This is a genomic window from Martinezella lusitana, assembly GCF_014207095.1.
In the GTDB taxonomy this organism is placed as follows: domain Bacteria; phylum Pseudomonadota; class Alphaproteobacteria; order Rhizobiales; family Rhizobiaceae; genus Rhizobium; species Rhizobium lusitanum_B.
In genome coordinates this window covers 55712-170759 of the sequence record NZ_JACHBG010000003.1, presented here as the reverse complement: position 1 = coordinate 170759, position 115048 = coordinate 55712, and the positions used below count along the sequence as shown (strand labels likewise).

Below are 115048 nucleotides of genomic sequence, written 5' to 3'. Positions count from 1 at the left end.
TCGGGCCTTTCGTCTTCATGCCCAAGCGCTCGCGATGATTGCCGCCCTCGCCATGGCCCATCGAGGTGATGAAGGGCAGCTTCTCAATGAAGCCGCGCTTCGACAATGCCATGGTGATGAAGATCTGGCCGCAATTGCTGGCAATTTCCGGTGCGCCGCCGCCGCCGGGCAGGCGAACCTTGGGGTGATCGTAAGGGCCGACGACGGTCGTGTTCAGGTTAGCGAATTTGTCGATCTGCGCACCGCCGAGGAAGCCGGTGGTGATACGGCCGCCCTGCAGCCAGTAGCGGAACATCTCCGGCACGGAAACGGTAAAGAGTGCGGTGTCGCAAAGCTCGCCGTCACCGATCGAGAGCGGCAGAACGTCGGGCTTGGTGCCGACCGTGCCGCTTTCGTAGATCAGGGTGATATCGGGCGCATGGGTCAGCCGCGCGACGTTGCAGGCGGCCGACGGGGCGCCGATGCCGACGAAGCAGACATCGTCATTCGTCAGTGCGCGGGCGGCCGCAATCGTCATCATTTCTGTAGGCGTAAAATCGCTCATCTTGATCTCCCTACGCCGACTTGACCGGCTTCTTGCCGGCATGTTTGGCAAAGTCCTCCGGACTGGCCTTCATCACATGCTCCTCGATCCAGGCCTGGAAGCTCTCGCGATCGCGGGCGATTTCGTCCCAGGCAATATAGAAGGCGTTGGAGCGCGCGTAATAGCCCTGGGCGTAGGATGGGAAAGCGCCGCCCGGGACGAGTGCGACCGCTGTTACCGCCCATGTCGGCAACACGACGGAATTGGGCGAAGGCGGGTTCAGTTCGTCGACGATTTCCTCGACCGTGACGATCGAGCGCTTGGCGGCGAGCACTGCCTCCTTCTGAACACCGACGATGCCTTCGAGCAGCACATTGCCTTTCCGATCGGCACGCAGCGCATGGATGATGGAAACGTCCGGCCGGATGGCAGGAACGGCGGCGAGCACTTCGCCGGTGAAGGGGCAGGTGACTTGTCTGATGTTCGGGTTGACCTTGGGCAGGTCGGCGCCGATATAGCCGCGCAGCATGGCAAATGGCAGGTTTGCGGCACCGGCTTCATAGGCATTGGCCATGGCGGCGTGCGAGTGCTCTTCGATTTCCAGTGGGCGAGGCCACTGGTTCTCGACCGCGTCGCGGAAGCGATGGAGCGAGCCGACGCCCGGGTTGCCGCCCCACGAAAATTTCATGCCTCGTGCCGCGCCGACGCCGATCAACTGGTCGTACAGAATGTCCGGCGTCATGCGGATCAGGAACAGATCCTTTTTGCCCTGACGGATGATCTCGTGGCCTGCGGCGTAAGGAATGAGATGGGTGAAACCTTCCATGGCGACTGTATCGCCATCCCGCACATTCTCTGCCACCGCTTGTGAGAGCGATAGGATCTTCGCCATAGGGCCTCCTCAAAAAATGCTGTCCTTGTGGGCGTCAATAAGCGCCTTCGACTGGGGATCGTCAACGGATTTGTGCGATATTTGACATTTGTTCATATATCGCACAAAATGAGCGCGACTTTGGGGATGGGATATGCGCGAAACAGATTTCGTCAGTGGGTTTGCCAAGGGATTGAAAGTCATCGAAGCCTTCGGCGAGACGCGGCAGCGCTTGACGATTGCCGAGGCGTCGAAGCTGACGGGGCTCGACCGCGCGACGGTGCGCCGCTCGCTGCTGACGCTCTCGGAGCTCGGCTATGCTGTCTATGATGGAAAGTTCTTCACCTTGACGCCGAAGGTCTTGCGGCTCGGCCATGCCTATCTGGCGGCAACGCCCCTGCCGATCATCATCCAGCCGCATCTCGACCTGCTCTCCGAACGCGCCGGGCAGAATGCTTCGGCTTCGGTGCTTGACGGAACGGAAGTCGTCTATATCGCCCGCGCCTCGCAGCGCCGGGTGATGTCGATCAACCTGACGCCGGGCAGCCGCCTTCCGGCCTTCTGCGCCTCGATGGGCCGTGTCCTGCTGTCCGCCTTGCCGGAAAGCGAGGCACGCGCAGTGCTTGAACGGACCGACCTCAAGGCCAACACGCCAAATACCAAAACCGATCCCGAGGAACTGATGGCGGAGTTCCGCCGGGTGAGGGGGCAGGGATACGCCGTCATTGATCAGGAGTTGGAAATCGGCCTCTGCTCGATTGCCGTGCCTGTCGAAAATGACCGAGGCCAGACCGTTGCTGCGATCAATATCGGCGCACCGGCCGCCTATGTCGCCGCCGCCGAGATGACGGAGCGATTTCTGCCGCTGCTGAAGGAGACGCAAAAGGCGCTGCGGCTGGTCCTGCCGTAGCTCTTGTATTTTCCGGGGGTATCCTTGTCCCCCGCGGCTGCGCACCTCAGAATGGGCATAGAGCACGGCCGATTATCTCTTACATCCCTAGCCGTTCCCGCTCCTCGATACGCCAGGCGCGGGGCGTCTGGCCGGTCTGCTTGACGAAGAAGCGGGAGAAATAGGCTGGGTCGGCAAAGCCGAGGCGATAGCTGATCTCCTGCACGGTCGCGAAGGTGAAGACCAGTTCGCGCTTGGCCTCATCGAGCAGCTTGCGGGTGATCAACTCGTGTACGCCGTGCCTGGTCCGGCCGCGCACGATGCGGCTGAGATGGGCGAGTGAAATGCCCAAGCTCTCGGCATAGAACGCGGCCGGTTTATGAGAGCGGAAGTGGCGTTGGATGAGGGCCTGCAGCATCTCCATCCGGCGCTCGGTCTCATCGTCCGGATTGGCGGTTTCATCGGTTTTCCGGGCGATCCGTGCCGTTAGCAGCAGTGCTGTTGTCAGATAGGCTTCGAGAAGATCGGTACGGCCGTTGCGCTGGCTGGCGAATTCCTCACCGAGGCGCCTTAATGTGCTGGCGACGTGGGCTGCATCTCCGTCACCGGTATCCAACAGGGTCAGATGCGGCTCGGCAAGCCATGTGCCAAGGCGACTGCGATCGCCCGGAGAGGCCTTCAGATGCGAGATCAGCACGGTGATGACGAAGCCGTCTATGTCGCGCGAGAACCGGAAGCCGTGGTTGAGACGCGGCGGCACGGTAATGACGGCAGGCGGCACGATTGCATGCGGAACGCCGTCGAAGACCGCGTCACCGGATCCGGCATCTATGTACAAGATCTGAAAGAAGCTCTCGTGCCGGTGCGGGCGGATCTCCCAGTGATGGAGGCTGCTGCGGGACGGGATAGTTTCGCAATGGAGCCAAAAATCCGGCTTTTGACCGGTATTTTCACCGTAGAGCTCGTAGGTCGGCACGTTCCTGGTCATGGCTTGCCTCTTCCGTCATGTTCGATTTGTGCAATTTCATGACCGAAATGTCCATTGCGGATCGGCCGCGCGCCGAACAGACTTGAGAGGAACTAGAGCAGTTCCAGCAAAGGTGCGCAGCGTTTTTTGCGTCCTGAACTGCGTAAAGGCAAAGAGATAGAGCATTCTGCAGCATTCCTTTGGGATGCAAATGCTCTAACACGCATGGGAGGATGAGATGCGCACTCAAGTCGCCATTATCGGCTCAGGGCCGTCCGGGCTGCTGCTCGGTCAGCTGTTGACGGAGGCCGGCATCGACAATGTCATTCTCGATCGCGTCGGCAAGGACTACATTCTCGGACGCGTGCGCGCCGGCGTTCTGGAGGAAGGTACCGTTCGGCTGCTGGACGAGGCGAAGTCGAGCGCCCGCTTGCATGCGGAAGGCTTGCCGCATGATGGTTTCTCGCTCGCCTTCGACGGTCGTGACCACCGTATCGACCTTCATGGTCTCACCGGCGGCAAGCGGGTCGTCATCTACGGCCAGACGGAGATGACCCGCGACCTGATGGCACGTCGCGAGGAAAGCGGCGCACCGACCGTCTACAGCGCGGCCAATGTCGAGCCGCACGGCTTCGATGGCGACGCGCCCTATCTGACCTACGAGAAGGGCGGCGTTTCCCATCGCATCGACTGTGATTTCATCGCCGGCTGCGACGGATTTCACGGCGCCAGCCGCAAATCGGTTCCGGAAAAGGCGGTTCGCAGCTTCGAGAAGGTCTATCCCTTCGGCTGGCTTGGTGTGCTGGCCGAAGTGGCGCCGGTCAATCACGAGCTGATCTACGCCAACCATCCGCGCGGCTTTGCGCTATGCTCCATGCGCTCGATGACGCGCAGCCGTTACTACATCCAGTGTCCGCTCGACGAGAAAGTGGAGGATTGGAGCGACGACCGCTTCTGGGATGAGTTGCGCCGTCGCCTGCCAACCCATCATGCCGAGGCACTCATCACAGCCCCATCTTTCGAAAAATCGATCGCGCCGCTGCGCTCCTTCGTGGCAGAACCCATGCGCTTCGGCCGCCTTTTCCTCGTCGGCGATGCCGCTCATATCGTGCCACCGACAGGCGCCAAAGGCCTCAATCTGGCGGCGAGCGACGTCCATTATCTGTTCTCAGGTCTTGTCGAGCACTATCAGGATCGCTCGAATGCAGGGCTGGATGCCTATTCCGCGCGGGCGCTCGCCCGGGTCTGGAAAGCAGTGCGCTTCTCCTGGTGGATGACGACCATGCTGCATCGCTTTCCCGACACCAGCGATTTCGATCAAAAGATTCAGGAAGCCGAGCTCGACTATCTCACCCATTCGCGCGCCGCATCCACCGCGCTTGCAGAGAATTATGTCGGGTTGCCATTCTGAACTGACGTTAGAGCTTCTTGGCGACTTCGCTTGCCGCCTCACGGATGGTCTGCATCAGGATCGACAAAGGCAAGGTGGGGATGGCGTCGGTTCGCACGGTCAGTCCCACCGGCCCCTTCGTCTCGCTGGTATCGATCGGCAGCAGTGCCAGCAATCCGTCTTCGACATCGCCGGCAACGACACCGGCCGAGATGATCCAGATGGCGTCGCTCGATCGCACGAAGGCGCGGCCGAAGGAGTCCGAAACGGTTTCGATCTGGTTGGGCACGCCGCCGGCGCCGTTGGCGATCAAAAAACTCTCGACGAAAGGGCGGATGATCGAACCGCGCGTCGGCATCAGGATCGTGTAGCGGTTGAGATCGGAAAATAGCGATTGCTTGTCTGATAGCAACGGGTGGCCGGCTCTCACGGCGAAGACCACTTGCTCGGAATAGAGATGTTCGAAGGAAAAGCCCGCCATGTTTTCCGGACTGGCAAGTCGCCCGACGACCAGATCGAGATCACCGATGCGCAACTGTTCCAGCAGCACGGCGTTTTCGCCGGTCACGATCTTGATGCGGCTCCAGGTCTCTTCCTTGAGAAACAGGTCCATCGCCCGAGGCATGATCCGCGTCGAAACCGTCGGCAGGGCGCCGACACGGATGGGCGGCGCCTCGCCGGAGCGCTCCTGCGACACGGAATCAAGGCCCTGCCTCAGTGCCGTCAGCGCCGCGCCTGCATGGCGCAAGAAGACTTCGCCGTAGCGGGTGATGCGAATGCCGCGTCCATCGCGTTCGAAGACGGCAACGCCGAGCGCCTCCTCCAGTTCGCGGATCGTCTTTGTCACCGCCGGCTGGCTGATATTCAGCAGTCCCGCCGCCTTGATCACGCTTTTCTGGCGCGCAACCTCGACAAAGGTCTGCAGATGGCGGAATTTAATGCGTGCGTCGAGCATGCCCATTCATAACCATTGAGTTATCGTAGAGCAAAGAAATATCATTTTACCTAACCAGATTATACATCCAATCTCGCGTCCGAGGAGATTTCCAGTGCAGTTTGCCCGTATCAACGACGTCACGATCCATTACCAGATCATTGGTGGCCCCGGCGACAAGCCGGTGCTTGTCTTTGCTAATTCGCTCGGTACCGATTTCCGGATCTGGCGCGATGTGATCGTGCGGCTCGCCGGCGATTTCGCCATCGTGCTCTATGACAAGCGCGGCCATGGCCTCTCCGATCTCGGGCAGATGCCCTATTCCATCGAGGATCACGCGACTGACCTTGCCGGCCTGCTCGATTTTCTCTCGGTGAAGAATGCCATCATTTGCGGTCTTTCGGTCGGCGGGCTGGTTGCCCAGTCGCTCTATCAGCGTCGCGCGGATCTGGTGCGGGCGCTGATTCTTTGCGACACTGCCCACAAGATCGGCACCGCCGAAAGCTGGAATGCCCGCATCGCGGCAGTAGAGGCAGAAGGCATCGAATCCATCGTCGATGCGATTATGGAGCGCTGGTTCACGCCTGCCTTTCGCCGTCCGGAAAACATCGCCTACGCCGGCTATTGCAACATGCTGATCCGCCAACCGGTTGAAGGCTATGCCGCAACCTGCGCCGCGCTTCGCGACGCCGATCTGACCGGAGCCGCCGCCAAGATCGCGGTGCCCACAATCTGCATCGTCGGCGATCAGGACGGCTCGACGCCGCCGGAGCTGGTGCTCTCGACGGCGAAACTTATTCCGAATGCGCGCTATGAAGTCATCAAGGACGCCGGCCATATTCCCTGCGTCGAACAACCCGAGGCGTTGACCGAAGTCATCCGTGCCTTCATCGACGTCGTCCTGCGTGGAGAACAAGCCCCATGAATGACCCCACCACGCCGTCTGAGCGTTACCAGCAGGGCATGGCGACCCGCCGCGCCGTGCTGGGCGACGGCCATGTCGATCGTGCCCAGCACGGCGTCACCGAGTTCGATCGGCCTTTCCAGGAGCTGATCACCGAGGCCGCCTGGGGACATGTCTGGTCGCGCCCGACGCTCAGCTGGCGTGAACGGTCCATCGTTACGATCGCGCTGCTGGCTGCGCTCGGCCAGGATGACGAGGTGGCCATGCATGTGCGCGCGACGCGCAATACAGGCGCGACGCGGGACGATGTTTGCGAAGCGCTGCTGCATGTGGCGATCTATGCCGGCGTGCCAGCGGCAAACCACGCGATCAAGATCGCCAAGCAGGTTTTCGAACAGATGGACGCCGAAGAAGCGGCATGAAGCGAGGCAGACATGTCCGACAGAAGCAATAGCAAGCCCGAGACGGGCGCCTTTTTCGCCAGAGACCGGGCTTGGCATCCGCCGGCATTTTCGCCTGGATACAAGACGTCCGTGCTGCGCTCGCCGCAACGGGCATTGCTTTCGCTTGACGGCACGATTTCGGAGATTACCGGGCCGGTTTTCGGCCATTCGATACTGAATGAGCTGGACAACGACCTGATCCACAATTTTGCCAGGGCGGGTGAAAGCGCCATCGGCGAGCGGATCATCGTTCACGGCCGCGTACTCGACGAGCGTGGCCGGCCGGTGCCGGGTGTCCTGCTCGAATTCTGGCAGGCCAATGCCGGTGGGCGTTATCGCCACAAGAAGGAAACCTATCTCGCCGCCATCGATCCGAATTTCGGCGGTTGCGGCCGTGCCATTACCGACGACGAAGGCCGTTATGCCTTCCGCACCATCCGCCCCGGCGCCTATCCCTGGCCGAACGGCGTCAATGATTGGCGGCCGGCGCATATTCATTTCTCCGTCTTCGGCCATGGCTTTGCCCAACGGCTGATCACGCAGATGTATTTCGAGGGCGACCCGATGATCTGGAAATGTCCGATCGTCGGTACGATCCCCGACAGGCAGGCGATCGAGCAGCTGATCGCACCGCTCGACTGGGGCAACACGATCCCGATGGATGCCCGCGCCTATAAATTCGATATCGTTCTGCGCGGTCGCCGTTCGACCCTGTTCGAAAACCGGCTGGAGGGCAATTGATGGTACAGGAACTCGGCTATCTCAAGGAAACGCCGTCACAGACGGCAGGCCCCTACGTTCATATCGGCCTCACGCCGAACTATAGCGAGATCGTCGGCGTCTATGAGGCCGATCTCGGCTCCTCCATGGTCAACGACAAGACGCTCGGCGAGCGCATCACCGTGACGGGAAGAGTTCTCGATGGCGCGGGTGCGCCGGTCAAGGATGCCGTCCTGGAGATCTGGCAGGCAGACAGTGCCGGGCTTTACAACAGCCCCTCGGAGCTGCGCGGCGCCGCCGACCCGAATTTTACCGGCTGGGGGCGCTGCCCGACCAACTCGGCTGACGGCGTTTTTCGTTTCGAGACCATCAAGCCGGGCCGTGCGCCCTTCAAGGACGGCCGCAAGATGGCGCCGCACATCACCTTCTGGATCGTTGCGCGGGGTATCAATATCGGTCTGCACACGCGCATGTATTTCCCGGAGGAGACTGCCGCAAACGCCGAAGACCCCTTGCTCGCACGCATCGAACATAAGGATCGCGTCGCAACGATGATTGGCGTGAAGGAAGGCTCCACCTACACCTTCGATGTCCATTTGCAGGGCGACAAGGAAACGGTTTTCCTCGATATATAGGCCATGAGCGTTTCTCCCTTCGACCACCCGTTCCTGTCCGGCCTCCTCGGTGACGAGGAGATCGCGGACTATTTTTCGGCCAGGGCCGATATTCGATCCATGCTTGTCTTCGAAGCGGTACTTGCCGAGGTCGAGGGGCGGCAGGGGCTGATTCCGCCTGATGCGGCCGAGCGGATCGCCGAGGTCTGCAAAAGCTTCGAGCCCGATCTGGAGAGCTTGAAGGCTGCAACTGCGTCTGATGGCGTCGTCGTGCCCGATCTTGTCAGGCAGCTGCGCAAAGCGGTTGGCGGTGATGCGAGTGGTCATGTCCACTTCGGTGCGACCAGCCAGGATGTCATCGACACCAGCCTGATGCTGCGTCTGAAAGCGGTTGTGTTCGTCCTTAGCGGTCGTCTCTTTGCCGTATCATCAGCGCTTTCCAAACTGGATGCGCGTTTCGGATCGAACAGACTGATGGGTCGCACCCGGATGCAGGCGGCGATTGCTATCACCGTGTCGGATCGGCTGCTGGCGTGGCGCCATCCACTCGATCAATATCGAGACCGGCTAACGCAGGAGAGTTTTCCGCTGCAATTCGGCGGTGCCGCCGGCACGCTTGAAAAGGTTGGGCCGCAAGCGGCTGCAATCAGAGGCTTGCTGGCGCAGGCTCTCGGCCTGACGGATGAGCCGCAATGGCAAAGCCAAAGGGCGCGCATCGCCGAACTGGCGGGATTGCTTTCCATGATTTCGGGCAGTCTCGGCAAGATCGGCCAGGATGTCGCGCTTCTGGCGCAGGCCGGCGACGAGATCGAGCTTGCTGGCGGCGGCGGTTCCTCGGCCATGCCGCACAAGCAGAACCCGGTCGCGGCCGAAGTGCTGGTCACGCTTGCCCGCTTCAATGCTGTTCAGCTGTCGGGCATTCACCAGTCGCTCGTGCACGAACAGGAACGCTCCGGAGCCGCCTGGACGTTGGAATGGTTGCTATTGCCGCCTATGGTGGTGGCGACGGCGGCATCGCTGCGCCATGCACTGCAACTCGTCGGCATGATCAAGCGCCTGGGAACGGCGAAAGAATAGGAAGTCGTCGATATTCATAACCGTATAGGTATGGATGAAAGGCTTTATTTCATTTTACATTACCATTTCCTATGGGAAATTGGTGATGATCAAGTTTTAAACGATCAAGGGCGGTACGAAAAACGGCTGCCGGGAGGAGAAAAATGAAACGGTTTATCTTGGCCGCCATCGCGGCTGTTGCTCTTGGCGGTGCTGCCTATGCCGACACGATCAAGGTTGGCGTCATCGGACCTTTCTCCGGTCCGTTCGCGCTGCAGGGCAAGAATTTCAAGGCCGGTATCGACGCCTATATGGCGCTCAACGGCAAGAAGATCGGCAATGACGAAGTCGAGGTGATCTACCGCGACGTGCCGCAGGCCGATCCGGCGCAGTCGAAGGCGCTGGCCCAGGAACTCGTCGTCAAGGAGAAGGTTCAGTATCTCGCCGGCTTCTATTTCACGCCGGACGCGATGGCCGTGACGCCTATCCTCAAGCAGGCCAATGTGCCGATGGTCATCTTCAATGCCGCGACTTCGGCAATCGTCACCAAGAGCCCGCTGGTCGTGCGCACGTCCTTCACCACCTGGCAGACCTCCACGCCGATCGCCAAGGTCGCCTATGATGCCGGCGTGAAGAAGGTCATCTCCGTCGTCAGCGACTATGGCCCGGGCGTCGATGCCGAAAATGCCTTCAAGGCCGGCTTCGAGAAGCAGGGTGGTCAGGTGGTGCAGGCGATCCGCATGCCGCTGTCGACCAACGACTTCAGCCCGATCATGCAGCGCATCAAGGATTCCGGCGCGCAGGGCGTCTTCGCCTTCCTGCCGTCCGGCCCGACGACGCTCGGCTTCGTCAAGGCCTACAATGAGAATGGCCTGAAGGCCGGTGGTATCAAGCTGTTTGCCCCCGGCGATCTGACGCAGGAATCCGATCTGCCGGCGCTCGGCGATGCCGCACTCGGCATGCAGACGACCTTCCACTATGCGATTTCGCATGACTCAGCCGAAAACAAGGCTTTCATCGCCGCAGCCGACAAGGCGATCGGCAATCCTGCCGAGTTGACCTTCCCGGCAGTCGGCGCCTTTGACGGCATGCATGTCATCTACAAGATGATCGAGGCGACCGGCGGCAAGCAGGATGCGCAGAAGGCTGTCGATGCCGTCAAGGGTCTGTCCTGGGTCAGCCCGCGTGGTCCGGTCACCATCGATGCGGAAAGCCGCCATATCACGCAGAACATCTATCTGCGCGAAGTCACCAAGGGTGACGACGGCAAGTACTACAACAAGGAAATCCAGACCTTCGAGAAGCAGGGCGATCCCGGCCTTGCTGCTGCGAAGTAAGCGCTCCTGTGTCGTCACCCGCTCGAGTGGGTGACGACAGAGACGCCTCAACAACCGGACCAGCGATTTCAATGCAAACCGTGCTCAGCATAGCAGTCGATGCCCTCGCTTACGGCATGGTGCTGTTCGTCATCTCCATCGGCCTCTCCGTCACCATGGGGCTGATGCGCGTCGTCAACCTCGCGCATGGTGCCTTCGCCATGATCGGTGGCTACATCGCCTCCTATGCGGCGCGTGATCTCGGTCTGGGCTATGGTGCGGCCGTACTCTTGGCCGTGGTCGGCACGGTCATTATCTCCATCCCGATCGAGCGTCTGCTTTATCGGCGCATCTACGGGGCGCCGGAGTTGACGCAGGTGCTGATGACGATTGGCATCACCTTCTGCATCATCGGCATCGCCAACTACGTCTTCGGTCCGACGCTGAAGACCATACCGCTGCCGGGCGAACTTCAAGGCTCGGTCGATCTCGGCTTCCGCACCATCGGCACGCATCGCATCTTCGCAATCGTCTGCGGCCTGATCGTCGCTCTGGCACTGTGGTTCACGATCGAGAAGACATCGTTCGGCGTCAAGCTGCGCGCCTCCGTTGACAATGCCTCGATGGCGGCGGCTCTCGGCGTGCGTACCGAAATCGTCTACGCCGTCAGCTTTGCCATTGCCGTCGGCCTTGCCGCTTTCGGGGGCGTCGTCGGCGCTGAACTGCTGCCGGTCGAACCCTATTATGCCTTGCGTTACATGGTGACCTTTCTCGTCGTCGTCTCGGTGGGCGGTGCCGGCTCCATTTCCGGCGCGCTGCTTGCCTGCCTCATCCTCGGCTGTATCGACACGACCGGCCGTTACCTCATGCCCGAATATGGCGAGTTTTTCTTCTATCTGGCCGTCATTGCCATCGTCTGCGTCTTCCCGCGCGGCTTTGCCGGGAGGATGAAGTAAGATGGCGCTGACGACCCTGGAAAGAGAGGCCATTCCTGCCGTGACCAGACATCGTACTCTTGGACAGGATATGATTGCGGTTGCCGTGATCGCAGTGCTGGCCGCTGCCGGCTACATCCTGTTTCCCGATAACCTCGCTCTTCTGACGCGACTGATCGCGATTGCCCTGCTGGTCCTGTCGCTTGATCTGGTCACCGGCTATTCTGGGGTAGCGACGCTCGGTCATGCCGCCCTCTTCGGCGCCGGCGCTTACGCCGCTGGCATTGTGTCGGCGCATTACGGCATCAGCGATCCTCTCTTGATGACGCTTGCCGGCATCCTCGGCGGCGCGGTCGCGGGACTGGTCTGTTCCGTCGTCATCCTGAGGGCGCATGGTTTGCCGCAACTCGTGCTTTCGATCGCGCTGATCTATCTCTTTCACGAGTTCGCCAACAAGGCTTCGAGCTGGACCGGTGGCAGCGACGGCCTGTCCGGCATCGCTCCGAATCCATTGTTCGGCAGTTTCGAATTCGATCTCTATGGGCATACGGCCTACATCTACGCTGTCGTCCTACTGCTGATCGTCCTTATGCTCCTGCGCATTCTCGTGCGCTCGCCCTTCGGCATGCTGTGCCGCGGTATCCGGCAGGATCCTTTGCGCATTCGCGCAATGGGGGCGTCGCCGAAAGTGGCGCTGATCAAGATGTATGTTATTTCCGGTGCAGTTGCCGGCGTCGGCGGCGCCTTGAACGCGATCTCGACGCAGGTGGTCGGCCTTGACAGCCTGTCCTTCACACAATCGGCCGAGGCCCTTGTCATGCTTGTGCTCGGTGGTACGGGCTCCCTGTTTGGGGCACTTGTCGGCACGCTGATCTTCATGCTGTTCGAGGATTATGTTTCCGCCGCCAATCCCTTCCATTGGCTGACCATCGTCGGCGCGCTGTTGATCCTCGTGGTTCTCTTTGCGCCTAAGGGTATTTATGGCACTGCCGTCGCCTATGTGGCTCGCCGCCGGGAGGCACGGGCATGAGCGCGATTTTCGAGGTCGACAATCTCAGGAAAGCTTTCGGCGGGCTGACCGTCACCAATGGTGTCACCCTGTCGATGGCGCCGGGCGACCGTGTCGCCTTGATCGGGCCGAACGGCGCCGGCAAGACCAGCTTCGTCAATCTCGTCACGGGCAATCTGCCGGCTGACTCAGGCGAGGTTCGCATCGCCGGGCAAAACGTCAACAAGGTCGATGCCATCGGCCGCGTCAGGCGCGGCCTGGTGCGGTCATTCCAGGTGACGCGACTGTTTCAGGACATGACCCCCGCCGAGCATGTCGGCATGGCGGTGTTGCAGCGGACAGGCCGCTTCGGCCGCATGTTCGGCAATTTTCTCGCCATGCGTGACGTCATGGAGGAAACGGACGAGCTGCTCGGTACGCTCGGCCTTGCCGGGTTGGCGCATCGCAGAGTCAGCGAGATTGCCTATGGCCAGCAGCGGCTGCTCGAAATTGCCGTCGCTATGGCCTTGAAGCCGAAAATATTGCTGCTTGACGAACCGGCCGCAGGCGTGCCGCAAAGCGATACTGGCCGGATCGAGAAGGCGCTCGCCGATCTGCCTGCCGATCTCGCCGTGTTGATGATCGAGCACGATATGGATCTGGTCTTCCGCTTCGCCAAGCGCGTCGTCGTGCTGGCGGCCGGCACGATCATCTTCGACGGTTCGCCGAAAGACGTGACACAGGATGCGCGTGTGCGCGAAGCCTATCTTGGGAGCTACGCCAATGCCGGCCACGCCGCTTGAAGTCGAAAATCTGTCGGCCGGTTATGGCCCGACGCGCGTGCTGGAAGGCGTCTCCTTCTCGGTGCCGGCCGGCGGCCGGCTTGCCGTGCTTGGGCGCAACGGCATGGGCAAGAGCACGCTGCTTGCGACGCTTGCCGGTCAGACACGGCGCTATGATGGCCGCATCCGGCTTGGCTCGGCTGAAATTGCCGGTTTGCCAAGTGCCAGACGCGCCCATCAGGGCCTCGGCTACGTGCCGCAGACGCGCGACGTCTTTCCGACGCTGACGGTTGAGGAAAATCTTTCCGTTGGGCTGAAAGGTCGGCCGAAGAGCGCCCTGCAGGAAGCCTACGACATGTTCCCGCGCCTGAATGAGCGCCGCCGAAACCTCGGCGGCCAGCTTTCCGGCGGTGAGCAACAGATGTTGTCGACCGCTCGCACGATCCTCGGCCGTCCCTCGGTACTGCTTCTCGACGAACCCCTGGAAGGGCTTGCCCCCGTCATTTGCGAGGAGCTGATGGCGGCCTTTACAAAGCTCGCCGAAACCGGCGATATGACCATCCTTCTCGTGGAGCAGCGCATTCAAAGCGCGCTCGACTTTGCCAGTGACGTCATCATTCTGGAGCGCGGGCGGCTTGCCTGGAAGGGCACGCCCGAGGCGCTTACCGCGGATCATCAGGCCGTGGAGCGCCTGCTTGGCGTCGGCGGATTGCACTAGCGCGTGCCGCCGTTTCCGGCCGTATAATAGCAGCACGGCCTAGCGATGGTGCAATTGCGGTGACTGTTCCGCTTGTCGTAAACATTCCGCCTGTTTGATGTCAAAAAGGGGTGCGACATGGACCGATTCACCGGCGGCTGCCTGTGCGGCAAAGTGAGATTTGTGGCGGCGGGGCGCCCGTATCGGGTCGGCATCTGCCACTGTCTCGACTGCCGGAAGTTCCATGGTGCGCTGTTTCACGCCTCCGCGATCTTTCCCGAGGATGCGGTGATGATCGAAGGCGAGACGAGGAACTATGCGGGTCGGTTTTTCTGTCCCCATTGCGGCTCGTCTGTCTTTTCACGAAGCGCAGATGAAATCGAAATCAATCTCGGGTCACTCGATGCTTCGGATCAGCTGACACCGACTTACGAACTCTGGACAGTTCGACGCGAAGCCTGGCTGCCCGCGTTTCCGCTCGCGAGGCGATATGAGCGCGATCGTGAGGCGGCGGGCCGCTCGGAGGGGTAGGGCGCATTCGAACAAAGGATTATACTGACAAAACCTGTCGATGGTGCTCGCCATTGGGAATTCATATTGACGACAAAACGTTGACGATTTATCGATATATTATCATCGTTGCGTCGTTCTGCTGGAGGCGGATTTGTCGGAGAACACTTCGAGTCGTTGGGATTTCTGGATCGATCGCGGCGGTACTTTTACCGACGTCGTCGGGCGTGATCCGTCTGGCGCTCTCCATGCCCGCAAGGTGCTGTCGGAAAATCCCGAGGCCTATCGCGACGCGGCCGTTCACGGTATCCGTCTCCATCTCGGTCTGGGCAAGGGCGAGCCGGTTCCCGAAGGCGCAATCGGTGAGGTCCGCATGGGCACAACGGTCGCCACCAATGCGTTGCTCGAGCGCAAGGGCGAACGCCTTGCGCTGGTGACGACGAAGGGCTTCCGCGACGCTCTGCGTATCGGTTATCAGGAGCGCAAGAAGATCTTTGCGACCGAGATCGTCAAGCCGGAAGCGCTCTACGAAGATGTCGTCGAGATCGACGAGCGCGTGCTTGCTGACGGCACGGTCGAGCTCGCTCTGAATGAAAAAGCCGCCGAGGCGGCGCTGCGCGAGCTTCTCGCCAAGGGGTATCGCTCAGTCGCCATCGTCTTCATGCATGCCTACAAGTTCCCGGCTCATGAGGCAGCTGTTGCTAAAATCGCAAGGTCCATCGGCTTCGAGCAGGTCTCCGTCAGCCACGAGGTCTCGCCGCTGATCAAGCTCGTCGGTCGCGGCGATACAGCCGTCATCGACGCCTATCTCTCGCCGGTGCTCGGCCGCTATATCGGCCAGGTCTGCGACGAGCTTGATGTCGAGCGCACCGGCGCGCGCGTCATGTTCATGATGTCCTCAGGCGGGTTGACGGCTGCCGACATGTTTCAGGGCAAGGACGCCATCCTTTCCGGTCCGGCCGGCGGCGTGGTCGGTCTTGCGAAGACCGGCGAACAGGCCGGCTTCGCCAATGTCATCGGCTTCGACATGGGCGGCACCTCGACGGACGTGGCGCATTTCGACGGCGAATATGAGCGCGCTTTTGAAACAGAAGTGGCCGGCGTGCGCGTTCGCGCGCCGATGATGCTGATCCATACCGTTGCGGCGGGCGGCGGCTCGATCCTGCATTTCGATGGCGATCGCTTCCGTGTCGGTCCGGATTCGGCCGGCGCTTTTCCGGGACCTGCTTGCTACCGCAATGGCGGACCGCTGGCCGTCACCGACGCCAACGTTATGGCCGGCAAGCTGCTGCCGGAATTCTTCCCCTCCATTTTCGGGCCAAACCAGGATCAGCCGCTCGACGTCAAGACGGTGCGCGCCAAGTTCGCAGCGCTTGCAGCCGAGATAGGTGATGGCCGCAGCCCCGAAGATGTGGCCGATGGCTTCATCCGCATCGCCGTCGCCAATATGGTCGAGGCGATCAAGAAGATCTCGGTGCAGCGCGGCTATGACGTGACGCGCTATGCGCTGAACTGCTTCGGCGGCGCCGGCGGGCAGCACGCCTGCCTGGTTGCCGACGCGCTCGGCATGAAAAGCATCCTTCTGCATCCTATGTCCGGCCTTCTCTCGGCCTACGGCATGGGACTTGCCGATATCAGGGCAACGCGCCAGAAGGCGCTTGGTGTTCCGCTCGATGATGCCGCACCCGCCGCCATTGCGGGCCTTGGCAACGAATTGCGCCGCGAATGCGTGCCCGAGCTGGAAGCGCAGGGTGTTGCAACGAACGAGATCAAGACGGTCCAGCGCGCCCATATCCGCTACGCCGGCACGGATACCCTGCTGGCGGTGGAGACGACCTTCCCGGAAGCGGACACTCCGGCACGGCTGCGCAGCCAGTTCGAGACGCTGCACAAGCGCCGTTTCGGCTTTGTTGCTGAAGACAAGCCCTTGGTGGTCGAGGCAGTGGAAATCGAAACGATCGGTGGCGCAGCTGCCGATATCGCAATCGAGTTGGAGGCCTCAGCCGAGGGCGAGGCGCAGGCCGCGAAGCGTACCGCTTTCTATTCGGGCGGTGAAAGCCACGGCGCAGCCGTTGTCTTGCGCCAGGCGATCAAGCCCGGCCAGACCGTGACCGGCCCGGCTATCATCATCGAGCCGAACCAGACGATTGTCATCGAGGACGGCTGGCAGGCGCAGTTGACCGCCAAGGATCATATTGTCCTCAAGCGCATCAAGGCGCTGCCCGAGCGCAATGCCATCGGCACCAAGGCCGATCCCGTCATGCTGGAGATCTTCAACAATCTCTTCATGTCGATCGCCGAGCAGATGGGCATGACGCTGCAGAACACCGCCTATTCGGTTAACATCAAGGAGCGGCTGGATTTCTCCTGTGCCGTCTTCGATGCCGAAGGCAATCTGGTCGCCAACGCACCGCATATGCCGGTTCATCTCGGCTCCATGGATGCGTCGGTGGCAACGGCAATCCGCGAAAACGCCGTCATCCATCCCGGCGACGTCTTTCTGATCAACGCCCCCTACAATGGCGGCACACATCTGCCCGATCTGACCGTCTGCACCCCTGTCTTCGACGATGCCGGTCAGAAGATTCGTTTCTGGGTCGCCAGCCGCGGCCATCACGCCGACATCGGCGGTATTTCGCCGGGATCGATGTCGCCGCTTGCGACGCACATCGAGGAGGAAGGCGTCTATATCGACAATTTCAAGCTGCTCGATCGTGGCCGGTTCTGTGAAGCGGAGCTTACCAAGCTTTTGACGGGCGCGCGCTATCCGGTGCGCACGCTTGCGCAGAACATCAATGATCTGAAGGCCCAGGTCGCCGCCAACGAAAAGGGCGTTGCCGAGCTCAAGAAGATGATTGCGCTGTTCGGCGAAGATGTCGTCGACGCCTATATGAGTCACGTTCAGGATAACGCGGCCGAAAGCGTGCGCCGCGTTCTCGATCGTCTGTCGGATGGCGAGTTCAGCTATGAGATGGATCAGGGCTGCAAGATCGTCGTCAAGATCTCGATCGACAAGGACAAGCGGGAGGCGACGGTCGATTTCACCGGCACGTCTGCACAGCGCCCGGATAATTTCAATGCGCCGCAGCCGGTCACGCGCGCCGCCGTGCTCTATGTCTTCCGGGTTCTCGTTGTGGCGGATATTCCGATGAATGCCGGCTGCCTGAGGCCGATCCGTATCATCATCCCCGAAGGCACGATGCTGACGCCGAAATATCCGGCCGCAGTCGTCGCCGGCAATGTCGAAGTCAGCCAGGCCGTGACCAACTGCCTGTTTGGTGCTGTCGAGGCGCTTGCCGCAGCGCAAGGGACGATGAACAATCTGACCTTCGGCAACGACGCCTATCAATATTACGAGACGATCTGCTCCGGCGCGCCGGCAGGCCCAGGCTTCAATGGCGCCGATGCAGTTCACACGCACATGACCAATTCGCGCCTGACCGACCCCGAAATCCTTGAGACGCGCTTTCCGGTCGTGCTGGAGGATTTCCACATTCGTCCGAATTCGGGCGGGCGCGGGAAGTGGAATTCCGGCAACGGTACCCAGCGCACGATCCGCACGCGCGAAAAGCTCGAATTCGCCATCCTGTCCGGCCATCGGCGCGTGGCGCCTTTCGGCGTCAAGGGCGGTGAAGCGGGTCAGACGGGCCGCAACTACGTCCGCCGCAACGATGGCAAGATCGATGAACTGATCGGTTCGGCCCATACTGTGCTTGAAGCAGGTGAAGCCTTTACCGTTGTGACCCCCACAGGCGGCGGTTACGGAAAGCGGGACAACTAGGAACGCAATGCGAGAGCCTCGCACCCATTGGTTGCTCGGCTCAATTAGTCTGCAGATGCCTTGATCCGTTCGAAGGAGTTTTCAGGTGACGTCCGAGGAAAAGAGTAGACCGCGCGATTTGATCGTCTCGTCGGCCCATCTGGCGGATGGTAGCTCGCCGGCCTTGTCCGAGCTCGAATATGGATCGATCCTCTTTTCCCATGCGTTCAATCGCTGGCTGGTCCGCTGCATGGCGGCTGCCGGCGTGCCTGGCCTTTCTCCGGTCGAAATCCTCATCATTCATTCGGTGCGCCATCGCGATCGACCGAAGACGCTTGCCGATCTCTGCCTCGTCCTCGACATCGAGGATACGCATGTGGCCAATTACGCCATCAAGAAGCTAGAAGCGGCGGGCTTGGTCAAGAGCGGCAAGGCCGGCAAGGAAAAGACGATCCACGTGACCGACAAGGGTCTGGACGCGCTGAAGCGCTATACCGAAATTCGCGAGCGACTGCTGGTGGAGGCAACCAAGGTCTCCGGCCTGTCGCAAGATGGCCTTTCCGACATCGCCTCGCATCTTAGGGCATTGTCGGGCTATTATGAACAGGCTGCCCGATCGGCGGCTACGCTGTAAGCCTTACCTTATCAGCCCCCGACGGCGAGCGGGCGCCTGCAAAACCGGTTGCATATGAGGGCTTTGACGGCCCTTATCTATTTTGTCATCGCATACCTATATTAGATCTGTGCGGTGTGCCGCGCGGGCTCGTTCGAGGAGTCGCACAGGCCGAACGAAGAGATCCAGTTTTCACCTCCGCACCACTTTTGAAAAATGCTGGCTTCGCATGACAGCAAAAGTGTGCTTTTTTTGACCGAAAGGGGAATGGTGTAAAAACTTCTATGAACAACGATAGTTTCGAGCTTAAATTCTGGGGCGTTCGGGGGAGCATCCCCGTGTCGGGTCCGGAGTTTGAGCGGTACGGCGGTAATACGTCGTGCATTGAGTTAAGACACGCAGGCAGGCACATACTGTTCGACGCGGGAACCGGTTTGCGCGAAGCGGCCGCATTTCTTGCCAAGGAAGGGGTTCGTAACATCGATCTCTTCTTCACGCATTCGCACTACGATCACATTATCGGCCTGCCATTCTTCAACGCCATCTATGATCCGCGCGTCAGCGTCGATCTCTGGTCCGGCCACCTCGCCGGCAAGACGACGACACGGCAGCTGATCGGCCAGTTCATGCGGCCGCCATGGTTCCCGGTCGAACCTGACATCTGTCGTGCCACCATGAATTTTCGCGATTTTGCTGCTGGCGATACGCTGAAACCGCATCCGGGCATCGTCATGCATACGACCCGCCTCAACCATCCGGGCGGCTGCATCGGCTATCGCATCGAATGGTCCGGCCGGGTGATCGCGATGGTCTATGATACCGAGCACACCGACGGTCAGCTTGATGAGGCTGCGCTCGCTTTGATGGCCGATGCCGATCTTGCCATATACGACGCAACTTACATCGAAGCGGAAATGCCGAAATATCTGGGCTTCGGTCACTCCACCTGGAACCAAGGCATCAAGCTTGCCAAAAAGGCAGGCGCCAAGCGGCTCGCCCTGTTTCATCATGCGCCCGGCCGCACGGACCGCGAGCTGGATGACATGCAGCGCGAGGCGCAGAAGAGCTTCCCCGAAGCATTCTTCGCCTTTGATGGGCAGTCGCTGCAGCTCTGAGCGCTCGCAGCGACGACGGAACCAGATGAGCGCAGCTAGTGTATGAAGTCGCCGACCGGCCGCCATTCGATGGCGGCATGGCCGGCGGTCTCATCGAACAGCGTTTCGACGAACCCCCACGCTAGATCGTCATGCGCGAGATGGTGCGTCATCACACCGATCGGCTCCTCATTGCCGTCGAAACGGTTCTGCAGCTCTTCGACCAGACGCTCGATTATCTCGGCATGCGGCAGGCCACCCCGTACACCATGCCATCGCATGATGTCGATATGGGTGTTGATCAGGCCGATTGGCGCCTGTTTTGCCAATCCGAAGACAGAGACGGCGCGATATCCGAAGGGAGCGAGATGCGGCAGCAATGCATCATCGATGCGGTTCCACGGCGGCACCAGCAGCGGGACAAACTGTGAGGGGTAAAGCGCCTTCAACTTGTCGAAGCCGCGATGCAGCTCATCAAGCACGATCTCCTTGGGCCGATGCAGACCGAGCTCCTGCTTCTTGGTGTCATCAGGCGCATAGTTCTGGTGCGTCCAGCCATGGACCGTGGCGGTGATACGGTTTTTCTGCGCAAGGCACTCGGCAAGCGGCTCGCTGGTGGGACCCGGAATGATCGCCAACGCCATCGGCACCTCGAAACGATCGGAAAGCGAGAGCAACCGGTCGAGGGCAGGGGTCGGTTCTATGGCGTCGTCGTCACGGAACCAGAGCTTCACCTTTCGTTCAGCTTCCGTCCAGCGGCGCAGTTCGTCGCGCAAGGGCTGCCATTCGGCGCTATCGCTCATAATTGGTATCTCCCAGATGCTTTCGAAGAATGGTTTCAAGTTGTTTGGAAGCGGCCGTCAAGGAGCGCTCCCGGTGCACAAAAGTGTGGGCCGCGTCTGCCATGGCTTGCCGCTTGCTTTGATCGCTCAGAAGTTCGGCGATGGCAGCCGCATAAGCGGCGACATCGCCTTCCGGTGTCAATAGTCCGGTCTTGCCGGCCATCACCACTTCCGGCACGCCCGCAGTTGCCTGGGCGACGACGGGCAAGCCTGCTGCCTGTGCTTCCAGATAGGCAAGCCCATAGGCCTCGTTGCAGCCGGGCCAGACATAGAGGCCGGCTGTTGCAAGCTCTGTTGCAATCTCCGATGTCGGGCGTTCGCCGCGCCAGGTAATTCGCTCGTCACCGAAGCTCGAAAACATCGATCGTACCTCGGTCCGCATCGGCCCGTCTCCGACTATGGTCAGGGTCCAATCCCGATCGCGGATAAGATCGAGCGCCTTGGCGAGCATGACGTAGCTGTCGAATTTGTCACCCTTTCGAAGCATGGCGACGGTGATCAGTCGCCTTGGGTCCGGGGCGGAGGCCGCGTGTTTGAACTGCGCGACATCGATGAAGGGCAGGAACCGCTCGTAGCGGCCATACGGTATTGCTTCCACAAGACCGACGCGGTCCCGCTCGGTAAAGCACAGATTGACCGCCGCCAACCGGACGGCATCGGCAATCAGACGCTGGTTTTCGGCCCAGCCATTGTCATCCTGGCGCCGGGAGTAGGAGGCTTCGGCAGTGACATAGGGAATGCCGAGTTGCCGAGCGATTGGCGGACCGATGAGATCGGGGGTCTTGTAGTAAGGATGATAGGTGAACCACAAATCGGGTGTCTGCCTGCTTTGCCATCCCGCAAGCAGACGCAATGTCTCATCTCCGGCTTGCCGTGCGATTGCCGCGCGCAGATCGGCTTCAGGGGTCGACGTGAAGCTCCGCAGTTCGGAAGCCACCTCGACCCGGTGTCCCGCCATGCGCAGTGCTTCCATAATCTGCCGGGCCATCAACCGGTCGCCCGAGGGTACGGGATGGCCGGGCGGCTTCAGCGGTGCATAGAAAGCGATGTTCATTGTGCCGGCATACGGTTGACGATTAAGTGATTACGGAAGCCCGAATTGTGAGAGGATTGCCCGAATTCCGACCGGTTGCGTGTCAATAAGATGCCTGCTTCAAAAAGCCGCATCCTCGACAGCATGCGGCGTTGCGGCTAGATGAATAGGCGATAACCGTTTTCGCTCCTGTTGTGAACGGACAATATATATTGGGTTTGATGACCATCCAGGCAAGAAAGCCAATCATTTCCGATCGTCTCGTGCGGAAGTTCCGCCTTGGCTCCGGCTTGGTCGTTTTTTCCTTTGTGATCATGCATCTGGCCAATCATTCCCTCGGGCTCATATCCCTCAGCGCGGCCGAACGTGCGCAGCAGTGGTTCATGGCCGTCTGGCGCAATCCCGTCGGAACGCTGCTTCTGTACAGTGCGCTGATCGTCCATATCCTGCTGGTGTTGCGGCTTCTCTACATACGTCGGACACTGATCATGCCGCCGGGTGAGGCGTTCCAGATCGTCACCGGCCTTTTGGTGCCGCTCCTCCTGATCGATCACATCGTTGCCACGCGCGTCGTGCATGTGGTCTACGGCTATCACGATACCTACAGGGCCATCGTCCACACTTTGTGGCTGACATCGCCTACCAGCGGCGTGCGCCAATCCATCCTGTTGGTCATCGTCTGGCTTCATGGCTGTATCGGCGTGCATTTCTGGCTTCGCTTTCGCCCCTGGTACATCGCGATTGCTCCGGTCTTGCTGTCCTTCGCCATCGTCCTTCCGGTTCTTGCCCTGCTTGGCTTTGCTGCAATGGGTAAGATCGTCACGCATGACGCGGCCCAACCGGACGAGCGCGGCTATGCTGGCGGCTATTACAGCGACATAAGAAGCTTCGGCGAAACGGGTTCGGTGCCTGGAAGCCAGATGGCCGACACGCTCTGGCCATATCGCGCCGGTTTCTATGGCGCTTTCAGTCTGTCGATCGTCGGTCTCTTCGCTTTCCGTGCGCATCGCCGGCTGCGCGAGCGGCGGTATCAGGTCGCCATCCGCTATCCCGGCGGCGAGGTCGTGCATGCGCCGCGCGGCTTCAGCGTGCTGGAGGCAAGCCGTCTCGGCGGTATTCCGCATTATTCCATCTGCGGCGGCAAGGGGCAGTGTTCGACCTGTCGCGTGCAGATTATCGACGGCGCTGAAAACCTGCCGCCGCCGGAAGCGCTGGAGCAGAAGACGCTGAACCGCATCGGCGCCACGCCGGATGTCCGGCTTGCCTGTCAGTTGCGCCCCACCGGAAATGTGAGCGTCGTGCCGCTGCTGACGCCGATGGCTGAAGCCGCAATTCCGGTCTATACCCAGGCCGCAAGCCCAGGTCGCGAGCGTGAAATCGTCGTGTTCTTCTGCGATCTTCGCCATTTTACAGCGTTGACGGAATCACGGCTACCTTTCGACATTGTTTTCCTGCTCAACCGCTATTTTGCTCTGGTCGGGCGTATCGTTGAGGAAAATGGCGGGCGGATGGACAAGTTCATCGGCGATGGCGCCATGGCTCTCTTTGGTCTTCGCGCCACGCCCAAGGAGGCAAATCGTCAGGCGCTGAAGGCGGCTGCGGCGATCGTTCGGGAAATCGACAAGCTCAGTGCAGAATTGGCGGACGAGCTTAGCTCGCCCCTCGAGATCGCGATCGGTCTCCACTCCGGTCTGGCAGTGGTCGGCTCTATGGGCTATGGCAGCGTCAAAAACGTGACGGCGATTGGCGATACCGTCAATGTTGCCAGCCGCCTCGAAAGTGTCGCCAAGGAATATAATACTGCGCTCGTTTTCTCCGAGCCCGTAGCTCGCCTATCCGGGATCGACGTCGATGGTGTCGAAAGCCGGGAGATCGCCGTTCGCGGCCGCGGCGAGCCGCTGCGGGTCTATATCGTCTCGAAAGAGGCGAGCAGCCGCTTTGCCTGATGCTGCAGCGGTTCACACGGTCGCTGCGCGGGATGACCTTCCCGGTTTGCAAGGTGAATGCGGTGGTGTAGGGATGGCGCCTATGTTCGACGGCAAGATCCTCACGAGAAAATACTGGAAACGTGCCTTCCGCAAGAAGCGGGACGCAATCGCGACGCGGCTGTTCGATACGCGTCTCGGTCGAGACATTCTCGTCAGCGCGCTTGGACCGCGCGTCAAAAGTATGACGGTGGATTGCGGTGATCACGTCATGAGCTTTTCGCCGGCCGATTACATCGGTCGCAAGGTTTTCCGCAAGGGACATTTCGAGCGTGATCACGTCGACCGGTTGCTGAGCGTGCTGCGCGAGCGCGGCCTGTTGCGCAAGGGGTCGGCCCTACTTGAGCTTGGCGGCAATATCGGCACACAGACCTGCTATTTCGCTCTCAGCGGCGTCTATGGTCGCATCGTCAGCGTTGAACCGGATCCGCGGAATTTTCGGCTGCTCTCGGCCAACATAGCCGATAATGGCTTTCAGGCCGTCGTGACTGCTGTCAATTGCGCGGCCGGAGATCGGGAAGGACAGCTCGATTTCTACCTGAACCATAAGAACCACGGCAAAAGCAGCGCATTGCGGCAGAGCGCCAGCGATGAGCCGATTGCAGTGTCGGTCCGGCCGGTTGCCGACATTCTGGCGCAAGCAGGCGTCGATCCGGCTCAGATCACCCTGATCTGGATGGATATCGAGGGCTATGAGCCGGTCGCCTGTCGTTCGATGCAGACACTAATGGCGCGTCAGGTGCCGCTCTATATGGAGTTCACGCCGGCATTTTACGGTAAGGAGCAAGCCAGGATTTTCGTGGACGAACTCGCCGGCCATTACAATGAATGCCTGGCCTTTTTCGAGGAGCGCGAGCAAGCCATGAAGGTGGCGGATTTGCCGACGGAGGGCGAACAGTTCGACGTCCTGTTTCTGCGCTGACATGAGATCGTTCCCGCCTTCTTTTTATTAGCGGAAACGCTGCTTCCCTGGCTCTCGCATATTCCAGACGGAAAAGCATGCCGCACTTTTCCCTGGGACGCTCTACCGGCGCCGATAGATGAAATAGCGCCCTTCCTTGACACTATCGGGCAGCGGCAAGAGCTGCAGGTCGGCGTGGTCCAGCGGGAGACCGCAGACCGCAAGACCGCCTGCCCTCAGCGTGCCGGCCATGATCTGCGGCAGCCAGGTGAGCGTCACCGCATCCTTATCTTCATAGCCCGTCCCGATATCCGCATGGACAAGCGAAGCTTCCGCGCCAATAAAATTCCTGGCCGTATCCTTGATCTCCCCGAGAATAAGGTTGTCGGCTGAAGGCATGGAGGGGCCATAGGCATTCGCTGCCCGATCGAACGCGACGATGCGCCGGTCGGGAAAAAGCTCGCGCAGATGATCAAACGTGCGGCCATTGCCGAGCCCGAGTTCGAGAACCGGCCCTTCGATCCTTCTGACATCATTGGCAACGGCGTTGAGAATATCGCGCTGGGCGCTCAAGCGGCGAATGAAACTATCTAGACGGCTCATCGTATCTGTCTTGTCCTTGGCAATTTAGAGCATGAGGCCGAAAAGTGTTGGGGAATTTCGGGCGACATTATGCTCTGCTTCCATGGTCCTGGAGCAGATTCAGATTTTTGGGCGTACAAACCTAAAATCATCCGGCTCCAGTGCCCTTCGGTGGCCGCAGTAGCACGACTGGCGTTGGCGGTCGACCGCCCGCTGGCTTTTCGCGATGTTTGTTGTAGGGATAGACTGTTGAGGTATTGACGAAAGGGGGAACTGTCATGGTTGACTTATCCAACGACGATTTCTTCCACAAGCTGACGGCCTTCACCCGTTTCGAAGGGGTGACAGACAGTGCTAACTATCAGCCTCTTCCCGATGATTGGCTGATCGCAGTTGCCGATATCGTCAGCTCGACAAAGGCAATAGCTGCGGGCCACTACAAATCCGTCAATATGGCCGGCGCCAGTGTGATTTCGGCCATTCTCAACGCATTGGACAAGGGCGACTATCCTTTCGTTTTCGGCGGCGACGGCGCCTTGGTGGCCATCCCGCCGTCAGGCGAGGGACGGGTGCGGCAGGCGCTTGCCGCCGTGCGGACCTGGGTTATCGAAGAATTGCAGCTTGAGCTGCGAACCGCTCTCGTTCCGATGTCGGCAATTCGCAGCGAAGGGCTGGACGTCATGGTCGCGCGCTTCAGCCCGAGCGAACACGTCTCCTACGCCATGTTCTTCGGCGGCGGCACAAGTTGGGCCGAGAGGCAGATGAAGGCGGGGCATTTCATCGTCGAGGCCGCCGCCCCGCAAGCCCGTCCCGATTTGACGGGCCTGTCCTGCCGCTGGAACCCGATCAAGGCGCATAATGGCGAGATCGTCTCCATCATCGCTGTTCCGGGCGACATTGGAAACAGCGCGAAGTTCCAGCTGCTCGTTGCCGACATCATCGCCATCGCAAAGGAGGAGAGCCGTGATGGCCATCCGGTCCCTGTCGAGGGGCCGACGCCGTCGCTGATCTTCGAGGGGGCGGAGATGGAGGCTCGCGCACAGGCGCAGACAGCCGATCGCTGGTGGCGCAAGCTTGCCATCGGCGCTCAGATCGTCCTCATCTACATTCTCGACAGGTTAGGGTTCCGAATGGCGGCCTTCGATGCCAAGATTTATCGCAGCGACCTTGCCGCGAACTCCGATTTTCGCAAGTTCGATGACGGCTTGAAGATGACCATCGATGTGGACGCGGAACGATTGTCGCGCATCGAGGCGCGTCTGCGGCAGGCTGAGGCGGAAGGCGTCTGTCGCTATGGCTTGCATCGGCAGGATAGTGCATTGATGACCTGTTTCGTACCAACGCCCCTGATGCGCGATCATATGCATTTCATCGACGGAGCAAGCGGCGGATACGCCATGGCTGCCATGGCAATGCGGGGTAAAAAGCCGCCTGAACTCGCCACCGGCGCGTGATTATACCTGCCTGTATGTGAAAGATATATTTTGTCGGCTATTTTGCCGCCAAAGCAAATTTATCGTTGCGACTGGCGTTTCACCCATTGTTTCGGCGGTATGTGCGCCTTATTTCAATGAGAACAAAACGAGAGTCGGTGATTTTGCGGCTGTCTTTTTGCCGCGTTTTGTTGCTCCCTGTTTTGGGAGCGTGTGCAGCTGGTTTCTTGTGGCGTCCGGGTCAATCCAGTGTCTGGAGCATCCGCCGACGCCTTGAATGATTGTTTATTTGATCGAGCCGGGAGATCGGCATCACAGCAGAGGGCAGCCGGGTGATTTGGCAGGCGCTGTGTTGCCGGGGCGTGCATCGATAATTCAAAGATAGGCCGTGGGGATAATGACTGCTCATTCGACTGTTTCCAATATTCTTCTCGACAAGGTTGCGGAGTGGCTGACCCACGCGGCATTGACCGGCGAAAACCTGGAGACCATCGTGCGCGGGTTCTGCGAGCGTATGGCTGCCACCGGCATGCCCCTCTATCGCGTGCATCTGACCTTTTCGATGCTGCACCCGCTCTATGACGCGCTCGGCTTTACGTGGCGCAGGACTGGTGGACTGACGATAGAGGGCTACCGGCATGCGAATGAGCGGCCGGAACGATTCATGCAGAGCCCTTATTATTACCTTTTGTCCAACAATCTTCTGCATTTGCGCCGCCGCATCGATCTGGATGGCGCCGTGGAATTTCCCATCTTCGACGATCTGCGCAAGGAGAAGATCACCGACTATCTTGCCTTCGTGCAGACCTTCGGTGCAGGGTCCATGCAGGGGATGATGGGATCCTGGTCCACCGATGGCGTCGGCGGCTTCAGCGAGGACATGATCGGTGCGCTCATGCGCATCCAGAATCATCTGGCCATGGCTGCCAAGATGGCGGTTCTCGGCAAACTCACCAACAACATGTTGACGACCTATCTCGGCGGCGATGCCGGCAAGCGCGTGCTGAATGGGCAGATCCGTCGCGGCGACGGCGAGACGATCCGCGCGGCGCTCGTTATGGGCGACATGCGACAGTCCACCGTCTATGCCGAGAAGGAGGGGCGGCAAGCCTATATCGATACGCTCAACGAGTTCTTCGATGCGATCGCCGCGCCGTTCAATCGCAATGGCGGTGAGATCATGAGCTTCCTCGGCGACGGATTTCTGGCCGTTTACCCCTGTGGTCGGCATAAGGACCCGTCGAAGGTTGCTTGCGAGGCGGCGCTTTCCGCCGTCTTCGAAGCTCAGCGCCGCGTTGCCGCGTTGAACGAGGATCGCCGGTCACGTAGCTTGAGCGAGGTGCGATACGGCATCGGCCTTCATGTCGGCAACGTCATGTTCGGCAATGTGGGATTGAAGGACCGGCTGACTTTCTCCGCCTTCGGCGCTGCCGTCAACGAGGTCGAGCGGCTTCAATCGCTGACGAAGAAATATGCGACGGAAGTCGTCGCCAGCCAGGCATTCTCCGGCTACACCGATTGCGAGTGGGGAACGCTCGGGGAGGAAAAGCTGCGGGGCGTGCGCCAGCGCTTCACCGTCGTCTCTCCGAAGGCTGCCACAGCCTCCAGCCGCGTCGCGGAAATCTTTAGCGATGCCGAGACAGATGGCCTCTCTGAAGCAGAGCAGGTTATTCTGCTACACAGGGATGCCAAGAAATTCGAGAGCCGTTTTCAAGTCGAAAAGCATGCTCCGTGACTACCGCCTACGCGGAGTATAACATAAGCCCATATATCACTGGAAAGACGACAGTTTTTTAACGGTGCTCTCACTACTTTGACCAGCTAGACACCCGTTCTGGCCTACGTTAGTGTGCCGTATTAAGGCCACAAAGGTCATGTGAGCGGGAAGTAATATGTATGGCGTCAGGGACTGATCTGCTGCGTATCGAGAACCTCGACGTTTCGTTCTCGCTCTATGGGGAAAAGCTGAGCGTCGTCAAGAATGCCAACCTGAGAGTGCTTCCCGGCAAAGTCACTGCACTTGTCGGTGAATCCGGGTCCGGAAAGTCGATTATCAGTCAGTCGATCATGGGCATTCTTCCCGCTGCCGCAGGGGCAACGGGGCGCATTCTGTTTACCGATCCGCTTGATGGCCAGACGACGGACCTTCTCCAGCTGCCACGTGACGGTGTTGCCATGCGCCGGTTGCGCGGCGCGCGAATGGCCAAGATCTTCCAGGAGCCGATGACTTCGCTGTCGCCACTGCATACGGTTGGCAATCAGATCAGCGAGGCGCTGCGCATTCATAACCCTGGCACCAGCAGGGCGGAGCAACGCGAGAAGACGGAGGAGATGCTGAGCCTCGTTGGCTTTCAGGATCCCGTCCACACATTCGATATGTATCCGTTCGAGCTTTCAGGCGGGATGCGTCAGCGCGCGATGATCGCCATGGCGCTCATATGCAATCCGGCGCTTTTGATCGCCGACGAGCCGACGACGGCACTCGATGTCACCATTCAGGCGCAGATTCTCGGCTTGCTGCGCAATCTGCAGCAAAGCTTCAACATGGCTATGCTGTTGATCACCCATGATCTGGGCGTCGTTGCCAACATGGCCGATGAGGTCGTCGTCATCTATCACGGTGAGATCATGGAAGCGGGTCCGGTCGACACGATCTTTCGCAAGCCCCAGCACCGCTATCTGAAGGCGCTCATGGCGGCTGTACCGCATTTCGACATGAAGCCTGGAGAGCGCTTGAAATCGCTGCGCGACGTTCCAGTCAACCTCGGCACCTTCTCCGGCAAGAAAAAGCTGATCGGCAACGGCGCGGCGGCAGCCGCCGGCGCGACGCCTGAGGTCTTGCTTAGCGTTCGCAACCTGACCAAGACCTATACTTCGAAAGCCGGCGGGCTGTTCGGCAAGCGGAGTGGCGCGAAATTCCGCGCGGTGGATGATGTCAGTTTCGAAATCCGCCGCGGCGAATGTCTTGGTCTCGTCGGCGAAAGCGGTTGCGGCAAGACGACGGTGAGCAAGATCCTCATGCGGGCGATCAGGGCCGACAGCGGCTCCGTGAGCTTCGACGATGGCAGCGGCAAGATCGACCTGCTCGCCGCCAAGGACAAGGAATTGATGGATCTGCGCACAAAGATACAGATGGTTTTCCAGGACCCTGTTTCGTCGCTCTCGCCGCGCATGACGGTCCGCAATATCCTAAGCGAGCCCCTGGAAATTCATGGGCATGGCGACAGCGAGGAACGCAAGGAGAAGGTCAAGGCGCTGATGCAAGCGATCGGGCTCGATATGCACTATCTGAGCCGCTATCCCCACAGCTTCTCGGGCGGTCAGCGCCAGCGCATCGGCATTGCGCGTGCTTTGGCGCTGGGGCCGAAGCTTTTGATCCTCGATGAGCCCGTCTCGGCGCTCGACGTGTCGGTCCAGGCGCAGATCCTCAATCTGCTCAAGGATCTGCAGAAGGAGCTCGGCCTGACCTATCTGTTCATCTCGCACAATCTCGCCGTGGTCGACTATATGGCCGACCGGATTGCCGTCATGGCGCGGGGTCGGATTGTTGAAATCGCGCCGCGTGAGATCATCTTGCGCGAGCCCGTCCACCCCTACACCCGCTCGCTGCTTGCCGCCGTTCCGTTCCCCGATCTCGACCGGCCGTTGGATTTCTCGGCGCTAAATAGCGAGGGGCCTGCAGCCAGGCAGAAATGGGGGCCGCAGTTTTCTGAAAGCGGGGATGCAGAGCTCGCCTATGCCGATCTGGGCGGCGGTCATTTCGTTCGCGCACGCCGGGGTGTCGATGCTCAGGAGTTGCGCAAATGGTAACTCGCAGAACCTTTCTTGGCCTGCTGGCCTCCACGGTGCTTCCTTCGCCTCTTGCCGCAGCCGATGTCGATAATGAGCCCCAATATCTCGCCGATTGGCTGAGAGCCGGCCAATTGCCGCATCTCGCCAAGCGCCTGCCGAAATTCCCACGCGTCGTCAACGTCGCCGCCATGGGGCGCGTGCCGGGCCACTATGGCGGTTCGGTGCGCATGATCATCGGCAGCCAGAACGACCTTCGTTTCATGACGATCTACGGTTATGCCCGTCTCGTCGGCTACGACCGAAACCTGACGCTGCAGCCGGATATTCTGGAGTCTTTTTCCTCCGTCGACGATATGGTTTTCACCTTCAAGTTGCGCGAAGGGCATAAATGGTCGGACGGGCAGCCCTTCACGGCCAATGACTTCCGCTACTGGTGGGAAGACGTCATCCTCAACAAGGAGTTGACGCCCGGCGGCGGGGCCTTGGAGCTGCGACCGCACGGCAGCCTGCCGCGTTTTGAGGTGCTCGACGAATTGACGGTGCGCTATTCTTGGGATGATCCCAATCCGGGCTTTCTGTCGATTCTTGCCGCCCCGCAGCCACTGATCATCGCCGGCCCGGCGCACTACCTTAAGCAGTTCCACAAGAAATACCAGGACAGCATTCGCCTCGCCTCGCTGATGAAGGAAAATCGGGCAAAGAAGTGGCAGGACCTTCATATCAAGATGGGCCGCTCGTACCGGCCTGAAAATCCCAATCTGCCGGTCCTCGATCCCTGGAAAAACACGACGGCACCGCCGGCCGAGCAATTCATTTTCGAACGTAACCCCTATTTTCATCGCGTTGACGAGAATGGGCGACAGCTCCCCTATATCGATCGTATGATCCTGAACATCAGCTCGTCGTCGATCATCGCCGCCAAGACCGGTGCGGGAGAGAGCGATCTGCAGGCGACCGGCATCGACTTCAGCGACTATACTTTCCTGAAGGAGGCAGAGAAGCGCTATCCGGTCAAAGTCAATCTGTGGAAATCGGTGCGCGGCTCGCGCGTTGCGCTGTTTCCGAATCTGAACAGTGCCGATCCTGTCTGGCGGGATGTCCTGCGCGATGTCAGGGTGCGTAGAGCCATGTCGCTGGCGATCGACCGCCGTGAGATTAACATGGCCGTTTTCTACGGCCTTGGCACGGAGAGCGCCAATACCGTCCTGCCGGACAGCCCGCTCTTTAAGCCTGAATATGCGTCGGCGTGGATCGCGCACGATCCGGATCAGGCCAATGCTCTTCTCGATGACGCAGGTCTCGCCAGGCGCGACGATGACGGCATCCGTCTGTTGCCGGATGGGCGGCGGATGGAGATCACCGTGGAAACACCGGGTGAAAGCACGCTCGATTCGGACGTCCTAGAACTGGTGACCGATCACTGGCGCAAGGTCGGCATTGCGCTTTTCACCCGCGTCTCGCAACGCGATGTTTTTCAAAGCCGCGCCATGGGCGGGCGCATTCAGATGTCGTTGTGGTTCGGCCTCGACAACGGCGCGCCGACGGCGGACATGACCCCGGCGGAGCTGGCACCGACGACCAACGACCAGATGCAATGGCCGCTCTGGGGCATGTACTACCTCTCGCGCGAGACGAAAGGGGTTGCGCCCGACGTTCCGGAGGCGGCCAAACTCGTCAAGCTGCTTCATGAGTGGGAGGAGGCCGCATCCTCCTTCGAGCGTGCCGAAATCTGGCATAATATGCTGGCGATCTATTCGGACCAGGTCTTCTCCATCGGGCTTGTCAATGGCACGCTGCAGCCGATCGTTCACTCGTCGCGCATGCAGAACGTGCCCGATAAGGCGCTCTACGGCTTCACTCCGACCTGCTATCTCGGGGTTTACATGCCAGACACCTTCTGGATGAAGGAGGATCGTCCCAATGCTTAGATATATCTTCTGGCGCATTGCGGTGATGGTCCCGACGTTGATCGTCATCTCCATGCTGGTCTTTACCATCATCCAGCTCCCGCCGGGCGATTTCTTCGAAAGCCAGATCGCCGAGCTGCGTGCTCAGGGCGAGACCGCTGACCTTCAGAAGATTGAGGAGCTTCGCCACGAATATGGGCTCGACCGGCCGCTTCCGATTCAATATCTCCGCTGGGTCGCCGGGATGCTGCACGGCGATTTCGGCTATTCCTTCGAATATCAGTTGCCGGTGTCGGATGTGGTGGGCGATCGCCTGTGGCTGACCATCTTGGTGTCGATGACGACGATCATCGTGACGTGGCTGATCGCCTTCCCGATCGGCATCTATTCGGCCACGCATCAATATAGCTGGGGCGATTACAGCCTTACCTTTCTCGGCCTGCTTGGCATCGCCATCCCGAACTTCATGCTGGCGCTGATCCTGATGTATTTCGCCAATGTCTGGTTCGGCGTGTCGGTTGGCCACCTGATGGATCAGAAATATCTGTCGCAACCGATGAGCTGGGAAAAAGCGCGCTCGATCCTGGCGCATCTCTGGATCCCGGTCATCATCGTCGGCACCGCCGGGACGGCCGGGATGATCCGCCGCCTTCGCGCCAACCTGCTCGATGAAATGCCGAAGCAATATGTCATCACAGCGCACGCCAAGGGCCTGCATCCGCTAAGGGCGCTGGTCAAATATCCGTTGCGTATGGCGTTGAACTTCTTCGTCGCCGATATCGGTTCCATCCTGCCATCGATCATTTCCGGCGCCGAAATCACCGCCATTGTGCTATCGCTTGAGACGACCGGCCCGATGCTGATCCGGGCCTTGCAGAGCCAGGACATGTATCTTGCCGGCTCGTTCCTGATGTTCCTGGCCTTCCTCAATGTCATCGGCGTGTTGATTTCCGATATCGCTCTCGGCTTTCTCGATCCCCGCATCCGCTTGCAAGGCAGGAGTACAAAGTGACCGCACCTCTGCCAAGCCCTGGCGCCCCACTGGAGCATTATGTCTCGAGCGCGGATTTCGATCCGGATCAGTTCGAAGCCATGTCCGCTGGCCAGCAACGCTACTACATGGCCTCGCAAAAGAAGCTGATGTGGTGGAAATTCAAGAAGCACAAGCTCGCGCTCGCATCCGGCATCTTTCTGGCGCTAATGTATGGGATGATCCTGATCGTGGAGTTCGTGGCGCCCTATGGGCTGCACAGCCGTAACGTCGACTACATTCATTCGCCACCGCAGGCGGTTCACTTTTTCGATAAGGGCAACTTCGTCGGGCCGTTCGTCTATGGCCGCAAGATGACACTCGATATCGACACGCTGCGCAGGAACTACACCGACAACACATCGGACGTGCAGCCCATCCGCTTCTTCTGTCGCGGTGATGCCTATCGCTTCTGGGGCCTGGTAGAATCAAACGTCCATCTGGTTTGCCCGGCCATCGGCGGTCAGATGTATCTGCTAGGAACCGACCGGCTCGGCCGTGACGTGCTGTCGCGGATCATCTACGGCGCACGCATATCCCTGACGATCGGGTTGATCGGCATCGCCATCAGCTTCGTGCTCGGGATCGTCATCGGCGGTCTTGCGGGATATCACGGCGGCCTGTTCGACCTGCTTGTTCAGCGCGTGATCGAGATCCTTCAATCGGTACCAAGCCTGCCGTTATGGATGGCGCTAGCCGCGATCATGCCTGTGAGCTGGAGCCCGATCATAGTCTATTTCGGCATTACCATCATTCTCGGCATTCTGGACTGGACGGGTCTTGCGCGTGCAGTTCGCTCCAAGCTTCTATCCCTGCGCGAGGAAGACTATGTGCTTGCCGCGCAGCTGATGGGCGCCCCCACAAGGCGCATCATCGGCCGCCATCTTGTGCCGGGGTTCATGTCCTATCTGATCGCTGCGGCGACGACCGCGGTTCCTCGCATGATTCTCGGCGAGACGGCGCTGAGCTTCCTCGGATTAGGTCTGCGCCCGCCGATCACGAGCTGGGGTATTCTGTTGACCGAGGCAAAGGACGTGAGTGTGATCGCCTTCTATCCATGGCTTCTTTTTCCGATGATCCCGGTGATTTTGGTCATTCTGGCGTTCAACTTTTTAGGAGACGGCTTGCGCGATGCCGCCGATCCCTACAAATAGCAGGGTGAATGGCGAAGACAGGATTGCAATTCGAGGAGCGGACGTGGATGTCGTTTGCCGACAGACCGCGTACATGACTTTCATCCCCCAGAGGTTTTGCCCATGAAGCGGCGCTTAGAAGATGCTCGAATCCTAATGTACAGCCACGACACGTTCGGTCTCGGCCATTTGAGGCGATGCCGCACGATCGCACATGCTCTTGTCGAGGATTATCGTGGCCTGAATGTGTTGATTATCTCCGGCGCGACGATCGCCGGCGCTTTCGATTATCGGGCGCGCGTCGATTTCGTAAAAGTGCCGAGCGTCATCAAGCTGCGCGACGGCGAGTATACGTCGATGGCGAGCCATGTCGCGCTGCAGGAAACGCTGAAGATGCGGCAGTCGATCATCCGGCACACCGCCGAAACCTTTCAGCCCGACGTCTTCATCGTTGACAAAGAGCCCCTTGGGCTCAAGGGTGAGGTCGAGGAGACGTTGACCTATCTCAAGGCGCGCGGCACGACGCTCGTACTCGGCATGCGCGATGTCATGGACGCGCCACACCTCTTGGAAGCGGAGTGGAAGAAGAACAACGTCCTGCAGAAGATCGATCAGTTCTACGATCGCGTCTGGGTCTATGGGCCACCGGATTTCCATGATCCGCTCGTCGGCCTCGACGTGCCGGCAGGCGTGCGCCGGAAGATGGAATTCGTCGGCTTCCTGCAGCGCAGCGTTTCCAAGCTCGGCACGAAGTCCGAACATGTACCCGACGAGGACTACATCCTGGTGACGACGGGTGGCGGTGGCGATGGCGCCGATCTTGTCAGCGATGTCATCGGCGCTTTCGAGTACGACAGCTCGCTGACGCAAAAGACATTGATTGTCCTTGGCCCCTATATGCCGGCCAAGGAGCGCAGTCAGCTGCTGGAACGGGCGGGCAAGATCGACTGTCTGCAGGTGATCGAATTCGACAACAAGATGGAAGAGCTGATCGCCGGCGCTAGGGCTGTCGTTGCCATGGGCGGCTACAACACCTATTGCGAGATCCTGTCCTTCGATAAGCCGGCGCTGATCATTCCGCGCACGCGGCCGCGCGAGGAGCAACTGATCCGGGCGCAGCGGGCAAGCGAGCTGGGTCTCGTCGATATGCTGTTGCCGGAGGAATCGGCCGATCCGAAGCAGCTTGCCGCCGCCCTGAAGCGCTTGCCGAACCGCGCGCCTCCTTCCGCAAGCAGCAGCAACATGCGCCTTGAGGGGCTCGTGCATATTTCGCACACGGTCGGCGAGTGGTTCGATGATCGCGAGCGCTATCCGCCGCTGTCGATTGTTGCCGAGTAGTGCAATTCGAGCATAGGCGCGAAGCGATGTTCGCGTTCGAAATTGCGTGAAGACAACGAGATAGAGTATTGCCGCGGCTCCGTTGAAAGCGGAAATGCCTGGGATCATCGAGACCTTTTGATGCGAAAGAAAATACTGGTAGTCCTCAAGGGCTATCCCCGCCTGTCGGAAACCTTTATCGCGCAAGAGCTGCTCGGCCTGGAAAGGGCCGGATTTGATCTGACGCTGATTTCGATGCGAAAGCCGACGGACAAGAAGCGCCATCCGGTTCACGACGAGATCAAGGCGCGCGTGGTCTATCTGCCTGAGTATCTGCACAACGAACCGCTGAGAGTTCTGCGCGCTTTCTTTGCCAGCATTGGCAAGCCCGGCTTCTGGCCGCTCGTGAAGCAATTCTGGGCCGATTTGAAGCGGGATGTTACTCCGAACCGCGTTCGCCGTTTCGGCCAGGCCCTGGTGCTGGCGCATGAATGGCCCGACGGCGGTGAATGGCTACACGCGCACTTCATCCATACGCCGGCCTCCGTGACCGCCTATGCCAGCATAATGACCGGCGTACCCTGGACCTGCTCGGCGCATGCCAAGGATATCTGGACCTCACCCGACTGGGAGCTTTCGGAAAAGCTCGGCCGCGCCCGTTGGGCAGTCACTTGCACGCGCAGCGGTTTCGAGCATATGCGCGATCTGACCGACATGCGTGACAACGTGTATCTGAGCTATCATGGCCTCGATCTCGATCGCTTCGGCCCCTTCGCGGGCGAGCATTCCAATCGTGACGGTATGGATGCGGCCGACCCCGTTTTTATCCTCAGCGTCGGCCGCGCTGTGGAGAAGAAAGGGTATGACGTATTGTTGAGGGCGCTGGCTCTGCTGCCAGGTGATCTCCATTGGCGTTTCACCCATATTGGCGGTGGCGACGGACTCGCAAAGTTGAAGGCGCTTGCCGAAACACTCGGCATTGCCGGCCGCATCGCCTGGAAGGGTGCCTTGGCGCAGGAAGAGGTGCTGGCGCATTACCGTCAGGCGGATATTTTTGCACTCGCCTGCCGCGTTGCCGCAGATGGCGATAGGGACGGCCTGCCGAACGTGCTCGTCGAGGCTTCCAGCCAGTGTCTCGTGTGCATCTCCACCAATATTTCGGGCGTTCCAGAGCTGCTCGAAGATGGAGAGAACGGTCTCGTCGTTCCCCCGGAGGCCCCCCAGGCGCTTGCGGCAGGGCTGGAATCAGCGATCCGCAATCCGATGCTGCGCCACAAGCTTGGAGATGCGGCGGAAAGGCGGGTGCGCGAGCATTTCGATCATCACGCCAGCATTCGGCAATTGACGCGGCTGTTCGAAGAGCAGTGGCAGAAGGAAGACCAATGGCGGAAATCCGCATGACGTCAGCAGACATCCGTCCCTTGCGTATATTCTTCTATGTTCAGCATCTGCTCGGAATTGGCCATCTTGCAAGAGCCAGCCGCATTGCTAGCGCCATGACCGCGGACGGCTGCCAGGTAACTGTCGTTACCGGCGGCATCCCGGTGAGTGGCTTTCCAGGTAGCGATGTGACCTCGGTTACGCTGCCGGCGGTGGTCGCCAGCAGTTCCGGTTTTTCCGGGCTCGCCGATCAATCCGGCAATCCAGTCGATGAAGCGTTCCTAACACAGCGCCGCGAGCGTCTGCTTGAGGCGTTTCGGCACGCAGCGCCGGACGTCGTCGTCATAGAAGCATTTCCCTTCGGGCGCCGGCAGATGCGTTTTGAGCTGCTGCCCTTGCTGGACGCGGTTGCCAAGGCTGATCCGAAGCCCCGGCTTTATTCGTCGGTGCGCGATATCCTGCAGCAGCAGAAGAAGCCGGGACGCGACGAGGAGACGGTAGGGCTGCTGCGCGATCATTTCGATGGCGTTCTCGTCCACGGGGATCCCCACTTCATCCGGCTGGAAGAGACATTCCCTCTGACCGGTTCTATCGCCGATAAGATCGTCTACACCGGGCTTGTGGCACCTGCGCTGCCTCCCGAGCCTGTCGAGACCTTCGATATTGTCGTTTCCGCTGGCGGCGGCGCCGTCGGCCGTGATCTTATCCGCGCCTCGCTTGAGGCGGCGAGCCGAGTGGCGACCTCGCATCGCTGGCTGCTCGTCACCGGCCCGAACCTGCCGGAACAGGATTTTGCGGATTTGACCAAGGATGCACCTGGTAATGTCGAAATCGTGCGCTTCCGCAAGGATTTCCCTTCATTGCTGAGAGGGGCGGAGCTGTCGATTTCCCAAGCCGGTTACAACACGGTTGGCGATCTCCTTGTCACAGGCTGCCGCGCCATTCTGGTGCCGTTCACCGCCGGCGGGGAGACCGAGCAGTCCGTGAGGGCCGAGCGGCTTGAGAAGCTTGGTCTTGCGCAGGCGCTACCCGAGGCCGGACTGACCACGGATCTGCTGGTCAGGGCGGTCGAGACCGCCTTGTCGCGGCCCAAGCCTGGCAGCGCTGATATCGACCTCGGTGGCGCGGCCAGGACCTCGGCTATCATTCGCCAGATCGCGTGAGCGCCGAGATGGCGCAATGATCGATATATCCTGCCGTTTTATGTTCCTGGATTCCTGCAATCTTGTGATATAAATCGAAAAATCGATGAATCGGGGGGAGCGTGGACGAAAGACCGGGCAGCGTCCCTTTTCACAATGGGGCCACGCATCCGCAACAAGCTCATCCTGCATTTCTGTAACATCGGTGCCGGCATCTCGCCGGCGCTGGGCGATTGAATCTGAAAGCCTGCAATAAGCGATGGAAAAAAGCCTAGCGCGTTACATTTGGTCGAATACCCGACTGGAGCAGATTTGGATACTGCTTGTTGTCGCCGCTTCGATGATTCCGTACTTCCTGTCGTTCGACCTGCCGAAGCAGATCGTCAATGGACCCATTCAGGGTAAGGGCTTCGAGCATCCAGGCGACACGCAGACCTTCATGCACATTGCCTTCGACGTACCGTTGATCGGTCATATCGAAGTGTTCCACGGATTCCAGCTTACCCGCATGTGGATGCTGGTGGCGCTGAGCCTGGTGTTTCTGGCCCTTGTCGTGCTCAACGGCCTCTTCAAGCTCTATATCAACACCTACAAGGGCCGGCTTGGCGAACGCATGCTGCGCCGCATCCGTTTCGAGCTGATTGATCGGGTGCTGCGGTTCCCGCCGGCGCATTTCAAGCGGGTGAAGCCTGCCGAGATTGCAACGATGATCAAGGACGAGGTGGAGCCGATGGGCGGTTTCACCGGCGATGCCTTCGTTCAGCCAGCGCTCCTGGGTGGCCAGGCGGTGACGGCCCTCGTCTTCATCATCATGCAGAATTTCTGGCTGGGCATGATTGCCGCAGCCATCGTCGCAGTGCAGGCGATCGTCATTCCGCGCATGCGCAAGCGCCTTTTGGAGCTCGGTCGCCAGCGACAGCTGACGGCGCGCGAGCTTTCCGGGCGCGTCGGCGAGATCGTCGACGGGATCGGCACGATCCATGCGAACGACACGACGAACCTGGAGCGCGCGGATATCGCGCAACGCCTGGGGCTGATCTTTTCGATCCGCTATGATCTTTACCAATGGAAGTTCATGGTGAAGTTCATCAACAACTTCCTCGCGCAGGTCACGCCGTTCCTGTTCTATCTGGTCGGCGGCTTCCTGGCCCTGCAGGGTCGGCTGGATATTGGTCAGCTCGTTGCCGTCATCAATGCCTACAAGGATCTGCCCGGTCCTCTCAAGGAACTGATCGACTGGGATCAGTCGCGCCAGGATGTACAGGTGAAATATAATCAGGTTGTCGAGCAATTCAGCGTCGACAATCTGATCGACCCGAAGATCCAGGTTGTCTCGCCAGCGCCGGCCGGCCGCATTACCCATTCGCTTCTCGCGACCAATGTGACCGTCGTCGACGACAGCGGCGCGCGTGTACTCGACCACGTATCCGTCGAAATCCAGCCCGGGGAAAAGGTTGCGATCGTCGGCGACAGCGGTGCCGGTGGCGAATATCTGGCTGAAGCCTTCGGCCGGCTGGTCTGGCCGGACAGCGGCCGTGTTTCGATTGATGGACGTGACATATTGGAGCTGCCGGAGTCGCTGACCGGGCGGCGGATCGCCTATGCCTCATCCGAGACCTTCTTCTTCCACGGTACGTTGCGCAGCAATCTGCTCTATGGCCTCAAGCACGCGCCACTTATTCCCCCCGCCTATAGTGAGGAGGAGGCGACCAAAGCCAAGTGGCAAATGAACGAGGCGCGGCGAGCTGCCAATCCGGAACTCGATCTCAATGGCGACTGGGTCGACTATGCCGCTGCGGGAGCGAGCGGCCCGGAAGATATCTATTCGGTGATCCGCCCTGTTCTCGATGCCGTGGCGATGTCTCAAGATATTTTCGACATGGCGTTGCGCTCGAATGTCGACACCGCATCACACCAGGATCTGACGTCACGCATTGTGGAATTGCGACAGGCGCTGCGGGAGCGGCTGCAGGAAGAAAAGCTCGAGGACCTCGTCGTTCCCTTCCAGTTCGACGCCTATAATCTGCAGGCGACCGTCGGCGAAAATCTGCTGTTCGGCACCCTGAAGCGGCCGCAGATGACCAACCGCAAGCTGGCCGCACATCCATATTTCCGGCAACTGTTCGCAGAAACCGGGCTGATCTCCGATCTCTATGACATGGGCCTGGAGATTGCGGAAAACGCCGTCGAACTCTTCACAGACTTGCCGCCGGATCATCCGTTCTTCCAGCAACTGACCTTCATGACGGCGGAAGATATTCCGACCTATGAGGCGCTGTTGCAGAAGCTGAATGGCAAGGGCTACGAGGCGGCAACCGACGACGAGAGATCGGCGATTATCCGGTTGAGCTTTTCCTACATCGAGCCCCGCCACCGTTTCGGTCTCCTGACGCAGATGCTCATGGAGAAGATCGTGCAGGCGCGTGCGAAATTCTATGAGAACATTCCCGCCGATCTTGCCAGCGTGATCGAGCGTTACGATCCCGAGCGCTTCACGGCATCGGCGACCCTGATGGACAATGTTCTGTTCGGGCGTATCGCGCATCAGCAGGCTAATGCCCCCGAGCGCATCCATCAGATCATGTTCGACGTCTTCGCGCGTCTCGGCATGCATGATGGTGTTCTGTCGATCGGCCTGGATTTCGACGTCGGGTCGGGCGGCAAGCGCCTGACGAACGTGCAACGGCAGAAGCTCAATCTCGGCCGTGCGCTTTTGAAGCGCGCGGACTATATCATCTGCAATCGCCCGCTGCCGGCGCTTGATCATCGTGTTCAGGATCAGATTGCCAGAGCCATATTGGGGGATCTCGATAGCGCGGGCTATTCACCGGCTGTCATCTGGGTCCTGTCCAATCCCAGTTTTGCCGAATTGTTCGACCGCGTGTTGGTGTTCGATCACGGCAACCTTGTCGAAAGCGGTTCAACGACCGACCTTTTAGAGAAAAACGGTATGTTCAAAGAACTGTTATCGTAATATCCTATCTCGACAGTGGCGTCTGGGGCCGAACACTGGGGGGTTGAAGCTCATGCTTCTGAAAGATGAAGTTGAAATGCTGAAGCGGGTGCCGATTTTTTCGCGCATCGCACCGGCGAAGTTGAAATTGTTGGCGTTTACGTCGGATCGCGTCAGCTACAATGCTGGACAAACCCTGTTTCATCAGGGCGATCAAGGCGATGCCGCTTATGTTGTTCTTTCAGGAACCGCTGATATTCTCGTCGACAGCCCCGCCGGCGAGATCAAGGTTGCCGAGGTCGATCTCAACTCCATCGTTGGTGAAATCGCCATTCTTTGCGACGTTTCCCGTACAGCGACAGTGAAAGCGACCTCTCGGCTGGAGGCGCTGAAGATCAGCAAGGAACACTTCCTGAAATTGCTCAGCGACTTCCCGGAAATGGCGGTCGAGATCATGCGCGTTCTCGCCGATCGTCTGAACCATACGACCTCAGAGCTTACGGCTGTTCGCAGCCGTTTGAGCCAGTCGCAGCCGATGTCCACGCATTGATACCAAGAGGTTGGGCGCTTGTGCCTTTGAGCAGCAGGCGCCTCATTGCGAGATGGCGCACTCAATTCCGAAATATGCGAAGCCCGAATTTGAGCGGCGATTTCTACTCGGCGATATTCCCGATCTTTCCGACAAGAGATTTCGACTGATCGAAGATCTCTATCTCGATGGCACGAGACTACGCCTGCGCAAGATCACCGGCCAGGATCGGGAGACGCAATACAAGCTCTGCAAAAAGTACCCGAGCGAGAGCGGCGAGCCGCTCGCAATCGTCAATATTTACCTGACGGCGCAGGAACATGATCTGTTCTCAGCGCTGCCCGCTAAAGGCTTGCGGAAGAAGCGATACAACGTCATTCCCTCCGCATTCTGCATTGATGTCTTCGAAGATCATCTTGCCGGCTTGGTTTTAGGCGAGCTGGAGCTGGAGTCGGCCGTTGCGCTCGAAACCTTCATACTCCCGCCCTGGGTCGGGCGCGACGTCTCGCGCGACCCGTTCTTTGCCGGTGGCAATCTTGCATCCATCGATGCCAAGCAATTGGCGACGAAACTGCTATCGCTTCAGTCTCGCACTTGATAGCTCGCGCCTCAAATCAATCCGCGCCGCGCGAGATTGCGCATCAGGTGCGAAGTGCCGAAAGTCCATGGTAGGCATTCGGTCGACAACAGCACGCGGTTTTGCAACGCGCCGAGCCTGTCGTTGGAGATGGTGACGATGTCACCGACCTTGTGGGTGAAGCCCTGACCAGGGGTGTCGCGATCTTCCACCGGCGCGAAAAGCGTTCCCATGAACAGCACGAGACCATCGGGATATTGGTGGTGGCGGCCGATGGTTTGCGCGACGAGATCGAGGGGATCGCGGCTGATTTCCTTCATCGACGAGCGGCCATGCAGCACATAGCCGTCCTCGCCTTCGACCTTCAAGTCGAGATCGGCATTGCGGACGTCGTCTAGACCGTAAGTCTCATCGAACAGACGGATGAAGGGGCCGATCGAGCAGGAAGCATTGTTGTCCTTGGCCTTGCCGAGCAGCAGGGCAGAGCGTCCCTCGACATCGCGCAGGTTGACGTCATTGCCAAGCGTCGCGCCTCTGACCCGCCCCTGACTATCGACTGCCAGGACGATTTCCGGCTCCGGATTGTTCCATTTCGAGATCGGGTGCAAGCCGACATCCGCGCCTGGTCCCATTGAGGACATAACCTGCGATTTGGAGAAGACCTCCGCATCAGGCCCGATGCCGACTTCGAGATATTGCGACCAGACACCTTCTTCGATCAGTGCCGCTTTGACCTTGGCGGCCTCAGGCGAGCCGGCCTTGAGGTTGCGCAGGCTGTCGCCGATCAGCGCGGTCACCTTACCGCGGATCGCTTCGGCGAGATCGGGATTACCGGCCGCGCGCTCCTCGATGACGCGTTCAAGCATCGAGCGGGCGAAGGTCACGCCGCAAGCCTTGATCGCCTGAAGATCGATCGGCGCGAGAAGATGGATTGCCGAGCGATCAGGTTTGGCTGCGAGAAGAGTATCGAGGCTACCGACCGCTTCGCCTTTCTGAGCGCGGACAAACGCAACCGGATCGTCCATCTCGACAAGATCGCGCATGGTCGGCGCTTGTTTCGAGGTGATGTCATGGAGCGCGCCGTCGCGGACAGTGACGAGGGCAGGGCCTTCAGCATCCGGACGCCAAATGCGACCGACGAATGTTCCTGTGGTGAATGTATCCGAGCTGGCCATGTCGTTCGTCTCCTCCAAACTGCGAGTGTTTCTAACGCAGTCGATCATGCCTTGTCATCGTCTTTCGATGTGTCATTCATTGCGTTTCGTATTTCCTTTTCCCTCGTGTGACCAAAAGCGTAAGGCCCCGCGGCAACACCGCGAGGCCTTTTGGGCCGCAAGCCGGGAGAGAGTGGCTTCAGGCGGCCTGAACCTTGCGATTGCCGCGTGCCCATTCCGGCAGCCATTCGCCATGGGCTGCCAGCAGCTCATCGACCAGCGACCAGATCTGGTCGAGATCGAGCTCGGCTGCCGTATGCGGGTCCATCATTGCGGCGTGGTAGATGTGCTCGCGATTTTCCGTCAACAGGGCCTTTACCGTCAGCTCCTGCACATTGATGTTGGTGCGGATGAGGGCTGTCAGCTGCGGTGGCAGGTCGCCGATATAGGTTGGCTGAATGCCTGATGCATCGACAAGGCACGGCACTTCGGCAGCGCAATTGCTGGGCAATGATGTTATGCAGCCATTGTTGCGGACGTTGCCATAGATGACGGAGGGTTCGCCGGTCCAGACTGAGTTGATGATCGAAGACGCATATTCCTTCGATTGCTTGACCTCGATCTTCTCGGCGGTGCGATATTCCTCGGCCTGGTTCTTCCAGCGTGCCACCTGCTCGATGCAACGCTTCGGATATTCGTCGAGCGGGATGCTGAATTTCTCGATCAGATCTTCGCGACCTTCCTTGATGAAGTAAGGCGTGTATTCGGCGAAGTGCTCGGAGCTTTCGGTGACGAAATAGCCGAGGCGGGTCAACATCTCGTAACGCACCTTGTTCGGGCAGCGTGGGTTCCAGCCGGGCTTCGGCGCGCGTCCTTCTCGGTAGGCACGGACGAGATCCGGATAGAGGTTGCGGTAGGAACCATCCGGCTGGCGATGCTCGAAGGCGAGGTAGAAGGCCATGTGGTTGATACCGGCCGAGCGATAGCGGATCTCGTCATAGGGAATGTCGAGATCGTGCGCCAGTTCCATGGCCGTGCCCTGCACGGAATGGCAAAGACCGACCTGCTTGATCGTGGGGTATTTCTCGCCAATCGCCCAGGTGTTGATGGCCATCGGGTTCACATATTGCAGCATGATCGCATTCGGGCAGACGGCGAGCATGTCCTCGCAGATCTTCCACAGATGCGGAACCGTGCGTAGGCCGCGCATGATGCCACCGACGCCGAGCGTGTCGGCAATCGTCTGGCGCAGACCATACTTCTTCGGAACCTCGAAGTCCGTCACGGTGCAGGGTTCGTATCCGCCGATCTGGAAGGCGACGACGACGAAGTGGGCGCCATCAAGTGCCTTGCGCTGATCGGTGAAAGTCTCAACCGTCGCTGGCGCGCCGAGCGTCGAGGCCAGCTTGCGGGCGACGATGGCGCTTTCTTCCAGTCGCTGCGGATTGATATCCATCAATGCGATCTTGGCTCCGGCAAGCGCCGGGCGCTGCAGGACGTCGCCGATAATGTTCTTCATGAAGACGGTCGAGCCGGCACCGATGAAGGTGATCTTGGGAGTGCTTGTCATTTCAAAATCTCCTGGATGCTATGAAGCTACCTCGAACGCCGCTCTGACGAGGCGTTCGGTGTAGGCGGTCTTGGGATGAGATAGAACGTCGTCGACCGGCCCTTCCTCCATGATCTTGCCATGCTGCATGACGATCACGCGATGGCAGAGGGCGCGGACGACCTTGAGGTCGTGCGAGATAAAGAGGTAGCTCAGGCCGCGCTCGTCCTGCAGCTTGCGCAGCAGATCGATGATCTGGGCCTGAACGGAGAGATCGAGCGCCGAGGTCGGCTCGTCGAGCAGAATGAATTCCGGCTCGAGTGCGATGGCGCGGGCAATTGCGATGCGCTGACGCTGGCCGCCGGAAAACTCGTGCGGGAAGCGGGAGAGGATATTGGCGGGCATGCCGGCACTGACGAGTGCGTCCTGCACGCGCTCCAGCCGCTCGGCCTTGTTGGCGCCGATATTGTTGACCACCAGTCCCTCGGAAATGATCTGACCGATGGTCATGCGCGGATTGAGCGACGAGAACGGATCCTGAAAGACGATCTGCATACGGGACCGCAAAGGCCGCATCTCGGCGCGAGATCTGCCGTGTATCGCTTGCCCGTCGAAGAAAATCTCGCCGCTATCGGCATCGATGAGGCGCAGGAGCGCCTGGCCGAAGGTGGTCTTGCCGGATCCGGATTCCCCGACCAGCCCGAGCGTTTCATGACGGCGCAATTCCAGATTCAGGCCATTGACAGCGACAAGCTCGCGCATATCCGGCTTAAAGAAGCTTCCATGCCGCAGCATGAAAGCAACCTTGACGGACTTTCCTTCGAGCACGGTATCGCAGTTCGGCGGCAGTGGTTTTGCTCGGCCGCGCGGCTCCGACGACAGGAGATGCTTCGTGTAGGGGTGCTGCGGATGAGCAAACAAGGCTTCTGTCGTATTGTGCTCGCGCATTTCTCCATGCTGCATCACGTAGACGTAGTCGGAGAACTGGCGCACGACGGTCAGGTCGTGGGTGATGAGGATCACCGCCATGCCGAGCTGCTTTTGCAGGTCGCGGATGAGGTTCAGGATCTGTGCCTGCACGGTCACGTCGAGCGCCGTCGTCGGCTCGTCGGCGATCAGCACGTCCGGGTTGTTGGCAAGCGCCATGGCGATCATTACGCGCTGGCGCTGACCGCCGGATAGCTGATGCGGATATTGCTTCAGCCGCGCTTCCGGATCGGGGATCTGCACCTGCTTCAGCAAGTCGAGAGCCCGTTTCTCGGCGTCCCGGCGGCTGACCTTGCGATGAACCCGGATCGCCTCGACGATCTGGCTGCCGATGGTATAGATCGGGTTGAGCGAGCTCATCGGCTCCTGGAAAATCATCGAGATGCGGTCGCCGCGCAGCTGTCGGCGCGCTCGCTCCGAGAATTTCAGGACATTCTTGCCATCATAATGAACGGTGGATTTGTCCGAAACCACCGCGCGCTTGGTCAAAAGCCCCATCACCGTGCGGGCGGTCACCGACTTTCCCGAGCCAGACTCGCCAACGATGGCGATGGTCTCGCCGCGATAGAGCTGGAAGGAGATGTCCTTGACGGCATCGACCATGCCGTCCTCGACCTTGAATTTGACGGCGATATTGCGGGCATCGATAACGGGCGCGACGGCTCTTTCGCCGGCGTCGAAGCGAAGGTCTGGAGCGAAGGGATTGATGAGTGCGAGAGCCATATCCGTTCTCCTCTCAATAGGGATCGATCGCGTCGCGCAGTCCGTCGCCGAGTGCATTGAAGGCGAAGACGGTGACGAGGACGAAGGCGACGGGCGACAGAATCCAGGGGTAGGAACCGATGACCGAGTAGGTCGACGTATCCTGCAACATCAGACCCCAGGAGATCAGCGGCGGCTTGACGGCAAAGCCCAGGAAACCCAGGAAGGATTCGAGCAAGACCACGCTCGGGATCGCAAGCGTCACGGCGACGATGACGTGGCTCATGACGTTCGGGAATATGTGCTGCAGGATGATGCGCCGGTCGGTGGCCCCGATCGCCATCGCTGCTCGCACATAGTCGATCCTTGCCAATGCCAGTGTCTTGCCGCGAACCTCGCGTGACATCTGCGCCCAGCCGAGCGCAGACATGACGATGATGACGAAGGCAAGAAAGACGTTGGTCGGCGCTGTCACGGGGATCAGCGACGTCAAGGCCAGATAAAGCGGCACTTGCGGGAAGGCGAGAACGACCTCGACAAAGCGCTGGATCCAGGTATCGAGCACGCCGCCGAAATAGCCAGAGATCATGCCGATGCTGGTGCCGACAATCGTCACGATGGCGACGACCGTGAGAGCGATCATCAGCGAAATGCGAGAGCCGTATATGGCGCGTGACAGCACGTCGCGGCCGAACTTGTCGGTGCCGAGGAAATGCACAGGACCGCCATCGGTCGTGCCGAACAGATGCCGATTGCCGGGGATCAGGCCGAACAAATAGTAGGGATCGCCTTTGACGAACAAGCCGAGCAGGCGGGGATGATCGTAGTCTGGACCGACGATCGGCTGGAATGTGACGGGATCGAGATCGGTGGTTTCGACCAGTGCGTAGACGCGGGGCTGGAAGACGATATTACCTTCTTTGTTGTGAAAGCTGATAACTTGCGGCGGCGCGAAGCCGGTGTCGGTCGCCTTGGGATCAAGTGGCGCGACGAATTCGGCGAACACTGCCATTAACAGCAGCAGCACGACGAGGATAAGGCCACTCATGCCTGTCCAGGACCGCTTCAGGCGGCGCCAGACCAGTGCGATGTAGCTTTCGCCACCGCCTTTGTGCTTGACCGTTTCTTCGGGCACAGGCGGGGAATTGCTGAAGGCGAGCATTAGTGGATCCCTCCCTGTTGGCGCACGCGCGGATCGAGCAGGGCAAGCAGCATGTCGGCGATGATATTGCCGATGATGAGGGTTGCCGAAAGCACCATCATGAAAGTTGCCGTGACATAGACGTCGCCGACCGCCATGGAGCCGACGATAGCCGGCCCCACTGTGGGCAGCGAGAAGATGATTGCGGTCTCGATTTCACCGGTCAGCATGTAGGGAAGCACGACGCCCTGATACATGATCAGCGGATGCAGGGCATTCGGCACGGCATGGCGCATGACGACCGCACCGCCGGAAAGACCTTTTGCCCGTGCGGTTTCGACATATTGAGCGTTCAGCGTGTCGAGAAGATTGCCGCGCATGACGCGCATATTGTAGGCGAGGCCGCCGAAGGTGGCGATCGCAACGACCGGCCAGACATGCTTGACCAGATCGACGAACTTGGCCCACGACCAGGGCGCACCACCATATTGCGGCGAGAAGAAACTGCCGATCTCCGAGACGTTGAGCTGGAAGACAAGGATATAGACGATGATCAGCGCCATCAGGAAGCGCGGCACCGTCATGCCGAGAAAGGAGACGCCGGCCAGCAGATTGTCGACCCAGCTATATTGGCGCGTCGCTGCCCAGATACCGAAACCTATGCCGAGAATGGATGCGAATATGTGGCACACCAGCGCCAGCGCCAGCGTTCGCGGCAGGCGCTCGCCGACGACATCGGCAACCGGCTTGTTGTAGACCATGCTGTAGCCGAAATCGCCTTTGGTGACGATGCCGCCGACCCAGTTGAAATATTGGACGATCATCGGCTTATCGAGGCCATGTTCCTTTCGATAGGCCTGCGCCTGGGCATCGGCCTGTTCGAAGGACGCGCCGCCCTGGTTCATCAATTGCGAGCGGATGTAATCGGCATAGTCGCCCGGCGGCGCCTGAATGATGGCGAATGTCACCACGCTCAGGATAAAGAGCACGGGGATCGCTGAGGCTATGCGAACGAGCAGGAATCGTAACACGGGACGGTTCGCTTCTCTTTGATGCTGTCGGCACTCTCGCTCCTTGCGGAGCATGTGCGCCAGCGGTTCATTTTACCCGGCGATAGCTGATCGCTGGATGTCTCGGGTCCCATGGCAGCCGGCATCATGCCGGCCGCCATGGGGTCTCGTGCGACCTTACTTGATCGGACCGGCGCTGCCCGGGGCACCCGGAAGCTGGTCGGCGAACAGCTCGTATTTGCCCTGCTTGTCTGCCGCGACCCACAGACGCTCGCGCAGGACTGAGTCCTCTGCCCAGTTGAACAGGAAGATCGGCGTACCCGGAGGAACGTTGGAGAAGCGCTTGTTGATGATCAGCGCACCCGGATATTCGGTCAGGCCGATATTGTAGAGGTTCTCGGTCGACACCTTCTGGAACTGCTTCATCAGGGCGACACGCTCTTCGCTTTTCTGCGACTGCGTGAACTTGTTGACGATATCGACCATGTCCTTTTCGAATGGCATCAGATCGACTTTGCCGTCCGAACCGGCGCGATGGTTCCAGCTCGTGCGCGGACCGACCGGAGCGAGCTGCTCGGTGTTCTGCACGACGGAAGCGAGTTCCGTGGTGTTGCGCCGCACCATCCAGTCGAAGCGGCCGCTATAGTTGGCATCGTCACGCTGGTTACCGTCGAGGGCGTTGATGACGACGCGCAGCCCGAGCTTCTCCAACTGGGCGATCACGCCTTCGGCGAGACTCTTGTCCGTCGTATAGCCGCTGTTGACCAGAAGGGTAATCTCGACGTCCTTGCCGCCATTGACGCCGGCCGGAAAATTGACGATGCCATCGCCATCGGTGTCCTTGAGGCCGGCCTTCGCCAGTTCGGCTTTGGCGGCGGCAAGATCGAACGGATAATAGACCGTGGAGTTGCGATCATAGAAGGTGCTGCCGGACGACAGCCCGCCCGGATAGATCGCGGTGAACGGCCCCTTGACCAGAGATTCGCCAAGCGCTTTGCGGTCGAGCGCCATGGTGACGGCCTTGCGGAAGTGCTCGTTGCGGTTCAGGTCCCTGACGGCCTGGCCGCGCGCATCCGGACTACCCCAGCCGTTGGCCGAGAAATTCATCTGCAGATTATAGCCGATGAGACGAGGGCCGAAAGCGAGACGGGCCGGCGCTTCGGACTGCGCGGCGCGCTTCAGCGAGGCAACGAAGTTTTCCGGCTGCTCGAGGTTGGAGAAGTCCCCCGAGCCGGCAACGGCTTGCACGTCACGGTCTGCCCAGGTCGAGAGCTTATAGTGCAGCTCGTTGAGGTAAGGCAGCTGATTGCCCTTCTCGTCGACCTTCCAGTAATAGGGGTTGCGGCGCATGACGATGATGTCGTCGGAGCGATATTCGACCGGCACCCAGGCGCCCATGACAGGCATGTTCATGAATTCCGGCGGGAAGGCATTCTTGAACTGCTCGTAGGTGTTCTTCGAATATTTCGGGTGCTGCGGCTTCAGGATATGTGAAGGGCCGGGGCAGAAGGTGCCGTAGGCCATGGCATAGAGATACTGCCTCGGAAACGCATCCTTGAAGGTCCATTCGACGGTGTAGTCGTCGATCTTCTTCAGCGTCGTGCCGGCCCCGAACGTCTCAGGGCTCGCGCCGTTCAAGGGCGAGACGTTGTGATCGTTGACCTCGTCGTCCCAGTAGAACATCAGGTCGTCGGCATTGAAGGGCACGCCGTCGGACCACTTCGCGCCTTCGATCAGGTGCATGGTGAGCTTGTGGCCGTCCGTCGACCAATCCCAGCTCTTGGCGAGGTTCGGCAGCGGCTCGGTATCCTTAGCCTCGACCTGGAAAAGCGGCGCTGTGCGCGTCAGGCATTCGGAAAGGCCGATGTCGATGCCGCCCCAGCCCTGGCTCTGGCCGCCCGTGTAATTCCAGCCTTCCGGACGGCCGCCGATGACATGGCGCAGCGTGTCACCATAGACGCCGATGCCGTCGGGCATGTTGCCGGTCTTAAAGACAAGCGGTTCCTTCGGGAGGCGATCCTTGACGGCCGGCAGCTTGCCGGTCTTGACGAACTTGTCGGTGACCCAGGAAGGTTCGTGGTAGTCCGGCAGCGCCTTGAACTCCAGGATGGAGCTGCGCTCGACATATTTGATCTTGCCTTCTGCGGGGAAGACCGGCGGAACGGGTGGCACTGTCGGCTCGGCCGCATGAGCGGTGATCGCGATTGCGGATGTGGCAATCGTCAACGCGGCGAGAAGGCCGATCGGTCGAAAATGTCTCATCTTGTTCTCTCTCCCAAATTCGCGAGCGTTCCGTTCGAGGCCTCGCGTTCCTCCCTTGAAACGAAAGATGGTCGGTTGAGGCGGAATATCCCCTTAAGACCCCGCCTCAACACCTTATCTTTCGGCCTGCATGTTCACTAACCCGCCTGCTTCAGAGCGGCCTTTTCCGCGCGCAGCTCCTCGATCGAGCGGACATTGCGGCTCGCCGCGCCCTTCCAGTCGCGCGTCTTGACCTTGCTGCGCGACAGGCGATCCTTGGCGTCTGCCACTGCATGAGCGTATTGCGGCAGCCAACGTGCTTCGGCGACGACCATTTCGTCGACCATCTGCCAAACCTCCTCCGGTGTGGCGACGGCGCCGACCAGCGGGTCGTGCAGGACGGCGAGCTTCAAGAGGTCGATATCGCCGCTGATGGCGGCATGGACCGACATGCGCTGAACGTTGATTGAGGAAATGCAGGTGGCGGCACATGCCTCGGGCAGTGTGATGCCGGCCACCATGTTGATGCCGAAGCGATCGACGAAGCCGGGGGATTCGATGATGGCATCGGCGGGCAGATTGGTGATGACGCCATTGTTCTTGACGTTGAAATGGCCGCGATAGACGCGGTTGGTTTCGAGCGCTTCAAGGATGTGGCTCGCATGCTCATTCGAGCGGCGCGCCGGATCGATCGGCTGGGAGGCACTATCGAGGATCTGCGGGAATTCCGTCTCGAACCAGTTGCGCGTCTCGGTGGAGTGACGCAGATAGCCGCCCGTCTCGCCATGGATCCAGTCCGACATGTCGATCCACTTGTTGATCTCGTCGGGACGCTTGCGATACCAGGGCAGGTACTCGGACAGGTGGCCGTTGCTCTCGGTCGAATAGACGCCGAAACGCTTCAGCACGTCGATGCGCAGCTTTTCCTGCTGCGAGAAGACCGGATGTGCTTCGAAGGCAGCGACCAGCTCATCCTTGCCGATCTTGCGGCCATTGAGGCGCAGATCGACGAACCAGGTCTGATGGTTGATGCCTGAGCAGATATAGTCGAGCTCGCTTTTGTCCTTGGCACCGAGCACTTCGGCAATCTGTTCGGCGCCGTGCTGGACGCCATGGCAAAGGCCGATCGTGTCAACCTTGCCGTATTCGATCGCCGCCCAGGTGTTCATCGCCATCGGGTTGGCATAATTCAGGAATTTGGCGCCGCTCTCGGCGACCTCGCGGATGTCCTTGCAGAAATCGAGGATGACCGGAATGTTGCGCTGACCATAGAGAATGCCGCCGGCGCAGATCGTATCGCCGACGCATTGGTCGATGCCGTATTTCAGCGGAATACGGATATCTTCGGCGTAGGCCTCCAGGCCGCCGACGCGAACGCAGCTGATGATGTAGCGGGCGCCTTCCAGCGCCTTGCGACGATCCGTCGTGGCCGTCACGCGTGTCGGCAGCTTGTTTGCCTCGACGATCCGATCAAGGATCGCCTTGATCATCGTCAGATTGTGCTCGCTCACATCAGTCAGCGCAAATTCGACGTCGCGGAATTCCGGCACGCAGAGAATGTCGGTGAACAGCTTTTTCGTGAAGCCGACGCTGCCAGCGCCGATAATAGCGATTTTGAAACTCATGATCCTCACCTTCAAGTCGGTCGAACAGGCAGCGGCAGGGGGATAACAGCTTTTTCGCCCCATGACCGCATCGCTTGCGAAACGGGCCGAAATCGTGGTTTTTCCTCCAAACGCCGATCCTCCTCGGCGGTCAAGCGCTGTTTTCTGGCGGGATTATGCCTATAATCACCGAAGGGAACAGAGAACTATTATGCTTTCAAGGGTAATTTTGTGCTGCAGGAATTGATCGATAACGGACAGGTCATGCGGACGGTTTCGCTGCCACGCGGACGCCACCGGCTGCATGCGATGCCGACCAGTGCGGGCTATGAAATCCGGCAGGACGAGCCCTATGATTGGGATGGGCGCCGCCGCGGCCAGACGCCTTTTACCGTGCTTCAGCATACCATCAGCGGCACCGGGCGACTGCGTTATGAAAGTCGCAATCATCGTGTGAGTGCCGGCGATACGCTACTTGTGCTCGTACCGCACAATCATCGCTACTGGCTCGAGAAGGGCGAGCGCTGGGAGTATTTCTGGATATCGATGAACGGCGAGGAAGCGTTGCGCATCCATCGTCTGATTTTGTCTGCGGCAGGTCCGGTCTTGAAGCTGCAGCAAGCGACCATCGATCACCTTGCCGATTGCAGTCTGCGGCTGGTCAGGGGCGCGAGGACGCCCGCGTCGGCTTCAGCCATCGCCTATGAGGCCGCCATGGCGCTCTATGACGACGTTTTTGGTTCGCATGCCTTTGCCGCCGATCGTTCAGCCATGCAGATCGTCATCGACCACATTGACGCCAATCTCGACAAGCCGCTTCCTGTCGACGAGCTTGCCAGGGTAAGCGGCCTCAGCCGTGCGCATTTCTCCCGCGTCTTTGCTGAAAGCGAAGGGGTGCCGCCGGCGGAATTCGTGCTGCAGCAGCGCATGCAGCGGGCGGCAAAGCTGCTCACGAAGGCCGCTTTCATTCCGGTCAAGGAGGTGGCGATCATGTCGGGTTTCGATGACGCCAACTATTTCTCCAAGGTGTTTCGCCGCATCTACGGCATCAATCCCACAGAATTCCGCACAACAGGCATGTATGCAGCGGTGCGCAGCCCTGTCGAAGAGGGAAAAGGCAGCCGCAACCGGTAGGCTGCCGCGGGGCGACCGGCGTCGCCGTTGTTCAAAGTCGAAGAACTGTAATCCGCCAACCGGTCGCATTGCGTGTCGGCGACGAGCCTGTATAGATATCGCCCCGCGGCACAATGCTAGCCGCGCCTCGCACCTGATTTTCCATGCAATATGTGTTCTTCCCCCGATGTGACGGGCTTAATCGATAGGACTGAATATGCGCTCAGTTGTTGCCTTCAACCAATCCTGGACATTTCGCGAAGGGTTTTCCCGGGCCGATGCAGGCCGTTTGCAGGAGGGCCAACCCGTCACGCTGCCGCATAGTGCCATCGAGCTGCCCTTCAACTATTTCGACGAGAAATCCTATCAGCGTGCCTTCACTTATCAGAAGACAATCGTCTGGGACGAGGCCTATACAGGTCACGAGATATCGCTGGTTTTTGATGCAGCGATGGCTGATGCCGTCGTCTATCTGAACGGCGAGGAGATTGTTGCGCACAAGGACGGTTACACGCCGTTCGAGGCGCGCCTGACCGGACGTCTGCGAGAGGGCGAAAACCTCATCACCGTCAAGATCGATGGGAGCGAGAATCCTGAAATCCCGCCCTTCGGCGGCCGGATCGATTACCTGACCTATGCGGGGATCTACCGCGATGTGTGGCTGAAGCTCACGGATCCCGTCTTTATCGACAATATCAAGGTCGAAACCGCTGATGTCCTTTCCGACGGTAAATCTGCGACCGTCCGCTGCGATATCTCCAATCCGCAAAGCCTCGCCTTCAACGGCCATGTGAAAGTGACCCTGCGGTCCGTCGATGGCAAGGCCATTGCTTCGGGCGAGGCGGCCACATCAGGCGAAAGCGTAACGCTCAGCTTCGATGGTCTCTCGGGCCTATCGCTTTGGGATCTCGATAATCCCGTCCTCTATTCGGCGGAGGTGGAGCTTGCGAGTGATCGCGGCACGGATCGTCATGCCGCGACGTTCGGTTTCCGCACGGCAAGCTTTACCGCCGAGGGCTTTCTCCTGAACGGTAAAGTGCTGAAGCTGCGTGGGCTCAACCGCCATCAGGCGTTTCCCTATGTCGGCTATGCCATGGGCCGTTCGGCCCAGAAGCGCGATGCGGAGCTGATGAAGCATACGCTTAAATGCAACATCGTGCGCACCTCGCATTATCCTCAGTCAAAATGGTTCCTCGACCATTGCGACCGTATCGGCCTGCTCGTCTTTGAGGAAATTCCCGGCTGGCAGCATATCGGCGATGAGGAGTGGCAGCAGGAATCGATCCGCAATGTGCGTCGCATGATCGAACGCGACTGGAACCATCCCTCGATCGTCATCTGGGGCGTGCGCATCAACGAGTCCCAGGATTCTCATGAATTCTATGCCGAAACGAACCGGTTAGCGCGGGAGCTCGATCCGACGCGCCAGACCGGCGGCGTGCGTTACATTACCGAGAGCGAGCTGCTCGAGGACGTCTACACGATGAATGATTTCATCCTCGGCAATGAGGAATTGCCCGGCGCCAACCGGCCGCGCACGCCGCTCCGGCCGCAGCAGGAAAATACCGGTCTTGCCAGGGATGTGCCCTACCTGATCACCGAGTTCGGCGGCCATATGTATCCGACGAAGATCTACGATCAGGAGCAGCGCCAGGCCGAGCATGTGCGCCGGCATCTGGAAGTGCTGAATGCCGCCTATGGCGATCCGTCGATCTCTGGCGCTATCGGCTGGTGCATGTTCGACTATAACACCCATAGCGATTTCGGCTCGGGCGACCGCATCTGCTACCACGGCGTGATGGACATGTTCCGCGAACCGAAGTTCGCTGCCTATGTCTATGCCAGCCAGTGTGAGCCATCCGAAGAGGTGGTCATGAAGCCCGTGACGATCTGGGCGCGGGGCGAGCGCAACATCGGCGGCGCTCTGCCGCTGATCGTTCTGACGAATTGCGATGAGATCGAGCTGCGTTATGGTTCGCTTACCAAGCGGCTGACGCCAGACCGGGAGACGTTCCCGCATTTGCCGCATGCGCCCGTTGTCTTCGATCACCGGTCCTTCACGCCAGACGAGCTTGGCGTTTGGGGAATGGAGTGGGAGGATGTGCATTTCACCGGCTATATCGGCGGCAAGCCGGTGGTCGAGCAGCATATGGTCGCCAATCCGCTGCCGACCTCGCTTCAAGTCGACGCCGATGCTGACACCTTGCGCGCAGGCGAACGCGATACGGTGCGCGTCGTTGTGCGCGCGCTCGATCAGGCCGGCTCGCGCCTGGCTTTTCTCAATGAAGCCATCACCGTCAAGGTCAATGGTCCGGCGAAAGTCGTCGGGCCGGCAACGCTGGCTTTCCAAGGAGGAACCACAGGTTTCTGGTTACAGGCAACGGGCGAGGTCGGCGCCGTCGAGCTTGAAGTCTCATCTCCGCGCTTTGCCAGCCAACGCGTGCATCTGATCGCTAAGTGAACCGTCAGCCGGCTCGGCCCGTCAAGCGGCTGAGCCGGCAGTATTATCTCCCGTGCTTTGCGGAATGGATTGCAGCAGCGTCTGCCTTGCCGAGGCAAGATGCGTACGGCAGGCGGCGTCGATCCGTTGCGGGTCGCGCGATTGCAACGCCGCGATATAATCGAGATGTTCGGCGACGGCGCGGGCATTGCGCTCGCGCGCGAAGGCCTTGTTCCACTGGAAGTGATAGTGGAACACGATGGCAATGACATCGTAAAAATCGGCAATGAAACGATTGCTTGAGGCGCGGTGGATGAGCAGGTGGAACTTCTCGTCGAGGCGTGAGAAGTCGCGGTAATGCGCATCGAAATCCTTCAGCAGCGCATGATGTTCGCGCTCGATCGCCTTCAAATCCTCCCAAGCGCGGTGGCTTGGAGGCAGGCGGCCGAATTCTGCGGCAGAATGCAGCTCGAACATCTCGCGCACATCAGCAAGCTCAAGTGCGAATTCGCTGGTGAAGCCCTTGAGGATCCAATGGCTGTTCGGCCGTTTCTCGATCAGGCCGAAGCGGCTGAAGCGGATGAGGAATTCGCGCACGACGGATGTGCCGGTGCCGATCTCACGCGCCAGTTCCAATTCGTTGATCTGCATGCCGGGCTGGGCTTCATCGGACATGATCCGCATCATGAAGCTGCGCTCGATAATGTCGTGCAGGGAATCGGTCTCTTCCTTCGGAAAGAAATCAGCCTCGTTTGGCAGGCGCAGTACGGTCTTCTGCCGCTTGTTCCAGAGAATGATCCCGGCGTCGCTGAGGCGCATCAGGATCGCGCGCGCCGTGCTGCGGCTGACCCCGAGTTCGGCCGCAATCTCGGGCTCGCTCGGCAGCTCCGTATCGGCCTTCAGGCGGGCCGCATAGCGGTTGTAGGCCTCCTTGAAGAGCGTGTTTTGTCTAGCCATTTTCCCCTCGCGTAGCATCGCCGTGCTTTGCTGGCGGCGCTGTCTGAACCATGTTCGAATGGCAGTCAATTGCAGGAGTCTTGTCCGGGCCTTCTTTGCCGCCTTCCACCCCAGCGGGCGGTGATTTCCTCGTTGACTCCAAATTGTTTATTGTAGATAAAAAACAAAATCAATTGGTGACGACTGTTGAGGGTTGTTCGATAACGCCGATGAATAGGGAGGGGATGGGGTGCCGTTGCAATCCAGGGCCGCTTGATATCGTATCGCACTATCGATGGACGTTGTTTGAAATAACGATAGCGGTTTCGTTGAGCCGTTCGCGACGGGAATTGAAATACCGCTCATCGTGAAGGAAGGGTGATGCAGACTAGGACAATAGGCAGGACCGATCTTAAGGTTACGGAGATCAGCTTTGGCGCTGCGGCGCTGGGAGGACTCTATCGTGCTTGCCCTCGCGATCAGGCAATGGAGACCCTGCAGGCCGCCTGGGATAGCGGCATTCGCTACTTCGATGTCGCACCCTGGTATGGCTTCGGCCTCGGCGAGCGCCGCGTCGGCGATTTTCTGCGTGAGCAGCCGGATGACAGCTATGTGCTGTCGACCAAGGTCGGGCGCCTGATGCATCCCGTGCCCAGCGATAAGGTGCCGAACTATGGCTATATCGATCCGCTGCCATTCGATGCGACCTATGACTATTCCTATGATGGGATCATGCGTTCGGTCGAGTTCAGCTATGCGCGCCTTGGTCTCAATCGCATCGATATTCTCTACGTGCACGATATCGGCAGCTATACTCACGGCAGGGCGCTGAACAAGCACTATCTCGGGCAGCTTCTGGGCTCCGGTCTGAAGGCATTGGAGGAGCTGAAGTCGTCGGGTGCGATCAAGGCCTATGGCCTTGGCGTCAACGAAGTGCCAGTTTGTCTCGATGTCATGCACGCCGCTGATATCGACTGTATTCTCATGGCCGGGCGCTATACTCTGCTGGATCGTTCCGCCGTTGCCGAGCTGCTGCCGCTTTGTGAGAAGAAGGGAACATCGCTGGTCGTGGGTGGCGTTTTCAACTCCGGCATTCTGGCGACGGGTCCGGTGCCTGGTGCGCATTTTGACTATTTGCCGGCAACGCCGGAGATTTTGGCCAAGGTTGGGGGGATGGAGGAGATCGCCCGCAAGCATGGTGTACCGCTCGCTCAACCGGCAATTCAGTTCCCGCTGCGCAATCAAAGCGTAGCGTCGGTGCTGATCGGTACGGCGAAGCCGGAAAGTCTTGTCCGCAATATGCAACTCGTGGAGCCGAGGCTCCCGGACAGCCTCTATGCGGAATTCGAGGGATTGACTGTGGTCGCGCCTCCGTTGGGAGATGAGGCGGTTCGAGTCTAGAGCAATTCCAGGAAACATGCGCAGCGGTTTTCCGTCCAGAATTGCGTGAGACAGCAGAGGGAGCGGTTTTGCATTCCTAAACCGCTCCAACAGATTGGGAGCTATCGAGCCGCCGGGAGAGGCGGCTTCGAGGAGGAGGAAAGCCTGTTTTGGCGTCGGTGGCCTTCCCGCCGCGCGATGCGTGACGCCGCAAGGCGTCGCGATACCGAGCCGTAAGCGTTCAGCGGCCGGTGTGCAGGAGAGTAGAGCGCGTTGAGAGGAGAAGCAGATGAAAATTGCCAAGTCACTTCTGTCCCGCCGCAGCTTTGCCGGTCTTGCCGGCGCTGCCATCATCGCGATGGCGATGCCGGTGCAGTCCTTCGCGGCTGACGTGACCATTCCGATCATCGTCAAGGATACGACGTCCTTCTACTGGCAGATCGTTCTTGCCGGCGCCCGCCAGGCAGGCAAGGATCTCGGCGTCAAGGTGCCGGAACTTGGCGCGCAGTCGGAATCCGATATCAACGGCCAGATCAGCATTCTAGAAAACGCCGTTGCCGGCAAGCCGGCGGCGGTTGTCATTTCGCCAACCGAGTTCAAGGCGCTCGGAAAGCCCGTGGATGAAGCGGCCAAGTCCGTACCGGTCGTCGGCATCGACTCTGGTGCCGATTCCAAATCCTTCGTCTCGTTCCTGACGACCGACAACGTTCAGGGCGGCCGTATCGCCGCCGACGGTCTTGCTGCGGCGATCAAGGGCATGACCGGCAAGGAAGAGGGTGAGATCGCCATCATCACCAGCCTGCCGGGCGTCGGCTCCCTCGACCAGCGCCGCCAGGGCTTCCTGGAAGAGGTCAAGAGCAAGTATCCGGGCCTGAAGGTCGTTGCCGATAAATATGCGGACGGTCAGGCAACCACCGGCCTCAACATCATGACCGACCTGATCACGGCCAATCCGAAGCTTGTCGGTGTCTTCGCCTCCAACCTGATCATGGCGCAGGGCGTGGGCCAGGCGATTGCCGAAAACAAGCTCGGCGACAAGATCAAAGTCATCGGCTTCGACAATGACGACAAGACCGTGGGCTTCCTGAAGTCGGGCGTTCTTGCCGGCCTCGTGGTCCAGGATCCGTATCGCATGGGTTATGACGGTATCAAGACGGCGCTCGCCGCCTCCAAGAAAGAGAAGGTCGAAGCCAATGTCGACACTGGCGCCAACCTGGTGACCAAGGCGAACATGAGCGATCCGAAGATCGACGCCCTGTTGAATCCGAAGGTCAAGTAAGGCTCCGAGGCTGCACCCGATCCGTCGGGTGCAGCTCTTTTCGTCTAGAGCCGGATGATTTTAGGTCTATTCGACGTAAGATCTGATTGCGCTCTAGCATCAAGAAGGTGGAGCGTGATGCCGAAAACCGCTTACATTTTTCGGCCTCATGCTCTGTCCGCTTCCTGGGCGGCTGCGTGGTGATGCGAGAGGGAGGAGACCTCATGACGAGCCTGGAAGAAATCAGCCATCGGCACGACGATACCGTCAAGACGGAAGCGAACCGCATTCCGGCAGGCTCGCCGATCCTGGAGCTTAAAGGTCTGCAGAAGCGCTATGGCTATGTCGAGGCGCTGAAACCCGCGACCGTCACGTTTCTGGCGGGAGAAATCCATGCCATCGTCGGCGAAAACGGAGCCGGAAAATCGACCCTCATCAAGCTGTTGACCGGCGTGATCACGCGGACAGCGGGAGAAATCTTCTGGTGCGGCCACCCGGTGGCGCTTGCGACGCCCAATGAGGCGATTGCCCGCGGCATCAATGCCGTGCACCAGGAAGTCGTCCTATGTCCGCATCTGACGGTTGCGGCCAATCTCTTCCTCGGCGACGAAGTCAATCGCTTTGGGCTGATGCGCAAAAAGCAGATGATCGCCATGGCGCAGGCTGTCCTCGACGATCTTGGCTTCGGCTTGCCGGCGGCCGACCTTCTAAGCTCGTTAACGATCGGCCAGCAGCAACTGGTCGCAACGGCAAGAGCGGCGATGCGCGGCACGCAGTTTCTGATCTTCGACGAGCCGACGGCCTATCTCACGCGTAAGGAATCGGCCCAGCTCTTTAAGCTGATCCGCCGCCTGCAGAGCGAAGGCGTGACGATCGTCTATATCAGCCATCGCATGGAAGAAGTCTTCGAGCTGGCGGATCGCGTTTCCGTGCTGCGCGATGGAACGCATGTCGGCACGCGCACGATCGCAGAAACCAACGAGGACGAGCTGATCAAGCTGATGATCAACCGCTCGATCGAGCAGATCTACCACAAGGAGGAGATCCCGATCGGCGAAACCATTCTCGAAACGCGCGGACTTTCCGGTCCGGGTTTCGAGAATGTCTCGCTCAGCGTCCGCGCTGGCGAGATCGTCGGGCTTTACGGCTTGATCGGTGCCGGCCGCAGCGAATTTGCGCTGGGCCTCTATGGTCGCCAGCCGATTTCTGCCGGGGAGATCCATTGGCAGGGACGCAAGGTCGACATTCGCAGCGAACGAGACGCGATGGAGCTCGGCATCGCTCTTGCGCCTGAAAGTCGCCGTGACCAGGGACTCTGCCTTAATCTGCCGATAGGTCTCAACATCAACCTCCCGGTTTTCAGGCGGCTGAGCCACGGTCCGATCATCAACAACAAGAGCGAGGCCGTCAACGCCGACAAGCAGATCCGCGATCTCAGCATCAAGACGCCGAGCCGGCGGGTATTGGTCTCCGCCATGTCCGGCGGCAACCAGCAGAAGGTGGTCATTGGCAAATGGCTGAGCCATGGCGCCAAGCTGTTCATCTTCGATGAGCCGACTGTCGGCGTTGATGTGGGAACCAAGGCGGAGATCTATCGTCTATTCGCCAAACTGCTTCGCGAGGGTGCCGGTATCATCGTCATATCCTCATATTTGCCCGAGGTTTACGAGCTTGCCGACCGGCTCCATGTCTTCCGTCGCGGCCAATTGGTCGCCAGTCATGATTTTCACGCCGCCACGCACGAGGAAGTCCTCGGCGAGGCGATCGGTGTCTGAACGATAAAAAGTCTAAAGAGGGAGAACGAGAATGGCCGCGAATACGACTGATGGCCCCACCGTTGCGCCGCGGCGCAAGATGAATATCCTCTTCAGTCTGACGTTGATCCTGCTCCTGCTGGCGCTTTGGGTCCTACTTGGATTCTGGACCGACAAGTTCTGGACGCCGCTCAACATCACCAACCTGATGCGCCAGGGGTCGATGACCGCCATTCTTGCGTTAGGTCAGACATTTGTCATCATCACGGCGGGCATTGATCTGTCTGTCGGGGCGATCGTGGGCTTCTGCACCGTCATCATCGCGTGGCTCCTTCACGCCGGGTTTCCGGTCTGGGCGGCCATCCTCATCACCCTGCTGTTCGGCGTGCTGATCGGTGCGTTCCACGGTTTCGGCATCGTGCGGATGGGCTTGCCGCCGTTCATCATCACGCTGGCGACGCTAACTTCGCTCCGCGGCATCGGCCTGCTCATTACCAACGGCTCCACGATCAACATCGTCAATGACGATTTCACCAACTTCGCGGTCGCCGAATTTCTTGGCATTCCGAGCCTGTTCTGGATGGTGATCCTGGTGGCAATCCCGGCCGTCATCTTCCTGCATCTCAGCCGATGGGGTCGCTATCTTTTCGCCGTCGGCTCCAATCGCGAGGCGGCACGCCTCTCCGGTGTCAACGTCAACGGTATGATTTACCTTGCCTATATACTGTCGGGGACATGCGCTGCCTTTGTCGGTGTTCTGCTTGCCTCGCGTATTGCGATCGGCAATGCCACTCAGGCTGACGGCTGGGAGCTGCAGGCAATTGCTTCGTCCGTCATTGGCGGCACCAGCCTGTTCGGCGCAGTCGGCTCCGTTTATGGCCCGCTGATCGGCGCCTTCATCCTAGCCACCATCAACAATGGCGCCAATCTGCTGAACCTGAATTCCTTCTGGCAGCGCATCATCACCGGCGCGCTGATCATCGTGATCGTCTATTTCGACCAGCTGCGTCGCCGACGACTGTAAGGCAATTCATTCGATCATGCTGGCGAGGGACGTGTCCTTCGCCAGCTGAAATTCCGCAATCGATTGCGCAGAGGTTTCTCAAACAGCTCATAGGCGCAAACGCCGAGTAGCGTCCCCGATATCGCAGCGACGAAGGCGACGGCATCTGATGGAATTGGCGTGGACGCAACCACCTTCACAACGACGGAAATTGCCAGTGTATGCCAGAGATAGATCGAATAGGAGGCGTTGCCCAGGTAGATAAGCGGCGCAATCTGTGGCAGGCGTCCGCTGCGCTCCACGGAAACCATTCCCAGCACCAGCGCTACCGCGAGCGGGCCACAGGTCGTCTCATCGAATGCCAGCCCCAAAATCTCGATTGCCGCAAAGCCGCAGACCGACGCAATGACGAGGGCAAGACCGAGGCCCGCGCCGGTAGAGTTTCCTTTCAGCCATAGCTGACCAAGGATGGCGCCCGCCACGAATTCGAGAATGACCGGCCTGGTATAGGTGGCAAGCAGCGGTGATTGCGGATGGAGTATGGCGCCGGCCGCGACGAAGGTGGCAAAGACAATAATCATGCCGGCCAGCCGCACGCGACGCGGCAGAAGCATGCTCGCTGCAAAGAGGACGTAGAAGAACATCTCGAAATTCAGCGTCCATCCCTGTACCAGCACCGGCCAGATCTCGCCGTTACTGGGCGACCGCACCGGAATGAACAGCAACGATCCGAAGATATGGCTGGCTGTCAATTTCATGCTCGGAAACAGCCCGACGACTGCACCCGCGATCATGATGGCCGTAACGATCCAGTAGGATGGTGCGATGCGTTGCACGCGATCGAGCAGAAAGCGTATCGGCGTCACTGGCCGGCGTACGCTCATGGTCCACATAATGAAGCCGCTGATCACGAAGAAGACGTCGACGCCGGCGGCTCCGATGCGAAAATGACCGCCGCTGCGCTCGGCTGCGTGAAACAGCACGACCGCCAACGCAGCAACGGCACGGAGATATTGTATGCCGTAGAGTGTCTTCATCGACCGGCCTCCGGCTTCCAGTTTGCTGGCGGTGCGAATTCCATCCGGTCGTAGGCAATGCGAGGATCGGCCTTTGGCGCATGCGCCCGCATCGACAGCTTTCCTGCGGTGAAATAGAACAGGAAGGAGCCGACGTGATATGGGTTCAGAATATCGATCTCGACGAAGGAGCGGATAAGAAGCAGCGCTGCGACCCCAAGGAGGACGTAGGATTCGTCATTCCTGTTGTCCCCGAGGAAGCGCCCAATGTGACCGCTGACAGCAGTCACGAGGATCGATGCAAGCAAAAGCACTCCGACCAGTCCGGTCTCAACCGCCGTCTCGATATAGGTGTTGTGAAAGTGGAAGCCTGCTCGAGAGCCGATATAGAATTCTTCCCACAGCCGCTCCGGCTCGGAAAAGCCCTGAACCCAATAGGCCTGGTAACCAACGCCGAAAAAGGGATTGAGTTGCGCGATAGCGATGCCCTGCTGCCAGAGATAGGTGCGGCCCGTAAGGGTCGAATCCTTACCAAAAAGGCCAAGAACGACATCGGCTGCGCCTAGATAGGCGCCGGCGACGATAAGGATGACGCCGGAAATGGCGACTGCGGCAAACAGTCTCTTACGCTGCTTCGGCGATAGAAAAAGAATGACACGCAGGCTGATGCAAAGCATGACGATCAAGGCGGTCGTCAGGACCGATGTTGCCGATTGCGAGGCGAGCAGGCAGTAGGCCGACAACAATCCGGCAACACCGCCGCCAATCAGCCAGATCCGCCGTTCGCCCAGGACGAAAACGGCGGCAAAGGCGAAGTAGATGCCGAGGGAGGCGTAGAAGCCGAGCTGGTTCTTGGAGTCGAAAGCGCCGACAAAGCTGTAGGTGCCATCAATGGGATCATAGGCATAATATCCGAACAGGATTGAATACAGGAGCACGATCGCCGTCCCGGCGATCGCGCCGCGTGCCAGCGTGCGGATATTGAGGGTACGAACGGCGACCAGGGCGCAGAAGATATGCGTCATATACTGGATCGATGCACGTGCAGTGACCGCGGGTACTGCCGACCAGAAGATCGACAGACACGTCAAAACGCCGAAGGCATAGAGCCAGAGCTGCTTCCGATAGCTGCCGAGCGCGCTGCGATAATCGATCAGGACCAACGGAAACCATAGAGCGTAGTAGAGCAGAATGGACGGCTGGCCGAAGCGGGACGAATAGGCGAAGACGAAAAAGGACAGCGCAACAGCCACCATGCCATAGGTGGCGTTGCTGCCCGGACGTACGAAGACCGATTTGGCAATCCGCATCGATTTTCCTTATCGCATGGCAAGGCCGGTGCTGACCTTGATAAGGTCGCCGGGCAGAACCTGCGTATTTTCCTGGGCCTGAAACTCTTTCGTCTGACCGTTGTCATCGCGAATGATCGTGTAGACGACATTCACGTTCTGCCCGCTAGGGTCCAGGTTGCTTGCATCGGCGGATTGAGCGACCGCTTCCTGCATGAGGGACTGGCTGGTGGAGAGCTTCAGCTGCAATGTTTCCAGCTGCTTGTCGGTATCCTGCATATCCTGCGCCAACGAGCCCTGCCAGTCATTGCGCAAGGTAATTTCGTCCTGGTTGGCCTTGTTGATATCCTGCTGGGCTTTCAGCGATGCCGTCTCGGTGTCGAGAAGAGTGGCTTCCAGGTCGGATGCGCGCTGTTCGGCGGAAATACGACGGGAGGCGAGCTCCAGCCCGCGTTCGGCAAGGCTTTCGACCTTGTCGCGGTCGGCCTTGGCAAGATCGAGCTGGCGGCTCTGCGTCTCGTTCTTCTTGCTCAGCGCCTCGACTTCGTTCTGCAGGAGTGTTTTCAGATCCTCCAGCGATTGCAGCTGCGTCTTCATCCGCTGGCTGCGCGTCTGCATCAATGCCTTCTCGCTTGCGAGGAGATTTGCTGCCTGCGGCAACTGCTTGAGTTCCGCTGGGGTCTCGATGTCATCCTTGCCCGTCACTTCGGCCAGCAGGCGAGCCTTGCGCATGAGCAGGCGCCCGCGTTCCGCCATGTAGACGACCGCGTCGCCTTTGGCATTGATGAAGTCACGTGCGAAGCGCTGGCCTGCATCGGCGCGGCGCATGCCGCCGCCGAGGCTTACCGCCTTGAGCACAGTCAGGTTCGGGACAAAGGGAAACTCTCCCGGGTTCTGGATCTCACCGGAAAGATAGATCGGGCGGAACTGCGACATCTCTACGGAGGCCGAGGGCCTGTCGCGCAGGCCAAACTGCTTCTGTAAGCCCAGGCCGATGGCCGCGGCGATTTCGTCCGTCGTTTTGCCCATGGCGGGCATGTCGCCGATGAAGGGGATCGAAATCGAGCCGGAAGGTCCAACCGTATAATCACCCGAAACCACCGACCAGTCGCGGACAGTGCCCTCGGCAGTCTGCCATTCAGCGACGCGCACATGCAGCTTGTCCATGACGCCCAGATGATATCCGGGAAGATTATCGGCATGGGCTGCGCCGGTTATTGCGCAGGCGCCGAAGACAAGGAGGGCCGTATATCGGACCGAGGTAAATGCGCGAGCAAGCCTCTTGGAAGGCTGAAATTCAATCATGCAGGATCTTCCCTGTTATTGGATCGCAGTCCCACGGATGTGGGAAACCGCAGGAAGCGCCCTGCGGCCACTGCTGGTCGTCATCAATAGCTGCCGCGAGACAGGCAGACGGCCGGGATTGTTTTGGCGATGATCATCATGTCGCTGCTGAGCGACCAGTTCTTGACGTAGTGCGTATCGAAGGCAACGCGGCTTTCATAAGAAACGTCATTACGACCGCTGACCTGCCAAAGACCGGTCAGGCCCGGGCGGGACTGCAGATAATAGATCGCCGCAGTCTCGTAGAGCTCGAGCTCGTCTTCCACGACGGGGCGTGGACCGACAATACTCATCTCGCCGCGGATGATGTTGATCAACTGCGGCAGCTCGTCGAGGCTGAGTTTGCGCAGCACGGCGCCGACGAGGGTCACTCGCGGGTCGTTCTGCAGCTTGCGCGTGGCACGCCATTCCTCCATTGCCTTGGGATTGGCGTGCAGGTGAGCCTGAAGGACCTTGTCGCCATTGACGACCATTGTCCGGAACTTCAGGCAACGGAAGCTCTTGCCGTTATGGCCGATGCGGCGATGGCCATAGAAGGCCGGCCCCCGATCGGAAAACTTCACCAGCATCATCAGCATCAAGAAGATGGGGCTGATGAAAACTAGGGCAGTCATTGCGGCAGAGACGTCGAAAACACGCTTTAGTACTCCACCAGTGGGCGGAAAGACATCACTTTCCGCGGCGCTGAAAAAAGCCGATGTGGCCGATCTCGTCGCAGACTTCATAGAGAAAACTCCATTCATGTTGGCGAATTGGTCGGAAATTCTCGGACGCGTAACTAGGGCTACGATGGCGGGAGTGTAGGCGGCGATTTTGACTTTTTGATCCTAACTTTTGTAGCGATATGGAATGAAGGTATATTGATACCGCATCGTTGGTGCGCCGGTTTAAATCAGGAATTCTCTATATAAGTGCTGTACTGTGCCAGGCTGCGTATAGAGACAAAGTCGATAGCTCAATCGCATTGCCAATGATGCCGTTCGAGGATCTTATAGGTATCCAAGGGCAAGCTATTCATTACCCACGGCTTATCTAGCCTTGCCATCCTCTGGGATTTTGCGTGTGCGAACTTGACTTACCATCTGGATATATTGCATTGCAGCAAGATATTGCGGCGCACATACTGAAAGCCCCGACAGTCGCACTTTGTAATAAAAGTTGATTGAATAGCGACCAAAATTGCGCCGTCACACAGGCCGATATGTATCCATAGAATTGTGTGGCTGTTGCACGGCGCTCTATGAATGCGTGCGGGAAAACGAACAAATTCAATTGTAATTATTATCGATGCGTAGTTTTAACGAGCGCGGCGCTAGGATCGTGCCAATTCGTAACGGATCATCGGGACTTGGTTGAATCTCAATGAATCATAAAATATATTTGATCTGTAGGTCTGATAGGGGAGGAAAGACCTTGATTGCTATTTTTCCAATGGTCGAGCGGGCGAGGTAACATTATGTATGCGCCGCGCGTCTTCATAAGCATGCTTGGCACGTTGGCCGTATTTGCCATCGCGACCTACTTTCTGACGAACTCTCTCGCAACGACCCTGATCGAAACGGCAATTTGCGCCGTGCTCCTGCAGGTTGGCTACTTCATCGGTGTGCTCTACCTTGTCTGGAAAGAGCGCAAGGCGCGGGATTCGTCGTTGAGCGAAGACAAGGCGTCCGCGCCCGTTGGCGAAGACGCGAAAGTCACCGGCATACCGGCGTCCAATCTCAATCGTTCCGAACCGTTCAACCCGTAACACCGTATTCCATCCTATCTTTTGCAGACCGACAGGTTGTCGGATCAATGCCACGTACTAAGTCTCCCGCAGAACCATTGGAGGCTGACGTGACCGACAGTGCAGAGAAAAGTGTCTGCGTAATCATTGCGGCGAAGAATGCCGGCGATACCATCGGGCTTGCCGTCGCATCGGCCCTTCGGGAACCGGAGGTCGCCGAAGTTGTCGTGATAGACGACGGTTCGACGGATGGCACTGCAGCCGTCGCGGCCCAGGCAGATGACGGTAGCGGCAGGCTGAACATCCAGACATTCGAGAGAAATCGCGGCCCCGCTGCTGCGCGCAACCATGCGATCGAAATATCCGCCGCTCCGTTGATTGGTATTCTCGACGCCGACGATTTCTTCTTCCCCGGTCGTTTCAGGTCGCTTCTCGCGGATGATGATTGGGATTTCGTCGCCGACAACATCGCCTTCGTCAATGCCGATACCGTGCCCGAGGCTCACAACAGGCTCGACCATTTCGACGCCAGGCCCAGGTTTCTCGATCTTGCCGGCTTTGTCGAGGGCAACATCTCCAAGCGCGGTGTCCGCCGCGGCGAGATTGGCTTTCTGAAGCCGCTCATGCGCCGTTCGTTCCTGAATGCACATGGGCTGCGATACAATGAAGCGCTGCGCCTGGGAGAAGATTATGATCTCTATGTCCGTGCGCTCGCCAAGTCGGCGCGCTATAAAATCATTCACAGCTGCGGCTATGGCGCGGTCGTCCGCGGTGACTCGCTGAGCGGCCGGCACAGAACGGAAGATCTGAGACGGCTCTACGAAGCGGATCGATCGATCCTTGCAAAGGAGGGGCTCTCACACGGCGATGCTGCCGCGATCCGCCGCCATGAGCGACACATCCGTGATCGATACGAACTGCGCCATTTTCTGGATATTAAATCTCAGTCGGGCCTCGTTGCCGCGGCCGGCTATGCGCTTGCCCATCCCTTTGCCGTTTCCGCCATAGCCAGCGGAATCCTGGCCGACAAAACCGAGCGCTTCCGCAAGAGCGGCTCACCGATCGCGCATTCGGGGGCGAACGGCCTGCGCTATCTTTTGCAGGCCGCTCCGGATTAATTCCTGCAGGAAATTAGAGGTAGTCGCGGCGCACGCCCGCGATCACCTCCATCAAGCGTTCCTTGCAGGCCGCCAATGCTCCGTCTTTGCTCAGCTGCGGCTTTGCTTTGCTGGCTTGCCACAGAGCAAGCGTAGAAGGCATGGCGAGTGCCTGCTTGGCCATCGACCGCAGAGGCGTCTGTTCGGGATCGGCGAGCAGAACCGTTTCCCCCTGTCGCGGCTTTTCCAGCTCCGCTGCCGCCTGCTTGTTGCGTTCGAAACCGACGCCCCAGAACTTGGCGCCCTTGGCGATTGCTTCGGCGCGGGTCGAGACCGGGATGTGTTTCGGCGCGTAGGTCACACCGAGCGAACGTGCCCAATCATTCCACTTGAAGCTATTGATCGAGCGCGACGAACTAACCGCAATCCACGGCACGCGGAACGCATCGGCGAGGATTGCGCCATGCATCGATTCCGCGACGACAAGCTCCGATGTTGCAAGCTCGCGGATAACCGCTTTCGCCTCACCGCGAGGGTCGAGATAGGAAAGTCCCACAGTCTTGCAGATCTCCGGCCAAAGACCGGCGGCGGCCGACTCCCAATGCGGTATGAAGGTGCGTTTTCCTGTTTTCGGCAGGTTCTGGAACTCCGGCATCTCCGTTACAAGCACGGCTGGGTCGACAATACCCATTTCTGTGGGTAGGCCGGCCTTTTGCGCTGTCAGCGGACCGCGTACACAGCGGACATCCCATTGCGACCGGTCGCTGATGTCGGGAAGCGAGCCATAGCCGAAGCCGCTGCCGATCACCAGTTTACGGCCCTCGGCCGGCAAGATCTCCGTGTTGAGGACGGTGCCGACGCCGACCAGCAAGGTATCTTCATGGGTGTCGCGAAGGCCGGGGAGTAGAAAATCCCAGAGCCAGAGATTGAGGTCGTCACCGAAATTACCATGGGTGGATTCCCAGTGGAACGGCTTCATGAAGGACTCCTTGCTGATCCAAATGATAGCGGGCATGCCGATGGCTCATCGTCGCGGCATGGGCAGGTTATGCTGCGGTGCAAAACTAGGGCGCGAGTTTGCCCACGGCAAGCTGCATGGCGCTCTGTAAAATTGCCGGATCGCGCAGCGCCCATTTGGCCAGCAGCGCGAACTGCGGCATTTGCCGGCGTTTTACCTGCCGTGCCTGGCTCCAGAGCGCCTGGCGGCGAGCGCGATTTTTGTAGAGCCGGATAGCGGCAACATCCTGTGGCCGGCGCGAAAATCTCTGTTCCAGAGTGTTAAGCGCCGTCCAGGTGTTGAACTGCTGGCGCAGGAATTGCGGCGAGTCATTGTCGATGCTGTGAAAAATATTCACGCCTTCCCCACGCAGAGCGCCCGCGTCCTCGCATAGCAGCACCCGCTTGGCGGCCAGGATGCAATCGCAGAAGAAAAGCACGTCCTCTGCCGCCAGCCGCAAAGTCGGCTCGAAACGGATCTTTTCGATGAGAGGACGCCCGATCACCATGCAGGACATATGCAGGAAACTCCAGTCCTGCAGCATGACGCTGGCAATATTCGGAATTTCGACGACAGACGGCTTATCCGACAATCGCAGCGTATCGGTCGATTTCCCGAGTTCCGCGATGCTGAAGTGATAGTAGAATTCCTTCCCGCCATCGATGGAGTCCCAATAGCAATCCGCCTTGTAGTGGGTCAGCGTTCCGAAGGCGTTGCTCAGATGCTCCGGCGCCCATTCGTCGTCGGAGTCGAGAAACGCCACGAACCTGCTCTCGGCTGGCACGTTGTTCAAGCCCGTGTTGCGGGCGCCCCCGGGGCCGGCATTGGCCTGGCGGATCACCCGTATGTGCTTTCGCTCCTTGCTGCTCAACGATTGCAGCTCGGTTTCCGCCGGAAGCGGCGATTCATCGTCAACGATGAGAATATCGAAATCCTGAAACGTCTGCCGGGAAATCGAACTCAAGGCACGCTGCAGAACGCCGGTTTGTTTCTGGTAGAATGGAATAACAATCGTGATGGACGCCATTTCCCACCTTTACGGTTTCGATTCAGGGGCTTGTGGTCTCGTCTCATGCAGACGTGACCGCGGCTCTTCGGCTGCACCGACCGCCAATGCGTCGTTGTTTATCCGCTTGCGGGCGCCGCCGTGACGCCAACAGGTAGCGTTCAATCGACACGTAGCAATGTCGGCTATGACGATTTCTCGAACTTTATCGATCTTCCGTGCCGGTCACGTCTTAAGGATTTGGCGCTGCTCTCCTGCGCGCGCCATCTATTGCGGGCGAGCCGTTCGGACGCTTCGGCACCAGCAAGATGTCGATATGTGCATCCATGAGAAGAATAGCGCGTCTCAACCTTCCCACAGGAATTGTAGTGGTGCCGCATTTTGGTCATGCTTTGCTTCCCATGTTCTGCTGCGCCGCAAAAAAAGTTTCACCTTTCGGAAAAAAATCATGCACGCCGAAAACAACCCTCTGAGCAGGGTTCTGAAATAATGAAGATTGCTTAAATACCTTTCTTCACAAGGGTTTTTCCCATCCTAAATCGATTGTTTCGCCTCCAAAGCGCGCCTGGATACCATCTCAGAGACATCACGCGACGTCGCTTTGCGCTGATTTTTGCTGCGATGCCGTATTTCCTTTCCAACGAGCGCCCTAGGTTATCGTCTGCGAGCTTTGCTCTGCTCTCATTGAAACGGCTGCCAGGGGGATGCGGCCCGAAGAAGGGGTGACAGACATCGTGAACGTGACTGCAAACGTGTCTCTGCGGATAAACCTTATGCGTATCGTGCTAATCTCGGGCATCGTCTTTGTCCACATACCGTTCGATACGAATAGCAGCCCATTTGATGGAGCTTATGGTCTTTTCGATTGGTTGAGGGTGTTTCTGCGTGAGAGTTTGTTTCGAGTTGGAGTTCCTTGCTTGAGCGCTATTTCCGGTTATCTATTGTTTCGCAATGGATCGGCGTCGATAGAGTATGGAAAGACGATCCGTCGTAAGACGAAGACAGTGATGCTGCCGTTTTTCCTGTGGAACTGCGCCTTCTTTATATTCGCACTGACACTTCAGTATTACGGAATAGGAGATGGGTTTCTGCCGGATCTATCGGAAGCAAGCCCGCATACACTATCGACCCTTCTGTTTGCGATCGATGGCACACCGATCAATCTGCCGCTCTATTTCCTGCGAGATTTGTTCGTTTGCATATTGCTGTCTCCTCTGCTGGCGTTTCTTATCCGTCGCGCGCCGTTGCTGACTCTAAGCTTTCTGCTGCTGCTTGCGGCCTGGCCGATATCTATCGGTATCGTTCTGCGGAATTCGATCCTGTTCAGCTTCAGCTTCGGTATCTATTTGAGCCTCCATCGTATCGACGTGACGATCATGGATCGCTATGCCGCCTTGATCGGGCCAGTGTTTCTCGCGCTTGCCGCGCTTCTGGCGACCGTTGCTTATAAGGCCGGCCCGGGCTTGCCGCTATGGCTCGAGGTTTGCCGCAATCTGATGGTGCTTGTAGGGATTCCAGGCTTCTGGGCGCTGTCGGCACTCTTGATCCGCAGCCGCGTCGGGCAGGGTCTGGCAGCAACCGGCGGATTGAGTTTCTGGATCTTTTGCGCCCACTATCCGCTGCTGTTCTGTCTTTGGGTTCTGTGGAACCGCGGCGGCAGCGATCTCTACCCGGTTTTCTACGTTCTTGCGGCTGCTCTCGCTTTGCTGCTGTTGCCCTTGACCAACGGCATGGCGCGTAACGCTCTGCCGAGCTTCTACAATCTGCTGACTGGCAGCCGAGTTCGGCCGCTGGCGGCGGCCCATACCGTCCAGAACCGCAGCGCCGACGATCGGCGTGTGCGTTCCGAGAAAAGGTGATGCCATGACGACGTCTAAAAGCCACATGCGAGTATTTGGCCTTGTCTCCATCGCTCTCATGAGCGCCTCCGCCCTGCCACAGGTGGGGTTGGCACAGGATGCTCAATCGACAGGCGCATCCTTCGTCGACAATTTCCAGCGCCTGGATACTAGCCGTTGGTATATCTCCGATGGCTGGAACAACGGAGCGCATCAGAATTGCACCTGGTCGCGAAAGCAGGTGAGCATCAAGGACGGGATGCTGGAACTGGGCTTCGTGCATGCGAAAACGGGTGAGCGCGATTACGCCTGTGGCGAGATCCAGACGATGAAGCGCTATGGTTACGGCACCTATGAGGCGCGCTATCGCACCGCGACCGGCTCGGGCCTGAACTCCGCCTTCTTCACCTATATCGGCCCTGCCGACAAGAAACCCCATGACGAGATCGATTTCGAAGTCCTGGGCAAAAATGTCGGCCAGGTGCAGGTCAACCAATATATCTCGGCCAAGGGCGGCAATGAGAAGCTGGCCCCGGTCGCCGGCGGTGCCGATCAGGGCTTCAATGACTATGCCTTCGTCTGGGAGAAGGATCGCCTGCGCTATTTCGTGAACGGCAAGCTCGTTCAGGAAGTTACCGATCCCTCGAAGATACCGACCAATGCCCAGAAGATCTTCTTCAGCCTTTGGGGCACGGATACGCTGAGCGGCTGGATGGGCAAATTCGCCTATAGCGGTGAGCCGGCGACCATGCAGATCAAGCGTGTCGCCTTCACCGCTCCGGGAGAGAAGTGCCTGTTTCCGGAATCGATCACCTGCAAGCTCGATTGAGCCATATCGGCCGCCTCGGGGGCTGGGCGGCCGGTTACGATGCCATGATGCAACACCAACCACACCATGCGCCCGGTTCATGCCGGTCGCGAAAACGGGACTTTTGATGCTGCATATTCTATATTTCGTCCACGATCTTGCCGATCCTGCCGTGCGCAGGCGGGTGCTGATGCTGCAGGCCGGTGGGGCGCTGGTAACGCTGGCGGGTTTCCGGCGCGACGACAACGCGCTTGCCGCCATTCATGGCATTGAGCCGATCGAGCTTGGCAAGACGAAAGATGCTCAGTTTGGCCAGCGCATCACCGCGATCGCCAAATCGGCGATGAAACTGCGCAGCGCCTTGCGTTCGGTCGCCCGGCCCGATGTCATTATCGGCCGCAATCTGGAAATGCTGGCGCTTGCCGATCGCGCCAAGTCGATCTTTGGCGGCGACATGCCTGTCGTCTACGAGTGCCTCGATATCCATCGGTTGCTGCTGCGCGACGACTTGCTGGGCGGCGCGCTTCGTGGTGCCGAGCGCCATTTCGGCGCAGGCGCAGCCCTGCTCATCACCAGTTCGCCAGCCTTCGTGGAGCGCTATTTCCGTCCTCGTTCCGGCCTGAAATTGCCGTTCATGTTGCTCGAGAACAAGGTTCTCTCGATTGAGACTGCCGCGCGGGAAGTCGCGCCCATGGCGCGACCACCAGCAGGTGGCAAACCATGGAAGATCGGCTGGTTCGGCGCGTTGCGCTGCCGCAAGTCCCTGGCTTTGCTCGATGAATTTTCGCGGCGGATGGACGGACGTTTCGAAATCGTTCTGCGGGGCCGGCCGGCTCGCTCGGAATTTGCCGATTTCGATGGTTTTGTGCGCGACGCGCCCTTCATGAATTTCGCTGGCGCCTACAGGAATCCAGAGGATCTTTCGACGATCTACAATGATGTCCAGTTCTCCTGGGCGATCGATTTCTTCGAAGAAGGACTAAATTCGAGCTGGCTGCTGCCGAACCGTCTCTATGAGGGCGGGCTCTATGGCGCCGTACCGATTGCTGTTGATGGCACGGAAACCGCCCGGTTTCTGACCACTCGAAGAATCGGGCTCGCGCTCGAAAAGCCGGATGCGGATCACCTCGTTGCGCTTTTGGGTGCAATGGACGAGCAGCACTATCTCGCCGCCTTCAACGCCGTTGCGGCGCAGGATCGCAAGCAATGGATGATTGATCGGGCCGACTGTCATGGGCTGGTCCACAGGCTGGCCGCCCTGACGCGCAGCAATGAGCAGAGCATAGACGTAAAGGCCCTCCCGCAACTGCATCGCAATAGAGGTGGATTGCAATGACGACTGAAAATTCAAGGGACATGCATTGTGTGATCGTCATTCCTTGCCTCAACGAGGAACGGCACATAGAGCCGCTGATCGGCAAGCTTAAGCAGGCTCTGGATGAGCTCGATGCCCGCATCGTGGTTGCCGATGGCGGCAGCAGCGACCGGACGCGCGATATCGTCAGGGAAATCGCCGCGCGTGATCCGCGCGTGCTGCTGATCGACAATCCGAAGCGGCTGCAAAGTGCCGCGATCAATCTCGCGATCGAGACCTTCGGCGACGGTTACGAATATTTCATCCGCATCGATGCCCATGGCGACTATCCGGACGACTATTGCCAGACGCTGGTGCGGGAAGCCGGCGCTACCGGGGCGGATTCCGTGGTTGTCGCCATGCGCACCATGGGCTTCAGCGCCTTTCAGAAGGCAACGGCAGTCGCGCAGAACTCCAAGCTCGGCAATGGCGGCTCGAAGCATCGAGAGGGAGCGAAGGGGCATTGGGCTGAGCATGGGCATCATGCATTGATGCGTGTTGCGGCCTTCCGCGCCGTCGGCGGATATGACGAAACCTTCAGCCATAACGAGGATGCCGAGCTCGACTACCGGCTTCACAAGGCTGGCTATCGGATTTGGCTCACCGACAAGACGGCGATGACCTACTATCCGCGGGCGAGCATCTCGACGCTCTTCAAACAATACCTCGGCTACGGCCGCGGCCGAGCCCGCAATATCCTCAAGCATCGCAGTATGCCGAGCTTGCGCCAGATGTTGCCACTTGCCGTGGTGCCGATCTTCATCGGCGCTTTCCTGGCGATCCTTAACTGGATCGCCGTCATTCCGGTGAGCCTCTGGGCCGTCGCCTGCATCGCCTATGGTTTCTGGATCGCAGTCGGCCAGAAGAATCCTTATGGGCCACTGGCCGCTATCTCCGCCATGGTCATGCATTTCGCCTGGTCGATGGGTTTCTGGATGGAAGTGCTGAGCTTTCGCAACCGCAGGGTCGCGTCATGACACAAGCTCTCCGTCGCCCGATAAGAATTGACATCGCCGTCTGCACCTATCGCCGCGCAGAGCTGGATCAGACATTGCTGTCGCTTGCCGCTTTGAGCATTCCAGCCGGCGCGCTGGTACGCATTGTCGTGGCCGATAATGACGTGACGCCGAGCGCGCGCGATCGTGTCGATGCGATCCGCTCGGCGGTTCCTTTCGAGATCGCCTACGTGCATTGCCCGGCATCGAACATCTCGATCGCCCGCAATGCATGCCTCGATCACGCAAATGGCGATTTTGTCGCCTTCATAGACGATGATGAGACGGCGTCGGAAGATTGGCTGTCGGAATTGCTGGTGATGGCCGATACGACCGGTGCTGATGCTATTCTCGGGCCAGTGCAGGCGATTTACGCGAATAGCGCGCCAACCTGGATGCGCAATGGCGACTTCCACTCTACATTGCCGGTCTGGGTCGCAGGCGAAATCCGCACGGGCTATACCTGCAATGTCCTGCTGCGCCGCAGCGCACCCTCGCTCGTTGGCCGTCGCTTCAACATCGCGCTTGGGCGCACGGGCGGCGAAGATACCGAGTTCTTTTCCCATATGCACCAGGCTGGCGGCAGGATCGCCTATGCCGAGGACGCGCTGGTGCAAGAACCAGTTCCCAGCAAGCGCGCCACGGTTGCCTGGCTTGCCAAGCGCCGTTTTCGCATGGGGCAGACCCACGGACGGATGTTGCTGGAGGGCAGGGCGAGCGGTCGGCATTGGCGAGCGATCGCGCTTGCCGGCACCAAGGCCGCCTATTGCTTCGGTGCCGCAGCGCTGCTCGCCGTATCTCCCGTCAAGCGGCATCGCTACGGCTTGCGCGGGATCATGCATGCCGGTGTCGTCAGCGGCCTTTTTGGAGTTCGCGAGATCGAACAATACGGAAATCTGGAGAAGGCACCGCAATGACGGATTTCATCCCCGATGTCAGCTTCGTCATTGCAGCCTACAATGCGGAGGAAACGCTTGAACGCGCCATCGATAGCGCACTTGCCCAGGGCGCTGTCAGCATGGAGGTCGTCGTCGTTGACGACTGCTCGACCGACAGCACGCGTGAGATTGTCAGTAACCATCCCGATCCGCGTGTCCGTCTCGTCGCCATGCCCCGCAATGGCGGCCCGGGAGCCGCCCGCAACGCAGGTCTTGATGCTGCTCGCGGGCGCTGGGTGGCGGTGCTCGATTCCGACGATGCCCTTCGTCCGGATCGCATGGCGCGGCTGATCGCCAGAGCAGAGAAGGCAGACGCGCAGATCGCGGTCGATAATCTTGATGTCATCCGCGAGGATGTCGGCACGACATTGCCGATGTTCCCTGAGGCGATGCTGTCCCGCCTGCCGTTGCTGACGCTGGCGAAATTCATTGCCTCGAACATGATTTTCGCGTCCGAGCACAATTTCGGTTACATGAAGCCGGTGTTCCAGCGCGCGTTCCTGGAACAGCATCGTCTGCGCTTTGACGAGACGTTGAGGATCGGCGAGGACTATACCTTTCTTGCTTCCGCACTTGCCCGCGGCGGTGTCTGTGTCGTCGAGCCGACAGTCGGCTACCTCTATTACATTCGCGACGGATCGATCTCGCGTGTCCTGAAGAAGGAGCATGTCGATGCGATGCTCGCCGCCGACGCACGGTTCTTTGCCGAACACCCCTTCGGGGCCGCAGCTCTCGCCGCTCAAAGGCGACGAACACGCAATCTGAAGGAAGTCAAGGCGTTCCTGATGCTGGTCGACAGCATCAAGGAGCGCGAGCTTCCCGCGATCCTCAAGATCGCCTGCCTCAACCCACGCGCAGTCCGACATCTGAGCATGCCGGTTGCCGCCCGTTTTCGCCGTCTGGCCGCGTCTCTTCGGAGCGGCCGCCAGCCGACATCAACCCCTCAACTCTCCTCGCCCCTGCCCGAAATGGGCGCAGGCCCTCACTCTAACAAAGGATAGAGCCATGGACCCCAAGCACCGCGTGAGAAAAGCAGTCATTCCGGTTGCCGGCAACGGAACCCGTTTCCTGCCCGCGACAAAGGCAATGCCAAAGGAAATGCTGACGATCGTCGATCGTCCGGTCGTGCAGTATGCCGTCGATGAAGCCATCGAGGCCGGCATCGAGCACATTGTCTTCGTCACCAGTCGCAACAAGTCGGCGATCGAAGATCATTTCGACGATACGCCGGAGCTGATTTCATCGCTGCAGAAGGCCGGCAAGAGCCATCAGGTCAGTGAGCTGGAACGTCTTCTGCCGCGGCCGGGTGCCGTCAGCTTCACGCGCCAGCAGGCGCCGCTCGGCCTCGGCCACGCGGTCTGGTGTGCCCGAGATCTGATCGGCAACGAGCCCTTTGCGCTGCTTTTGCCCGACATGCTCTGCTATGGTATGCGCGGCTGCATGGCCGGCCTCATGGACCTTTATAACGAGACTGGCGGCAATATCGTTGCGGTCGAGGAATGTGCTCCGGAGGAGACGTCGAAATACGGCATTATCGGCAAGGGCGCGGCTGTTCGCCATGGCTTTGCTGTCACCAAGATGGTCGAAAAGCCGCATCCGTCTGAGGCGCCTTCAAACTTTTACCTCAATGGCCGTTATATTCTTCAGCCTGAGATCTTCGATATTCTGGCCCGCCAGGAGCGCGGCGCCGGCAACGAGATCCAGCTGACCGACGGGATGCTGCGCCTTTCCGAGACGCAGTCCTTCCATGCCCAAGTCTATAACGGACGCACATTCGACTGCGGATCCAAGCACGGCTTCATCGAAGCGAACGTCGCTTTTGCGCTCGCTCGCTCCGATATTGGCGGCTTGGTCTATGACTCGATCCGCAACCTGGTCGTCTCGCACGAAGCGCAGATGACCGCCGCTTAAGCCTGTTCACATTGTGGCCTGCGGCCGAGAGGCTGCAGGCCATGGCTATTGTTCATTCAGGCTTCTTCGACAAGGTGGTCGCCATGCATCAGAAGAATTTCACTTTCCACAGCACTCCTTCGCAAGGAGAGCCGCAGGATAGCTTCATAGACCTCGATAAGCTGATGGCGGTCGTGACACGTCGCATCCGCACGATCCTCCTTGCTATGGCCGCATTCGTCATTCTGGCGGTGGCCTATTTGCTCACCGCCACATCGAGCTACACGTCGCAGACGCAGATATTGCTCGATGAAACGATGACGAAATATGCGGAAGACCAACGACCCGCCGCCAGCGGCCAGCAGGCGGATATGGAAATCGCCAGCGCGGTCGAGATCCTCAAGTCGAACGAAATGGCGCTCCGCGTTGTCGACCAGGCTGGCCTCGCCGATGACAACACGCTGCTCAATCCGCCGGTTTCGCCGGCAGCCTTGCTCAAATCCGGCGTCGGCTTGATCGTCAGTGTCTTTACGCCAGGTCGCACGCCGATGACGCCGGAAGAGCAGCGTGAAGCGCAGCGCCAGAAGGTGGCCGCAGTTCTGCAGGACAATCTCAAGGTCGAGCGCGTCACGCGAAGCTCGGTCGTGGCCGTATCCTTCTCTTCGACCAACAAGCTGCTGGCTGCCAAAGTCACGCGTGCCTATGCTGATGCCTATCTGACCGACCAGTTGAATGCCAATTTCGACGCGACCGAGCGTGCCTCCGTCTGGTTGCAGGAGCGCCTTAACGATCTGCGTCAGCGCGCCCAGGAAGCATCACTCGAGGTCGAGAAATACAAGGCCGAGAATGGGCTGACATCGACCGGCGGCGAGCTGATGTCGGAGCAGCAGATTTCGGATTTAAACAAGCAGCTGATCATCGCCCAGGCGGATACCGCCAGTGCTGCGGCGCGTTACAACCAGTATAAGTCGATCATCGACCAAGGCCCGGACAACGCTGTCAAGAATGCGACGATTTCGTCTAACACAACCGATAACTCGGTGCTGCAGGATCTGAAGACGCGTTACCTTGCCGTGGAAAAGCGCGAGCAGGATGTCACGCAGAATTTCGGAGCCCAGCACCCGCAGGCCGTCGCGCTCAAGGCTGAACGGCAGGATATTACCCGGCAGATCTATCAGGTCCTTCAACAGCTTACCGCCAGCTACAAGAACGAGCTTGACGTGGCACAGTCGCGCTCGGCATCGCTGCGCGAAAGTATTGAGAATGTCGTCGGCAAGAATTCCGAAGCCAACAAGTCGCTGGTGCATCTGAACGAGCTGAACCAGAAGGCGACGGCGCTGAAGACGCTTTATGAATCCTATCTCGGCCGTTTCGAAGAAGCGACCCAGCAGCGTTCCTTCCCGATTGCCAAGGCCCGCGTCATCTCGGTTGCCGGCGTGCCGACATCGCCGTCGAGCCCGAAGAGGACGCTTGTCATGGCACTTTCGGTCATCATTGGCCTGATGGCCGGCTGTGGATTGGCTGCCTTGCAGGAGTTCCGGGATCGCTTCTTCCGTGTCGAAGCCGATGTGCGCTCCGCACTTGGATTGAAGTTCCTGGGCTATCTGCCGCTGCTTGGTCAGCAGGGCAAGAGCACGAAAAAGAAACGCAAGACCAATGTCGGAGCGGATCCGGCAACGGCGGAAGAGCCGGAAAATGGTGTCGCCTTCGAGCGTATCATGCGCATATCGGTCGAAGCCCCGCGCTCGATTTTTGCCGAGACTTTGAGAAATGCCAAGCTCGCCAGCGACGTGATGTTGCAGGGTCGTGCCGACCGCGTCATCGGCGTCGTCTCGGCGCTGCCGGGCGAGGGCAAGTCGACGACAGCCGCCAATTTTGCCGCCCTGCTTGCCAGCAGCGGCAAGCGCACGCTGCTCATCGATGCCGACTTGCGCAATCCGGGTCTTAGCCGAACGCTGAAGTCGCCGCCGCAGGCAGGCTTGATCGAGGCCGTGCTCGGTGAAGTGCCGTGGACGAATGTCGTAAAGGTCGATCCGCGCACCAAGCTCGCCATTCTGCCGGTCGCCGTCCGCGATCAATTGCTGCACACCAGCGAGCTTCTGTCCTCGCAGGGCATGCAGCATCTGATGGAAAATGCACGCAAGATGTTCGACTACGTGGTCGTCGACCTTGCACCTCTCGGTCCGGTGATCGACGCGAAAGCCTTTGCGCCGCAGGTCGATGCCTTCCTGCTGGTTACCGAATGGGGTGCGACGCCGACCAATCTGGTGCGTGACATTCTGGAACAGGAGCCGCAGATCAGTTCGCGCATTCTCGGCGTCATCCTCAACAAGACCGACATGTCGGAACTGCCGCGCTACAGCGATTTCGGCGGAACAGAACGCTATCGCCAGAAATATGTAAGCTATTACACGGAGGCGCAGCCGCGCGCTCAGGTGGATGCGTAAGGCGTCTAGGACTTCGCGGCCTTGATCTTGGTCTTGGCCAAGGCATGTTCACGCCAGATCGTGAACATGCCGGCTGCAACGACGATCAGCGCGCCCAGAACCATGGGCGCGCTTAGTTTTTCCCCGAATATGGTGACGCCGATAATGGCGGAGAAGACGAGCTGCAAATAGGTCAGGGGCTGAATCACCACAGCGTCAAGCGTGTCATAGGCGCGGATGAGGAAGTAATGGCTCGATACGCCGGTCAGGCAGAGGATGCCCATGAAGATCCAATCACGCGGGGCAAGCGTCGTCCAGAAGAATGGGCCTATGCAGCTCATGGCGACGGCACCGACCACGCCCGTATAGAAAAAGCTGGTCATGGCATTGTCCTCACGACTGACGTAGCGGGTGAGGACGACGTAAAACGAGAACAGCAGCGCACCGGAAAGCGGCACCAGGAAGCGCGCGTCGAAAACGCCGCTCTCCGGCTTGAGAATAAAGAGCACGCCGACAAAGCCGAAACAGATCGCCAGCCATCGCCGCCAGCCGACTTTCTCGCCGAGGATCGGGATGGACAATAGCGCCACCATGAGCGGGCCGGATGAAAATATCGCTTGCGAATGGGCCAGTCCGACGATGACGAAGGACGAAATGGCGACAACGATCTGCGCGGCAAGCAATAGGCCTCGGGCAATCTGCAGGGCGGGGTGCCGGGTCCTGACGTTGCGCCGCAAGCCGCCGGGTGCGCGCGAAGCCATTGCGATGGCGAAAAGCATGAAAGCCCAATAGCGGATCATCGCCACCAGAAGCGGCGGATAGGCGCTGACGAGGTGTTTGGATATGCCGTCCTGTATGGCGAAGATGCTGATGGCCAACAGCGTGAAGACGTAACCGGTACTATTGGATTTCATGGTTTTCGACGGAAGGAAATGTGCGGAGCCCCGGAGGCGCCGGGAACCGGCGCCACATTCACCTTAGGCCATTCGCTGGGTCAATCATAGCGTTGCGTTCGCTCTCCGGCCTTCCGACGGCCTGCGGGTCACGGCTTCTTTTGATCCGCGACGAAAGCGGCAAAGCCTTCGACGAAAGCTGCGAGATTATGCTTCACCTTCTCGTCCACGATGGCGCCGTCGACATCGAAGACGCTGCCGGCTCGCGACACCATCAGCCGGCCGCCAAACCATGCCTCGGCGCCGAGCGTACGCAGCACCGTCAACCAGGCATTCTGGCTGAGGATCGTGCCGAAATTGCCGGGCGAGGCGCCGAGCACAGCGATCGGCTTGCCACCGAAGACCTGCGAGATGTCGCTCGAGGGGCGGCTCATCCAGTCGATGGCATTCTTGAAGACGCCGGGGAGCGAATTGTTGTATTCGGGCGTAAACAGGATCACTCCATCGGCGGCGATGGCTAGCTCCTTGAGTTCACGCACCTTTTCCGGAATTCCCTCGGCAGCTTCGAGATCCGCGTCATAGAGCGGCACGCCATGAATGGTCCGAGCGATCAGCTCGACGCCGCTTGGTGCCAGTTCGACCGCAGCGTTAAGCAGGGCCGTGTTGAATGAGCCTTTGCGCAGGCTGCCAGAAATGCCGAGTATCTTCATCGCTTTCCCCGTTTGCCGTTACAGGAAGACATTTATGGTTCGACGCCTTTCGTCAAGTTCCAACCGCGATCTTATGCTGCAAGCAACGACTTCAGTTTGACGGTGCTTGCCGCCAGGGCATTGTGATCCGGATGGGCGCGGGCTGCAATCAGCATTTCGGCGAGGCGAATATCGCGCGCGATGGCATTGCCGCGTCCGATGCCGCTTGCGGCGAGCAATCGCCCATCGGCGCTCAAATGAAACAGGATGAATGCCCCGTCATCGAGGTCTCGTCTTACATGAACGGTCGCCTCATCCGCCAGGCCGGCGATCTGCAGCGTCAGATCATATTGATCCGACCAGAACCACGGTACGGCGGATATTTCCGCACCTTCTCCCAGCATATTGGCCGCAGCCAGATGTGCCTGTTCCTGTGCGTTGCGCCAGGATTCGAGGCGCACGCGCCGACCGCCGTAAAGTGCCAGGGGGAAGGAGCAACAATCGCCCGCCGCATAGATGTCGGCAATGGAAGTTTCAAGGCGCTCATTGACGGCAATGCCGTTGTCGATCACAAGCCCCGCTTGCGCGGCAAGCGCGATATTCGGCAAGGCACCGATGCCGACGAGCAACAGATCGGCCGAGATGATTTCGCCGTTGGCCAAACGGACGACGATCTTGTCGGCATCCTCTTGCACGGCCTGGATGCTCTGGCCGCAACGGATACTTGCGCCCTCCTGACGATGGCGTTCCGCGATCGCTTCGGCGATCTCCTCCGGCACGCTGCGCTTCAACACCCGCGGCAGGCCCTCGATGACGGTGACATCGGCGCCACGCAGGCGCGCCGTAGCCGCGAATTCGAGACCGATGAAACCGCCGCCGATGATGGCAATATGCCGGCCGGGATGAAGGCCCGTGTGCAAAGCTACCGCATCCGCATGGGTCCGCAGCATACGGATGCGACGGGAGATGCCATCGACGCCGGGGAGACTCCGCGCCGTGGCTCCAGTTGCGAGCAGAAGTTTGTCGTAGTGGAGTCTTTGCCCGTCGGCGAGGCTGATCGTCTTACAGGCAGCATCGATCGCTGTCACCGTCGCATCGAGCCTTAGATCGATCGACTGCTCCTGATACCGTTCCAATGTGGCGACGAATTTCGGTTCCGGTGCATCACCCGATCCACCTTTCGAAAGTGGCGGACGTTCGTATGGGGCAATCTTTTCGGTGCCGATCAGGGTAATCTCGCCCTCAAATCCCTTTTCGCGAAGTAAGAAGGCAGCGCGCGCGCCGCATTCACCTGCGCCGACGATGACAAAATGCGGCATGGTCTCCTCCTCAGAGCCCGATGAAGACGGTGCCGTTTTCGACTTTGACCGGATAGGTTTGCAGGTTGACGCAGACCGGAGCTCCCTTGGCTTCGCCGGTGCGATAGTCGAAGCGGCCATTGTGCTTGGGACATTCGATGATGTTGTCCATGACGAGACCATCGGCGAGATGGATCTTCTCGTGTGTGCACAGGCCGTCAGTGGCGAAATAATCATCCTCGGGGCTGCGGTAGACGGCGAAGGTTCGGCCGTCATGGTCGAAACGGATGACGTCTTCTTCGTCGATCGCGTCGGCAGTACAGACTTCGATCCAGTTGCTCATATTTTCCTCCCTGTACACATCCAGTTTATTGAGCGGCTGCGGCTGGAAGTTCGCTGTGGAACTCCTCGCGATAGGGCCGAGCCGTCGGCGGCAGTTCGCGCTTCAGGAAATAGTCCTCATTGCGCAATTGCCGCAGGAAAGCCGGTATCATCTCGCGATAGCCGGACCACATGGATGGGTTCGGCGCCGGCAGGTCGTGCTTGATCATCGCATGCAGCTTCGGCAGCGCGTGATAGGGCACCATCGGGAACATGTGGTGTTCGACGTGATAGTTCATGTTCCAGTAGATGAAGCGGCTGATCGGATTCATCATCACGGTGCGGCTGTTCAGCCGATGATCGATGACGTTGTCGGCGAGGCCGCCATGCTGCAGCAGGCCGGTTAGGACGTGATGCCAGGCGCCGTAGAGGCGCGGAAGACCGATCAGCATCAGCGGCAGGACGGAACCCGTGGCGATCGTCGTCGCGATGGTCACGATATAGATGGCAAGCCAGATGCGGGCGATGCGAATGGCCTTCGGCTGCTCCATCTCGGGTATGAAGGTCCTTTCCGCGGTGCTGACAACCCCGGAAGCGTTGCGCAACATGTCGACGACGGCGTGCCAGGCATCCAGGACGCCAAAGAAATTTAGAACGAGGCGGAAGAGATCCGGCGGTCGCATGACTGATATTTCGGGGTCACGGCCGACGATGACGGTATCCGTGTGGTGGCGTGCATGGCTCCAGCGCCAAGTCACCGGATTGCGCATGATCATGAAGCAGGCGATCTGATAGACCGCGTCGTTCATCCACCGGGTCTTGAAGGCCGTGCCATGGCCGCATTCATGCCAGCGGCTGTCGGAGGCCGAACCGTAGAGGACGCCATAGGCGAGAAAGAACGGAATACAGACCCAGGATCCCCACAAGTAGACGCCCAGCGCGGCGAAGACCAGCATACCGCCAAGCCAGATGATGGTGTCGCGGATTGCCGGAGCATCCGAGCGCTGCATCAGCGCCTTCATGTCCTTGCGCACAACATCCGTGTGATACCATTCGGCGGCGGCCAGTCCGGTCTCCACCGCCAGTTTGCCGCTTGCGCCGAGCAGATCGTAGTCACGCTTGATAATCGTCGTCATCCCCGCCTCCCGCGACGTGCAACAGCCCATCGCCCTTGATGTCGGAAACGATAGATCGACTTTTCGCTTGCCTCAATGCGGGAATGATGGAATCTATCAAAACCTATCAAATTCAAGCGTCATCAGTGATGGTATATCTCAGGAGCAGCCATGCGTCGCCCAACCATATCGGATCTCGCCAAGGCATCCGGCGTCAGCGTTGCCACGATCGATCGCGTGCTGAACGGACGGCATCGGGTGCGAGAGGAAACGGCACGCCGGGTCTACGAGGCAGCGCAGGAAATAGGGTATCACGCCGTTGGCCTCCTGCGGCAGCGCGTCTTTGAGGACCTGCCGCAGTATCGATTGGGTTTCGTCCTGCAGAAGCCCGCTCAGGCCTTCTACCAGGCTTTTGCCAAGGAGATCGCGGTGGCGGCGCAAGCGGTCACGACAGCGCGGATCAACGCTCAAATTGAGTTCGTAACCGCCTCAACGCCGACGGCGATTGTCGAGAAGCTGAAAGTGGTGGCTGCTCGCAGCCAAGCCGTTGCGCTTGTCGCGCCGGATTATCCGGCTGTGACGACTGCGATCGAGGAATTGAAGGAGAAGGGTATTCCGGTCTTTTCCTTGCTGTCGGATTTCTCCACCACTGCGCGCCAAGGCTATATCGGCGTCGACAACCGCAAGGTCGGGCGCACGGCCGCCTGGACCATCGCGCGCTCGGCGCGCCGCCCAGGCAAAGTCGCTTGTTTCGTCGGCAGTCATCGCTTCCTTGGCCATGAGTTGCGCGAGATCGGCTTTCGCTCCTATTTCCGCGAGAATGCGCCCGATTTCGAAGTGCTGGATACGCTCATCAATCTCGATACGCCCGAAATTACGCATGAGGCGACGCTCGATCTCCTGAAAAAGCATCCCGACCTCATCGGCTTCTACGTCTGCGGCGGCGGTATGGAGGGAGCGATTTCGGCCATTCGCGAAGAGCGGCTGTCCGGCAAGCTAATTGCCGTCGTCAACGAGTTGACGCCGGAATCGAGGGCGGCGCTTGCCGACGATGTCGTCGCCATGGCGATCGGCACGCCGCTGCCGGCGCTCTGCAGTGAACTGATGAACCTGATGATCAGGTCGGTCGAAAGCGATGAGGCCGTGGTCCCCGGGCAGAGCTTCCTACCGTTTGAAATTTTCCTCTCGGAAAACATCTGAATGGAATGATGGAATTCCATCATTTTTCAGAGAATTCTATCAGAAATGACGGCTGAGCCCGATGGAAGAATGGTATGAATATCGCTAGTGCTTCACAAGCAAGCGCTGCGGATCTGGAATGTCTCTGCGGCTGGAGGCCTTGAGGAGGAATGCCCGTAATGAGTTCTATTCGTTTCGCGCTCAATCATATGTGTGCGCCATCCATGACGCTGGAATCGTTCTTTGCCGCCGCAAAGGAACTCGGCATCGATAACGTCGAGATCCGCAACGATCTCGCTGGGAACGCGATACTGGATGGCACGCCGGCAAGAGCCGTTAGGGAATTGGCCGTGCGCCAGGGGCTAACAATCACCTCGATCAATGCGTTGCAGCGTTTCAATGAATGGAACGACGAGCGCGCCGGCGAAGCGGCAGAGCTGATCGACTATGCGCGCGATTGCGGCGCAAAGGCCCTCGTGCTCGTTCCAGTCAACGACGGCAGCGGCCGCGAACCGGACGTGCGCCGCGCCAATCTCCGCAAGGCGCTGTCGGCCCTGAAGCCGATGCTTGAGGCGGCCGGTATCGTCGGGCTTGTCGAGCCCCTCGGCTTTGAGATCTGCTCGCTGCGCCTGAAGAGTGAAGCGGCTGATGCCATTGAGGAACTTGGTGCGACGTCCACCTTCCGCCTCGTACATGATACTTTCCATCACCACCTTGCCGGTGAAGCAGCAACTTTCCCGCAATTGACGGGCCTTGTTCATATTTCTGGTGTCAGCGATCCCGATGTCTCGGTTGCCGACATGCGCGATCCGCATCGTGTTCTGGTCGATGCAGAGGACCGTCTCGATAATGTCGGACAGCTACGGTCGCTGCTGTCTGCCGGCTATGCCGGCCCGGCATCTTTCGAACCCTTTGCCTCGGCCGTCCATGCCTTGAAGGAACCGATCGGCGCCCTCAAGGAAAGCATGGCCTATATCAAAGGTCAGCTCTGATTGACCTTGTAGTCCGCGGGCAACTCGCCTGTGAGCTCAGTCGTGTGAGTGCATTTCGCGATGGTCTGCGCCATGATCCGCGGGGATCAGGTGCAGATTGCCGAAGCGCACGCCACGCTGCGTCACTACTCTGTCTGCAAAGGCCTTGATTTCGGCTGCCTTGCCTTTTAGCACCGAAATTTCGAGGCAATCATGCCCGTCGATATGAACATGAAGCGTCGAAACTGAAAGATCGTAATGGCTGTGTTGTGCGCTCGTCAGCCGGCGCGAGAGATCGCGGGTTTCGTGTTCATAGACATAGGTGAGAGCTGCGTAGCAACCAGCCTCGCCATCGATGGTTGGCTGGGCGCGCGTCAGGGCATCGCGAACCAGATCGCGCAGAGTTTCCGAACGGCTGGCATAGCCACGTTGCGTGCTGATCTTGTCGATCGTCTCGAGAAGATCATCATCTATTGTGATGGTAATGCGCTGCATCCCCTGATCCTCTTCCGTGACGTAGGCTTCGGAAGCAGACTAGAGAAAATTTCGGCGGGTTTTGCAACGGTTGCTTGAACTATTGCCGGCCGCGGAAGCGTCGCTGATAAGTGGGGTCGTAAAGCGAGCTTTCGCGGAAATCGCTGGCGGAAAGCGACGGGCCGACGAAGATCAACGCGGTCCGCTCGATCGGCTCGGCGGCCACCATTGCCTCAATCGTTGCAAGCGTGCCGCGAACGATCCGCTCGTCGGGCCAAGAGGCCTTGACGACGATCGCAACCGGGCAATCCGCACCGTAGAGCGGTGTCAGATCCTCGACGACCTTTGGAAGTGCGTGGATCGCCAGATGGATGGCAAGGGTCGCACCGGTCGCGCCGAATTTCTCCAGCGTCTCGTTATTCGGCATCGGTGAAGCGCGACCGGAAACGCGCGTCAACACCAGACTCTGAGCGACTGCCGGGATGGTCAGCTCGCGCCCGAGCGCTGATGCCGCTGCGGCGAAAGCCGGAACACCCGGCGTCAGCGTATAGTCGATGCGGTGCCGCTCCAGCCGGCGGATCTGCTCGGCAACGGCGCTCCAGACGGACAGGTCGCCGGAGTGAAGGCGCGCGACATCCTCGTCAGCTTTGGCAGCCTTTAGATATTCCGTCTCGATCTCGTCAAGCGACAGCGGCGCGGTGTCGATGATGCGGGCGCCGGGTGGGCAATATTGCAGAAGTTCCGGCGAGACGATCGAGCCAGCATAGAGGCAGACCGGGCACTTGCCGATCAGATCCCGGCCACGCACGGTGATCAGGTCGGCGGCTCCGGGGCCTGCGCCAATGAAATGCACTGTCATCGCTTTACCTCATCCTGAATTATGGCTTGATCCACGACCATTGCGTCACCGGCATGGCCGGACGCCAACCCGTCATGCGGCCGATAGCGGTCGCACGTGCGATATCGACACGGATCAGCGAGCCACCCCGGCGTGCCTGTTCGGCAAGCAGAAGCGCTTCCATTTCGGTCGTGACGGCATTGGCCACCAGCCTGCCGCCCTTTCTCAATTGGACGATGGCGGCATCGAGTACCCCCGCGTCGCTGCCGCCGCCGCCGATGAAGATCGCATCCGGAACGGGTAGCCCGGCAAGCGCATCCGGCGCCTCTCCTTCGACGACGGTCAGACCTGGTACGCCGAAATTCGCCGCATTGCGACGGATCCGCGCCGCGCGCTCTGATGATGCTTCTATGGCGATGGCGCGCAGCGATGTGTCCGCCAGCATCCATTCGATGCCAACCGAGCCGGAGCCGGCGCCGATGTCCCAGAGTAACTCGCCGTGACGCGGCGCAAGTGCGGAGAGCGTCATCGCGCGGATCTCCCGCTTGGTGATCTGCCCGTCATGCTCGAAGAGTTCGTCGGCCAAGCCGGCGCTCAGCGATAGAATCCGCGCACCTGCCCCAGCTTTGACCTCGACGCCGCAAATATTCAGATCGTTGATGCCGGAGAGGGCGAAGTCATCAGCCGTTTGCCGGGAGACTTTCTCATGCGGGCCGCCGAGCGCTTCCAAGACCATAAGTTCAGACTGACCAAAGCCGGAGGCTTGCAGCAAAGCGGCTAAATCGGCCGGCCCCTTGCCGTCCGATGTCAACGCCAGGATCTTCCGGCCTGGATGGAGATGCGGCCGGATGAGATCGATCGGCCGTCCGTGAAGCGACAGAACCGTTATCTCCTGCAAGGGCCAGCCGAGACGCGATGCTGCGAGGGAGAAAGAGGAGGGAGCTGGAATGACGGACATCTCACTGGCCGAAATGCGCCGCGAGAGCGTCGCGCCGACGCCGTAAAAGAAGGGATCGCCGGAGGCGAGAACCACCGTCGGCTTGCCGCGCCGGGCAAGGACCGCTTCGACGGATCTTTCGAATGGCGAAAGCCATTGATGCGTTTCGCCTGTTATCACCGGGCTCATCAGCTCGATATGACGCTCTCCGCCGAAGATGACCGGCGCCGAAGCGATCAGCCGCGTAACCTGGTCGCCGAGCCCCGCTGGACCGTCCTCGCCGATGCCGATAATAGTGAGCCAACGTTGAACGAAAGATATCTCAGCCATGGGCAAGGTCCGCATTCTGATCCTTGGCGGCACGGCGGAGGCTCGTGCTTTGGCAACGTCGCTTGCCGCTCGCACAGACCTTGACGTTATCCTGTCGCTTGCCGGCAGGACTGTCGATCCGGCGCCGCAGCCTGTTCCCGTTCGCAGCGGCGGTTTCGGTGGTGCGGAAGGGCTGGCCCGCTATCTGCATGACGAAGCGATCGATCTCCTGATCGATGCCACCCACCCTTTCGCCGCCCGCATTTCCACCAATGCTAGCGAAGCGGCCGCTCGCAGCGACGTATCGGCCTTTGCGCTGCGCCGTCCAGCCTGGGTGCCGGTCGAAGGCGATAACTGGCTCTCGGTGCATAGCGTCGCGCAAGCCGTTGCGGCGCTTGGGGCCAAGCCCCTGCGGGTTTTCCTGGCAACGGGCCGGCAGGAGGCTCATCAGGCGAACGCGGCCCCGCAGCATCATTACTGGGTCCGTAGCGTCGATCCTGTCGAGCCGCCGCTGACCGTGCCCAAAGTCGCCTACATCCATAGCAGGGGACCGTTCCGGTTGGCTGACGAGCTCGCCATGCTGCAGCGGCATGCGATCGACGTGGTCGTCGCCAAGAACAGTGGCGGCGATGCGACCTACGGAAAGATCGAGGCGGCCAGGCGCCTCGGTATCAAAGTGATCATGATCGAGCGTGCAGAGACCGCCGGCCTGACGGTGGTCGAAACAGTCGATGCCGCGCTCGATCGGATCGATCATTTCGTCTCTTCCCTGATGAAACGTGGCGTATAGACCAGATCCGGACGACCTTCGCGGGCGACGATGCGCGTCTCGGTCGAGCCGATGATGACACAGGTCGCCATATCGGCCTGCGAGGCCTGGGCATCGCCAAGCCGCGCAACCGTCATGCGCTCATCCGGCCGGCCCGCGGCCCGCCCGAAAATGACCGGCGTGTCCGCTGGCAAAATATCGCGGACGATTTCGAAAGCTCTGCCGAGCTGCCAGGGCCGCGCCTTGCTGATGGGGTTATAGAGCGCGATGACGAAGCCGGCCTTGGCAACGGCACGAAGCCGGCTTTCGATGAGCGGCCAGGGCTTCAGATTGTCCGACAGCGAGATCGCACAGAAATCATGCCCAAGGGGGGCGCCGATGCGGGCAGCGACTGCCAGCATGGCCGTGATGCCGGGCACCACGATGAGATCGATTGCGCGCCATTCCGCCGGACCGTGATCGATCGCCTCACAAACGGCCGCCGCCATGGCAAAGACGCCGGGATCGCCGCCGGAGACAACGCAGACATTGACGCCAGCTGCGGCTCGCTGCAACGCCACCTTGGCGCGATCCAGCTCTTCACGATTATCGGACGGTTGGCGGATCTGATCGCGGCGCAGCGTCAGGCGGTCGAGATAGGGGCCGTAACCGTAGAATTCATGGGCATCCGCGACGGCAGCCAAGGCTTCCGGCGTCGTCTGCGAGGGATTGCCGGGGCCGGTGCCGATGACATAGAGACGCCCGCTCATGGCCTTCCTTCCCAGCCCGGAACCAGAACCAGAGAGAAATACGGCGCCTCGGCATCGTCACGGCTCGCAAGCGGCGTCATGGCGCCATTTGCCATCGTGCCGCGCTCGACATAAATGGCCTCGTCGAGTCGGCCGGCCGCATCGAGCGCGCGGCGGATTTTCGGCAGGTTGCGGCCGACCTTCATGATGACCGCGGCGTGCGTGTCGCCAAGGCGGCGAGCAAGCTCGGCTTCCGCCATGGTTCCCGGCAGGACGGAGAGCACGTCGTCTCCTTGCACCATCGGCAAGCCGGCGAGCGACCAGCAGCCGGACATGGCTGTTACCCCCGGAATGACCTCGGTCGGAAAGCGATCGGCAAGGCGCACATGGAGGTGCATATAGGAGCCGTAGAAGAGCGGGTCGCCTTCGCTGAGCACGGCAACAGTCTTTCCTTCGCGCAGATGCGTCGCCACCGCTTCGGCTGAGGCATCATAGAAGGCGGCGATCTGGCTGATGTAGTCCGGCGTGTCCTTATCGATCTCGGTCGTAACCGGATAATAGAGCGGCAGCAACGTCACGTCCACTCTCAGCAGGTCGCCGACAATGGCCCTGCCGTTACCGCCTCTGCCCTGCTTGGCGAAATAGGCGACGACATCGGCGCGTTCCAGAGCCCTGACGGCCTTGACCGTCAATAGTTCCGGATCGCCGGGACCGGTGCCGACACCGATCAGCTGTCCAGAAGGCGCGCTCATAGGCCCGGCCTCGCTAAGGCATTGAGGGCAGCTGCCGTCATCGGACTGCCGCCGAGTCTCCCGCGTACGATAGCAAACGGGACGCCATAGGAATTCTCGGCAAGCGCGTCCTTGGATTCGGCCGCGCCAACGAAGCCCACAGGCATGCCGATGATGGCGGCAGGTTTCGGCGCGCCGTCGCGCAGCATTTCCAGAAGGTGGAAGAGCGCGGTCGGCGCATTGCCGATGGCAACGACGGCGCCGGCAAGCCGGTCGGTCCAGAGATGCATCGCGGCGGCCGAACGCGTATTGCCGATCGTCTTTGCGATTTCCGCCGTACGCGGATCCTGCAAAGTGCAGATGACCTCGTTGGCTGCCGGCAAACGGGCGCGTGTGACGCCACGGGCAACCATTTCGGCATCGCAAAGAATGGGCGCGCCATCACTTAGAGCTTTGCGGGCCGCGGCGACGAAGCCGGGCGAAAAATGGAAATGCTGTGCGGCTTCCACCTGTCCGCAGGCATGGATCATGCGGACTGCTACATCGGCCTCGGCGTCGGAAAAGCGCTTGAGATCGGCTTCGCTGCGGATGATCGCGAAGGAGCGTTCGTAGATCGCTTGCCCCTCGCGGATATAGTCATAGTCAGGCATTTTTATCCCTGTCGTAGAGCCGTCGCGATTGCGTCCCGGCCGAGCCGTTTAAGACACTGGCGCGCCGATTCGCCAGCAACTTTGTTGTTTCGCACCAGCTCGCCGAGCCGGGCCAGTGTCGATTTCAGATTTTCCCTGCCGATATGAACAGCCGGTTCGGCCGATGCCGATCCACTCAGGACGATTGCGTGGCCAGTCGGAACACCAACGATGGTGAGCGCTGCCGGAGAAGGATGCGCGCACCCCTTCGGGCAACCGGACAAATGCAGTTTGAACGAACCGTCAAGCAATTCGGGAGCGACATCGACGCAATCAGCGGCGGCCTGTTTGGTCGCGTATTGCGCTGATGCACAGGCCCCGGCTCCAGAGCATAGGACGATATGATTGGCGGGATCGTCGCTGCGCGTCTGGAAGCCGCAGGAGGCGGCGACCAGGCGGAGATGTTCAAGTTTGTCGGCGACAGGGCCAAGCAACAGAATGCTGTGTTCCGGCCCGGTTCGGATTTCATTGACGCCGCTCTCTTCGGCAGCGGCAAAAAAGCGGGCGAGATCCCGCGCGTGGATCTGTCCGAAGGAAGGGCGCAATCCGAGCGCAAAACCGCCCGTCGCGAGCGAGATGATCCCGATCGGGGTGGTGGTGGGCGCCGCTGCCGCTTGGGCATGGATGCGGACTTCCGGAAAAAGCCGTGGCAGCTCCTCTGTATCAAGGTCGCGGCCGCGGGCGCGGGGGCCTAGCAGGCTCAATCGCTTCAGCAACATGACCACACCGGCAATCGCCTGGTCGCTCGGCAATATGGCAAGCGGCGTTGCCGTAGCCGTCGTTCCAGCGATCGACAGCATCCAGAGATAGTCTGTGCCATCGTCGGATTGTGTCGCCTTCAGCCTGATATCCGCGGTCAGCTCGTCAAGAGTGAGCTGGCCGCCGTCATCGATGACGATTGCGAGCTTCGCCGCCAGCAGCGGTTTGGGGGAAAGGCCTTCAATGGCTTGCCGCAGTTGCTTTGCAAGCGTACGGGCAGCCCCAATTTCGGATGGATCCAGGCCGCTAAGAGGCGGCGTCTCGATGACCACGCCGCTTTCCACGGCAATGCCGGCGCGATCTATGTCGACGGCAAGCGCCCCAACGGTCTGCCGGGTCAAGCCGCGCAGTTGCAGATTGCCACGCGCCGTGATCTCGATCAGGCCGTTGCCATGGGTTTCGGCGGCTTCCGCCAGCGCGCGGAACTGTGCAACCGTCAACCCCGGCGTCGCCGGTCGCAGCCGGACGAGCAGACCATCGCCTGTTTGCATCGGATCGCTGAGCGACGGGCAGGCGCCGCGGACCATGGGCGCTAGTGGTGAGGCGTCGACGAAGCCTTCGGCTGGCTCTTGCGAGAAGCACGCGGGTTCGTCCATCATCTGTCCGTTGGCCGCAACCAAGAGATTGCCCTTCATAGGGGACACTTCCTTGCATAAACCGGATCGGCGGGCAAATGATTTGGCTCAGCCACGGTTCATGTCCGATCGTCGAAATCCCGACCCTTGCGCAGCAGGTAGATGTCCATGATCCAGCCGTGTCTCTCTCGCGCTTCCTCCCGTGTCGAGACGATGCGCTCGGAAACATCGGCGAGCCTGCCGGCTATGATAATCTCGTCCTTCGTGCCGAGATAGGCTCCCCAATAGATATAGGCGTCCGGATCGTCGATCTTGCTGAAGGCCTGCTCGCCGTCGAGCATGACGACGGCTGTTTCCGCGACGCCCGGAAAGCTCTCTGCGAGCCTGCGTCCAGTGGTGACCTGCACCGGTTTCCCGACGAGATTGAGGGGGATGCGGTGGCTTGCGGTCAGTGCCTGGATACTGGTGATGCCGGGGATGATGTTGTAGTCGAGCGCGACCTTGCGGCGCGCGACAACGCGCTCGATGATGCGCAACGTGCTGTCGTAAAGGCTGGGGTCGCCCCATACCAGGAAGGCTGCGCTTTCGTTGTCGGGCAGATGGTCAAGGAAAAGCCGCTCGTAGATGGCTGAAATCTCTTCATGCCATTCATCGACGCCTTGGACGTAGCTGCGGTCGGCCGTGCGGCGCGATGGCACGTCATAGCCGATAAAACGGACCGCATTGTTGGTGACGTAACGTTCGCAGATATCTTTGCGGACATCGGCGAGTTCAGCCTTCGCTGCGCCCTTGCTGGGGATAAAGATGACGTTGGCGGCATTCAGCGCATTGATCGCCTGCACAGTCACATGCTCGGGATTTCCGGTGCCGATACCGACGATATGAATGTGCCGCATGTGCTGGTCCTCGTGTTCAGCGCTGTTTGCCGGAAGAGGCAGCCCGTTTCAAGGGTCTGGCTGTGAGATCGGGCGCGCTGACCTAGAGCGCCGTGCTTCCTTTCGGAAGCACAAGGGTCGCTCTATCTCTTTTATTCTACGCATCAGGCTTTCCGAAAATCGTATCCGATTTTCGGGCCGATGCTGTAGGCCTGTCGCTCGAAGGCCCAGCGGTTGATCGTGTAGGCACGCGGCGAAGCGCCAAGCATGCGCCGGAACATGGTGGTGAAAGCCGCAACGCTTTCATAGCCCGCTTCAAGTGCGACATTGGTCACGGGAACGCCTCCGGCCAATCGGGGCAGGCAGGCAAAAACGCTTGCCTGCTGGCGCCAGGTGGTGAAGCTGATACCGGTTTCCTTGCGGAACTGTCGGGTGAAAGTCCGCCGGCTCATCGCGAGCTTCTCGGCCCAGTCGTCCAGCCTGGCATTGGGCGAAGGGTTGGCGAGATAGTCGCGGCAAAGCGCGGTCAGCCGACGATCGGAAGGGAAGGGCAGGCCGAGCGGGCGCTCCGGCAAGGTGGTGATCTCCTCGACAAGCAGCGACAGCACCAACTTGGCCTTGCGATGGCTCACCGGCGCCTCCCGCAGCCGGATCGCTTCCAGCAGCAGGCTCCGGGCAAGATCCGTCACCTCGACGACGCGCGGAACCTCGTCTTTCTGCGTCTGGCCGCGCGGAGCGACATAGACGGATTTCATGCTGACATCGCTCAGGATCTCGATGGAATGTTCCAGCCCGACAGGGATGAAGAGGGCGTGCCCCGGCGGAACCATCCACCGGCCCCTTGCTGTCATGATCAGGGCAACGCCGGAGAAAATACAAAGCAGTTGCGTTCGGCGATGATGATGCCACGGAACCGTGTAGCCCTGCGGCGGCTCGGCGCTGTGGACGAGCACATCCGCGTCCGATTCCTCCATCCAGCGCATGCTCTGGACATGCACGTCGTCGAGGGTTGCCAGCAATTGTTTCGACAGCTTTTCCATAATGGCCCAATCGAGAAACTATTGGACCAAAACACGAAAGAAGGTCACTCGCAAGCCGTGTAAAAGGCGGATCAAACGATTTGGCCGGCGGGAGGCCGGCGCTGGAAGGAATTCGCATGGTTGCCGCGTTTTCGGGTGCGCAGACCCGCTTCGAGAAGACGACGCTCTCGGTCGTCATTGCCGTCAGCACCTGTCATCTGCTGAATGACATCATGCAATCGCTGCTGTCGTCGCTCTATCCGATGTTCAGGGAAAATTACGCGCTCGATTTCGTGCAGATCGGGCTGCTGACGATGATGTTCCAGATTACCGCTTCACTGCTTCAGCCGGTAGTCGGGATCGTCACCGATAAATGGCCCATGCCCTATTCGCTGCCTGTGGGCATGGTCAGCACATTCCTGGGTCTGTTGCTTCTCGGCTATGCCGGAAGCTTCACCATGCTGCTCGGCGCTGCCTGCCTGATCGGCTTCGGCTCGGCCGTCTTCCATCCGGAAGCGTCCCGCGTCGCGCGCCTGGCCTCCGGCGGCCGTCATGGTCTCGCGCAATCGCTGTTCCAGCTCGGCGGCAATGCCGGCTCGGCAATCGGCCCGTTGATCGCGGCATTCTTCGTCCTGCAGCATGGCCAGAAGAGCGTTGCCTGGCTTTCGGTGCTTGCCGTCATCGGTTTCATTGTTCTGAGCTGGGTCGGAACCTGGTACGTCAATCACCGCCGCCAGCAGGCAAGCCGTCCCGTGCCCAACCGCACCTTGCCGATCGCCCGTAACAAGGCGATGTGGGCGCTTGCCATCCTCATTCTGCTGACAGCGACAAAGAACGTCTACATGGCGAGCATCTCGAGCTATTTCACCTTCTATGTCATCGACAAGTTCCATCTCGATGTTCGCGATGCCCAGCTGATGCTGTTCCTGTTTTTGGGTTCGGTCGCTGCCGGAACGATCATGGGTGGGCCGGTCGGCGACCGTCTGGGTGCGCGCTTCGTGATCTGGTTCTCGATCCTCGGCGTTATTCCTTTTGCGCTGCTGATGCCCTACGCCGATCTGTTCTGGACTTGCGTCCTGACTGTCATAATCGGCTTGGTCTTTGCCTCGGCATTCCCCGCGATCGTCGTATTCGCGCAGGAATTGATCCCCGGCCGGGTTGGATTGATCGGCGGCATCTTCTTCGGTTTTGCCTTCGGGGCCGGCGGTCTCGGCGCGGCAGCGCTCGGAGACTTCGCCGACACGCACGGCATCGCCTTCGTCTACACGATCTGCTCGTATCTGCCTCTACTCGGCCTGTTTACGATCTTCCTGCCGCGTATTCCGAGGCATTGATCACAAGGCTGGCCTGCCACGAGTGCGCCAGGTCCACAATTAAAGAAATTGAGGCGGTGTCCGTGAAGAACACCGCCTCAATTGTTTGGACAATTGCGCAGAGAAATCGGATCAGGCGTAGCGGCTGATCGCAAGGTCCGTCGCGTCGATGTCAGGCTTGCGGCCGCTGACGAGATCGCTGATCACGCGTGCCGAACCGGAACTCATCGTCCATCCCAGCGTGCCGTGTCCGGTGTTGAGGAACAGGCCCTTGACCTTCGTCGGTCCGATGACCGGCGTACCATCCGGTGTCATTGGCCGCAGACCAGACCAGAAGGATGCCTTGGCGACGTCGCCGCCGGGGAAGAGATCGGTCACGGAATGTTCGAGCGTCTGCCGCCGCGCAAGGCCGAGATCATTGGTATAGCCCGAGATTTCAGCCATGCCGCCAACGCGAATGCGATCGCCCAGACGCGTGATGGCGATCTTGTAGGTTTCGTCCATCACGGTCGATTCCGGCGAACGCGAGGGATCGGTGATCGGGATCGTCAGCGAGTAGCCCTTGACCGGATAGACCGACAGCTTGATGCCGAGGGGCCTGAGCATGATCGGCGAGTAGCTGCCGAGCGCGACGACAACGGCGTCCCCATCCACACGACCGCGATCTGTCACGACGCCGCGAACCTGACCACCCTGTACGTCGAGCCCCTTGATGGTGGTCCCATACTGGAAGCGCACGCCGAGTTCGACCGCCTTGGCGGCAAGCGCATTGGTGAACTTGAAGCAGTCGCCGGTCTCGTCCTTCGGCGTCAGCAGGCCGCCAACGATCTTTTCGCGAACATGCCGCAAGGCCGGTTCGACGCGGATGCATCCCCCGGGATCGAGCACTTCATAGGGAATGCCGTCGGCGGCCAGGGCCTTGACGTCCTTGGCGGAGGCATCGAGCTGCTGTTGCGTACGGAAAAGCTGCAGCGTGCCCTGCATGCGCTCGTCATAGGCTATGCCGGTTTCCTCACGCATTTGGGCGAGCGAGGTGCGGCTATAATCGGCAAGACGCAGCATCCGGCTCTTGTTGATCGCGTAGCGCTCCGACGTGCAGTTCGACAGCATCTTCACGAGCCAGGACAGCATCGCGCCATCGACCTTGGGGCGAAGGATGAGCGGTGCGTGATGCATGAACAGCCACTTGACCGCTTTCATTGGAATACCGGGTGCGGCCCATGGCGAGCAATAGCCGAAGGAGACTTCACCCGCATTGGCGAAACTCGTTTCCAGCGCCGGCCCCTGCTGCCGGTCGATGACCGTAACCTCGTGGCCTGCCTTGGCGAGCTGATAGGCAGATGTGACGCCGACGATGCCGGCCCCCAGAACGACGACTTTCATGATGTCCTCAGTGAATTGAGCAATGGGAAGGTCAGCGGTATTGCCTGGTGTAGCGATCGCCGAGACTGGTTAGGATTTCGTAGGAAATCAAGCCGGCGTCCCGGGCGAGATCATCGATCGTTTGATGGTCTCCCAAAACTTCCACCAGGCTACCCAACGACAGGGTTCCTTCGGGCAAGGCGCTGATATCGATTGTCATACTGTCCATCGACACACGGCCGACGATCGGTAGCCGCACGCCGTTGTAATAGACCGAACCGCGGTCACTGAGGCTGCGGGGAAGACCGTCGGCGTAGCCGGCGGCGACCGTTGCAAGCCGGGTTTCCATCTTCGTCACGTACACGCCGCCATAGCCGACCCGAGCGCCGGCCGGAACGGTTCGTGTCTGAACGACGGCGACATCGAGCCGCACGACGGGTTCCATCGGATTGGCTACGCCGCCGGTCGGGGCGCCGCCATAAAGCGCGATACCTGGCCGTGCCAACACGCCGTGAAAATCACCGCCGAGGAAGATGCCGCCGGAATTGGCGAAGGAGAGATCATAGCCCTCAAACTCTTCGGCAACGCGACGCATCTCGGCAAGCTGATCGCCGTTCTGAACGCTGTCGGTCTCGTCTGCGGACGCCAGATGGCTCATGATGAACAGGATGTCGAGATGGCTGGTGGCCTCAAGATGGGCTACGACGGCAGCTCTGTCTTCCGGAGGAATGCCGAGCCGCGACATGCCGGTATCGAACTGCAGAACAGCGGGGAGCTTGCGCTGCAGCGAGCGGGCGGTTTCTGACCACAGTCGTAGTTGTTCCAGGGAATTGACGACGGGAATGAAGCCGCCTTCCGCACAGGCGATTTCGTTGCCTGGCAGCAGGCCATTCAGCACGAAGATCGATGCATCGCGCGGCAGATGCGGGCGCAGCCGTAAGGCTTCGACGAAGTGCGCGACGAAGAAGTCACGGCACCCGCGTCCATAGAGGGTCTTGGAGACCCGGTCCGCTCCGAGTCCGTAGGAATTCGCCTTGACGACGGCTGCGGCACGCGCCGGCGCAATGATGGACGAGAGCTTGTCGTAATTTCTGCACAGAGCGGTCAGATCGATTGTCAGATAACCGCAAGCACCGCTGTCGATCGTCAGTTTTGACGTCCGCGAATCCACTAAACCGCCGTCCATGTCCACCCTCGCTTTTCCGCGGCGAGATTATTGAAATGATCGTGAAATTACCCATCAAACAGTGATTGATTATTGTGTAGTTGCGTTGATATTGAAAGAAACGGCGAGTTTTTGAAAGAATCCACATGGCCGCTCTTGATGCGATCGACCGCAATATCCTTCGGCTGCTGCGCCTTGATGCGCGCGTCAGCAATGCCAGTCTGGCGAGCGAGGTCGGGCTATCACCATCCGCCTGCTTGCGGCGCATCAAATTGATGGAGCAGGCGGGCGTGATCCGCGGCTACACTGCGCTGGTGGACACCTCACAGGCCGAAGCGGCGATTGCCGTCATCATCAACATCACGCTTGAACGGCAGACGGAAGATCACCTCGATCGTTTCGAGGCGGCCGTCCGCAAACACCCCGAGATCCGCGAGTGCTTTCTGATGACGGGCGGCTCGGATTATTTGCTCCGCGTCGAAGTCGCCACCGCCGGCGACTTCGAGCGCATTCACAAGGAAATCCTCTCGGCATTGCCGGGGGTGCTACGGATCCATTCGAGCTTCTCGATCCGCAATGTGCTTGCGACGCGGCCGAAAAATCTGCGGTGAACAAGCGAATTCCTGGGCAATAGACAGAGCCTGGTGCCGAGGGGCGTCGGGGGATTTCGAGGGACGCCGACTCTTAGGTCACCTCACGCCTGTTCTCAGGTCTGATCCCAGCCCATGCCAGTCGCCGCATGAACTTCGCAGATCAATCCGCCCGGATCATAGGTGATGTTGACTTGGCCGTTTAGCTCCGCAGCCAGCAGATTTTCGATCAGCCGTGAGCCGAAGCCCTTGCGCGTCGGCGGCGTCACGATGGGGCCGCCAGTCTCCTGCCAGCGCAAGACCAGCCGTTCTGCCTCCTGGGTTTCCAGAGACCACACAATGGCAACGCGCCCGTCGGATGTGGACAGTGCCCCGTATTTTGCTGCATTTGTCGCCAACTCGTGCAGGGCAAGCGAGATGGAAACCACCGTTCTCGGTGCGAGCTTGATGGCCGGCCCGGAAATCTCGAACCTCTCCCTGGGATAGGGCGACAGCGCCTGGCTGATGACGGCCATCAGGTCGGCTTCCTCCCACTTTCCATGGATCAGCAGATCGTGCGCGCGCGCCATGGAGGCCAGCCGCGCTTCGAATGTCTCGACAGATGTCTTGCTTACATCCTCACGTCCCAAGGTCTGACGCGCTATGGCCATGACGGTTGCCAGCACGTTCTTGACGCGATGGTTGAGTTCGCCGACGAGAACACTCTGAAGGTGCTCGGCCTCCTTCTTGGCGCTGATATCGTGCGCGATCTTCGATGCTCCGACGATCCTGCCATAGGTATCGTAGATCGGGGAAACGCTGAGCAGGACGTCGACCAATTGGCCGTCGGCGCGCCGCCTCTTGGTCTCGTAAGGTTCCACCTTTTGGCCCGCGCGGATCTGCGCGAGGATTGCCGGTTCCTCTTCGCTGCGATCATCGGGAACGAGCATCATCACCGACTGGCCGATCGCTTCCTCGGCCGAGTGACCGTAGAGTCTCTCGGCGCCAAGGTTCCAGCTGGTGACCGTCATGTTGAGATCGGTGCTGAGGATCGCGTCGTCCGACGACGCGATGATAGATGCAAGCCGTCGTTCCACTTCCTGCGCGCGCTTGCGCTCGCTGATATCGATGACGACGCTTACGGCGCGCCAGACCTTGCCGGCAGATCGGTCTCGTACGCCGGACGCCGAATTGGTTACCCAGACGAGGCTGCCGTCCTTGCGGACATAGCGCTGCTCGATCTCGAAACTTTCTCCATTCGCCAACATGACGTCGAATAATTGCATGATATCGCGACGATCGTCCGGATAGATGATGTCCTGAATCCGCAGGTCGAGAAGCTCGTCTTGCGAATAGCCGACAATCTCGCAAAATCGCTTGTTTACAAGGGAGAAGCGGCCATCAAGTTCATACTGGGCAATTCCGGTCGCCGACTGGGAAATAATGGCGCTGACCCGCTCTTCGCTCTCCCGCAATGCCTGTTCCGCGCGAACGCGCTCGGTCGTTTCGTTGACGATGCAGAACACGCCACGCACTTTGCCGTCGCTATCGCGCACTGGCGAGTAGGAGATGTCGAAATAGACAGTCTCAGGGTAGTCATGGCGTTCGATGTAGAACGGCCGATCCTTGGCAACAACGGTCTTGCCCTCGTCCAGCACGTTTCGCAAGAGAGGCTCGAGATCGTCCCATAATTCAGACCAGTTCTCTCGCGCCGGGCGCCCGAGCGCGCGCGGATGCTTCTCACCGATGGTCGGTGCATAGGCGTCGTTATAGAGCGCGATGAAATCCTCGCCCCAGAACAGGACGATCTGTGCTTGTGCCGAGAGCATGATGTCGACAGCCGCAGTGAGGCAAGGCGGCCAAGCCGATCTTGGCCCCAGACTGGATCTTGTCCAGTCGAAGCCGGAAATGAGTGCTGCCATCTCGCCGGTGTGGGCTGCCAGTTCGGGCATGATGTTCAGGACAACTTCCTCTCTTCAACGAGAGCAGCCGTACAGGGCTGTCTCATCTTCCCCTTATTCGCGAGGACTTATAGCATGATCTCCGCGCCGAGGTGCACGGGGAAAGCGTGCAAATTTCGATGTATTCTAAGTGGCATAGGCGAATCTTGCTATGTATGCCTTGCCTTGATGCCAGGCCGGCAAAAGGCCACTTGGCCTACGGGCACAATCTAACCAAGTTGGTCAGATTCCCTGGTATCGTCGACGACTTAGTATCGGTTTAATACCGCGCGGAATTTGCAAGTCAGCAAGCTGCTGTTGGACACCTTTTGTCGTTTGCCGGCGCTGACGAAATGCATCTTTCAATGCATGAAACTCACGCGCTGCTGTGGCTTGCATTGCTGATATGCAGACGGCGGCCGATGGCCGCCGTCTGCATATCTTATATAAAGCGATGAGGTGCGACACCGCAAAGGCTGGATCAAACTGTCGATCTTGACGCTTGTTCACTCCGCCCGCTGCAACATGCCGAAGAGATCGCGCGGGTCGTCCGGGTCGGCGATGATATCGAGCTTCTGGAAGTAATCCGTACCAGCGAGTTTCTCGCGGACGTAGCGCAGGGCGGAGAAGTCCTCGATAGCGAAGCCGACGCTATCGAACAAAGTGATCTGTCGTTCGCTGCTGCGTCCCTGAGCACGGCCGTTGATGACCTGCCAAAGCTCGGTGACCGGATAGTCCGGATCCATTTGCTGAATCTCGCCTTCGATACGCGTCTGCGGCGGATATTCGACGAAAGTGTCGGCGCGCAGCAGAATATCACGGTGAAGCTCGGTCTTGCCGGGGCAGTCGCCGCCGATGGCGTTGATATGAACGCCTGCGCCAACCATGTTGTCCGTCAGGATGGTGGCAAACTGCTTGTCCGCGGTGCAGGTCGTGATGATGCCGGCGCCCTCGATGGCCGCTTGCGCGGTTGAGCATGAGACCAACTGCAGACCTTTCCCCGCAAGGTTGCGGGCTGTCTTTTCCGTCGCCTTCGGGTCGATGTCATAGAGGCGAACTTCCTCGATCCCGAGGACTGCTTTCATTGCCAGCACCTGGAATTCGGCTTGTGCGCCGTTGCCGATCATCGCCAGCGTGCGCGTTCCCTTTGGCGCGAGATGGCGCGCGGCCATGGCGGAAGTCGCTGCGGTGCGCAGCGCCGTCAGCAGCGTCATTTCCGTCAGCAGCAGAGGATAGCCCGTCGATACCTCCGCCAGCAGGCCGAAGGCCGTGACCGTCTGCAGCCCCTGCGACATGTTTTTCGGATGGCCGTTGACATATTTGAAGCTATAGACCGTGCCGTCGGAGGTCGGCATCAGCTCGATCACGCCATCATGTGAGTGGGAGGCGACGCGGGGTGTCTTGTCGAAAAGGTCCCAGCGGCGGAAGTCCGCTTCGACGGCATCCGTCAGTTCGACCAGCATGGTTTCGATGCCGACATGATGCACGAGGCGCATCATATTTTCGACGCTGACAAAGGGAATGTAGGCTTTTTCCGACGGAAGCGGTGCGGGCATTTTGGGTGTCCTCGATCAGATTGTTGCCAACAGGGTAACAAGCAGGCCGATTGACTGAAATCGCAAAACTGTGTCAGTTCTGGTACGATGCTGTGCAGATTGTATAGCAGTTATTGTGAAAATGACAGAGTCTGGATTCGACAATGGCATCTGCCAAATATATTCCCGATGATCTCGACCGACGGATCATCGCCCATCTGCGAGCCGATGGGCGCGCCTCCCTTTCCAAGCTATCGGACGTTCTGGGCGTGGCACGCGGCACCGTTCAGAACCGGCTGGATCGCCTCATCGAAACAGGCACGTTGATGGGCTTTACCGTGCGGGTGCGGGAGGACTACGATGAGCAGACAGTCCATGCGGTCATGATGATCGAGGTGGTGGGAAAATCGACGACTCAGGTCATCCGAAAGCTCCGGGGCTTGCCCGAAATCTATTCGCTGCACACGACGAACGGCAATTGGGACCTCGTCGCTAATATCCGGGCGATCAGCCTCTCGGATTTCGATCGCGTCCTGCGCGAGGTCCGCATGATCGACGGCGTCGCCAACAGCGAAACCAGCCTGTTGCTAAGCAGCCTCTGACAGCAATCCGTGCCGAAACCGTCGGGTGCGACGTTTCGGCTTTTCCGTGCTCACGGACGCTGCGCGCGCAATATCCTTTTCCAGATAGTGCCGCCGAGATAGCGGTTGAAAATGATGAAATAGGCGATGATGAGGACGAACAGAAGAAGCGCCGGCATGCCGGTCAGCTTGAAGCCGCCGTCCGTTCTCCCGCCGAAGATCGACGCAAGGACGAAACCGAATATAAAAAACGCCATCAGGAAATCGAAGATCGCGGCAAGTACAATGCGCCATGTAGCGGGCTGCGTCTGGGGGCGTGCATCAGGCATGATCGGATCCCATCCTGTTCGTTCGATATGTCGATACACTCAACAGAACGAGCCTTTGTCAATCGCAACGCGGCCTTTTCGTGGATTTGGAACGCGCTGGAGGGAGCCATTATTGGGGTCTTCGTCCGCCATTGCTCCGATCGATCGACTGGGCCCTGCTGGCGGCGGCGTGTCCGCCTGAGTGCAACTTGAAAACTCTCATCTTGTTGTTATGATTTCGTATGGAACTTACTCTGCTCGTTCACGCCCTTGCTTGGACCGTGCTCGGTCTGGTCGTGCTCACCACCGTCGTCCCTGTCAGGGCGAAGTATCCATTCATGGCGGTGGCGAACATCGACAGCGTGGTCCCTTTTGCACTCATGGGGTTCCTGTTCGTGATGGCCTACCCCGAGGATCGCCGCATTATTGCTCTCGTGTGCATTTCCGTAGCGGCGGCAAGCGAGATGATGGCGTTGGTCCTGCCAGAGAAATGCCTGCGGATCGAACGCGCAATCCTGAAGGTGCTGGCGACGGTATCAGGCTTGCTTTTGGGGGCGCTGTTCATGGAGTGCCTGTTGCAGGCATTTTGATCCCAAAGCGTAGCGTGCAAGACGTTCAGCGCTTTTGCAACGGCGATGTCTGCTAAATCAAAGGCCTAAAAGCGCAGCAGGCGAATCTTGCCGATTCCGGCGCGTTCCGGTGCTGGACGTCAGAGCTTGGCGGTCCCACTGCAATCCTGTGCGGCAAGAATGGCCTTATCTTCCATATACAACTAGCGATCCGAAGGTTTGCCGCTTTGGCTTTCCAGGCGGTAGCGATGCCCTGGATAGACGAGGCGGGCCAGTGAGACGACGCCGCGCGCCGACCATGTGCGCCGACGGATCGTCAGGCACGGCTCGGTCTTCAGGATTGTCAGCAATTTACATTCCCAGGCCTGGGGCATGACCGCCTCGACCACGTGTTCGGAACCGCTGAGGGGCGCGACATTCGAAAGATAAGCGTTCGGCGTCATGCCTGTGAAGTCCTGCTGCAGGTAGTCTGGCGCGGCTTCAGGATGCACGTGGCGATCCTCGATCTGCACCGGCACGCCGTTCTCGCTGTGGACGATCAGTGAATGAAAGACGAATGATCCAATTGGCAGTTCCAGTGCATCCGCAACATCGGGCGATGCGGCCTCTCTGGCGAGAACCACCACCGTTGCCTGGTGAGAATGGCCGCGTTCTGCGATTTCTTCGGCAATGTTGCGCACTTCGAACAGGGCCGATGCGCCCTTGCGTTCGGCAACGAAGGAGCCGACGCCCTGGATGCGGACCAGCTCTCCCTCGCTGGCGAGTTCGCGAAGTGCGCGATTGGCCGTCATCTTGCTGACGCCGAGTTCGGTCACGAGTTCATTTTCAGAGGGGACGCGATGCTTGGGGGGCCACTCGCCGCTATGGATGCGGTCGAGTATCATCTGCTTCACTCCGGCATAAAGAGGTGCTGCGTCGTTTTCCGCCAGTTCGCGTTTCATCTCGCCTGAGCGCTTCATTGACTATTTCCTTTGCGCGGACTGATATCTGCCTCGAAAACAACTTTCCCACTTGCATATCATAAATTATCTCATATGGTACCCTATACAACCTCGCAATCAATCCTAAAAATAAATTGGGAAAAGCGGGCAAGCCGGCGAAGATCGGTAGGAAGTGCTGCAAGGCCTGTTTCAACCTCAGAGGAGCTCAACACGATGAAATTCAGTGCAATTCTCTTGTCAGGCGTCATGGCTGCCGCCGCTTTTGCGGCTCCGGCTGTCGCCAAGGACTGGAAGACCGCGACGATTACCCTGGAAGGCGCCTATGCGCCTTGGAACATGACGAATGCCGACGGCACGCTCGGCGGCTTCGAGCCGGAACTCGCCAAGGTTCTTTGCGAGCGCGCGAAGATCGATTGCAAGCTTGTCGCTTCCGATTGGGACGGCATGATCCCGGCTCTGAACGCCGGTAAGTTTGACGTTATCATGGATGCGCTGTCGATCACCGATGAGCGCAAGCAGGTCATCGGCTTCACCGTTCCCTACGCCGCGACACCTGCTGCTTTCGCGACCGCAAAAGATAGCCCGCTTGCCAAGGCCGCAGGCACCGGCAGCACGATCAAGATGACCCCCGGCCAGACCGGCGTCAAGGAAGTCGATGCGCTCAAGGAAGCCTTCAAGGGCAAGACGATCGGTATCCAGGCCGCCACCGTTTATGCCAAGTTCGTCTATGACAATTTCGGCTCGATCGCCACGATCCGCGAATACAAGACCGGTGCCGATCGCGACCTCGATCTGCAGAACGGCCGTATCGATCTCGGCTTCGACGATGCCGTTTACTTCATGAATGCTTTTGCCAGCGCCAACGACACGCTTGCCTTCACCGGCCCGGAAATCGCCGGCTCCATCTGGGGTGAGGGCGAAGGTCTCGGTATCCGCCAGGCCGATACGGACCTGCGCGACAAGCTCAACGAAGCGATCAAGTCCGCCCTTGCCGACGGCACCATCAAGACCCTGTCGATGAAGTGGTTCAAGGTCGACGTCAGCCCGAATTGATAGCGCGACCTCCGGGTCGCTGCCATCGGTCTCCGGCGTTGCCGCCGGAGACCCTTTGATATCCTGACGCTTGAAACTGCCACGGACGGGGAATGGACGCTATGGCAACCTTGCAACTGCTGGGCTTCGGCTCGAACGGGTGGGGCGCGCTGCTGCTCGTCGCAGCCTTGATGACGCTCGCCGTCACCGCGACGGCGCTATTGATCGGAGCGGTCCTGGGCGCGATCGTCGCCTCGGCCAAGCTCTCCGGCAGCCTCATCTTGAAGACGCTCGGCAATGTCTACACAACCGTCTTTCGCGGCGTGCCGGAGCTTCTGATCATCTACCTCATCTATTTCGGCGGTTCCTCGGCGGTCACGTCAGTCGGTAAGTGGTTGGGTTACGACGGCTTTCTCGGCTTGCCGTCCTTTGCTGCCGGCGCGCTTGCCGTCGGCATTATCTCCGGGGCCTATCAAGCCGAAGTTTTTCGCGGCGCCTATCTTGCCATTGCCAAGGGTGAGCTGGAAGCAGCATCGGCGATTGGCATGCATGGCAGCCTGCGCCTTCGCCGCATCATCATTCCGCAAGTCATCCGCTACGCTATTCCCGGTCTCGGCAATGTCTGGCAGCTCAGCCTCAAGGATTCCGCCTTGATCTCGGTCACCGGCCTTGCGGAATTGATGCGCACCAGCCAGGTCGCAGCAGGCTCGACCCGCCAATATTTCCTGTTCTTCATTGTGGGCGGCATTCTCTATCTGATCCTGACGAGCCTGTCGGATCGGGTGTTCAACAATGCTGAACGGCGCGCCAATCGCAGTATGCCCGCTGCGACCATCGGCCAGGCCTGAGGAGGACGGCATGGATTTCGACTTCCTCTCGAGCACGATGATCACGCTGCTTCAAGCTGTGCCGATGACGTTGTTGCTTTTCTCCCTGTCGATCGTGACGGGTGGCCTGCTGGCGCTGGTTATCGTCGCCCTGCGTGTGAGCGGCAATCCGATCCTGTCGGGCTTCGCCAAGGGCTACATCTTTGTCTTTCGCGGCTCCCCGCTATTGATCCAGATGTTCCTCATCTTTTACGGCTTGGCGCAGTTTTCCGTCATCCGCTATTCGTTCCTCTGGCCCTTCCTGCGAGAGCCTGTGGTCTGCGCGATCCTGTCGCTGGCGCTTTGCACGGCAGGCTATACGGCCGAGATCTTCCGCGGCGGCATTCGTGCCGTTTCGCCGAAGGAGATCGAGGCGGCGCGCTCCATCGGCATGTCGCGCTTGCTGCTCGTCCGCCGCATCATTGCGCCGATCGCCTTTCGGCATGCGCTGCCGGCCTATTCGACCGAGATCGTCCTGATGATGAAATCGACGGCGCTTGCCAGCCTCGTCACCGTTTGGGAAGTGACAGGCGTTGCTCAGCGTCTCATCTCGCATACCTATCGGACGATGGAGGTCTTCCTCTGCGCCGCGATCATCTATCTCGTGCTGAATTTCATCATTCTGCAGGCTATGGCTCTGCTGGAATATTCGCTGTCCCGCCATCGCCGCGCCGTTCCGCCGGCGGTGAAGGCCTAAAGACGTCATTGGAGCAGGCAAATCATGCCAGGTGTCACCCGACTTTCAGTTCGCAACATCCGCAAAAGCTTCGGCAATCATGAGGTCTTGCGCGGCATATCGCTCGATGCCCAGGATGGCGACGTCATCTCCTTGCTCGGTGCCTCGGGTTCCGGCAAGTCGACCTTCCTTCGCTGCATCAACCTGCTTGAAATCGCCACCGACGGCGAGATCTGGGTGGATGGCGAGCAGATCCGCATGATCCACAAGAACGGCAAGAGCTACCCGGCCAGCCACAAGCAGGTGGATCACATCCGTTCCGAACTCGGCATGGTGTTCCAGAGCTTCAATCTCTGGTCTCATATGACCATCCTGCAGAACGTTATCGAGGGACCGATCCATGTCCTGAAGCGTTCGCGTGCAGAGTGCATCGCCGAGGCCGAAGCGCTTTTGGAAAAAGTCGGTATTGCCGACAAGCGCCATGCCTATCCGGCGCACTTGTCCGGTGGCCAGCAGCAGCGCGCGGCAATCGCCCGTGCTCTTGCCATGAAGCCCAAGGTCATGCTGTTCGACGAGCCGACATCGGCGCTCGATCCGGAGCTCGTTGGCGAAGTCCTGCGCGTCATGCGCGCCCTGGCCGAAGAAGGCATGACGATGCTCGTCGTGACCCACGAAATGAGCTTTGCCCGCAATGTCTCCAACCGCGTCGTCTTCATGAAGGAAGGCCTCGTCGAAAGCACGGGCACGCCCGACGAGATGTTCGGCGGCGGGGCATCGCCTGCCTTCCGCCAGTTCATCGGCCATTTCGGAAACGGTCAATGACGGTCACCATCGACAAGCCACTGTCCTGGCGGGACGTCGCGCGCGTCAGCATCGGCGAACCGCTGGCCCTGTCCGAAGCGGCGTGGAAACGTGTCGGCGAGGCAAGTCGCATTGTCGAGCGCATTGTCGAGACCGGCGTCCGCGCCTATGGTGTCAATACCGGTGTCGGCGCGCTGTCCGACACGGTCGTCGACCGCCCTTCGCAAAGCCGCCTCTCGCGCAATATCATCATGAGCCATGCCTGCGGCGTCGGCCCCCTGCTGTCGGCTCGGGAAGTCCGGGCCATCATTGCCGCGCAGATCGGCAATTTTGCCCATGGTCATTCCGGCGTACGGCCCGAAATCATAAGCCATCTTGCAGCATTTCTTGAGCGTGATTGCATCCCGGAAGTTCCGTCCAAGGGCTCCGCGGGCTATCTCACCCACAATGCTCATACCGCACTCGTCCTGATCGGCGAGGGCAGGGCTGCCGTTAAGGGCAAGTCCATGAGCGGCGCCGATGCGCTTGCGGCGATCGGTTTGAGCCCCCTGGTGCTTGGTGCCAAGGAAGGGCTGAGCCTCGTCAACGGTACGGCTTGCGCCACGGGATTGTCGGCACTCGCAGTCTCGCGCGCCGAGCATTTGCTGGATTGGGCCGATGCCATCGCCGCGCTGACGCTGGAAGCGGCCGGTTGTCAAATGGCCGCCTTCGATGAGGCCGTGCTTGCCCTTCGCCCTTCGGCGGGACTTGCCAAGGTTGGTCAAAGACTACGCAATCGCTTGCGGGGCAGCGGCCTTGTCGCCGCAGCTCTTGGCCGGCGAACGCAGGACGCTCTGAGCCTGAGATCTGTACCGCACGCCCATGGCGCCGCCTGGGATGTCTTCGAGCAGACCGCGCGTATTGTCGATCAGGAATTGGCCTCCGTCACGGACAATCCGGCGGTTTCGGGCACACCGGAACAGCCTGTCGTTTCCTCGGAGGCTCACGCTGTCGCACCTGCGCTCGGTCAGGCTGCCGATAGTCTGGCGGTTGCCATCGCTCAGATTGCCGCCATGAGCGAGCGGCGGATGGATCGACTGGTCAATCCGTTGGTCAGTGGCTTGCCGCCATTCCTTGCAAGCGATGCCGGCAGCCATTCCGGCTTCATGATCGCGCAATATACGGCCGCGGCGCTCAGCAACGACAACCGTCGTCTCGCCGCTCCCGCCTCGCTCGACGGCGGTCTCACATCAGGGCTGCAGGAGGATTTTCTCGCGCATCCGACTGCCGCCGCCAGCAAGCTGCTCACGATTCTCGACAATGCCGAATATATTCTGGCGATCGAACTGATGGCAGCTGCGCAGGCACATGATTTCCTGGCTTCGAAGGCGACAAGGGCGCCGGGAACCGACCGCCTCTATGCTGCGGTTCGGTCGCGCGTTCCCCTGTACGGTGACGACCGTCCGTTGAACACAGACATGGAGAACCTGCGGGACCTGCTCGCGCAAACTGCGCCGCCAGCTGAAAGTGAAACTGGAGCCTGACATGTCCGTGGAGTTCGACGTTGCCGTCATCGGCCTTGGTGCGATGGGAAGTGCTGCTTTGTCTTTCGCCGCCGCCCGCGGCGCAAAGGCGATCGGCATGGAAGCGCATTTTCCGGCGCATGCGCTGAGCTCCTCGCATGGCGATAGCCGCCTGATCCGCCTCGGCTACTTCGAAGATCCGTCCTATGTCCCTCTGCTGCAGCGCGCCTATCAAAACTGGCGCTCGCTCGAGGCACGGCTGCGGGCCGAGATTTTGACCGTTACCGGGGTTCTGCAGATCGGCGCGCCCGACAGCAAGATCGTCAGCGGCACGCGCGCCTCCTGCGATATGCATGGATTGCCGCATGAGATCCTGGACAGGGATGCGATGACGCGACGCTTTCCGGCATTCGCGCTTGAAGAGGGTGAGATCGGACTGCTCGACCCGCAGGGTGGCTATGTGCGTCCGGAAGCGGCGATCATGGGCTATCTGAAGCTTGCGGCCGAAGACGGCGCTGTCCTGCATTTCGGTGAACGCGTCGTTGCCATCGAGCCGGATGATGCAGGCGTCACGGTCGTTTCGACGACCGGTCGATATCGGGCGCGCAAGGTGATTGTCGCGACTGGCGCATGGATTGCCGAGCTTGTGCCGCAGTTGAAGGCACATGCGCAGCCGATCCGTCAGGTGGTTGCCTGGTACCAGCCTAAGGACGGCTTTGTCGCTGAGCCTCAGCGCATGCCCTGCTTCCTGCGCGATGAAGGCGCTGAAGGTTCCTATTTCGGCTTTCCGGCCATCGGCGTCGATGGAGTCAAGATTGGCCGCCACGCCCATTTCCGGGAGCCGATCGATCCGAAGGCTCCCAACCCACCGGTCAACGAGGCCGATACCGATCTGCTCGACAGCTTCGCCCATACGCGCCTGCCGGACGCCGCTTCCTATCGCGTCCGGGCGACGACTTGCCGCTACACCATGCTGCCGAGCGAGGATTTTCTGATCGATTCGCTACCTGGGCAGCCGAATGTGGTGGTTTCCTCGGCTTGCTCCGGTCATGGGTTCAAGTTCACCAGTGTCGTTGGCGAAATCCTCGCGGATCTGGCTCTTCAGGGCGGCAGCGCGCTGCCGACCGCTCTCTTCTCGTTCGAAAAGCACTTTGGCGGCCAATTGGCTTAGCCGCCAATTTCAAAGACGGTCTAGCCGATCGTCATGCGTCGCAGCACGTCCGACCTGAAGTAGAAGTGCTGCACGAGCGCACCGAATATATGCAGGACCACGACGGCCCAGAGCAGGGATTTGATTGGGCCGCCATGAACGAAGGCAGCCGTATCGATGCCGAAATAGTAGGCGGCTATTCCCGATAGGGGCATTGCGAAGATCAGTGCGTAGAGCAGGAAGTGCGTTACGCTAGCGATGTAATGCAGAAGCGCCGGCTGATCGTCCGGCGGCGTTGGGACATCGGACACCAATCTCAAGCCAAGACGCACGACGGCCAGCAGCAGGATGGCGATCCCCGCATAGGCGTGGATGTTGGCACTGGCGATGTCGGCCGACGTGGGCGTCTGTCCATGGCGAATAAGACGCCGCCACGCATTCATGCCATCGGGAAACAAGAGATTGAAGAAGATCAGTATGGCCATAAGCCAGTGAAGTATGCGTTGCGGAACGGAATAGGCGGATCTGGCTGGCATCGGCTCTCCTTAGATTGGAATTGTTCTAAAGGTAGAGCATGATTCTAACGGGAACCTGAATGTCGTCATAGTCCGCTGTGCTTTGTTCCGAACCAGTATGATCGGCCGGAATGACCGTCGAGTTTCCTCATCCATTACATGGGGTAGGCACCGGTAGGATATTCCGGAGAGCCATCAAAGCTCTCCGGGCAGTTGCCGTTAGCTTAACACGGCGCGGGGCTCCAGAAACGATTCCAGACCGTATTCGCCGAATTCGCGACCCATGCCGGATTGCTTGAAGCCACCGAAGGGCGCCAGTGGCTCGTGTGGTGCACCGTTGATGACGACGCGACCCGCTTCGATCTGCTCAGCCACCCGCTTCGCCCTGTCGACATCGGCGGAGAAAACATAGGCCTGCAGTCCGTAGACCGTGTCGTTTGCGATTTCGACGGCGTGGTCCTCATCGCGATAGGGGATGACGCAAAGCACGGGGCCGAAGATCTCTTCGCGCGCAATCCGCATATCGTTGTTGACGCGGGAAAAGACCGTCGGGCGAACGAACCAGCCGCGATCGAGCCCTTCAGGACGCCCTTCCCCACCAACGATCAGCCGTGCGCCTTCCTCCTGGCCGAGGTGAATATAAGACTGAACGCGATCCCACTGCTTCTGGCTGACCATTGGGCCGATGCTGACCACCGGGTCTTTGGCGTCGCCCACCTTGAGCGCCGAGACGGCACTAGCCAGTCGTTGTTGGATTTCGTCGAGACGGCTCTCGGGGGCGAGAATGCGGGTGCCGGCAATGCAGGCCTGGCCGCTATTGGCAAAACCCGCCGCCAGGACCTGCGGGATAACGAGATCAAGATCGGCATCATCCAGAATGATAGTCGGGCTCTTGCCGCCAAGCTCGAGCGTGACCCGCTTCATGGTCATCGATGCGGCCTGGAAGATGGCACGTCCGGTCGCCGTCGAACCCGTGAAGCTGATCTTTGCGATGTCGCGATGAGCGCTAAGTGCAGCGCCGGCGACATGGCCATAGCCGTTGACGATGTTGAACACGCCATCCGGCAGGCCTGCGGCGTGCAGGCATTCGGTCATCACCTGGGTCTGGATCGCGCTCATTTCCGAGGGTTTGATGACCATGGTCGTGCCGGCGGCAATCGCTGTCGCCAGCTTGCTGCAGATGAAGCCGTAATTGCTGTTCCAGGGCGTAATGGCGGCGGCGATGCCGGCGGGTCTCATTTCCACGTCAGCGTGGCCGATGCGGCGTCGGAATTCATAGCCCTTGAGTGTCTCAGCCATATGCAGAAAGGCCGTTGCCGCATGGGGCACTGAAAAACTGATGAAAGAGGCCGGAGCACCGTATTCCTCGCGCATGGCATCCGTAAGGTCGGCTGCTCGGGCCGAAACGGCCTCATGCAAGCTGTGCAGCATCGCAACGCGATCCGTCTTTGAGCTTTGCGCCAGGCCCGCGAACGCAGCCTTGGCGGCGCTGACGGCATCGTCGACGTCCCGCTCG

General features: G+C 59.6%; 102 protein-coding genes (2 of these 102 cut by a window edge). 59 read left to right on the top strand and 43 right to left on the bottom strand.

Going from position 1 to position 115048, the window contains the following annotated elements; all coding sequences use genetic code 11:
• Together GGD46_RS08905 and GGD46_RS08900 are read right to left on the bottom strand one after the other, a co-directional pair.
• Window positions 1-544 carry the 5' portion of a CoA-transferase subunit beta gene (locus GGD46_RS08905; protein WP_184703392.1) on the bottom strand. Its footprint begins 227 nt before the window's first position, so only the first 544 of its 771 coding nucleotides appear in the window; it begins with the start codon at window positions 542-544; its stop codon lies off the left edge, out of view.
• Window positions 545-554: 10 nt separating this feature from the next.
• Complete coding sequence (locus GGD46_RS08900) at window positions 555-1415, bottom strand: CoA transferase subunit A (protein WP_184703391.1); 861 nt, start codon at window positions 1413-1415, stop codon at window positions 555-557.
• Window positions 1416-1548: 133 nt separating this feature from the next.
• Here GGD46_RS08900 and GGD46_RS08895 point away from each other — a divergent pair, with 133 nt between their 5' ends.
• On the top strand, window positions 1549-2304 hold the full coding sequence (locus GGD46_RS08895) for an IclR family transcriptional regulator (protein ID WP_184703390.1): 756 nt from the start codon (window positions 1549-1551) through the stop codon (window positions 2302-2304).
• Between the two features lie 79 nt (window positions 2305-2383).
• On the opposite strand, the gene GGD46_RS08890 is transcribed toward GGD46_RS08895, so the two are convergent.
• The gene (locus GGD46_RS08890) at window positions 2384-3271 is read right to left on the bottom strand and encodes a helix-turn-helix domain-containing protein (RefSeq protein WP_184703389.1); all 888 of its coding nucleotides are present in this window, start codon (window positions 3269-3271) and stop codon (window positions 2384-2386) included.
• Between the two features lie 217 nt (window positions 3272-3488).
• Here GGD46_RS08890 and pobA point away from each other — a divergent pair, with 217 nt between their 5' ends.
• Window positions 3489-4661 (top strand): 4-hydroxybenzoate 3-monooxygenase, encoded by a 1173-nt coding sequence (gene pobA, locus GGD46_RS08885; RefSeq protein WP_184703388.1) that lies wholly within the window; start codon window positions 3489-3491, stop codon window positions 4659-4661.
• Window positions 4662-4668: 7 nt separating this feature from the next.
• Here pobA and pcaQ read toward each other — a convergent pair whose 3' ends face one another.
• Window positions 4669-5595, bottom strand: a complete 927-nt coding sequence (gene pcaQ / locus GGD46_RS08880; RefSeq protein WP_184703387.1) for a pca operon transcription factor PcaQ — start codon at window positions 5593-5595, stop codon at window positions 4669-4671.
• A 94-nt stretch (window positions 5596-5689) separates the two neighbouring features.
• Between pcaQ and pcaD the strand changes: the two genes are divergently transcribed.
• The 14 genes from pcaD (at window position 5690) to GGD46_RS08810 (ending at window position 20027) form a co-directional block, all read left to right on the top strand.
• Window positions 5690-6499: a 3-oxoadipate enol-lactonase gene (pcaD, locus tag GGD46_RS08875; protein ID WP_184703386.1), complete on the top strand. Its 810-nt coding sequence runs from the start codon at window positions 5690-5692 to the stop codon at window positions 6497-6499.
• The gene (gene pcaC, locus GGD46_RS08870; protein ID WP_184703385.1) at window positions 6496-6900 is read left to right on the top strand and encodes a 4-carboxymuconolactone decarboxylase; all 405 of its coding nucleotides are present in this window, start codon (window positions 6496-6498) and stop codon (window positions 6898-6900) included. Before pcaD ends, pcaC begins: the two co-directional genes overlap by 4 nt.
• Window positions 6901-6912: 12 nt before the next feature.
• A complete protein-coding gene (gene pcaH / locus GGD46_RS08865) occupies window positions 6913-7662 on the top strand; it encodes a protocatechuate 3,4-dioxygenase subunit beta (protein ID WP_184703384.1) in 750 nt (249 codons plus the stop codon).
• Entirely contained in the window at window positions 7662-8276 is a 615-nt protein-coding gene (pcaG, locus tag GGD46_RS08860) for a protocatechuate 3,4-dioxygenase subunit alpha (protein ID WP_184703383.1), read from the top strand. Before pcaH ends, pcaG begins: the two co-directional genes overlap by 1 nt.
• 3 nt (window positions 8277-8279) lie before the next feature.
• Complete coding sequence (locus tag GGD46_RS08855; RefSeq protein WP_184703382.1) at window positions 8280-9332, top strand: 3-carboxy-cis,cis-muconate cycloisomerase; 1053 nt, start codon at window positions 8280-8282, stop codon at window positions 9330-9332.
• A 143-nt stretch (window positions 9333-9475) separates the two neighbouring features.
• Window positions 9476-10648 carry an ABC transporter substrate-binding protein gene (locus GGD46_RS08850; RefSeq protein ID WP_184703381.1) on the top strand — a complete coding sequence of 391 codons (1173 nt, stop codon included), beginning with the start codon at window positions 9476-9478 and terminating at the stop codon, window positions 10646-10648.
• Between the two features lie 71 nt (window positions 10649-10719).
• Entirely contained in the window at window positions 10720-11583 is an 864-nt protein-coding gene (locus tag GGD46_RS08845) for a branched-chain amino acid ABC transporter permease (protein WP_184703380.1), read from the top strand.
• 1 nt (window position 11584) lies between these two features.
• Window positions 11585-12592 carry a branched-chain amino acid ABC transporter permease gene (locus GGD46_RS08840; protein ID WP_184703379.1) on the top strand — a complete coding sequence of 336 codons (1008 nt, stop codon included), beginning with the start codon at window positions 11585-11587 and terminating at the stop codon, window positions 12590-12592.
• On the top strand, window positions 12589-13353 hold the full coding sequence (locus GGD46_RS08835; protein ID WP_184703378.1) for an ABC transporter ATP-binding protein: 765 nt from the start codon (window positions 12589-12591) through the stop codon (window positions 13351-13353). The genes GGD46_RS08840 and GGD46_RS08835 overlap by 4 nt, the downstream gene beginning before the upstream one ends.
• The gene (locus GGD46_RS08830; RefSeq protein ID WP_184703377.1) at window positions 13334-14050 is read left to right on the top strand and encodes an ABC transporter ATP-binding protein; all 717 of its coding nucleotides are present in this window, start codon (window positions 13334-13336) and stop codon (window positions 14048-14050) included. The genes GGD46_RS08835 and GGD46_RS08830 overlap by 20 nt, the downstream gene beginning before the upstream one ends.
• A 117-nt stretch (window positions 14051-14167) precedes the next feature.
• The gene (locus tag GGD46_RS08825; protein WP_184703376.1) at window positions 14168-14560 is read left to right on the top strand and encodes a GFA family protein; all 393 of its coding nucleotides are present in this window, start codon (window positions 14168-14170) and stop codon (window positions 14558-14560) included.
• Window positions 14561-14693: 133 nt separating this feature from the next.
• Window positions 14694-18320 (top strand): hydantoinase B/oxoprolinase family protein, encoded by a 3627-nt coding sequence (locus GGD46_RS08820; RefSeq protein ID WP_184703375.1) that lies wholly within the window; start codon window positions 14694-14696, stop codon window positions 18318-18320.
• An 85-nt stretch (window positions 18321-18405) separates the two neighbouring features.
• Window positions 18406-18933 (top strand): winged helix DNA-binding protein, encoded by a 528-nt coding sequence (locus tag GGD46_RS08815; RefSeq protein ID WP_184703374.1) that lies wholly within the window; start codon window positions 18406-18408, stop codon window positions 18931-18933.
• Window positions 18934-19196: 263 nt separating this feature from the next.
• A complete protein-coding gene (locus GGD46_RS08810; RefSeq protein ID WP_184703373.1) occupies window positions 19197-20027 on the top strand; it encodes an MBL fold metallo-hydrolase in 831 nt (276 codons plus the stop codon).
• Window positions 20028-20062: 35 nt separating this feature from the next.
• On the opposite strand, the gene GGD46_RS08805 is transcribed toward GGD46_RS08810, so the two are convergent.
• Both GGD46_RS08805 and GGD46_RS08800 read right to left on the bottom strand, forming a co-directional pair.
• The gene (locus GGD46_RS08805) at window positions 20063-20809 is read right to left on the bottom strand and encodes a polysaccharide deacetylase family protein (RefSeq protein WP_184703372.1); all 747 of its coding nucleotides are present in this window, start codon (window positions 20807-20809) and stop codon (window positions 20063-20065) included.
• The gene (locus GGD46_RS08800; RefSeq protein ID WP_184703371.1) at window positions 20799-21902 is read right to left on the bottom strand and encodes a glycosyltransferase family 4 protein; all 1104 of its coding nucleotides are present in this window, start codon (window positions 21900-21902) and stop codon (window positions 20799-20801) included. Before GGD46_RS08800 ends, GGD46_RS08805 begins: the two co-directional genes overlap by 11 nt.
• Before the next feature lie 200 nt (window positions 21903-22102).
• Here GGD46_RS08800 and GGD46_RS08795 point away from each other — a divergent pair, with 200 nt between their 5' ends.
• Together GGD46_RS08795 and GGD46_RS08790 are read left to right on the top strand one after the other, a co-directional pair.
• Entirely contained in the window at window positions 22103-23827 is a 1725-nt protein-coding gene (locus tag GGD46_RS08795) for an adenylate/guanylate cyclase domain-containing protein (RefSeq protein ID WP_184703663.1), read from the top strand.
• Window positions 23828-23909: 82 nt separating this feature from the next.
• The gene (locus GGD46_RS08790; RefSeq protein WP_184703370.1) at window positions 23910-24788 is read left to right on the top strand and encodes an FkbM family methyltransferase; all 879 of its coding nucleotides are present in this window, start codon (window positions 23910-23912) and stop codon (window positions 24786-24788) included.
• Window positions 24789-24890: 102 nt separating this feature from the next.
• Here GGD46_RS08790 and GGD46_RS08785 read toward each other — a convergent pair whose 3' ends face one another.
• Window positions 24891-25370 carry a class I SAM-dependent methyltransferase gene (locus GGD46_RS08785; RefSeq protein ID WP_184703369.1) on the bottom strand — a complete coding sequence of 160 codons (480 nt, stop codon included), beginning with the start codon at window positions 25368-25370 and terminating at the stop codon, window positions 24891-24893.
• A 257-nt stretch (window positions 25371-25627) separates the two neighbouring features.
• On the opposite strand from GGD46_RS08785, the gene GGD46_RS08780 reads away from it, so the two are divergent.
• The 12 genes from GGD46_RS08780 to GGD46_RS08725 all read left to right on the top strand — a co-directional run bounded on the left by GGD46_RS08780 (window position 25628) and on the right by GGD46_RS08725 (window position 42563).
• A complete protein-coding gene (locus GGD46_RS08780; RefSeq protein WP_184703368.1) occupies window positions 25628-26803 on the top strand; it encodes a DUF3095 domain-containing protein in 1176 nt (391 codons plus the stop codon).
• A 376-nt stretch (window positions 26804-27179) separates the two neighbouring features.
• Complete coding sequence (locus GGD46_RS08775) at window positions 27180-28517, top strand: adenylate/guanylate cyclase domain-containing protein (RefSeq protein ID WP_184703367.1); 1338 nt, start codon at window positions 27180-27182, stop codon at window positions 28515-28517.
• 161 nt (window positions 28518-28678) lie between these two features.
• Window positions 28679-30592: an ABC transporter ATP-binding protein gene (locus GGD46_RS08770; protein ID WP_184703366.1), complete on the top strand. Its 1914-nt coding sequence runs from the start codon at window positions 28679-28681 to the stop codon at window positions 30590-30592.
• The gene (locus GGD46_RS08765; RefSeq protein WP_184703365.1) at window positions 30586-32502 is read left to right on the top strand and encodes an ABC transporter substrate-binding protein; all 1917 of its coding nucleotides are present in this window, start codon (window positions 30586-30588) and stop codon (window positions 32500-32502) included. Before GGD46_RS08770 ends, GGD46_RS08765 begins: the two co-directional genes overlap by 7 nt.
• On the top strand, window positions 32495-33493 hold the full coding sequence (locus GGD46_RS08760) for an ABC transporter permease (RefSeq protein WP_184703364.1): 999 nt from the start codon (window positions 32495-32497) through the stop codon (window positions 33491-33493). Before GGD46_RS08765 ends, GGD46_RS08760 begins: the two co-directional genes overlap by 8 nt.
• Entirely contained in the window at window positions 33490-34665 is a 1176-nt protein-coding gene (locus tag GGD46_RS08755) for an ABC transporter permease (RefSeq protein ID WP_184703363.1), read from the top strand. Before GGD46_RS08760 ends, GGD46_RS08755 begins: the two co-directional genes overlap by 4 nt.
• A 102-nt stretch (window positions 34666-34767) precedes the next feature.
• Window positions 34768-35982, top strand: a complete 1215-nt coding sequence (locus GGD46_RS08750) for a glycosyltransferase family protein (RefSeq protein ID WP_184703362.1) — start codon at window positions 34768-34770, stop codon at window positions 35980-35982.
• A gap of 120 nt (window positions 35983-36102) precedes the next feature.
• Window positions 36103-37362: a glycosyltransferase family 4 protein gene (locus tag GGD46_RS08745; protein WP_184703361.1), complete on the top strand. Its 1260-nt coding sequence runs from the start codon at window positions 36103-36105 to the stop codon at window positions 37360-37362.
• A complete protein-coding gene (locus GGD46_RS08740; protein ID WP_246806244.1) occupies window positions 37359-38504 on the top strand; it encodes a glycosyltransferase family protein in 1146 nt (381 codons plus the stop codon). Before GGD46_RS08745 ends, GGD46_RS08740 begins: the two co-directional genes overlap by 4 nt.
• Before the next feature lie 238 nt (window positions 38505-38742).
• Window positions 38743-41457 (top strand): ABC transporter ATP-binding protein, encoded by a 2715-nt coding sequence (locus GGD46_RS08735; protein WP_184703359.1) that lies wholly within the window; start codon window positions 38743-38745, stop codon window positions 41455-41457.
• A 52-nt stretch (window positions 41458-41509) separates the two neighbouring features.
• Window positions 41510-41986 (top strand): cyclic nucleotide-binding domain-containing protein, encoded by a 477-nt coding sequence (locus GGD46_RS08730; RefSeq protein WP_184703358.1) that lies wholly within the window; start codon window positions 41510-41512, stop codon window positions 41984-41986.
• A gap of 52 nt (window positions 41987-42038) precedes the next feature.
• The gene (locus tag GGD46_RS08725; RefSeq protein ID WP_184703357.1) at window positions 42039-42563 is read left to right on the top strand and encodes a hypothetical protein; all 525 of its coding nucleotides are present in this window, start codon (window positions 42039-42041) and stop codon (window positions 42561-42563) included.
• A gap of 11 nt (window positions 42564-42574) precedes the next feature.
• Here GGD46_RS08725 and GGD46_RS08720 read toward each other — a convergent pair whose 3' ends face one another.
• The 7 genes from GGD46_RS08720 to GGD46_RS08690 form a co-directional block, all read right to left on the bottom strand.
• The gene (locus tag GGD46_RS08720; RefSeq protein WP_184703356.1) at window positions 42575-43717 is read right to left on the bottom strand and encodes a fumarylacetoacetate hydrolase family protein; all 1143 of its coding nucleotides are present in this window, start codon (window positions 43715-43717) and stop codon (window positions 42575-42577) included.
• A 178-nt stretch (window positions 43718-43895) separates the two neighbouring features.
• Window positions 43896-45266, bottom strand: coding sequence for an alpha-glucosidase/alpha-galactosidase (locus tag GGD46_RS08715; protein ID WP_184703355.1), 1371 nt, complete (start codon window positions 45264-45266; stop codon window positions 43896-43898).
• 18 nt (window positions 45267-45284) lie between these two features.
• Entirely contained in the window at window positions 45285-46955 is a 1671-nt protein-coding gene (locus GGD46_RS08710; RefSeq protein ID WP_184703354.1) for an ABC transporter ATP-binding protein, read from the bottom strand.
• 13 nt (window positions 46956-46968) lie between these two features.
• Window positions 46969-48096, bottom strand: coding sequence for an ABC transporter permease (locus tag GGD46_RS08705; RefSeq protein WP_184703353.1), 1128 nt, complete (start codon window positions 48094-48096; stop codon window positions 46969-46971).
• Window positions 48096-49106 (bottom strand): ABC transporter permease, encoded by a 1011-nt coding sequence (locus GGD46_RS08700; protein ID WP_184703352.1) that lies wholly within the window; start codon window positions 49104-49106, stop codon window positions 48096-48098. Before GGD46_RS08700 ends, GGD46_RS08705 begins: the two co-directional genes overlap by 1 nt.
• A 156-nt stretch (window positions 49107-49262) precedes the next feature.
• On the bottom strand, window positions 49263-51347 hold the full coding sequence (locus GGD46_RS08695) for an ABC transporter substrate-binding protein (RefSeq protein ID WP_184703351.1): 2085 nt from the start codon (window positions 51345-51347) through the stop codon (window positions 49263-49265).
• Window positions 51348-51484: 137 nt separating this feature from the next.
• On the bottom strand, window positions 51485-52951 hold the full coding sequence (locus tag GGD46_RS08690) for an alpha-glucosidase/alpha-galactosidase (protein ID WP_184703350.1): 1467 nt from the start codon (window positions 52949-52951) through the stop codon (window positions 51485-51487).
• A 210-nt stretch (window positions 52952-53161) separates the two neighbouring features.
• Here GGD46_RS08690 and GGD46_RS08685 point away from each other — a divergent pair, with 210 nt between their 5' ends.
• A complete protein-coding gene (locus GGD46_RS08685) occupies window positions 53162-54064 on the top strand; it encodes an AraC family transcriptional regulator (RefSeq protein ID WP_184703349.1) in 903 nt (300 codons plus the stop codon).
• 196 nt (window positions 54065-54260) lie between these two features.
• Window positions 54261-56504 carry a glycoside hydrolase family 2 protein gene (locus GGD46_RS08680; protein WP_184703348.1) on the top strand — a complete coding sequence of 748 codons (2244 nt, stop codon included), beginning with the start codon at window positions 54261-54263 and terminating at the stop codon, window positions 56502-56504.
• Window positions 56505-56525: 21 nt separating this feature from the next.
• Here the strand turns inward: GGD46_RS08680 and GGD46_RS08675 are convergent, their stop codons facing one another.
• A complete protein-coding gene (locus GGD46_RS08675; RefSeq protein ID WP_184703347.1) occupies window positions 56526-57440 on the bottom strand; it encodes a GntR family transcriptional regulator in 915 nt (304 codons plus the stop codon).
• Between the two features lie 360 nt (window positions 57441-57800).
• Between GGD46_RS08675 and GGD46_RS08670 the strand changes: the two genes are divergently transcribed.
• From GGD46_RS08670 to GGD46_RS08655, 4 genes are all read left to right on the top strand, one after another.
• Window positions 57801-58820, top strand: a complete 1020-nt coding sequence (locus tag GGD46_RS08670) for an aldo/keto reductase (RefSeq protein WP_184703346.1) — start codon at window positions 57801-57803, stop codon at window positions 58818-58820.
• 268 nt (window positions 58821-59088) lie between these two features.
• Window positions 59089-60078 (top strand): ABC transporter substrate-binding protein, encoded by a 990-nt coding sequence (locus GGD46_RS08665; protein ID WP_184703345.1) that lies wholly within the window; start codon window positions 59089-59091, stop codon window positions 60076-60078.
• A 203-nt stretch (window positions 60079-60281) separates the two neighbouring features.
• A complete protein-coding gene (locus GGD46_RS08660) occupies window positions 60282-61832 on the top strand; it encodes a sugar ABC transporter ATP-binding protein (protein WP_184703344.1) in 1551 nt (516 codons plus the stop codon).
• A gap of 31 nt (window positions 61833-61863) precedes the next feature.
• Entirely contained in the window at window positions 61864-62835 is a 972-nt protein-coding gene (locus tag GGD46_RS08655) for an ABC transporter permease (RefSeq protein WP_184703343.1), read from the top strand.
• 14 nt (window positions 62836-62849) lie between these two features.
• Here GGD46_RS08655 and GGD46_RS08650 read toward each other — a convergent pair whose 3' ends face one another.
• The 4 genes from GGD46_RS08650 to GGD46_RS08635 all read right to left on the bottom strand — a co-directional run bounded on the left by GGD46_RS08650 (window position 62850) and on the right by GGD46_RS08635 (window position 67188).
• A complete protein-coding gene (locus tag GGD46_RS08650) occupies window positions 62850-63851 on the bottom strand; it encodes an acyltransferase family protein (protein ID WP_184703342.1) in 1002 nt (333 codons plus the stop codon).
• A complete protein-coding gene (locus tag GGD46_RS08645; protein WP_184703341.1) occupies window positions 63848-65140 on the bottom strand; it encodes an O-antigen ligase in 1293 nt (430 codons plus the stop codon). The genes GGD46_RS08650 and GGD46_RS08645 overlap by 4 nt, the downstream gene beginning before the upstream one ends.
• A gap of 9 nt (window positions 65141-65149) precedes the next feature.
• The gene (locus GGD46_RS08640) at window positions 65150-66424 is read right to left on the bottom strand and encodes a polysaccharide biosynthesis/export family protein (protein WP_184703340.1); all 1275 of its coding nucleotides are present in this window, start codon (window positions 66422-66424) and stop codon (window positions 65150-65152) included.
• 83 nt (window positions 66425-66507) lie between these two features.
• Window positions 66508-67188 carry a sugar transferase gene (locus tag GGD46_RS08635; protein ID WP_184703339.1) on the bottom strand — a complete coding sequence of 227 codons (681 nt, stop codon included), beginning with the start codon at window positions 67186-67188 and terminating at the stop codon, window positions 66508-66510.
• Between the two features lie 731 nt (window positions 67189-67919).
• On the opposite strand from GGD46_RS08635, the gene GGD46_RS08630 reads away from it, so the two are divergent.
• The gene (locus GGD46_RS08630) at window positions 67920-68210 is read left to right on the top strand and encodes an exopolysaccharide production repressor protein (protein ID WP_184703338.1); all 291 of its coding nucleotides are present in this window, start codon (window positions 67920-67922) and stop codon (window positions 68208-68210) included.
• Window positions 68211-68299: 89 nt separating this feature from the next.
• Window positions 68300-69307, top strand: coding sequence for a glycosyltransferase family 2 protein (locus tag GGD46_RS08625; RefSeq protein ID WP_184703337.1), 1008 nt, complete (start codon window positions 68300-68302; stop codon window positions 69305-69307).
• A 13-nt stretch (window positions 69308-69320) separates the two neighbouring features.
• Here the strand turns inward: GGD46_RS08625 and GGD46_RS08620 are convergent, their stop codons facing one another.
• Together GGD46_RS08620 and GGD46_RS08615 are read right to left on the bottom strand one after the other, a co-directional pair.
• Entirely contained in the window at window positions 69321-70265 is a 945-nt protein-coding gene (locus GGD46_RS08620) for a polysaccharide pyruvyl transferase family protein (RefSeq protein ID WP_184703662.1), read from the bottom strand.
• A gap of 85 nt (window positions 70266-70350) precedes the next feature.
• Complete coding sequence (locus tag GGD46_RS08615; RefSeq protein ID WP_184703336.1) at window positions 70351-71310, bottom strand: glycosyltransferase family 2 protein; 960 nt, start codon at window positions 71308-71310, stop codon at window positions 70351-70353.
• Between the two features lie 683 nt (window positions 71311-71993).
• Between GGD46_RS08615 and GGD46_RS08610 the strand changes: the two genes are divergently transcribed.
• From GGD46_RS08610 to GGD46_RS08575, 8 genes are all read left to right on the top strand, one after another.
• Window positions 71994-73148, top strand: coding sequence for an acyltransferase family protein (locus GGD46_RS08610; protein ID WP_246806243.1), 1155 nt, complete (start codon window positions 71994-71996; stop codon window positions 73146-73148).
• Between the two features lie 4 nt (window positions 73149-73152).
• Complete coding sequence (locus GGD46_RS08605; protein WP_184703335.1) at window positions 73153-73956, top strand: glycoside hydrolase family 16 protein; 804 nt, start codon at window positions 73153-73155, stop codon at window positions 73954-73956.
• Window positions 73957-74062: 106 nt separating this feature from the next.
• Complete coding sequence (locus GGD46_RS08600; RefSeq protein WP_184703334.1) at window positions 74063-75271, top strand: glycosyl transferase family 1; 1209 nt, start codon at window positions 74063-74065, stop codon at window positions 75269-75271.
• Window positions 75268-76266 carry a glycosyltransferase family 2 protein gene (locus GGD46_RS08595; protein WP_184703333.1) on the top strand — a complete coding sequence of 333 codons (999 nt, stop codon included), beginning with the start codon at window positions 75268-75270 and terminating at the stop codon, window positions 76264-76266. Before GGD46_RS08600 ends, GGD46_RS08595 begins: the two co-directional genes overlap by 4 nt.
• The gene (locus GGD46_RS08590; RefSeq protein WP_184703332.1) at window positions 76263-77201 is read left to right on the top strand and encodes a glycosyltransferase; all 939 of its coding nucleotides are present in this window, start codon (window positions 76263-76265) and stop codon (window positions 77199-77201) included. Before GGD46_RS08595 ends, GGD46_RS08590 begins: the two co-directional genes overlap by 4 nt.
• A complete protein-coding gene (locus GGD46_RS08585) occupies window positions 77198-78223 on the top strand; it encodes a glycosyltransferase family 2 protein (protein ID WP_184703331.1) in 1026 nt (341 codons plus the stop codon). Before GGD46_RS08590 ends, GGD46_RS08585 begins: the two co-directional genes overlap by 4 nt.
• A 4-nt stretch (window positions 78224-78227) precedes the next feature.
• Complete coding sequence (gene galU / locus GGD46_RS08580; protein ID WP_184703330.1) at window positions 78228-79133, top strand: UTP--glucose-1-phosphate uridylyltransferase GalU; 906 nt, start codon at window positions 78228-78230, stop codon at window positions 79131-79133.
• Window positions 79134-79216: 83 nt separating this feature from the next.
• Window positions 79217-81559 (top strand): polysaccharide biosynthesis tyrosine autokinase, encoded by a 2343-nt coding sequence (locus GGD46_RS08575; RefSeq protein WP_184703660.1) that lies wholly within the window; start codon window positions 79217-79219, stop codon window positions 81557-81559.
• 5 nt (window positions 81560-81564) lie between these two features.
• Here the strand turns inward: GGD46_RS08575 and GGD46_RS08570 are convergent, their stop codons facing one another.
• The 5 genes from GGD46_RS08570 to GGD46_RS08550 all read right to left on the bottom strand — a co-directional run bounded on the left by GGD46_RS08570 (window position 81565) and on the right by GGD46_RS08550 (window position 85875).
• Window positions 81565-82452 carry a DMT family transporter gene (locus tag GGD46_RS08570; RefSeq protein ID WP_184703329.1) on the bottom strand — a complete coding sequence of 296 codons (888 nt, stop codon included), beginning with the start codon at window positions 82450-82452 and terminating at the stop codon, window positions 81565-81567.
• A gap of 128 nt (window positions 82453-82580) precedes the next feature.
• Window positions 82581-83141 (bottom strand): NADPH-dependent FMN reductase, encoded by a 561-nt coding sequence (locus GGD46_RS08565; RefSeq protein ID WP_184703328.1) that lies wholly within the window; start codon window positions 83139-83141, stop codon window positions 82581-82583.
• A 71-nt stretch (window positions 83142-83212) separates the two neighbouring features.
• Complete coding sequence (locus GGD46_RS08560; protein WP_184703327.1) at window positions 83213-84439, bottom strand: NAD(P)/FAD-dependent oxidoreductase; 1227 nt, start codon at window positions 84437-84439, stop codon at window positions 83213-83215.
• 10 nt (window positions 84440-84449) lie between these two features.
• A complete protein-coding gene (locus GGD46_RS08555) occupies window positions 84450-84761 on the bottom strand; it encodes a MocE family 2Fe-2S type ferredoxin (RefSeq protein WP_184703326.1) in 312 nt (103 codons plus the stop codon).
• A gap of 25 nt (window positions 84762-84786) precedes the next feature.
• A complete protein-coding gene (locus GGD46_RS08550; RefSeq protein ID WP_184703325.1) occupies window positions 84787-85875 on the bottom strand; it encodes a fatty acid desaturase family protein in 1089 nt (362 codons plus the stop codon).
• Window positions 85876-86025: 150 nt separating this feature from the next.
• Here GGD46_RS08550 and GGD46_RS08545 point away from each other — a divergent pair, with 150 nt between their 5' ends.
• Window positions 86026-87054 carry a LacI family DNA-binding transcriptional regulator gene (locus tag GGD46_RS08545; protein ID WP_184703324.1) on the top strand — a complete coding sequence of 343 codons (1029 nt, stop codon included), beginning with the start codon at window positions 86026-86028 and terminating at the stop codon, window positions 87052-87054.
• Window positions 87055-87212: 158 nt separating this feature from the next.
• Entirely contained in the window at window positions 87213-88025 is an 813-nt protein-coding gene (locus GGD46_RS08540; protein ID WP_184703323.1) for a TIM barrel protein, read from the top strand.
• Window positions 88026-88061: 36 nt separating this feature from the next.
• Here GGD46_RS08540 and nikR read toward each other — a convergent pair whose 3' ends face one another.
• The 3 genes from nikR to cbiE all read right to left on the bottom strand — a co-directional run bounded on the left by nikR (window position 88062) and on the right by cbiE (window position 90583).
• Window positions 88062-88499 (bottom strand): nickel-responsive transcriptional regulator NikR, encoded by a 438-nt coding sequence (nikR, locus tag GGD46_RS08535; RefSeq protein WP_184703322.1) that lies wholly within the window; start codon window positions 88497-88499, stop codon window positions 88062-88064.
• Window positions 88500-88578: 79 nt separating this feature from the next.
• Window positions 88579-89337, bottom strand: a complete 759-nt coding sequence (gene cobM, locus GGD46_RS08530) for a precorrin-4 C(11)-methyltransferase (RefSeq protein ID WP_184703321.1) — start codon at window positions 89335-89337, stop codon at window positions 88579-88581.
• 19 nt (window positions 89338-89356) lie between these two features.
• Window positions 89357-90583, bottom strand: coding sequence for a precorrin-6y C5,15-methyltransferase (decarboxylating) subunit CbiE (gene cbiE, locus GGD46_RS08525; protein ID WP_246806242.1), 1227 nt, complete (start codon window positions 90581-90583; stop codon window positions 89357-89359).
• Between cbiE and GGD46_RS08520 the strand changes: the two genes are divergently transcribed.
• Complete coding sequence (locus GGD46_RS08520; RefSeq protein ID WP_184703319.1) at window positions 90582-91352, top strand: cobalt-precorrin-6A reductase; 771 nt, start codon at window positions 90582-90584, stop codon at window positions 91350-91352. The genes cbiE and GGD46_RS08520 overlap by 2 nt on opposite strands.
• Here the strand turns inward: GGD46_RS08520 and GGD46_RS08515 are convergent.
• The 6 genes from GGD46_RS08515 to GGD46_RS08490 all read right to left on the bottom strand — a co-directional run bounded on the left by GGD46_RS08515 (window position 91316) and on the right by GGD46_RS08490 (window position 96728).
• A complete protein-coding gene (locus tag GGD46_RS08515; protein ID WP_184703318.1) occupies window positions 91316-92080 on the bottom strand; it encodes a precorrin-3B C(17)-methyltransferase in 765 nt (254 codons plus the stop codon). The two genes, GGD46_RS08520 and GGD46_RS08515, sit on opposite strands and share 37 nt — an antisense overlap.
• Window positions 92077-92811, bottom strand: a complete 735-nt coding sequence (locus GGD46_RS08510) for a precorrin-2 C(20)-methyltransferase (protein WP_184703317.1) — start codon at window positions 92809-92811, stop codon at window positions 92077-92079. The genes GGD46_RS08515 and GGD46_RS08510 overlap by 4 nt, the downstream gene beginning before the upstream one ends.
• Window positions 92808-93440, bottom strand: coding sequence for a precorrin-8X methylmutase (locus GGD46_RS08505; protein ID WP_184703316.1), 633 nt, complete (start codon window positions 93438-93440; stop codon window positions 92808-92810). Before GGD46_RS08505 ends, GGD46_RS08510 begins: the two co-directional genes overlap by 4 nt.
• A gap of 2 nt (window positions 93441-93442) precedes the next feature.
• A complete protein-coding gene (cobG, locus tag GGD46_RS08500) occupies window positions 93443-94873 on the bottom strand; it encodes a precorrin-3B synthase (RefSeq protein WP_184703315.1) in 1431 nt (476 codons plus the stop codon).
• 59 nt (window positions 94874-94932) lie between these two features.
• Window positions 94933-95709: a precorrin-6A synthase (deacetylating) gene (gene cobF, locus GGD46_RS08495; RefSeq protein ID WP_184703314.1), complete on the bottom strand. Its 777-nt coding sequence runs from the start codon at window positions 95707-95709 to the stop codon at window positions 94933-94935.
• Between the two features lie 143 nt (window positions 95710-95852).
• Window positions 95853-96728, bottom strand: a complete 876-nt coding sequence (locus GGD46_RS08490; protein WP_184703313.1) for a helix-turn-helix domain-containing protein — start codon at window positions 96726-96728, stop codon at window positions 95853-95855.
• A gap of 116 nt (window positions 96729-96844) precedes the next feature.
• Between GGD46_RS08490 and GGD46_RS08485 the strand changes: the two genes are divergently transcribed.
• Window positions 96845-98041 (top strand): MFS transporter, encoded by a 1197-nt coding sequence (locus GGD46_RS08485; protein ID WP_184703312.1) that lies wholly within the window; start codon window positions 96845-96847, stop codon window positions 98039-98041.
• Between the two features lie 111 nt (window positions 98042-98152).
• Here the strand turns inward: GGD46_RS08485 and GGD46_RS08480 are convergent, their stop codons facing one another.
• Together GGD46_RS08480 and alr are read right to left on the bottom strand one after the other, a co-directional pair.
• The gene (locus GGD46_RS08480) at window positions 98153-99403 is read right to left on the bottom strand and encodes a D-amino acid dehydrogenase (protein WP_184703311.1); all 1251 of its coding nucleotides are present in this window, start codon (window positions 99401-99403) and stop codon (window positions 98153-98155) included.
• Between the two features lie 31 nt (window positions 99404-99434).
• A complete protein-coding gene (alr, locus tag GGD46_RS08475; RefSeq protein WP_184703310.1) occupies window positions 99435-100568 on the bottom strand; it encodes an alanine racemase in 1134 nt (377 codons plus the stop codon).
• Between the two features lie 125 nt (window positions 100569-100693).
• Here alr and GGD46_RS08470 point away from each other — a divergent pair, with 125 nt between their 5' ends.
• The gene (locus GGD46_RS08470; protein WP_184703309.1) at window positions 100694-101158 is read left to right on the top strand and encodes an Lrp/AsnC family transcriptional regulator; all 465 of its coding nucleotides are present in this window, start codon (window positions 100694-100696) and stop codon (window positions 101156-101158) included.
• A gap of 95 nt (window positions 101159-101253) precedes the next feature.
• Here GGD46_RS08470 and GGD46_RS08465 read toward each other — a convergent pair whose 3' ends face one another.
• Window positions 101254-103068, bottom strand: coding sequence for a PAS domain S-box protein (locus tag GGD46_RS08465; RefSeq protein WP_409527668.1), 1815 nt, complete (start codon window positions 103066-103068; stop codon window positions 101254-101256).
• Between the two features lie 494 nt (window positions 103069-103562).
• Entirely contained in the window at window positions 103563-104612 is a 1050-nt protein-coding gene (locus GGD46_RS08460; RefSeq protein ID WP_184703308.1) for an ornithine cyclodeaminase, read from the bottom strand.
• 143 nt (window positions 104613-104755) lie between these two features.
• Here GGD46_RS08460 and GGD46_RS08455 point away from each other — a divergent pair, with 143 nt between their 5' ends.
• The gene (locus tag GGD46_RS08455; protein ID WP_184703307.1) at window positions 104756-105193 is read left to right on the top strand and encodes an Lrp/AsnC family transcriptional regulator; all 438 of its coding nucleotides are present in this window, start codon (window positions 104756-104758) and stop codon (window positions 105191-105193) included.
• 50 nt (window positions 105194-105243) lie between these two features.
• Here GGD46_RS08455 and GGD46_RS08450 read toward each other — a convergent pair whose 3' ends face one another.
• Entirely contained in the window at window positions 105244-105501 is a 258-nt protein-coding gene (locus tag GGD46_RS08450; RefSeq protein WP_184703306.1) for a hypothetical protein, read from the bottom strand.
• 221 nt (window positions 105502-105722) lie between these two features.
• Between GGD46_RS08450 and GGD46_RS08445 the strand changes: the two genes are divergently transcribed.
• The gene (locus GGD46_RS08445; protein ID WP_184703305.1) at window positions 105723-106070 is read left to right on the top strand and encodes a hypothetical protein; all 348 of its coding nucleotides are present in this window, start codon (window positions 105723-105725) and stop codon (window positions 106068-106070) included.
• Between the two features lie 182 nt (window positions 106071-106252).
• On the opposite strand, the gene hutC is transcribed toward GGD46_RS08445, so the two are convergent.
• Window positions 106253-107008: a histidine utilization repressor gene (gene hutC, locus GGD46_RS08440; protein WP_184703304.1), complete on the bottom strand. Its 756-nt coding sequence runs from the start codon at window positions 107006-107008 to the stop codon at window positions 106253-106255.
• Between the two features lie 195 nt (window positions 107009-107203).
• On the opposite strand from hutC, the gene GGD46_RS08435 reads away from it, so the two are divergent.
• The 6 genes from GGD46_RS08435 (at window position 107204) to solA (ending at window position 113038) form a co-directional block, all read left to right on the top strand.
• The gene (locus tag GGD46_RS08435; protein WP_184703303.1) at window positions 107204-108043 is read left to right on the top strand and encodes a transporter substrate-binding domain-containing protein; all 840 of its coding nucleotides are present in this window, start codon (window positions 107204-107206) and stop codon (window positions 108041-108043) included.
• A 101-nt stretch (window positions 108044-108144) separates the two neighbouring features.
• On the top strand, window positions 108145-108870 hold the full coding sequence (locus GGD46_RS08430; protein ID WP_184703302.1) for an ABC transporter permease: 726 nt from the start codon (window positions 108145-108147) through the stop codon (window positions 108868-108870).
• Between the two features lie 10 nt (window positions 108871-108880).
• Window positions 108881-109585 (top strand): ABC transporter permease, encoded by a 705-nt coding sequence (locus GGD46_RS08425; RefSeq protein WP_184703301.1) that lies wholly within the window; start codon window positions 108881-108883, stop codon window positions 109583-109585.
• A 24-nt stretch (window positions 109586-109609) separates the two neighbouring features.
• Complete coding sequence (locus GGD46_RS08420; protein WP_184703300.1) at window positions 109610-110386, top strand: ABC transporter ATP-binding protein; 777 nt, start codon at window positions 109610-109612, stop codon at window positions 110384-110386.
• Window positions 110383-111888: a histidine ammonia-lyase gene (gene hutH / locus GGD46_RS08415; RefSeq protein WP_184703299.1), complete on the top strand. Its 1506-nt coding sequence runs from the start codon at window positions 110383-110385 to the stop codon at window positions 111886-111888. The genes GGD46_RS08420 and hutH overlap by 4 nt, the downstream gene beginning before the upstream one ends.
• Window position 111889: 1 nt before the next feature.
• On the top strand, window positions 111890-113038 hold the full coding sequence (solA, locus tag GGD46_RS08410) for an N-methyl-L-tryptophan oxidase (RefSeq protein ID WP_184703298.1): 1149 nt from the start codon (window positions 111890-111892) through the stop codon (window positions 113036-113038).
• A gap of 20 nt (window positions 113039-113058) precedes the next feature.
• Here solA and GGD46_RS08405 read toward each other — a convergent pair whose 3' ends face one another.
• Together GGD46_RS08405 and GGD46_RS08400 are read right to left on the bottom strand one after the other, a co-directional pair.
• On the bottom strand, window positions 113059-113553 hold the full coding sequence (locus GGD46_RS08405; protein ID WP_184703297.1) for a cytochrome b: 495 nt from the start codon (window positions 113551-113553) through the stop codon (window positions 113059-113061).
• 198 nt (window positions 113554-113751) lie between these two features.
• A protein-coding gene (locus GGD46_RS08400) for an aldehyde dehydrogenase family protein (protein ID WP_184703296.1) crosses the window boundary here: on the bottom strand, window positions 113752-115048 show its 3' portion. The gene runs 119 nt beyond the window's last position; the window shows 1297 of its 1416 coding nt (coding positions 120-1416); the start codon falls outside the window, past its right edge; it ends in the stop codon at window positions 113752-113754.

Excerpts from the sequence above, each read along its gene's own strand:
- GGD46_RS08695 (WP_184703351.1), bottom strand. The coding sequence starts at position 51,347 with ATGAGACATTTTCGACCGATCGGCCTTCTCGCCGCGTTGACGATTGCC.
- GGD46_RS08405 (WP_184703297.1), bottom strand. The coding sequence starts at position 113,553 with ATGCCAGCCAGATCCGCCTATTCCGTTCCGCAACGCATACTTCACTGG.
- cbiE (WP_246806242.1), bottom strand. The coding sequence starts at position 90,583 with ATGGCTGAGATATCTTTCGTTCAACGTTGGCTCACTATTATCGGCATC.
- GGD46_RS08585 (WP_184703331.1), top strand. The coding sequence starts at position 77,198 with ATGACGGATTTCATCCCCGATGTCAGCTTCGTCATTGCAGCCTACAAT.
- GGD46_RS08855 (WP_184703382.1), top strand. The coding sequence starts at position 8,280 with ATGAGCGTTTCTCCCTTCGACCACCCGTTCCTGTCCGGCCTCCTCGGT.
- GGD46_RS08800 (WP_184703371.1), bottom strand. The coding sequence starts at position 21,902 with ATGAACATCGCTTTCTATGCACCGCTGAAGCCGCCCGGCCATCCCGTA.
- GGD46_RS08760 (WP_184703364.1), top strand. The coding sequence starts at position 32,495 with ATGCTTAGATATATCTTCTGGCGCATTGCGGTGATGGTCCCGACGTTG.
- nikR (WP_184703322.1), bottom strand. The coding sequence starts at position 88,499 with ATGCAGCGCATTACCATCACAATAGATGATGATCTTCTCGAGACGATC.
- GGD46_RS08680 (WP_184703348.1), top strand. The coding sequence starts at position 54,261 with ATGCGCTCAGTTGTTGCCTTCAACCAATCCTGGACATTTCGCGAAGGG.
- GGD46_RS08765 (WP_184703365.1), top strand. The coding sequence starts at position 30,586 with ATGGTAACTCGCAGAACCTTTCTTGGCCTGCTGGCCTCCACGGTGCTT.
- GGD46_RS08575 (WP_184703660.1), top strand. The coding sequence starts at position 79,217 with ATGCATCAGAAGAATTTCACTTTCCACAGCACTCCTTCGCAAGGAGAG.
- hutC (WP_184703304.1), bottom strand. The coding sequence starts at position 107,008 with ATGAAGCGCTCAGGCGAGATGAAACGCGAACTGGCGGAAAACGACGCA.
- pcaQ (WP_184703387.1), bottom strand. The coding sequence starts at position 5,595 with ATGCTCGACGCACGCATTAAATTCCGCCATCTGCAGACCTTTGTCGAG.
- GGD46_RS08775 (WP_184703367.1), top strand. The coding sequence starts at position 27,180 with ATGACTGCTCATTCGACTGTTTCCAATATTCTTCTCGACAAGGTTGCG.
- GGD46_RS08830 (WP_184703377.1), top strand. The coding sequence starts at position 13,334 with ATGCCGGCCACGCCGCTTGAAGTCGAAAATCTGTCGGCCGGTTATGGC.
- GGD46_RS08850 (WP_184703381.1), top strand. The coding sequence starts at position 9,476 with ATGAAACGGTTTATCTTGGCCGCCATCGCGGCTGTTGCTCTTGGCGGT.
- GGD46_RS08790 (WP_184703370.1), top strand. The coding sequence starts at position 23,910 with ATGTTCGACGGCAAGATCCTCACGAGAAAATACTGGAAACGTGCCTTC.
- GGD46_RS08545 (WP_184703324.1), top strand. The coding sequence starts at position 86,026 with ATGCGTCGCCCAACCATATCGGATCTCGCCAAGGCATCCGGCGTCAGC.
- GGD46_RS08705 (WP_184703353.1), bottom strand. The coding sequence starts at position 48,096 with ATGCTCGCCTTCAGCAATTCCCCGCCTGTGCCCGAAGAAACGGTCAAG.
- alr (WP_184703310.1), bottom strand. The coding sequence starts at position 100,568 with ATGGACGGCGGTTTAGTGGATTCGCGGACGTCAAAACTGACGATCGAC.
- GGD46_RS08735 (WP_184703359.1), top strand. The coding sequence starts at position 38,743 with ATGGAAAAAAGCCTAGCGCGTTACATTTGGTCGAATACCCGACTGGAG.
- GGD46_RS08600 (WP_184703334.1), top strand. The coding sequence starts at position 74,063 with ATGCTGCATATTCTATATTTCGTCCACGATCTTGCCGATCCTGCCGTG.
- GGD46_RS08660 (WP_184703344.1), top strand. The coding sequence starts at position 60,282 with ATGACGAGCCTGGAAGAAATCAGCCATCGGCACGACGATACCGTCAAG.
- GGD46_RS08560 (WP_184703327.1), bottom strand. The coding sequence starts at position 84,439 with ATGCCGCATTTTGTCATCGTCGGCGCAGGTGAATGCGGCGCGCGCGCT.
- GGD46_RS08520 (WP_184703319.1), top strand. The coding sequence starts at position 90,582 with ATGGGCAAGGTCCGCATTCTGATCCTTGGCGGCACGGCGGAGGCTCGT.
- GGD46_RS08505 (WP_184703316.1), bottom strand. The coding sequence starts at position 93,440 with ATGCCTGACTATGACTATATCCGCGAGGGGCAAGCGATCTACGAACGC.
- GGD46_RS08455 (WP_184703307.1), top strand. The coding sequence starts at position 104,756 with ATGGCATCTGCCAAATATATTCCCGATGATCTCGACCGACGGATCATC.
- GGD46_RS08510 (WP_184703317.1), bottom strand. The coding sequence starts at position 92,811 with ATGAGCGCGCCTTCTGGACAGCTGATCGGTGTCGGCACCGGTCCCGGC.
- GGD46_RS08445 (WP_184703305.1), top strand. The coding sequence starts at position 105,723 with ATGGAACTTACTCTGCTCGTTCACGCCCTTGCTTGGACCGTGCTCGGT.
- GGD46_RS08490 (WP_184703313.1), bottom strand. The coding sequence starts at position 96,728 with ATGGAAAAGCTGTCGAAACAATTGCTGGCAACCCTCGACGACGTGCAT.
- GGD46_RS08635 (WP_184703339.1), bottom strand. The coding sequence starts at position 67,188 with ATGAAGTCTGCGACGAGATCGGCCACATCGGCTTTTTTCAGCGCCGCG.
- GGD46_RS08540 (WP_184703323.1), top strand. The coding sequence starts at position 87,213 with ATGAGTTCTATTCGTTTCGCGCTCAATCATATGTGTGCGCCATCCATG.
- GGD46_RS08670 (WP_184703346.1), top strand. The coding sequence starts at position 57,801 with ATGCAGACTAGGACAATAGGCAGGACCGATCTTAAGGTTACGGAGATC.
- cobF (WP_184703314.1), bottom strand. The coding sequence starts at position 95,709 with ATGCGGCACATTCATATCGTCGGTATCGGCACCGGAAATCCCGAGCAT.
- GGD46_RS08430 (WP_184703302.1), top strand. The coding sequence starts at position 108,145 with ATGGCAACCTTGCAACTGCTGGGCTTCGGCTCGAACGGGTGGGGCGCG.
- GGD46_RS08840 (WP_184703379.1), top strand. The coding sequence starts at position 11,585 with ATGGCGCTGACGACCCTGGAAAGAGAGGCCATTCCTGCCGTGACCAGA.
- pcaC (WP_184703385.1), top strand. The coding sequence starts at position 6,496 with ATGAATGACCCCACCACGCCGTCTGAGCGTTACCAGCAGGGCATGGCG.
- GGD46_RS08645 (WP_184703341.1), bottom strand. The coding sequence starts at position 65,140 with ATGCGGATTGCCAAATCGGTCTTCGTACGTCCGGGCAGCAACGCCACC.
- GGD46_RS08690 (WP_184703350.1), bottom strand. The coding sequence starts at position 52,951 with ATGAGTTTCAAAATCGCTATTATCGGCGCTGGCAGCGTCGGCTTCACG.
- GGD46_RS08425 (WP_184703301.1), top strand. The coding sequence starts at position 108,881 with ATGGATTTCGACTTCCTCTCGAGCACGATGATCACGCTGCTTCAAGCT.
- GGD46_RS08785 (WP_184703369.1), bottom strand. The coding sequence starts at position 25,370 with ATGAGCCGTCTAGATAGTTTCATTCGCCGCTTGAGCGCCCAGCGCGAT.
- GGD46_RS08420 (WP_184703300.1), top strand. The coding sequence starts at position 109,610 with ATGCCAGGTGTCACCCGACTTTCAGTTCGCAACATCCGCAAAAGCTTC.
- GGD46_RS08655 (WP_184703343.1), top strand. The coding sequence starts at position 61,864 with ATGGCCGCGAATACGACTGATGGCCCCACCGTTGCGCCGCGGCGCAAG.
- pcaG (WP_184703383.1), top strand. The coding sequence starts at position 7,662 with ATGGTACAGGAACTCGGCTATCTCAAGGAAACGCCGTCACAGACGGCA.
- GGD46_RS08465 (WP_409527668.1), bottom strand. The coding sequence starts at position 103,068 with ATGCCCGAACTGGCAGCCCACACCGGCGAGATGGCAGCACTCATTTCC.
- GGD46_RS08590 (WP_184703332.1), top strand. The coding sequence starts at position 76,263 with ATGACACAAGCTCTCCGTCGCCCGATAAGAATTGACATCGCCGTCTGC.
- GGD46_RS08715 (WP_184703355.1), bottom strand. The coding sequence starts at position 45,266 with ATGACAAGCACTCCCAAGATCACCTTCATCGGTGCCGGCTCGACCGTC.
- GGD46_RS08805 (WP_184703372.1), bottom strand. The coding sequence starts at position 20,809 with ATGAGCGATAGCGCCGAATGGCAGCCCTTGCGCGACGAACTGCGCCGC.
- GGD46_RS08515 (WP_184703318.1), bottom strand. The coding sequence starts at position 92,080 with ATGAGCGGGCGTCTCTATGTCATCGGCACCGGCCCCGGCAATCCCTCG.
- GGD46_RS08740 (WP_246806244.1), top strand. The coding sequence starts at position 37,359 with ATGACGTCAGCAGACATCCGTCCCTTGCGTATATTCTTCTATGTTCAG.
- GGD46_RS08450 (WP_184703306.1), bottom strand. The coding sequence starts at position 105,501 with ATGCCTGATGCACGCCCCCAGACGCAGCCCGCTACATGGCGCATTGTA.
- GGD46_RS08550 (WP_184703325.1), bottom strand. The coding sequence starts at position 85,875 with ATGACGACGATTATCAAGCGTGACTACGATCTGCTCGGCGCAAGCGGC.
- GGD46_RS08795 (WP_184703663.1), top strand. The coding sequence starts at position 22,103 with ATGACCATCCAGGCAAGAAAGCCAATCATTTCCGATCGTCTCGTGCGG.
- GGD46_RS08675 (WP_184703347.1), bottom strand. The coding sequence starts at position 57,440 with ATGGCTAGACAAAACACGCTCTTCAAGGAGGCCTACAACCGCTATGCG.
- GGD46_RS08730 (WP_184703358.1), top strand. The coding sequence starts at position 41,510 with ATGCTTCTGAAAGATGAAGTTGAAATGCTGAAGCGGGTGCCGATTTTT.
- GGD46_RS08555 (WP_184703326.1), bottom strand. The coding sequence starts at position 84,761 with ATGAGCAACTGGATCGAAGTCTGTACTGCCGACGCGATCGACGAAGAA.
- GGD46_RS08565 (WP_184703328.1), bottom strand. The coding sequence starts at position 83,141 with ATGAAGATACTCGGCATTTCTGGCAGCCTGCGCAAAGGCTCATTCAAC.
- galU (WP_184703330.1), top strand. The coding sequence starts at position 78,228 with ATGGACCCCAAGCACCGCGTGAGAAAAGCAGTCATTCCGGTTGCCGGC.
- GGD46_RS08615 (WP_184703336.1), bottom strand. The coding sequence starts at position 71,310 with ATGGCGTCCATCACGATTGTTATTCCATTCTACCAGAAACAAACCGGC.
- GGD46_RS08895 (WP_184703390.1), top strand. The coding sequence starts at position 1,549 with ATGCGCGAAACAGATTTCGTCAGTGGGTTTGCCAAGGGATTGAAAGTC.
- GGD46_RS08810 (WP_184703373.1), top strand. The coding sequence starts at position 19,197 with ATGAACAACGATAGTTTCGAGCTTAAATTCTGGGGCGTTCGGGGGAGC.
- GGD46_RS08845 (WP_184703380.1), top strand. The coding sequence starts at position 10,720 with ATGCAAACCGTGCTCAGCATAGCAGTCGATGCCCTCGCTTACGGCATG.
- cobM (WP_184703321.1), bottom strand. The coding sequence starts at position 89,337 with ATGACAGTGCATTTCATTGGCGCAGGCCCCGGAGCCGCCGACCTGATC.
- GGD46_RS08595 (WP_184703333.1), top strand. The coding sequence starts at position 75,268 with ATGACGACTGAAAATTCAAGGGACATGCATTGTGTGATCGTCATTCCT.
- GGD46_RS08750 (WP_184703362.1), top strand. The coding sequence starts at position 34,768 with ATGAAGCGGCGCTTAGAAGATGCTCGAATCCTAATGTACAGCCACGAC.
- GGD46_RS08570 (WP_184703329.1), bottom strand. The coding sequence starts at position 82,452 with ATGAAATCCAATAGTACCGGTTACGTCTTCACGCTGTTGGCCATCAGC.
- cobG (WP_184703315.1), bottom strand. The coding sequence starts at position 94,873 with ATGAAGGGCAATCTCTTGGTTGCGGCCAACGGACAGATGATGGACGAA.
- solA (WP_184703298.1), top strand. The coding sequence starts at position 111,890 with ATGTCCGTGGAGTTCGACGTTGCCGTCATCGGCCTTGGTGCGATGGGA.
- GGD46_RS08470 (WP_184703309.1), top strand. The coding sequence starts at position 100,694 with ATGGCCGCTCTTGATGCGATCGACCGCAATATCCTTCGGCTGCTGCGC.
- GGD46_RS08480 (WP_184703311.1), bottom strand. The coding sequence starts at position 99,403 with ATGAAAGTCGTCGTTCTGGGGGCCGGCATCGTCGGCGTCACATCTGCC.
- GGD46_RS08630 (WP_184703338.1), top strand. The coding sequence starts at position 67,920 with ATGTATGCGCCGCGCGTCTTCATAAGCATGCTTGGCACGTTGGCCGTA.
- GGD46_RS08745 (WP_184703361.1), top strand. The coding sequence starts at position 36,103 with ATGCGAAAGAAAATACTGGTAGTCCTCAAGGGCTATCCCCGCCTGTCG.
- GGD46_RS08620 (WP_184703662.1), bottom strand. The coding sequence starts at position 70,265 with ATGAAGCCGTTCCACTGGGAATCCACCCATGGTAATTTCGGTGACGAC.
- GGD46_RS08900 (WP_184703391.1), bottom strand. The coding sequence starts at position 1,415 with ATGGCGAAGATCCTATCGCTCTCACAAGCGGTGGCAGAGAATGTGCGG.
- GGD46_RS08485 (WP_184703312.1), top strand. The coding sequence starts at position 96,845 with ATGGTTGCCGCGTTTTCGGGTGCGCAGACCCGCTTCGAGAAGACGACG.
- GGD46_RS08435 (WP_184703303.1), top strand. The coding sequence starts at position 107,204 with ATGAAATTCAGTGCAATTCTCTTGTCAGGCGTCATGGCTGCCGCCGCT.
- pcaH (WP_184703384.1), top strand. The coding sequence starts at position 6,913 with ATGTCCGACAGAAGCAATAGCAAGCCCGAGACGGGCGCCTTTTTCGCC.
- GGD46_RS08710 (WP_184703354.1), bottom strand. The coding sequence starts at position 46,955 with ATGGCTCTCGCACTCATCAATCCCTTCGCTCCAGACCTTCGCTTCGAC.
- GGD46_RS08610 (WP_246806243.1), top strand. The coding sequence starts at position 71,994 with ATGCGGCCCGAAGAAGGGGTGACAGACATCGTGAACGTGACTGCAAAC.
- GGD46_RS08780 (WP_184703368.1), top strand. The coding sequence starts at position 25,628 with ATGGTTGACTTATCCAACGACGATTTCTTCCACAAGCTGACGGCCTTC.
- GGD46_RS08605 (WP_184703335.1), top strand. The coding sequence starts at position 73,153 with ATGACGACGTCTAAAAGCCACATGCGAGTATTTGGCCTTGTCTCCATC.
- GGD46_RS08460 (WP_184703308.1), bottom strand. The coding sequence starts at position 104,612 with ATGCCCGCACCGCTTCCGTCGGAAAAAGCCTACATTCCCTTTGTCAGC.
- GGD46_RS08640 (WP_184703340.1), bottom strand. The coding sequence starts at position 66,424 with ATGATTGAATTTCAGCCTTCCAAGAGGCTTGCTCGCGCATTTACCTCG.
- pobA (WP_184703388.1), top strand. The coding sequence starts at position 3,489 with ATGCGCACTCAAGTCGCCATTATCGGCTCAGGGCCGTCCGGGCTGCTG.
- GGD46_RS08720 (WP_184703356.1), bottom strand. The coding sequence starts at position 43,717 with ATGGCCAGCTCGGATACATTCACCACAGGAACATTCGTCGGTCGCATT.
- GGD46_RS08890 (WP_184703389.1), bottom strand. The coding sequence starts at position 3,271 with ATGACCAGGAACGTGCCGACCTACGAGCTCTACGGTGAAAATACCGGT.
- GGD46_RS08725 (WP_184703357.1), top strand. The coding sequence starts at position 42,039 with ATGGCGCACTCAATTCCGAAATATGCGAAGCCCGAATTTGAGCGGCGA.
- hutH (WP_184703299.1), top strand. The coding sequence starts at position 110,383 with ATGACGGTCACCATCGACAAGCCACTGTCCTGGCGGGACGTCGCGCGC.
- GGD46_RS08835 (WP_184703378.1), top strand. The coding sequence starts at position 12,589 with ATGAGCGCGATTTTCGAGGTCGACAATCTCAGGAAAGCTTTCGGCGGG.
- GGD46_RS08770 (WP_184703366.1), top strand. The coding sequence starts at position 28,679 with ATGGCGTCAGGGACTGATCTGCTGCGTATCGAGAACCTCGACGTTTCG.
- GGD46_RS08825 (WP_184703376.1), top strand. The coding sequence starts at position 14,168 with ATGGACCGATTCACCGGCGGCTGCCTGTGCGGCAAAGTGAGATTTGTG.
- GGD46_RS08650 (WP_184703342.1), bottom strand. The coding sequence starts at position 63,851 with ATGAAGACACTCTACGGCATACAATATCTCCGTGCCGTTGCTGCGTTG.
- GGD46_RS08665 (WP_184703345.1), top strand. The coding sequence starts at position 59,089 with ATGAAAATTGCCAAGTCACTTCTGTCCCGCCGCAGCTTTGCCGGTCTT.